This window comes from Enterobacter cloacae complex sp. P2B (assembly GCF_014895985.1).
GTDB lineage: Bacteria > Pseudomonadota > Gammaproteobacteria > Enterobacterales > Enterobacteriaceae > Enterobacter > Enterobacter bugandensis.
Genome location: NZ_JADBQQ010000003.1, coordinates 1 through 113,864, shown reverse-complemented (window position 1 = coordinate 113,864; position 113,864 = coordinate 1). Strand labels below are relative to the sequence as shown.

Genomic DNA, 113,864 nt, shown 5'->3' with positions numbered 1-113,864 from the left:
GTCGTGGTGCGTGAGCGTCCCGTCAAAGTCAAAGACAGAGAGCACGCTGGATTTCGCCACCGTCTCGTCGGCAATCATATTGGTCATAAATACGTCTTAGCTGAATTACACATTCTGTCGATCAGTTTACCTGCTTTATCTGAACAGTCCTTACATCACCACCTTTTTTTTTCTCAATCTTGCGATCTGAAAGTGAGTCCAATTTTGGCCTCAATAATGATTGGTGAAAAAGTGAGCAGTCTATATTATCGCCACATCGAAAGATATTTCGGGGGAACGTTGGCCCCCACAGGTAAGGATAAATTCACTCTTAGCTCCTGTTTAGATATGACATTCAGATCGCTTATTTCAATCCTCACGTTAAGTTTTGCTTCGTTTTCCGCACTGAGTTTTCAGTTGCCCGCATCGATGATCTCCGCCGATAGCACATTTGCGGAATCGCCGGTGAAGTCGGCCCTGCTTCACCAGGAGACAGGCCCACTCCGCTCCCGGATACTGGATCAATACCAGAAATGGAAAGGGACTCACTATCAGTGGGGCGGCACCACGCACCGCGGAGTGGATTGCTCCGCGCTTATGCAGCATCTGTTCAGCGATGCGGCGCATCTTTATCTGCCGCGCACGACGAGTGAGCAGATCCATCGTGGTGTACAGGTAGCGCAATACCGTCTGAAGGCGGGAGATTTGGTCTTCTTCCAGACGGGACCGAACCGCAGGCACGTTGGCGTGTATATCGGTAACAGCCAGTTTATTCATGCCTCCAGCAGCCAGGGCGTAACGGTCTCAACCCTGACTGATGACTACTGGCAGGATCGTTACATTACCGCCCGTCGTGTCGCGGGCAGCGCCGCCTGACGACATTAAATAATGTCATCCACCACGCCACCATCGACGCGCAATGCCGCGCCTGAGGTGGCGGAGGCCTGCGTCGAACAGACATAAATCACCATATTAGCCACCTCTTCAACGGTGGCGGCGCGCTGGATAACCGAGCTGGGGCGGTTGGTCATGACAAATTCTTTCGCCAGCTGCTCCAGCGATTTACCGGTTTTCTCGATCTCATCTTTCATCATTTCAGCGAAACCGTCGGACATCGTCGGGCCCGGCAGCACGCTGTTCACCGTCACACCGCTTCCCGCCACGAACTTCGCCAGCCCGCGCGCCAGCGAAAGCTGTGCCGTTTTGGTCACCCCGTAGTGGATCATGTCTGCCGGGATATTGCAGGCTGACTCGGAGGAGATAAACACCACGCGGCCCCAGCCTTTTTTCACCATGCCCGGCAGCAGGGCGCGGGAGAGGCGCACGCCGGACATCACGTTGGTCTGCCAGTAGCGCTCCCAGGTTTCATCGTCGGTGCCATAGAAATCCTGCGGGCCGTAAATCCCGGCGTTGTTCACCAGAATATCGACGTCGCTCGCGACCTTCAGCAGCGATTCAACCCCTTCCGCGGTGCTGAGATCGGCAATGGCGGCACGCACCTGCACGCCAGGCACAACCTGCTGTAGCTGCTGAATACCTTTGTTCACCGAGTCGGTGCTGCGGCCATTAACGATCACTTCCGCGCCGCTTTCTGCCAGGCCTCTGGCAATGGCAAACCCGATCCCGCCGGTTGAGGCGGTGACCAGGGCCACTTTCCCCGCAAAGTCGATTTTCATCATCAGCTCCTTATCGTTTTAACGTTCGGACCTTAAAGCGTAGCAGGTGATGATGACGGCTCCTGGCTAAAAAGGCGCAGCAGGGTTTCAACCTGCTCATCCAGCGGGGCGAGGGTGCGCTTCACGATCAGATGCAGCGGCGTGGCCCGACGAACGCCGTGGCTCAGCGGGAGGAGTTTCAGTACGCCTTGTTCCAGCTGGGGCTGAATGCGTTCCTCTGGCAGCCAGCCGTAGCCGACCTGCGAGACGACCGCCTCTATGGCAGCGTCGATGGTCGAGAACGTCCACGACTCGCCGGCAGCCCGCGCGGCGTTCTGGCTGTCCGCAATCTGGATTAGCGGCCACGGGCGCAGCATCTCATCATTCAGCGGCGCGTCGAGGCTAAAGAGGGGATGCCGGTGATGCGCCACGGCGACAAAGTCAATGTTCATCAGCCATTCGCCGAGCCCGGTAATGTCCTGGCGGCGGGTTAAAACCATCACATCGGCCTCGTTGTTCATGGCATCGGCGCGGGTATTTTCCAGCACCTCCGTGAGGCGGACCTGAGTTTGCGGATACTGCTGCTGGAACTGACGCAGAATGGCGAACAGGCGGCGGCGTGGGAAAATCGAGTCCACCACCAGGTCCAGCCGCGTGCGCATCCCGTTACGAAGGGTCGCCGCGCGCGTCTCGACATACGAAAACGCTTTCAGCAGCGGTTTCACCTGGCCGAGAAGCAGTTCACCGGCCGGGGTCAACACCGCCCTGCGCCCCTCCGGCGCCAGCAGCGCCACGCCCAGCCGCTCCTGCAGCAGCGACAGGTTATAGCTCACCGAGGACTGACTGCGGTGGGTTTCTTCCGCAGCTTTGGCAAAGCTGCCCGCATCCACCACTTTTTCCAGTAAGGCCCACTGTTCCAGCGTCGTCTTGTGCATGATTTATCTAAAATTTGGATGAATTTGATTAAAACATAGCGTTATTCATTCATTTTTTGAAGGCTTAAGATCGTCTCATCAAAACGAAGGAGACATCTTATGAACACATTCGACAAACACGACTTAAGCGGCTTCGTTGGCAAACATCTGGTTTATACCTATGACAACGGCTGGAATTACGAAATTTACGTCAAAAACGAGACTACTCTCGACTACCGTATTCACAGCGGTCTGGTGGCGAACCGTTGGGTTAAAGATCAGCAGGCTTACATCGTGCGGGTAGGGGAGAGCATCTATAAAATCTCCTGGACCGAGCCAACCGGTACGGACGTTAGCCTGATTGTGAACCTGGGCGACAAACTGTTTCACGGCACCATCTTCTTCCCGCGTTGGGTCATGAACAACCCGGAAAAAACCGTCTGCTTCCAGAACGACCATATTCCGCTGATGAACAGCTATCGCGATGCGGGGCCGGCATATCCAACAGAAGTGATTGACGAATTTGCCACCATCACCTTTGTACGCGACTGCGGTGCGAACAACGAAAGCGTGATTGCCTGCGCGGCCAGCGAGTTACCGAAAAACTTTCCCGATAACTTAAAATAAGCGCGACAGTTAACTAAAAAGAAAAGTTCCCGGTTATTTCTTCTTTCTCTGAAATAACCGGGATTTTTTTTGTTTGTTTATGTTTGGTTTAAAATAACATTTTGTAAAAATTGAGTTCGATCACGAAATAAATAATTCATAATTACATAAGTTATTGTTTATAAATGAATTAATATTGATTTGGTCACATCTTAATTACGCATCTTAATTTTTCCCTAAGAAATGAACGATACCTTGATATGAGTTTATGGTTCGTTGAAATAAACGAAAAAGTAATTGGTTAATATCAAGCGCGTGCCATTCTTATTGCAAGGAAATTAATGATGAGTGATTTTTTGCCTTTTTCCCGCCCGTCGATGGGCAGTGAGGAATTAGCGGCGTTGCAGGAGGTTTTAACCTCCGGCTGGATCACCACCGGGCCTAAAAATCAGGAACTTGAAGCGGCATTTTGTCAGCTGACGGGGAACCAGCACGCGATTGCCGTCTGCTCGGCGACGGCGGGCATGCACGTCACGCTGATGGCGCTGGATATTGGTCCGGGCGATGAGGTCATTACCCCCTCCCAAACCTGGGTCTCCACGCTGAATATGATCGTGCTGCTGGGCGCCACGCCGGTCATGATCGATGTGGACAACGAGACATTGATGGTGACGCCGGAAGCGGTTGAAGCCGCCATTACCCCGCGTACCAAAGCGATTATTCCCGTGCATTACGCCGGCGCGCCGTGTGATATCGACGCCATTCATGCCGTCGGTGAGCGTCACGGTATTACGGTGATTGAAGACGCGGCCCATGCCGCCGGAACGTACTACAAGAACCGTCACGTGGGCTGGAAAGGCACGGCGATTTTTTCCTTCCACGCCATCAAAAACATGACCTGCGCGGAAGGTGGTTTAGTCGTCACGGATAACGCCCGGCTTGCCGCGCGGATCCGCAGCCTGAAATTCCACGGCCTGGGCGTGGATGCCTATGACCGCCAGACGCACGGCCGCGCGCCGCAGGCCGAAGTGATCTCCCCGGGCTTTAAGTACAACCTCGCAGATATCAACGCCGCGCTGGCGCTGGTACAGCTGGGTAAGCTGAAAGAGGCCAACCTACGCCGCGAGGCAATCGCGCAACGCTACCTGCGCGAGCTTGCCGATACGCCGTTCCAGCCGCTGAGCATTCCGTCATGGCCGCACGTTCACGCCTGGCACCTGTTTATTATTCGCGTTGATGAAGCGCGCTGCGGGATCTCACGCGACAACCTGATGGCGGCGCTGAAGGAGCAAGGCATCGGCACCGGCCTTCATTTCCGCGCGGCGCACACCCAAAAATACTACCGCGAGCGTTTTCCTGATGTATCGCTTCCGAATTCGGAATGGAACAGCGCGCGTATTTGTTCTCTCCCTCTTTTCCCGGACATGACTCATGACGACACAACCCGCGTCATTACCGCGCTCCATCAGCTTGCAGGACATTGATATGTTCAGCGCACCGCCTGTACAAAAAGTTTCTGTGGTCATCCCTGTTTATAACGAGCAGGAGAGCCTGCCCGAGCTGATCCGCCGCACCACGGCAGCCTGCGATACGCTGGGCAAAGCCTATGAAATTTTGCTGGTGGACGACGGCAGCAGCGATGATTCCGCGCTGATGCTGACCGAAGCCGCCCAGGCCGAAGGCAGCCATATTGTCGCCGTGCTGCTTAACCGTAACTATGGCCAGCACTCCGCCATTATGGCCGGGTTCAGCCACGTTACGGGCGATCTGATTATCACCCTGGACGCGGATCTGCAAAACCCGCCGGAGGAGATCCCGCGCCTGGTGGCGAAAGCCGATGAAGGCTATGACGTGGTCGGCACGGTGCGTCAGAACCGCCAGGACAGCCTGTTCCGCAAGCTGGCGTCACGCACCATCAACCGCCTTATTCAGCGCACCACCGGTAAAGCAATGGGCGATTACGGCTGCATGCTGCGCGCCTACCGCCGCCATATTGTCGACGCCATGCTGCACTGCCATGAGCGCAGCACTTTTATTCCGATCCTCGCCAACACCTTTGCCCGCAAGGCAACGGAAATTCCGGTCCTGCATGCCGAGCGCGAGCACGGGGAATCGAAGTACAGCTTTATGCGTCTCATCAACCTGATGTACGACCTCGTCACCTGCCTGACCACCACGCCGCTGCGCCTGCTGAGCGTGTTCGGCAGCATCATCGCCCTGGCCGGCTTTACGCTGTCCGTCCTGCTGGTGGTGCTGCGGCTGGTCTTTGGCCCGCAGTGGGCGGCGGAAGGGGTCTTCATGCTTTTTGCCGTGCTGTTTATGTTCATCGGCGCCCAGTTCGTCGGAATGGGCCTGCTCGGTGAATACATAGGCCGTATCTATAACGATGTTCGCGCACGTCCGCGCTACTTTATTCAACGTGTTGTCCGTCAGGAACACAAAGCATCTCAAGAGGAAAACCACCCATGAAAGCCGTTGTATTTGCCTATCACGATATGGGGTGCGCGGGCACGCTGGCCCTGCTGGAAGCGGGCTATGACATTGCTGCAATCTTTACCCATCCGGACGTGGCGGGAGAGAATCACTTCTTCGGCTCCGTGGCGCGTATCGCCGCCGAGCGCGGTATTCCGGTGTATGCTCCGGACGACGTCAACCACCCGCTGTGGGTGGATCGCATCCGCGCGCTCGCACCTGATGTCATCTTCTCGTTCTACTATCGCAACCTGATCTGCGACGAGATCTTAGGCCTGGCCGCAAAAGGGGCGTTTAACCTTCACGGCTCTCTGCTGCCCGCCTACCGTGGCCGCGCGCCGCTGAACTGGGTGCTGGTCAACGGCGAAACGGAAACGGGCGTGACGCTGCACCGCATGGTACGCCGCGCAGATGCCGGGGCCATCGTCGCCCAGCAGCGCGTGGCAATCGACGCGGATGAAACCGCGCTTGAGCTGCATCATAAACTCTGCACCGCGGCGCAAAGCCTGCTGCGTGACGCGCTGCCAGCCATCCTCAACGGCACCTTCAGCGAGACCGAGCAGGACGAAAGCAAGGCCTGCTGCTTTGGCCGCCGCGCGCCGGAAGATGGTCGCCTGGACTGGAATAAACCCGCCCGCCAGCTGCACAACCTGGTGCGCGCCGTGACCGACCCGTGGCCGGGCGCGTACAGCTTTGCGGGCGTAAGCAAATTTATCGTCTGGAAATCCCGCGTGCGTGACGATATCCCGGCCGCTAAGCCGGGCACCGTCGTCTCCGTCTCCCCGCTGATTGTGAGCTGCGGCGAGCAGGCGCTGGAGATCGTCACCGGGCAGACCGACAACGGCCTGTACGTTCAGGGCACGCAGCTGGCGCAGTCTCTGGGGCTGGTGGCTGGGGCGCTGATCACCAGCGCGCCGGTGGTTGCCATCAAGCGCCGCACGCGCGTGCTGATCCTCGGCGTGAACGGCTTTATCGGGAACCACCTGACCGAACGTCTGCTCAAAGACGATAACTACGAGATTTACGGTCTGGATATCGGCTCTGACGCCATCAGCCGTTTCCTCAACAACCCGCGCTTCCACTTTGTGGAAGGGGATATCAGCATTCACTCCGAGTGGATCGAATATCACATTAAAAAATGCGACGTGGTGCTGCCGCTGGTCGCCATCGCCACGCCAATTGAGTACACCCGTAACCCGCTGCGCGTGTTCGAGCTGGATTTCGAAGAGAACCTGAAGATCATCCGCGACTGCGTGAAATACGACAAACGCATCATCTTCCCGTCCACCTCTGAAGTGTACGGCATGTGTACCGACAAAAACTTCGATGAGGATGCCTCCAGCCTGGTGGTCGGGCCGATCAACAAGCAGCGCTGGATCTACTCTGTCTCCAAGCAGCTGCTGGACCGCGTAATTTGGGCCTACGGCGAGAAAGAGGGTCTGCGCTTTACCCTGTTCCGTCCGTTTAACTGGATGGGTCCGCGTCTGGATAACCTGAACGCGGCGCGAATCGGCAGCTCCCGCGCGATCACTCAGCTGATCCTGAACCTGGTCGAAGGCTCGCCTATCAAGCTGATTGAAGGTGGGAGCCAGAAACGCTGCTTTACGGACATCAGCGACGGTATCGAAGCCCTGTTCCGCATCATTGAGAACAAAGATAACCGCTGCAACGGTGAGATCATTAACATCGGTAACCCGGAAAACGAGGCGAGCATTCGCGAGCTGGCAGAGATGCTGCTGGCCAGCTTTGAGCGCCACCCGCTGCGCGATCGCTTCCCGCCGTTTGCCGGTTTCCGCGAAGTGGAAAGCAGCAGCTACTACGGTAAGGGCTACCAGGACGTCGAGCACCGTAAGCCAAGCATCCGCAACGCGAAGCGCTGCCTGAACTGGACGCCGACGGTGAAGATGGAGCAGACCATTGATGAAACGCTCGACTTCTTCCTGCGCACCGTGGAGCTATCGGAACAGGCCTCATGAAAAAAGTCGGTTTACGCATTGATGTCGACACCTTCAGGGGAACGCGTGACGGCGTGCCCAGACTGCTGGAACTGCTGAGCAGGCACGGCGTGCGTGCCAGCATTTTCTTCAGCGTGGGGCCTGACAACATGGGACGCCATTTATGGCGTCTGGTTAAACCGGCATTTCTGTTCAAAATGCTGCGCTCGCGCGCGGCATCCCTCTACGGCTGGGATATTTTGCTGGCCGGCACCGCCTGGCCCGGCAGACGCATCGGCGCGGGTAATGAAGCGGTTATCCGCGCGGCGGCGCAGCAACACGAGGTCGGCCTGCATGCCTGGGATCATCACGCCTGGCAGGCGTGGGCGGGCGTCTGGGATATCCCGCGCCTGTCCCGTGAGGTCGAGCGTGGAATGCTGGAGCTTGAGGCCATCATCGGTCAGCCCGTGCGCTGCTCCGCCGTGGCGGGATGGCGTGCCGACCAGCGGGTGGTCAAAGCCAAAGAGCATTTCGCGTTTCGCTACAATAGCGACTGTCGTGGAACCGGGCCGTTTTTGCCGCTGTTGGGCGAAAATCGCTACGGTACGGTGCAAATTCCGGTCACGCTTCCCACGTGGGATGAGGTGGTGGGGCGCGAGGTGAAGGCGGAAGCATTTAATCGCTACATTCTGGACCGCATCCATCGTGACGCCGGAACGCCGGTCTATACCATCCATGCAGAAGTGGAAGGGATTGCCTGGCAGCATGATTTCGATGAACTGCTGACGATGGCCGCTCAGGAAGGCATTGCGTTCTGTCCGTTGAGCGAGCTGCTGCCGGACGACCTCAGCACCCTGCCCGTGGGTAAAGTCGTCCGTAATGAACTGGCTGGCCGGGAAGGCTGGCTTGGCTATCAACAAACCGTGAGTCCGGTCCCATGAAAACAGCCCGTTATGGCGTAGCGCTTTTCGCACTGTTTATCGTTTATTACTTCATTCCGGTCGATATTCGCCTGCTGTGGCAGCCTGATGAAACGCGCTATGCGGAAATCAGCCGCGAAATGCTGGCAACGGGTGACTGGGTTGTCCCGCATTTCCTCGGGCTGCGCTACTTTGAAAAGCCGATTGCCGGCTACTGGATCAACACTATCGGACAATGGCTGTTCGGGCACACGAACTTTGCCGTACGCGCCGGGTCGATCTTCTCCACCGGGCTCGCGGCGCTGCTGGTGATCTGGATGGCCTGGCGTCTCTGGCGGGATAAGCGTACGGCCATTTTCTCCGGCCTGATCTTCCTGACCCTGTTCCTGGTGTATGGCATCGGCACCTATGCGGTGCTGGACCCCATCGTCACCCTGTGGCTGGTGGCGGCGATGTGCAGCTTCTGGCTCGCCTCACAGGCGCGCACCGTGGCCGGAAAAGCGGGCGGCTATGTGCTGCTTGGGCTGGCCTGCGGCATGGGGGTGATGACCAAAGGCTTTCTGGCGCTGGCGGTACCGGTGATCGGCGTGCTGCCGTGGGTGGTTGCCCAAAAGCGCTGGAAAGAGGTGCTGATTTTTGGCTGGCTCGCGGTCCTGAGCTGCGTGCTGATTGTTCTGCCGTGGGGGCTGGCCATTGCGCACCGCGAGCCTGATTTCTGGCGCTACTTCTTCTGGGTTGAGCATATTCAGCGTTTTGCCCAGAGCGACGCGCAGCATAAAGCTCCGTTCTGGTATTACCTGCCGTTCCTGCTCGCGGGCAGCCTGCCGTGGCTGGCGCTGCTGCCAGGCGCGCTGCGTCTTGGCTGGAATGACAGGCAAAACGCGGGCGGCGGCTTCTACCTGCTGGGGTGGGTGGTGATGCCGCTGCTGTTTTTCAGCATCGCTAAAGGCAAGCTGCCGACCTATATCCTGCCCTGTTTTGCCCCGCTGGCTATCCTGATGGCGCGCTATGCCTGCCTCGCGGCGGAAAAAGGGGCCAGAGCGTTGCGCATTAACGGCGGCATTAACCTGGCGTTTGGCGCTATCGGCGTGGTGGCGGCGCTGGCGGTCTCGCCGTGGGGGCTGGCTAAGCATCCGGTCTGGACGTCGGTCGAACTGTATAAAGTCTTCTGCGCGGTGGTGGCGTTCCTTATCTGGGGCGCGGTAGGCTGGTTTACGCTGCGGCAGAGCCAGCGGCGCTGGTGGCTGGCGGCGCTGTGTCCTGCGGGTCTGGCGTTGTTGATTGGTTTTGCCATTCCGAACCTGGTGGTGGATTCCAAACAGCCGCAGTCGCTGGTGGATACTGTGCGCGAGCCGCTTCAGGGCAGCCGCTTTGTGCTGACCAATAACGTTGGCGTGGCTGCGGGCCTGGCGTGGGAGCTGAAGCGCAGTGACATCACGCTGTTTGCTCAGAGCGGCGAGCTGCGCTACGGGCTGGATTATCCCGATGCGAAAGATCGCTTTGTCAGTGAAGACGACTTCGCGCAGTGGCTGGCAACGCATCGTAAGCAGGGAAGCGTGTCGCTGGTGATGCTGCTGTCTAAACGTGACGATATTGCAGAGGCGAATTTACCGCAGCCGGACAATCTCTATATCCAGGGGCGTCTGGCCCTGCTGGAGTATCTGCCGAAGTGATGACCTGGACCTGGCTCATACTGGCAAGCCTGCTGAGCTGCGCGGGACAGCTGTGCCAGAAACAGGCTACCCGTCCGGCGAAAGGCGGACGGCGTGGCGCGCACATCATGCGGTGGCTTGGCCTGGCGATGCTGGCGCTGGGCTGCGGAATGCTGGTCTGGCTGGTGGTGCTGCAGCGCCTGCCCGTCGGCGTAGCTTACCCTATGCTGAGCCTCAATTTTGTCTGGGTGACGCTGGCGGCGAAGGTCTTCTGGCGCGAGCACGTTGCTGTGCACCACTGGCTGGGGGTCGGGTTCATTATCATGGGGATTATCGTGCTGGGAGGAAGCCTGTGAAAGGCGCGTTCTGGGCGTTATGCAGCGTGCTGTTAGTCAGCGCCGCACAGCTGTTGCTGCGCGATGCCATGCAGGCTCTGCCGCCGGTCAGCGATTTTCTGACGTTTATCTCCGCGCTGTGGCACGTTTCGTCCGGCACGGGCGCGCTGCTGCTGGGGTTAACGGGATACGTTGCCTCCATGGGCTGCTGGTATCTGGCGCTGCATCGCATGGCGCTCAGCAAAGCGTATGCCTTGCTGAGCCTCAGCTATATCCTTGTATGGGGTGCGGCAATCCTGCTGCCCGGCTGGGGGGAGCACTTCTCCTGGCATGGGCTGCTGGGCGTCGCGTTGATTATGCTGGGTGTACTGGTGATTTTCCTGCCCCGACGTGAATAATCGACTCGGTGGTCAGGGTGTAAGGGGTCGAGGTACAGACGGCAAGGCTCAGAGAACCGAGCTGCAGCTGGCTGACCGAGTGCGACTGCGCCGTGCTGTCGATGCTGACAATCTGCCAGGCGCTGCCGCCGCGCTGTTTCACAATCGCTTCTTTGCGCGTCCAGATACGCCAGAAGGCAGAAAGCTGTTCCTCGGGCGCTTCACGCTCCAGCTCGTCATGCTCTGTCAGGCTGAAAACGGCGTTGGCCAGCGCCTGCCAGTTCTTGCGGGGGCGAATCACTTCGATATCGCAGCCCACTTCGCCTTCATCGCTCATCAGCAGGGCGATATCATCACCGCTATGGCTCAGGTTGAACCACAGCGGATCCCCCTTCGCAAAAGCCGGCTTCCCCTGCTCGCCGTAAATGATGTCGGGGAGCGGGTGAGGGGATAATGTTCTGGCGAGCAGCGTCCGGCCCGCCAGCCAGGAGGCCTGTCGTGCACCCTGAGGTGCCTTATCTGCAAGCGTTGACGCCAGCGGGTCCGCGCAAAGGGTGGAAATTTTTCCCAGTACAAACCGGTACATAGTTACGCCCAGCGTTTAATGATAATCGAGGTATTGATGCCGCCAAACGCGAAGTTATTGCTCTGCAGATACTCGCAGTCAATCTGACGGGCTTCTCCCATAATATAATCTAAAGCCCCGCATTGCTCATCCGGCTGCGTTAAATTGAGCGTCGGGGCAAACCAGCCTTCGCGCATCATCTGCAGGCTCATCCACGCTTCCAGCGCGCCGCAGGCCCCCAGCGTGTGGCCAAAATAGCTCTTCAGCGAGGAAACCGGCACGCTGTCACCGTAGATGGCGGCCGTGGCCTGGCTTTCGGCGATATCGCCGCGGTCGGTGGCGGTACCGTGCGTGGAGATATACCCCATATCCCGGGCGCTTAACCCCGCCATCGCCAGCGACTGCTCCATGCAAATCTGCATGGTGTCACGCTGCGGCTGGGTGATATGGGCCGCGTCACAGTTGGTGGCAAAGCCCACGATCTCACCGTAGATGGTGGCCCCGCGCGCTCTGGCGTGCTCCAGCTCCTCCAGAATCAGGGTGCCTGCGCCTTCCCCAATCACCAGACCATCGCGCTGCGTATCGAACGGCGAGGGGGTGGTTTTGGGTTCGTCGTTGCGCTGGCTGGTGGCAAACAGCGTGTCAAACACCGCCGCTTCAGACGGACAAAGCTCTTCCGCGCCCCCCGCGACCATCACGGTCTGATACCCGTGGCGAATTGCCTCCCAGGCGTAGCCAATCGCCTGGCTGCCGGAGGTACAGGCGCTCGACGTTGGGATCACGCGGCCACGTAGTCCAAAGAACAGGCCGGTATTCACCGCGGTGGTGTGCGGCATCATCTGGACGTAGGTTGTCCCGGTGATGTTATTGGTGTGCTTTTCGGTAAGCATGGTCGCGAATTCGCTGACCGGGCCGGTGCTGCCTGTCGAAGAACCGTAGGCAATGCCGGTTTGCCCGTTGGTGAGCACCGCTTCGCCAATCAGCCCCGCCTGCTCCAGCGCCAGCTCGGTGGCGCGGGTCGACATCAGCGACACGCGGCCCATGGCGCGAATACGCTTGCGGGTATAGTGTTCCGGCAGCGTGAAATCGTCGATCGGCGCGCCCAGCATGGTGTGCAGGCCATCATAAACCTGCCATTCCGGCATTTTACGCACGGCGTTTTCATACGCCAGCAGCCGGCTGGAAACGGACTGCCAGTTCTCGCCAAAGGCGGTGACGCCGCCCATGCCCGTAATCACCACGCGACGCGTCATAGCATTCCTCCGTTAATCGAAATGACCTGGCGGGTGACGTAGCCCGCGATATCCGACATCAGATAGCTTGCCAGCCCGGCGACCTCCTCAGCCTGGCCCATACGTTTCATTGGGATGATGGACATCGCTTCCTTCAGCGCGGCCTCCTCCATCTCAATCATGCCGGTATCAATCAGCCCTGGCGCAATGCAGTTCACGGTGATTTTGCGTTTTGCCAGCTCGATTGCCAGCGCTTTGGTGGCGCCGATAATGCCCGCTTTGGCCGCGCTGTAGTTCACCTGGCCGCGGTTGCCCATCACGCCGGAGACGGAGGATAAGGTAATAATGCGCCCGCCCTGACGGGTGCCGATCATGGGCATAATGCAGGGGTGTATGACGTTATAAAAGCTGTCGAGATTGGTGTGGATCACGCTGTCCCAGTCGTCTTCACTCAGTGCCGGAAAGGCGCCATCGCGGGTAATTCCGGCGTTGCTGACCACGCCATACCATGCGCCATGGGCATCAATTTCCTGCTCAAGCACTTCACGGCACTGCTCGCGGTTGCCTACGTCAAACGAGAGTAAACGGCCGCTGCCGCCCGCCTGCGTGATGGCGTCCAGCGTCTCCTGCGCGCCTGCGGCATCACGATGGTAATGCACGCCGACGGTAAACCCGTCAGCGGCAAGCTGGCGGGCGATGGCGCGACCAATGCCTTTGCTGGCCCCTGTGACCAGTACGGAACGACTCATGCGTGGGATCCCTGATTAAAAAGCGATGTTAATTCTTCTGCACTCGGCTGGAAGGTATTGACCCGGCCCGTGGCCAGCGTCTCTTCACCTGCGCAAATCGTGCATTCAAAACTGCCGAAGCGTTCGTCCTGCATCAGCAGCTTAACGGTAATGTCCAGCGTTAAGCCTTTGGCGAAACGCCCGCTGGCGCAGACCAGCTCGCGCGCACCGAGCACCATGCCCAGCGCGATATGTTCCTGCCCCTGCTGCTGACGATGCCAGCCCGACCAGACGCCAACGGTCTGCGCCATTAGCTCGAGCGCGTACCAGCCCGGCAGGTCGCCATCGGCATTGAGAAACGGCGCCAGCACGCTTTGCCTGTCAACCGCCACGCGGCAGACCGCCATGTCATCCGTCACATTTTCAACGGACCCCAGCAGCATCATGGGCGCATCGTGCGGCAAATAGGCTTCGGGTGATAGATAGCTCATGACGCTCTCCCCAGCAGAATGCTGGCGTTATTGCCGCCAAACGCGAACGAGTTAGACAAAATCACCGGCTTTTTCAGGGCGGTGCTCTGGTGCAGCAGGCCGCACGGCGCCAGCGTCTCGTCCGGAGCGTAGCGGGAAAAATCCTGCGGCGGCAAGGGCAGATCGCGCGTCAGGATAAGCCAGCTCAAAGCCGCTTCGGTAATGCCGGCAGCGCCCAGCGTGTGGCCGGTAAGGTGTTTGGTTGAACTGCACGGCACGCTTTCTCCGAAGAGATCGTGAACCACCTGTGATTCAATCTGATCGTTGAGCGGCGTGGCCGTGCCGTGCAGGTTGATGTAGCCGATGTCGTCCGGCTGCATGCCCGCTTCGCTGAGCGCCTGAGTGATAGCCCTTATCGCCCCGTCGCCCTGCGGATGCGGGGCGGAAATATGGTACGCATCGCTGGATTCGCCCGTGCCGAGCAGCGCCACGTCCGCGGGCTCCCGGCTTAATACCATCAGCGCCGCCGCTTCACCGATGGTGATCCCCCGGCGGTCCCGGCCAAACGGCTCGCAGAGCGTGGGGGAGAAGGATTCAAGACTGTTAAAGCCGTTCACGGGCATCCGGCTCAGGGTGTCTGCTCCGCCGACAATGGCGATATCCACCAGCCCGGCTTCGATCAGGCGTTTGCCGCCGATCATCGCCCGCGCGCTGGAGGAGCAGGCGGTGGAGATCGTATAGGCCGGGCCTTCAAGCTGCAGCCAGTTGGCGAGAAAGCGGGAAGGATCGCCCAGCTCCTGCTGCGGATACTGCCAGCGCGTGCTGGTCTCGCCGTCGGTCATGAGACGCACGTGCTCATCGCCTTCATCCAGCCCGGAGGTGCTGGTTCCCAGCACCACGGCCACGCGGTCGCGACCAACGCGGGCGATGGCCTCGTCAACGGCGGGCTGAATCTGCGCCAGCGCGGCCAGCAGCAGCTGGTTGTTGCGGGTGCGGTGTGCAGAGAAGGTGTCCGGGATGAGCGGCAGTTCGCCTTCCACCCCGCCCAGTACCGCTTCGGGCATTCCCTGCAGCCAGCCGGTCCGGGCGTGCATGCCCGGCGCCACGCCCGCAGCCAGGTTGGCGGCAATTTCATCAGGCGAGTTGCCCAGCGCGTTGACCATGCCAACAGCGGATATATAAATCATCTCAGTCACCCAGATATTGAATGGTGATGTGGTATTTGAATACGTGTTGCTCGATGCTGATCGGCTCGCGCTTGCCTTTGCGCTGGAGGTAGACAATCTCCGTCACCAGCTTGCCGCTGGCGTTGCGCAGCTCGCGCCGATCGCCATTGTCCGTTAACGTCCAGCCCTTCGGCAACTGCGGCTGCCAGGCGCTAATCGGCCAGTGGCTGAGCATTACGTCGGCCAGCACCTGGCTGGCGGGCGGCAGCTGCGGCACGACGATAGTCTGCTCGGTATGAATACCGCTCTCGTCGTACGTTGCCAGGAACAGGCGAATGCCCACGGAAGAGAGGCCGGCCAGCGTGACCTTATGCGCATCCGCGTTGAGCATCACCAGCAGGGACTGCGTTTGCCCGTTAAAGCTGCCGGTCAGCAGCTGCTGGGAGCTTACTGCCGGGCTGATGCCGGGCGGCGGCAGAGTGACTTTGGTGCCAGGCTGAAGCCAGGCCTGAGGCCGCGTCTCTTTGGTATCGGTCGAATGGCTGCAGCCTGCCAGCAGCAGCGCCGCGGCCAGCGCGACGGCGCGATAAACAGCGTTCATTTACGTTTTCTCTCTTTCTTATCCGGCATCGCCAGCGGTGCCAGCAGGAAGGCGGTGAAAATACCGCTCACCAGCACAATACCAAAGCTGCTGATAGCCTGGGTGGCGCTGAAGACGAGCATGCCCAGCGTCAGCAGGGTGGCCATCATGGCCAGGGTAATCGCCAGCATCGAAGTCAGCGGCGTACCGCGCGGGTTGCTGAAGAACAGCGTGTAGTTAATGCCAATGCCGAGCACCAGTACCAGCGCCAGCAGTGAAAACAGATTTACCGGGTGGCCCGTTGCGGCCAGCGCGGCCAGCCCGCAGCTTAGCGACAGTGCGGACGGCACCAGGCTTATCAGCCCTTTGCGCCAGCCGAGGCGCAGTATCGCCCCGCAGGCTATCACCGCCAGCGCCGCAAACAGTAGCCCCGTCAGCAGCGTGCGGTAGAGGGCAAACAGGCTGTCAAAGCTGGCCTTGCGGTCCACCCAGACGACGCCGTCATAGCGCGCGGCCAGCTCACCGAGAGCCGCGCTGTTTTTTGCGCCGTCCACCGGCACGAGCACGCCGCTTTCCCCGCCCGGCAGTGTCAGCCAGAGCAGACGCCAGCCCTCGCTGGCCGGACTTTCAAGCCACGCGTCCACGCTGACCGGCATGGCGTCCAGATTGGGGGAAACGGCGTTGAGCCCTGCGCTTTTCAGCACGTTCGTCACCGCAGGCGCGGCGTCCCGCAGCAGCGCAAGGTCGCTTTTCTGGCGGGCCAGCGAGTTCAGCGGCAGGGTGCGCCAACGGGTGAGATCCCCCGCCTTTTGCGCCTCGGCCAGCGCGGGAGTAAAGGCTTCCAGCCGCTCCAGCGTTTGCTGGGGCGAAGCGCCATGCACCACAAACCATTTCTGATCGACGCTTTGGCCGGTCAGGGCGGTAATGGTTTTCTCCTGCGCCAGAATATCTTTCGGCAGCGCCTGCAGCTGGGCGATGTCGTCGTCCACCTTCAGGGTGCTCATTCCCACGGCGGAGAGCAGCGCCAGCGCGACGGGCAGACCAACGGACAGTTTTTTACTGCGTCGCCAGGCGGCCAGCCAGCGCAACATCAGGACCATAAAGGGAACCGGGCGCACCGGCAAACCCCGGCACAGCCACGGATGCCAGAAAATCACCGTCAGGCAGGAGGCGCTCAGCCCCGTCGCGGCAAATACCGCCATCTGGCGGATCCCGGGGAAGGGGGCCAGCATCATAATCAGGTAGGCGGCGACGGTCGTCAGCAGCGCCAGCAGCAGCGCATTGCGCACTTTGGCCAGGCTTTGCCAGGGAGAGAGCTCCGCGCCGTGCACCATCCGTTCGGTCAGGTAGTAAAGCGTATAGTCGGCCGAAATACCGATGATGCTCATGCTCATCACCAGCGTCATCAGGTGCAGTTCGCCAAAGAGCAGCAGCGTCACCACCGTGCCCGCCAGCGCGCCGATGGCAATGGAGAGCACGCTCAGCAGCAGCGGGCGCAGAGAGCGGAACACCGCCACGATCAGCAGGAACACCCCAAGTAGGGTGGCGATGCCCAGCGTTGAGACGTCGCGTTTAGCCTGCTGGCTGGCATAATCGCTGTAGAACACCGTCCCGCGCGAAAGCAGCTGCGCCTGCGGGTAACGCGCTTTCAGCGTCTGTTGCAGCGCATTAAGCGTCGTCACGAGCCGGTGGGTCTGCTGCATATCAAATGATGAGCCCGCCAGTTCGCCGTGCAGCAGATACCAGTAGTTTCCCGCTTCATCTTGCGTGACCAGCCAGCCGTCCATCAGCCGCAGCTTCTGGCCGTTTTGCGCCAGGGCGAGCTGCGAGCCGCGCATCAGCATCAGCGGATCGTTTTGCAGCTCTTTACCGCTGACGCCGGAGAAGGCGGAGTAGAGCTGGGATAAAATCCACTGCGCCTGCGCTTCTCCGCCGTTTTGCAGGCGGGCGCGGGTGGCCGGATCAATCAGCCCGTTGCGGTGCTGCCAGAAGAATTCTCCCCAGGCCTTTTGCCCGGCGGCGTCCATCGGGCCTTTGACCTCGCTGAGCGCGTCGCTGCCGTGCAGCAGTTCAAGCCACTGCTGCGCCACGCGCGGATCGGGTTCTTTGCCGGGGCTGACCAGCCAGACCAGCTGGCGGTCGAGACGCTGCATAAACCCGTCGTTGAGCGCCGGAGGGATCGCCCCCAGCGTCTGCTTCGGCAGCATGGCCAGCACGCTGCTGTTCAGCCGCGCGCCGGGCAGCAGCGACAGCAGCACGCCCAGCATAACCAGACATACCGTGGCCCACAGCAGCGCCGGGCGCAGGGATTTACGGTGCGGCAAAGCGTTGGCGTTCGTCATCGGTCAGGCTGGCGGGCGTCAATTGGTGGTTTGAAAGGGCGATATCGGTACGGTCGCCCTGCCTGTCGTTCAGGCGGATCGTCTCAAGATAGGTCGCGCCGCCCAGATCGAGGGTGGCGAAAATCTTGTCCAGCGGCGTCGTTTTTGGGGTAAGCACCAGCGACCAGCGGCCCGCGCCCAGGTCTTTAAAATCGATGCGGAAGTTCTCTTCCAGCACCTTGCGGTCGGCCTGGAACAGGGCCCGCAGCAGGTGGTTGAACTGGAACATCTGCGGATTATTGTCGGCGGTGATGGTCTGCGGCGGCTGGCCGTTGATCGCCTGTACCATCCGCTTGTCGTCCAGCAGCAGCGTCATCGGAAACGGCGCTTTTTGATCCCACAGCAGGCCGCTGTCGCGGGCGATCAGCATCTCGCCCTGCGAGCGCAGCGGCTGCGGCATATCTTTTATCGTGCGGACCTGTTCGAAGTGCGCGCGCACCACGGACTGCTCGGTGAAACGCTGCTGCAGTTCATCCAGCGTCACGGCGCTGACCAGCGGGCTGACGAGCAGCGTCAGCAAAGGCAACCATTTCATGGCGTGACTCCCATACGTTCAAACAGTACTGCCGGACTGACAAAGCACATTTCGCGGGTGGCTTCTTCTACCGCTACCTGGATGGTGTAGCCGGTGGTGGTGCGTTTGCCGGTTTGCGCATCGAAAATTTGATAGGCAATGCGCAGGCGGTTTTCATACTCTTCAATCTGCGCGCGAACGCGAATACGCTGCTCAAAGGTCACCGCATCGCGGTATTTCACCCGCGTGTCGACAACGGGCCAGACGTAGCCGGAGGCTTTCATCTGGCGATAGCCATAGTCAAACTGATTGAGCAGCGCCTCGCGGGCGATCTCAAAGTAGCGGAAATAGTTGCCGTGCCAGACCACGCCCATCATATCGACGTCGTGGAACGGAACGGTGATCTCAACTTCAGTCGTAAAGCGGGGATCGGTCAGCACCCTTTACTCCTTCTCTCTGGACTCTGGCAGATGCCAGAAATCGAAAAAATTAAACCAGTCGAGCGGCGACATCAGGGCGTAATGCTCCAGCCGCTGCGCGTAGCGATCGACGGTAGCCTGCAGCGCCTGCTGGCGTTCCCCGCGCGGCAGGATCAGCGGGTCGGCAAACGGCTCGCTGTGCAGGACGAGCTTACCCTGCTGGCGCAGGGCGAAAATCAACACCACCGGACAGCGCAGGATGGAGGCCAGGATAAACGGCCCCTGAGGGAACGGTGCGGGCTGGCCCATAAACTGGCTCCAGATCACCCGCCACTCGCCGCCACGCTGCGGGTTGACGGCGATGCGATCGCCCACGATCGCAACCCATTCTCCGCGCTCAAGCTTCTCTTTGATGGCAATGGCGGTGTCCGGGCCGATGTCGGTGACCGACATCAAATTCACGCCGGCCTGGGGCGCCATTTCGCTCATAATTTGCTTAAAGCGCCGGGCGTTCTCGCTGAAGACCAGGGCGTTGATGGTTTTGCTGCCGTCCAGCTGGGCCAGCGCCCGGCAGGCTTCTACGTCGCCAAGATGCGAGGCCAGCAGCAGCTTGCCCTGCGGCGCCGCGATATTAAGCGTTTCGCTCGCGCCGGGAGCAAAGACCACGTCGCGCTTAAACTTCAGCTCGCCGCGCCAGCTGGCGACTTTGTCCAGCATCGCGTTGCCGAAGCGCATGAAATGGAAAAAGCTGTTGAGACGTGCTGGAACAGGCATGTTCCGCTGCATCAGCACCTGCTTCACGCGTGCAATCCACTGCCGCGAAGCCTGCCGCGCCGGACGCGCGATCAGCCAGTAGACGCCGATCACCGGCCACAGCAGCACGGTAAACGCCCGCCGCCCCAGCAGCTGCCAGACGCGGAGCATCAGGCGCATGCCCCACAGGCCTTTAACCTCGTCCTGCTGCGCCCAGTGCTGGCCGCGTCGACGGAAGAGCAGGCCGGGAATGCGCGGAAGCATGCCGAAGAACAGCCGGGTATGCATCAGGGAGATCCGCACGTTATCTTTCAACGCGTCGAAGTGGGACAACCCGTCCTGCGGATAGGTCACGCGGGTGGGCAGAAAGACGCTGGTGTTGCCCTGCCAGTAGAGACGGACCATCACTTCGGTATCAAAGTCCATCCGTTTACCGAGCGTTTCACGCGCGGCGAGCCGCAGCGTGGGCGAGACCGGGTAGACCCGAAAGCCGCACATACTGTCTTTAAGCTGCAGGGATAAGGTCTCAATCCATACCCAGACGTGGGTGACCCAGCGCCCGTAGAGCCGCGAGCGCGGGATAGAATCATCGTAAACGGGCTGGCCGGAAATCAGCGCGTCCGGGTGGCGCTCCGCCAGCGCCAGCATTTTGGGAATATCTTCGATGGCGTGCTGGCCGTCCGCGTCCACCTGCAGGGCGTGGGTATAGCCCGCACGCGCGCACTCCTCCAGCCCCCTGATGACCGCGGCACCTTTGCCGGCGTTTTGCGCCAGACGGACCAGCGTCATCTGCGGCTGTTCCGCCGCCAGCCGCTCAAGCTCCTGGCGGGTGGCGGCTTCGCTGCCGTCATCCACCACCAGGCACGGCAGGCCAAACGGCGAGAGGCGCGACAGCACGCTGGCCATCGTGGCGCCGTGGTTGTAGCACGGGATCAGCACGCAGGGGCGGAAGGTTACTGACATAGACGAATTTTCCCGCTGCTGGCGGTATGGCGTTCAGCCCCGTCATGACGCAGGTAGCTGAAGGTCAGCAGTTTGCGTCCGGCATGCCACTCAAGCACCAGCGTCACCGTGGTTTCCGGCAGCAGAGGCGCCTGGAACTTCACGTTTTGAATGCTGTGAAAGCGGTAGCCCGGTGCCAGTAAGGTCGTTGCGTAGTGCATCACCCAGTCAAGCTGCGCAACGCCGGGCAGCAGCGGCTGTACGGCAAAATGGCCCTGAAACCAGAACAGAGAGGCGTCGAGATGCAACACGATCTCCAGCTTCTCCGGTTGTGCCTGATGGCGCTCGATTTCATGAATTTTCATGAAATAACTCCTCTAACTGCGCATAGACACGCTTGTTCATACTGTTTACCGGCAACTCATCGACAATGCGCCAGTAGCGTGGAACGGCGACCGGCTCAAGCCACGGCAGCAGGGCGCGTCGCCAGGCGAACTCCTGCGCTTTTTTATCCTGCAGATGCCAGCGCTGACGAACCGCCTCATCCAGCACCAGCAGGACGCCAATCCCCTGACGGCCCCCGCGCGTAACCGGCAGCGCAGCCGCCTCGCAAACGCCGTCGAGCTCCAGCAGGCGACGCTCAATCTCGTTAAGCGAGATGCGCTTTTCTTCAATTTTGACCACCCGCCCGCGACGACCGGCGATGCTGAAAAGCCCCGCACTGTCGAAGTGGAGGATATCGTCCAGCTGGAGTCCTTCAGCCTCATGGATAAGCGGCGAAGTGACGCGGCAGGCGTCATCTTCCTGATGGAAGTTTACGCCGGGGAAGGGTAGCCACGGCAGGTTATCTTCCACGCGATGGCGCCAGGCGAGGATCCCGGTTTCGGTGCTGCCATAAATTTCGTCCGGCCAGATGTTAAGCCAGCCAACCGTGGTGGAGACGTCACGCCAGGGCAGCATTCCGCCCGCGGAAATCAGCATCCTGATGGGCGGCGCGGCCAGTTCGGTATCCAGGCGCTTCAGGAACGCCGGGCTGCTGATGAACAGGTAATGCCGGTCATGAGGAAGGGCGACCAGCTGCTCTGCGTAGTAGAGCATCGCGGCATGCAGCGGCAGGCCCATCGCCATCGGCAGTACGATGCGAAATGTCAGGCCATAGAGATGTTGCGGGACGACGGAGGCCACAACGCTACAGCCAGCCAGGCGTTCGCCGAAGCGGTCAGCCAGCAGGCGGGCTTCGCGATCCAGGCTGACGATGTGCTTAACCACCCGGCGCGGCGTTCCCGTGGAGCCGGAGGTGAACAGCTCGACGAAGCGGTTTTCGTTAATCTCCGGCAGGGGTACCCAGCGGGCGATCGTCTGGTGGCGGGAGGCTACCACAATCAGCTGCCCGTCAATATCGAGGGACCGATCGCTCAGGACGCCGCTAAACAGCGGCTGCTGCTCCTCAAGCAGCGAAACGCGGCTATGGCCGGGAATGACCGGCGTTTTATCGGCATGCAGCGAGGCCAGCAGCGCAACAATAAACAGGTAGCTGTTTTCAAAGCACAGCGCCCAGCGCTCGCCTTCCTGCTGACGCAGGGTGTCGACCAGTAACGTCACGTCGTGGCGCAGCTGGCCCAGCGTCCAGGTACGATCGTCGAGCCAGGCGACGGGCGTGTCGTCAGGGCGGGGCGCGTTTAACCACTGGCCCAGCGGAAGGGGGTTAGTCATTCTGCATCTCTTTTTTTATCACCCGCTGGCGCACCAGCCACTCTGCCGCCATCAGCGTCCCCATCAGGATGTAAGCCACCATACCGTTCCACAGCGTCCACAGGTGCATGTCGCCGTGCAGGACGGTATACAGCGCCATCGCCCCGTTGCCGATGAAAAATCCGCACCAGACGAGGGTCACCCTGCGGGTATAGCGCACGCCCTCCGGCGGCAAATTTGGCTCTCGCAGGCGCGCCAGGCGTTCGACCAGCGGCATCGCTGTCCAGAGCGAACCGCCGAACACGGCGAGCATTACAAGATTAACGACCACAGGGTAGAACAGCAGCCACTGGTGGGTTTTCAGCAGGTAGCTTGCCGCGCAGAGCGCGATCCCCGCCAGCGCCACGCACTGCACCACATACCGCATCGGGCCGGTGTTACGCCGCGCCTGACGCAGCCGCAGCAGCAACAGCAGCGCCATCACCGGCAGCAGCCACGGCAGGCTGTTATGCGTCAGCCCAAATCCAATCAGGAAGGGCCACGCCAGCAGCATCAGCCCCGTCAGAAGTGGGATGACCGGGAACGTCCGTCCACCACGCACGGTGTCTTACTCTTCGCGCAGCAGCTGTTCGACGGCGTCTACCACATCCTGAACGGTACGAACCGATTTGAAGGTTTCCGGCTTGATTTTCTTACCGGTTTTCTTCTGCAGATGGACAATCATGTCCACCGCGTCAATGCTGTCCAGCTCCAGATCTTCGTAAAGACGGGCTTCGGGCGTAATGTCCTGCGGGTCGATTTCAAAGAGTTTGGTCAGAAGGCCGCAGACTTCCTGATAAATGGTTTCTTGTTCGGTCATAGTTCACATCTCAGGCGCGTTGGGCGTGGATAAAGGACGCCAGGGTGGCGACGGAAAAGAAGTGCTGGCGCATCTCTTCGCTTTCGGCAGAAAGCACCACGCCATACTGGTTTTTCACCGCCAGACCCAGCTCCAGCGCGTCGATAGAGTCGAGACCCAGCCCGTCGCCAAACAGCGCGGCATCGGTATCAATATCCTCTGCGGTAAGCTCGTCCAGATTCAGCGTGGTGATAATGAGATTCTTAATTTCAAGATAAAGCGCTTGCATCATTAATTCCTGACAAAGATTGAAGGCCTGATGTTAATCGATGCTGCAGGTGCCGGTTTAACTGCCTTGCCGCCAGTGCCGGTTCTTGTTGCCTTGCATCGTAAAATTCGTCGATGTTCACGCGATCGCGCACATCGACGGTAAAGACAGGTTTTGCGGGCGGTACATCATACCAGCGGCTTTTTTTATCCAGCAGGTGCTCGCTGCAGTGGATGAGTACGATCCGCAGATCGCTGCCGCAGCGCACGGCGATATTTGCCGCGCCACGCTGGAGGGACATCGCCTCACCTGGGCGGGTACGCGTCCCTTCCGGGAAGATTAACAGCGTGTCGCCCTGGGCCAGACGCTGCTGGCTGGCGGTGAGCAGGGGCTCGGCTTCGCTGTTAATCAGATAATCTGCCGCGCGGATAACGCCGCTGACAAACGGATTGCGCAGCAGCGCGCTTTTCACCAGACAGTCGGTTTCGGGCATTACCGACGCCAGAATCACGTAGTCAATTAACGTAGGGTGGTTAGCCACCACCAGGCAGCCCCGATCGCCGCGCAGAGCATCAAGATTGTGGATGCGATAGTCCAGCACCCCGGTGCCGCGGGCAACGGTTAAGAAGAAGCGGAAGCTGGCCGCGATGCTGCGGCGCGCCAGGCGACGGCGTTTGGCGCGATCGCGCTGGGCAATCAGCAGCAGGTTGAACCAGACCAGCGACAACAGCAGCCCGCCCGCGCCAAACAGCACGAAGCAGAATCCGGTCATGACCAGACGCCATAGCCAGTTGATCCGGGCGGTCAGGCGGTTCATTGGCGCGCCCACTGCCACAGCAAACGTTCGCCGGGCACCACAAACTGCCGTTCCTCGCGGAGATAGCGTTGCAGGAACATCAGGCTTTGCGGCAGGGCGGCTTCCTCGCCCGTGCTGCCGCTGCGGGTTTCGCACTGCCATTCGCTGCCGGCTTCAACCACCAGCGCCACCGCGTACGGCCAGGTAGGCATCTGCGGCGGTAACGCCGGATGGTAAAATTCCGGCAGCGCGCCGTCAAAATCCACCAGCAGGACGCGGGAGTAGCCCGCATGCAGCAGGCTCAGCACTTCACACAGGGCCTGCTGGAAGGTGTCCAGCCCGGCGGAAATGGATGATGAGACAACAGGCTGACGAGCGGCGATCGTGAGATTGCCCACCGCGGAATTGTGCACGGACATGGCGAAGTCGGTAGGCGAGACGGCCTGCCCGGTCGCCAGCGTATGCAGAATACGGTAATTGCGCTCCAGCTCGCCGTGGCGGCTGGAATAGACGACGGCGTCTATGGCGTGGCTTTGCAGCATGGCAAGACCAATATCCACCGCCAGCTTACTGCCTGAGTTAAGGCGGCGCGCGGTCATCATGGGTAACGCGGTCAGGCGGGGTAGAGGAGCCGTCGGGTCGATGGTCGACTGCAGGCGCGACCACGCCTGCCACTCTGCGGCATCGCTTAGTCCTGGCGCTCTTGCCTGCCAGTCAATAATGTTCAGTGAAAATTTCATCTACGCGCGTCCGCGGAATACCGTATTCAAAGGGCAGCCAGGCTGCGCTATTGTTCACGTTTGGTGCAAATTAACAGGGTATGACCTACCCCAAGGTTATCCAGCCGCTGTGCTATGCTGAAGCCCGCCCTTTCCAGGTAGTGATAAAACTTCTCTACGCTGTAAAACCGGCTATTGCCATTCGCCATACAGGTGAAATAGAGCGAGGTGGCATTCAGGCTGAAAGCCGCCGCTTCATATTTCTGGGCATCCCAGAAAAGCTCCATGATGCACAACCGTGCGCCAGGCTTCATGACCTCTGCGACGCGCGTCAGCATGGCGACAATCTGATCCGGAGAGAAACAGTCGAGGAACTGGCTCATCCACCAGACGTCGGCATCTCCCGGCAATGCCGACGGACTAAGCATATCGACAGCATGGAATCCAATACGATGAGAAAAACCTGCTTTTTCGATGTTTTCCTGCGCCAGCGCTATCTGCTGCGGGAGATCGAGGATCGTCACGGCAACATTGTCGTCATAGCGGCAGCAGCGTAACGACCATTTACCTGTATTTCCGCCCACATCGTACAATTTTGTCGGCGAGCTTGCGAATATATATGGCAACGCAGCGTCAAAAGCGGCGTCGGAATAGTAATGATCGAAGGCAAACCAGCTCTCTTTTGCCGGGGCAGGAAGCTGGGATAAAGCCGGATAGATGGTTGGCCAGTCGCCAAACACGGATAATCCAGTCGGTTTTTCTTTCTGCAGGGCATCGGCCAGATGAAATAACCCCTGGTAACAGACGTCCTGCGTGAAATCCATATTAACGCGGGTCATGGGATCGTGGAGTAAGAAATGGCCCACTTTCGCCAGGAAATAACGACCTTCTTTATAAGTAATTATCCGCCCGCTTAATCCCATGTCTAACAATACGCTGACGGCATAACTGCTCAGGGTACTGTTTTCGGTTATTTCGTCGAGGCTCGCCCCCTTATTACCCTGTTTATCGAGCCAGGCGAGAACGCCCGAGTTACGCAGACAAAGCGCGGTCTGAAATAACATCGGCGCAAAAGCGATGCGTTGCGCTTCGGTAATGGCATCCAGCGCGCTGAGCGTGTCCTTTTCGTACATTGTTGCGTAACCTTTCAGGGTAAGAAATGAGGTTATCGGGCCATGTCCGGCCCGACTTTAGAAAAATATTACAGCGCGGCACCCGCAGAAAGGTTCAGCTGAATATCATGGTCGAGGTTGTTCACCCAGCGGTTATAATTTTTGTGAATTTTACCGTCTGCCGCTTTCAGGTTCAGGCTGCTTTCGTAATTAATTGAATAACTTGTCGCAGAGTAGGGAATACGCACCTGGACCGAGTGATCGCGTGCCTGCAGACGGCCCTTAATCACGCCCGGGCCCGCTTCCGTCATGATCCAGTCACGCTTCTGGCCTGCTTTCAAAATGGCTGTTTTCACCTGATCGGCAGTATGACCCGCGCTCACGACAGAGTGAACCTGAGCGATAGGGGCGGTACGCGCACAGCCAGCCAGTGCGCCAACGAATACGGCGGCAGTGCACCATTTAACGAGCTTTTTCATCAACAACTCCATATCAATAATAACAATTAAAGGTAGTGTTTTTTACAAATAAGCATCACCAGGCTTAGGGATTAAGTCAGGTGTGTTTTTAATCAATATTAATGTTTACATTACGTCGTCGCTAAGGCGGGGTATAATATCACGCAAAATAATTAATCATTCCGTTTTTTTTAATTTGCATTAAGGGGGTGTTGCATTTAAGCGAAATCTGGGTGAGTTGATAAAAAACGGAAGAAATAAGCCTTAACGCAAATAAAAATACCGCGACGGTGAGCGTCGCGGTATTTGACGGTATAAACCCGTTTACACAGACAGATACGTTACCCCGGCAACCGGCTTTTCGGCCGCCCCGGCCCAAGCAGGATCGCCAGCTTGCTGCCCCCTTTGGTGGTTTCCATCCAGATTTTACATACGCTGGTCAGCGGGACCGACAGCAGCATGCCGACAGGGCCCAGCAGCCATCCCCAAATCAGCAAGGATAAAAACACCACCAGCGTCGACATGCCCAGCCGGTGCCCCATCATGCGCGGTTCAAGAATATTGCCCAGCACCATATGCACGACGAGGAACAGCGCTCCGACCAGCATACATTCGTAGAAACCGTTAAACAGAAACGCCTGAATCATCGGCGGCACGGCGGAAAGCACCGCGCCAATATTCGGCACGTAGTTCAGCAGAAACGCCAGCACCCCCCACATCAGCGCGAACTGAACATCCATCAGCATCAGCCCCAGCCAGACAATAATCCCGGTCCAGACGCTCAGCAGCGTTTTCAGCGCCAGATATTTGGAGACGCCCTTTAAGGCGCGGTGTAGGCCGGCAATGTGTATTTGCGGGTTATTTAAAGCAAAGCGCAGCTTATACGGAACATGGCGCACTTCGAACAGCATAAACACCACCGTCATGACCAGCAGCAGTATGCTGGCCATCGCGCCGGAAAGACCGGTCATCAGCGTGGTAGCGTAAGTCATGACCTTCTCGGAATCCATTCTGCGCAGCATCCGTTCTGGCGAAATATGCAGGTTAAGAAAGGGCATCATCTCCTGCAGCGCGACGATTTTACGCGTCAGCTCTTTATTGTACTGCGGCAACATGGTGGAGAATTCGCTCAGCGATGCCGCCAGTACGCCGAAGAGCGCCGTCAGGCCAATCAGCATCACGATAACCACGATGGTGATGGCCACCGGGCGGCTCACGCCCCGGCGTAAAAACCAGGTCACCAGCGGATTGAGGACAATGGCAAAAAAGAGCGCCAGCAGGAGCTGGACGATAATGTCAGCGGCAGCATGTATACCCGCAAGGATAACCACCAGACAGGCGAGTTTTAATAAGATGTGGAGTCCTGCTTTATCGGGCTGGGGAGCTAACATGCGCGTTCCTTAATAAGATGACCCGATAAGTGTAGTGCCTTAGGGCCGCTTCGTCTGGCACCGATAATCTGAAAGTCGGGGCTGATTTTCTTATTGCTCCGTGGTAATAGTGAAACACTGTTGCAAAAAATTCAGGTAGAACCCCATGCCAGAACCTGCCGCCGAACCGGCGCTGAGCGGATTGCGCCTCAATCTGCGCATTGTTTCCGTCGTTATCTTCAACTTTGCCAGCTATTTAACGATCGGCCTGCCGCTGGCGGTTCTGCCGGGCTACGTCCATGACGTGATGGGTTTTAGCGCGTTCTGGGCGGGGCTGGTCATCAGCCTGCAGTATTTCGCCACGCTCCTTAGCCGCCCGCACGCCGGGCGCTACGCCGACCTGTTCGGTCCCAAAAGCATTGTGGTAGTGGGATTGTGCGGCTGTTTCCTCAGTGGTCTGAGCTACCTGCTGGCTGCCGCTACCAGCCACTGGCCACTGGTCAGCCTGGCGCTGCTTTGCCTGGGCCGCGTCATTCTCGGGATTGGGCAAAGCCTGGCAGGAACCGGCTCGACGCTATGGGGTGTGGGGGTTGTCGGTGCACCACACATTGGCCGGGTTATCTCGTGGAACGGGATCGTCACCTACGGGGCGATGGCGCTCGGCGCGCCGCTTGGCGTGGCCTGTTACGCCTTTGGCGGTCTGTATGGACTGTCGCTGACCATTATAGCGGTCGCGCTTGTGGCGATACTGTTTGCGCTGCCGCGCCCGAAGGTGAAGGCCAGCAAGGGCAAGCCGCTGCCGTTTCGGGCCGTGCTGGGGCGCGTCTGGCCGTACGGCATGGCGCTGGCCCTGGCGACCACCGGCTTCGGCGTCATTGCGACCTTCATTACCCTGTTTTATGACGCCAAAGGCTGGGAGGGCGCGGCCTTTGCGTTAACCCTCTTCAGCGGTGCGTTTGTTGGCGCACGCCTGCTTTTCCCGAACGGTATCAACCGTCTGGGCGGGCTGAACGTGGCGATGATCTGCTTTACGGTAGAGATTGTCGGGCTGCTGTTAACCGGCATCGCCAGCGCGCCCTGGATGGCGAAAATTGGCGTCTTCCTGGCGGGAGCCGGTTTCTCGCTGGTCTTCCCGGCACTGGGCGTGGTGGCGGTTAAAGCGGTGCCGCAGCAGAACCAGGGGGCGGCGCTGGCGACCTATACGGTATTTATGGATATGTCTTTAGGCATAACCGGGCCGCTGGCGGGGCTGGTGATGGCCTGGGCGGGGGTACCGGTGATCTATCTTGCCGCGGCGGGTCTGGTGATAATTGCCCTGCTGCTGACGTGGCGGCTAAAAAAATGGCCCCCGGTGCAGGCACCGGAGGCCACGTCATCGTCGTGAAGGGTTACTGGATCACGATGGTGTTAATGATGTTTTCAGCAGCCGTCTGCGCTTTCTGCTGATCTTCCGCTGGCAGGGTGATCTGCAGGGTCAGCAGTTTGTTATCAACCTTGCCCAGCACCACAGAAGACCAGGCGGTCTGGCCTTTTGCGGAGATGATGCTGTCCAGCTGCTGCAGCTTATGGCCTTTCAGCTCGATGGATTTATTGGTCACGACCTGCAGCTGCGGGTCGCGGCCGCGCTGCTGATCTTCCAGACGTTTGGACAGGACGGCCAGGTCTTCGCTGGTGTCGTCGCCCACAATCACAATGACCGCTTTCTGGCCGGTTGCGTCGGAGTAAACGTGCATGTTATTCGCCTGGGTGCCCAGCTTGCCGCTCTGGTCAGTCATATCGGCTGGCAGAGAGAAACTGAGTTTGCCATCCATCAGATTCACCGGCTGACCGGTCGCGTTGCTTTCTGCGGATGCGCCCTGAGCAGGCGTTTTCGTGTCGCTGTTATCACAGGCTGCAAGACCCACAACCAGCAGGCCAATCCCGACATATTTAACCAGATTGCGCATTGACTTCTTCCTTTCGATAAACGGCCATAGCGGCTCATTCACCCATCTTATCACAACTGATAAAGCGAACCCTTAACCAGCCTGCAATGCCGTGATTTCAGATTTATCTGCCAGCCTTTTCAGCAGCATATTCAGCAGCACGCCGTACATCGGCAGGAAGAAAACAATGCTGATGAGCACCTTGAAGCAGTAGTCCACCAGCGCGATCTCCATCCAGTGCTCGGCCATAAAGGCATCCGGGCTGCGCCAGAAGGCGATGAAGAAGAAGGCCAGCGTATCGCTCACGTTGCCGAACAGCGTGGACGCGGTCGGCGCCATCCACCAGCGGTGATTCTGACGCAGGCGGTTAAACACGTGCACGTCGAGGATCTGCCCCAGCGCGTAGGCCATAAAGCTTGCCGCGGCGATACGGGCGACAAACAGGTTGAAGTGTGTCAGCGCCTCAAAGCCCTGCCAGCTTCCCATGTAAAACAGGGAGGAGATCACGTACGAGATGAACAGCGCCGGAAGCATGACCGCAAAGATAATGCGGCGTGCCAGCGGTGCGCCGAAGATACGCACGGTCAGATCGGTGGCGAGGAAAATAAACGGAAAGCTGAACGCGCCCCAGGTGGTATGAAAACCAAAAATGGAGATCGGGAGCTGCACCAGGTAGTTGCTGGAGGTGATCACCAGCAAATGGAAAAGCGAAAGCCAGAACAACGCTTTTACGCGCTGTGATTCAGAGAACTGCGTCATATTGTGACCTTTTTATACGTTGGGGTGAGGGAACCCAATAAAAACCGCAGCATGATACTGCTTTGGCTGGACTTTGCAATGGTTAGTTTTTGCGCAATCGTTAACCTGGTTTGCATTGCCCGCGCCGGGGCGTAAACTACTGCCGTTTTTATCTGACCGAGAAGATCATGACCGACCTGTTTTCCAGCCCAGACCACACCCTTGATGCCCAGGGCCTTCGCTGCCCGGAGCCGGTAATGATGGTACGTAAGACCGTGCGTAACATGCAGACCGGTGAAACGCTGCTGATTATTGCCGACGATCCGGCCACCACGCGCGATATTCCCGGTTTTTGTACCTTTATGGAGCATGAGCTGGTGGCGCAGCAGACCGAGGCGCTGCCGTACCGGTATTTGATTCGTAAGGGGTAGGTGGGTTGTCCTCTGCGGCCTGATGCCCTCTCCCACGGGGAGAGGGAGAAAGTCATCCTTTCATCCACGCCCGGATGCCGTCCAGGAACATCTGCGTCGCCATCATTACCAGAATCAGCCCCATCAGACGCTCCAGCGCGTTCACCCCTTTCTCACCCAGCAGGCGCAGGAACAGCGACGACTGCAGCAGGATAATAAACGTTCCGCCCCAGGCAATCAGCAGGGCAATGACCAGATGGCTCATCTGATTCGGATACTGATGCGACAGCAGCATCAGCGTCGCCAGAATGGTTGGCCCCGCGACGAGGGGAATCGCCAGCGGCACAATAAACGGCTCTTCGCCCGCGGGCAGGCCGCTGCTGCTGCCTTCGGCGCTCGGGAAGATCATCTTAATGGCAATCAGGAACAGAATAATCCCGCCGGAAATGGAGACCGTTTCGGCGCGCAGGTTCAGGAACGCGAGGATTTTTTCACCGGCAAACAGGAAGATAAACATCACCAGCAGGGCAATAAGCAGCTCGCGGATCATGATCGCCCGGCGGCGCTTCGGCTCGGTGTGCTTCAGCACCGACATGAAGATGGGCAGGTTGCCCAGTGGATCCATTATCAGGATCAATAAAACCGCTGCTGAAATGATTTCACTCATGTAAATTATCCCTGAAACTCTCTATGGTTATTATGATAATTAGCTGTATTTCTGATTGCCGGGCAATCATCGATTAATTTCGCTTGCGACTTTGGCTGCATTTTGTAATGTGAAGCATATCCCAGTTCAATACTGGCTTGCACAATCAGCACACACCCTCAGCAGGAAAAAAATGCTATGAAAAACGTTGGTTTCATCGGCTGGCGCGGTATGGTCGGCTCTGTACTCATGCAACGCATGGTTGAAGAGCGCGATTTCGACGCTATCCGCCCGGTCTTCTTCTCCACTTCCCAGCTCGGCCAGGCTGCTCCGTCCTTTGGTGGTACCACAGGCACGTTGCAGGACGCTTACGATCTGGAAGCGCTGAAGGCACTCGACATTATTGTGACCTGCCAGGGCGGCGATTATACCAACGAAATCTATCCAAAGCTGCGTGAAAGCGGCTGGCAGGGCTACTGGATTGACGCGGCCTCTTCACTGCGCATGAAAGACGATGCCATCATTATTCTCGACCCGGTTAACCAGGACGTCATCACCGACGGCCTGAACAACGGCGTGAAAACCTTTGTTGGCGGTAACTGCACCGTCAGCCTGATGCTGATGTCACTCGGCGGCCTGTTCGCGCAGGACCTGGTGGAGTGGGTCTCCGTGGCGACCTACCAGGCCGCGTCCGGCGGCGGCGCGCGACACATGCGCGAGCTGCTGACCCAGATGGGCCAGCTGCACCAAAGCGTCGCGACCGAGCTGGCAAACCCGGCGTCCGCCATCCTCGACATCGAGCGCAAAGTCACTCAGCTGACCCGCAGCGGCGAGCTGCCGGTGGATAACTTCGGCGTACCGCTGGCCGGCGGTCTGATCCCGTGGATCGACAAACAGCTGGATAACGGCCAGACCCGCGAAGAGTGGAAGGGCCAGGCGGAGACCAACAAAATTCTCGCCACCGCGAATACCATTCCGGTTGACGGTCTGTGCGTGCGTATCGGCGCGCTGCGCTGCCACAGCCAGGCCTTCACCATTAAACTGAAAAAAGATGTGTCTATTCCGACCGTGGAAGAGCTGCTGGCCGCGCACAACCCGTGGGCGAAAGTGGTACCAAACGATCGCGATATCACCATGCGTGAACTGACCCCGGCTGCCGTTACCGGCACGCTGACCACGCCGGTTGGCCGCCTGCGCAAGCTGAACATGGGGCCGGAGTATCTCTCCGCGTTCACCGTCGGCGACCAGCTCCTGTGGGGGGCCGCCGAGCCGCTGCGCCGCATGCTGCGCCAGCTGGCGTAATAATTTGTTAAACACGGGGGGTGATTGTCACCCCCTTTTTTTGCGTACTACATGGAGTAAAACGCAGATGTCTTATTTTTTATCAGGAGGAACCACGACGTTGGCTATGCTTTAAGGAAGATTTATTTCTCACCTGAGGGTAGGGCGGAGCAGAGAGGATCAACTGCACCGTTTAGGTCACATTAAAAGTCGTCCCGGAGCGCGTAAAAAGGGCGACATAAAAAAACAGGATGAATACCATGTCCGATCGTATTTCGAGAGACGTGATTAATGCGCTTATTGCGGGTCATTTTGCCGACCCCTTTTCTGTGCTAGGGATGCACCGTACAGAGGCCGGACTGGAAGTTCGGGCGCTGTTGCCGGATGCGACAGAAGTGTGGGTTATCGAACCCAAAACCGGCCGCAAGGTGGGTAATCTGGAATGCCTCGACTCGCGCGGCTTCTTCTCGGGCGTCATGCCCCGCCGTAAAAACCCCTTTCGCTATCAGCTTGCCGTTATCTGGCACGGCCAGCAAAACCTGATTGACGATCCCTACAGCTTTGGGCCGCTCTTAAAAGAGATGGATGCCTGGCTGCTGTCCGAAGGGACCCATTTACGCCCCTACGAAACGCTGGGTGCCCATGCGGATACCATGGACGGTATCACCGGCACGCGCTTTGCCGTATGGGCGCCAAACGCCCAGCGCGTTTCCGTCGTTGGGCAGTTCAACTACTGGGACGGTCGCCGCCACCCGATGCGCCTGCGCCGTGAGACGGGCATCTGGGAGCTGTTTATCCCCGGGGCGCATAATGGCCAGCTCTACAAATTTGAGATGATCGACGCGCACGGCAAGCTACGCATTAAAGCCGACCCGTACGCCTTTGAGGCGCAGATGCGCCCGGATACCGCATCGCTGATCTGCGGCCTGCCGGAGAAAGTCGTCCAGACCGAGGAGCGCAAGCAGGCCAACCGCTTTGATGCGCCGATCTCCGTTTACGAAGTGCATCTCGGCTCCTGGCGCCGCCACACGGACAACAACTTCTGGCTCAGCTACCGGGAGCTCGCCGACCAGCTGGTGCCGTACGCCAAATGGATGGGCTTTACCCACCTCGAACTGCTGCCGGTTAACGAGCACCCGTTCGACGGCAGCTGGGGCTATCAGCCCACCGGGCTGTATGCGCCCACGCGGCGCTTCGGCACGCGCGATGATTTCCGTTATTTCATTGATGCTGCGCACGCCGCCGGGCTGAACGTGATCCTCGACTGGGTGCCGGGCCATTTCCCGTCGGACGATTTTGCGCTGGCAGAGTTCGACGGCACGAAGCTGTACGAGCACAGCGACCCGCGCGAAGGTTATCACCAGGACTGGAACACGCTGATCTACAACTACGGTCGCCGTGAAGTGTCGAATTACCTGGTGGGGAATGCGCTGTACTGGATCGAACGCTTCGGCATTGATGCCCTGCGCGTGGATGCGGTGGCCTCGATGATCTACCGCGACTACAGCCGCAAAGAGGGAGAGTGGATCCCGAACGAGTATGGCGGCCGTGAAAACCTCGAAGCGATTGAATTTCTGCGCAACACCAACCGCATCATTGGCGAGCAGGTGGAAGGCGCCGTGACCATGGCGGAAGAGTCGACGGACTTTGCGGGCGTCTCCCGCCCTCCGTCATCAGGCGGCCTGGGGTTCTGGTACAAGTGGAACCTGGGCTGGATGCACGATACGCTCGACTACATGAAGCTCGACCCGGTTTATCGTCAGTATCACCACGATAAGCTCACCTTCGGGCTGCTCTACAACTACACCGAAAACTTCATGCTGCCGCTGTCGCACGATGAAGTGGTGCACGGCAAAAAATCCATTCTCGACCGCATGCCGGGCGACGCGTGGCAGAAGTTTGCCAACCTGCGCGCCTACTACGGCTGGATGTTTGCCTTCCCGGGCAAAAAGCTACTGTTTATGGGCAATGAGTTCGCCCAGGGTCGCGAGTGGAACCACGACACCAGCCTCGACTGGCATCTGCTGGAGGGCGGCGACAACTGGCACCACGGCGTACAGCGTCTGGTGCGCGACCTGAACCTGACCTACCGCCACCATAAAGCGCTGCACGAGCTGGACTTCGACCCGTACGGCTTTGAGTGGCTGGTGGTGGACGACCACGAGCGCTCGGTGTTTGTCTTTGTACGTCGCGATAAAGCGGGCAACGAGATTATCGTCGCCAGCAACTTCACGCCGGTGCCGCGCGAACACTACCGCTTCGGCATTAACCAGCCGGGCAAATGGCGCGAGATCCTGAATACCGACTCCATGCATTACCACGGCAGTAACGCCGGTAACGGCGGGCTGGTGCAGAGCGATGCGATTGAAAGCCACGGGCGTCCAAACTCCCTGAGCCTGATGCTGCCGCCGCTTGGCACCATCTGGCTGATGCGGGAGGGAGAATGACGCAGCTTACGGCAGGTAAACCCGAACCGCTCGGCGCGAGTTTTGACGGAAAGGGGGTGAACTTCACGCTCTTTTCTGCTCACGCGGAGCGGGTGGAGCTCTGCGTGTTTGACGGGGAGGGTAACGAGCACCGTTACGATTTACCGTCCCGCACGGGAGACATCTGGCACGGTTACCTGTCCGGCGGGCGTCCGGGAATGCACTACGGTTTTCGCGTACACGGCCCGTGGGAGCCTTCTCAGGGGCACTGGTTTAACCCGGCGAAGCTGCTGATTGACCCGTGCGCGCGCCGCGTGGACGGCGAGTTTAAAGACGACCCACTGTTCCACGTCGGCTACGGCGAACCGGACCACCGCGACAGCGCGCCCGTCGCGCCGAAAAGCGCGGTGGTGCACGATCTCTACGACTGGGAGGACGATGCCCCGCCGCGCACGCCGTGGGGTAACACCGTCATCTATGAAGCGCACGTCAAAGGGCTGACCTACCTGCACCCGTCGATCCCCAAAGAGATGCGCGGCACCTACAAAGCGCTGGGGCATCCGACCATGGTCGCTTACCTGAAGTATTTGGGCATCACCGCGCTGGAGCTGCTTCCGGTGGCGCATTTCGCCAGCGAGCCGCGTCTTCAGCGTCTTGGGTTAAGCAACTACTGGGGCTACAACCCGCTGGCGATGTTCGCTCTCGACCCGCGCTACGCGGTGCATCCGGAGAAAGCGCGGGACGAGTTTCGCGACGCGGTGAAGGCACTCCACGCCGCGGGCATTGAGGTCATTCTGGACGTGGTGCTGAACCACAGTGCGGAAAGCGATCTTGACGGCCCGACGCTCTCACAGCGCGGAATCGATAACCGTAGCTATTATTGGATCAGGGAAGATGGCGATTACGAGAACTGGACCGGGTGCGGTAACACCCTCAACCTCAGCCATCCTGCCGTTACGCATTACGCGTACGAATGCCTGAAATACTGGGTAGAGACGTTCCACGTGGACGGTTTTCGTTTCGACCTGGCGCCGGTGATGGGGCGCACCCCAGCATTTAGCCAGCAGGCACCGCTGTTTGAGGCGATAAAAAACTGCCCGGTGCTCTCAACGGTGAAGCTCATCGCAGAGCCGTGGGACATCGGTGAAGGCGGTTATCAGGTGGGGAACTTCCCGCCGCTGTTTGCCGAGTGGAACGACCACTACCGCGATGCCATCCGCCGCTTCTGGCTGGCGCGCGATTTGCCGCTGGGCGAGTTCGCCGGACGCTTTGCCGGCTCCAGCGATCTCTTTAAGCGCGACGGAAAACGTCCGTCGGCCACCATCAACCTGGTGACGGCGCATGACGGTTTTACGCTGCGCGACTGCGTTTGTTTCAATCAGAAACACAATGAGGCCAACGGCGAAGAGAATCGCGATGGCACTAACAATAACCATAGCTTCAATCATGGTATAGAAGGGTTAGGCGGAAGTCTGGATGTGATCGAGCGGCGACGCGCCAGCGTTCATGCGCTGCTGACGACGCTTTTGCTGTCTCAGGGCACGCCGATGCTGCTGGCGGGCGACGAGCACGGCCACAGCCAGCACGGCAATAACAACGCCTATTGCCAGGACAATACCTTAACCTGGCTCGACTGGGGGGAGGCGAACAGCGGGTTGACCCATTTCACCGCGGCGCTGATCCACCTTCGCCAGCAGATCCCCGCCCTTACCGCCGACAGCTGGTGGGAAGAGGGCGACGGCAACGTTAGCTGGCTGAATAAAGACGCGCAGCCGTTGAGCGCGCAAGAGTGGCAACACGGCATCACCTGCCTGCAAATCCTGCTTTCGGATAAGTGGCTGGTGACGCTGAACGCGACGGACGACGTCGCAGAGATTGTTTTACCTGACGGGGAGTGGCGAGCTGTTCCCCCCTTTGCCGGAGCGGATAATCCGGTAGTAATGGCTGTCTGGCACGGGCCTGCGCACGGAGTGTGCGTATTCCAAAGATGATAAAAAAGGAGTTAGTCATGGTTAGATTAGAGAAGAACGATCCGTTAATGTTGGCGCGCCAGCTACCATTAAAAACCGTTGCCCTGATACTTGCGGGCGGGCGTGGTACCCGTCTGAAAGATTTGACCATCAAGCGCGCCAAGCCGGCCGTTCACTTTGGTGGTAAGTTCCGCATTATCGACTTTGCGCTCTCAAACTGCCTGAACTCGGGCATTCGCCGCATTGGCGTCATTACGCAGTATCAGTCGCACACCCTGGTGCAGCACATTCAGCGCGGCTGGTCATTCTTCAGCGAAGAGATGAACGAGTTTGTCGATCTGCTCCCAGCGCAGCAGCGCGTACACGGGGAAAACTGGTACCGCGGCACGGCGGATGCGGTGACCCAAAACCTCGACATTATTCGCCGCTACAGCGCGGAATACATCGTGATCCTCGCGGGTGACCACATCTACAAGCAGGATTACTCGCACATGCTGATCGACCACGTCGAAAAAGGGGCGCGCTGCACCGTGGCGTGTCTGCCGGTGCCCGTTGCCGAGGCGACGGCGTTTGGCGTGATGCACGTGGATGCGGACGACAAGATTATCGACTTCGTTGAAAAACCGGCGAACCCGCCAACCATGCCGGGCGATGACACCAAATCGCTCGCCAGCATGGGGATCTATGTCTTTGATGCAGATTATCTTTATGAGCTGCTCGAAGAAGACGACAAAGACGAAAGCTCCAGCCACGACTTCGGTAAAGACATCATCCCGAAAATTACCAAAGCTGGCATGGCCTATGCACATCCCTTCCCATTGTCCTGCGTGCAGTCCGACCCGAATGCGGAGCCTTACTGGCGTGATGTGGGAACCCTGGAAGCGTACTGGAAAGCCAACCTCGATCTGGCGTCCGTGACGCCTGAGCTGGATATGTACGACCAGAACTGGCCGATTCGTACCCACATGGAATCCCTGCCGCCGGCGAAGTTCGTGCAGGACCGATCCGGCAGCCACGGCATGACCCTGAACTCGCTGGTCTCCGGCGGGTGCATCATCTCCGGTTCGGTGGTGGTGCAGTCCGTGCTGTTCCCGCGCGTGCGTATAAACTCATTCTGTAATATCGATTCGGCGGTTCTGCTGCCGGATGTCTGGGTAGGGCGTTCGTGTCGTCTGCGTCGCTGCGTGATAGACCGCGCCTGCGTCATTCCAGAGGGAATGGTGATTGGTGAAAACGCGGAAGAAGATGCGCGTCGCTTCTACCGTTCTGAAGAGGGGATCGTGTTAGTCACACGGGAAATGTTGCGGAAGCTGCAGATCAAACAGGAGCGATGATGCAGGTTTTACACGTATGTTCTGAGATGTTCCCGTTGTTAAAAACGGGCGGCCTGGCGGATGTTCTTGGTGCATTACCGGCGGCGCAAATCGCCGGTGGAGTCGATACCCGCGTCCTGCTGCCCGCCTTTCCGGATATCCGGCGCGGCATACCTGATGCAAAGGTGGTGACCCGCCGTGAAACGTTTGCCGGACGCATCACCCTGCTGTTTGGGCATTACAACGGCGTAGGGATCTACCTGATCGACGCGCCGCATCTGTACGACCGTCCGGGCAGCCCGTATCACGATACCAACCTGTTCGCCTATACCGACAACGTGCTGCGCTTTGCGCTGCTCGGCTGGGTGGGGGCGGAGATGGCCGTCGGGCTGGATCCATTCTGGCGTCCGGATGTGGTCCACGCGCACGACTGGCACGCCGGGCTGACGCCAGCGTATCTGGCGGCAAAAGGGCATCCGGCAAAATCGGTGTTTACGGTGCACAACCTGGCGTATCAGGGCATGTACTATGCGCATCATATGAATGACATCGATCTGCCATGGTCGTTCTATAACATGCACGGGCTGGAGTTCAACGGGCAAATTTCGTTCCTGAAGGCCGGGCTGTACTACGCCGACCACATCACGGCGGTGAGCCCCACCTACGCGCGTGAAATTACCCAGCCGGAGTTTGGCTACGGTCTGGAAGGGCTGCTGCAGCAGCGCCATCGTGAAGGCCGCCTGTCGGGCATTCTGAACGGCGTGGATGAGCAGATCTGGAGCCCTGAAACCGATCTCCTGCTGGCCGCGCGCTATGGCCGCGACTCGGTGGAAGATAAAGCCGAAAACAAACGCCAGCTGCAAATTGCGATGGGGCTGAAGGTCAACGACAAGGTGCCGCTGTTTGCGGTGGTCAGCCGCCTGACCAGCCAGAAAGGGCTGGATCTGGTGCTGGAGGCGCTGCCCGGTTTACTGGAGCAGGGCGGACAGCTGGCGCTGCTCGGCGCAGGCGACCCGGTGCTGCAGGAAGGTTTCCTCGCCGCCGCCGCGGAACATCCGGGGCAGGTGGGCGTGCAGATTGGCTATCACGAAGCGTTCTCGCACCGCATTATGGGCGGCGCGGACGTGATTCTGGTGCCGAGCCGTTTCGAACCCTGCGGCCTGACGCAGCTCTACGGCCTGAAATACGGCACGCTGCCGCTGGTGCGCCGCACGGGCGGGCTGGCGGATACGGTGTCGGATAGCTCTCTGGAAAACCTGGCGGACGGTATCGCCAGCGGGTTTGTCTTTGAAGACAGTAATGCCTGGTCGCTGCTTCGGGCGATTCGGCGTGCGTTCGTCTTGTGGTCCCGTCCATCCCTGTGGCGTTACGTTCAGCGTCAGGCGATGTCCATGGACTTTAGCTGGCACGTTGCGGCGCAGTCGTACCGCGACCTTTATCAACGCTTGATGTAACGAGGCGAAGTTACTGATATGAACGCTCCATTTAGCTACTCTTCCCCCACGCTCAGCGTTGAGGCGTTAAAGCACTCCATCGCCTACAAGCTGATGTTTACCATCGGGAAAGATCCGGTCATCGCCAACAAGCACGAGTGGCTGAACGCCACCCTTTTTGCGGTGCGTGACCGCATGGTCGAACGCTGGCTGCGCTCTAACCGCGCCCAGCTTTCGCAGGAGACGCGGCAGGTTTACTACCTGTCGATGGAATTTTTGATTGGCCGCACCCTCTCCAACGCGCTGCTGTCGCTCGGTATCTACGACGACGTCAAAACCGCGCTGGAAGAGATGGGGCTGGATTTAGAAGAGCTGATTGACGAAGAGAACGACCCGGGGCTGGGTAACGGCGGTCTCGGGCGTCTTGCCGCCTGCTTCCTAGACTCGCTGGCAACGCTGGCGCTGCCGGGGCGCGGCTACGGTATTCGCTACGACTACGGCATGTTCAAGCAGAACATCGTTGACGGCCGCCAGAAAGAGTCCCCGGACTACTGGCTGGAATACGGCAACCCGTGGGAGTTCAAGCGCCACAACACGCGCTACAAGGTGCGCTTTGGCGGACGCATACAGCAGGAAGGGAAAAAGTCCCGCTGGGTGGAAACCGAAGAGATCCTCGCCGTGGCCTATGATCAGATCATCCCCGGCTATGACACCGATGCGACCAATACGCTGCGCCTGTGGAACGCCCAGGCGAGTAGCGAAATCAACCTCGGTAAATTTAACCAGGGCGACTACTTTGCGGCGGTGGAAGATAAAAACCACTCCGAGAACGTCTCCCGCGTGCTGTACCCGGATGACTCAACCTACTCCGGGCGCGAGCTGCGCCTGCGTCAGGAGTATTTCCTCGTCTCCGCGACGATTCAGGACATCCTCAGCCGCCACCATCAGCTGCACAAAACCTACGCCAACCTGGCGGAGAAAACCGCGATTCACCTTAACGACACCCATCCGGTGCTCTCCATTCCCGAGCTGATGCGCCTGCTGATCGACGAGCACAAGTTCAGCTGGGACGACGCGTTTGAGGTGACGTGCCAGGTGTTCTCCTACACCAACCACACCCTGATGAGCGAAGCGCTGGAGACCTGGCCGGTGGACATGCTCGGCAAAATTCTGCCGCGCCACCTGCAAATCATCTTCGAGATCAACGACTACTTCCTCAAGACGCTGCAGGAGCAGTATCCGAACGATACCGGGCTGCTGAGCCGTGCCTCGATCATTGATGAATCCAACGGTCGTCGCGTGCGCATGGCCTGGCTGGCGGTGGTGATCAGCCACAAGGTGAACGGGGTGTCCGAGCTGCACTCGAACCTGATGGTGCAGTCCCTGTTTGCGGACTTCGCGAAGATCTTCCCGACGCGCTTCTGCAACGTCACCAACGGCGTTACGCCGCGCCGCTGGCTGGCGCTGGCCAACCAGCCGCTCTCTGACGTGCTGGATGAGAATATCGGCCGCACCTGGCGCACCGATTTGAGCCAGCTGAGCGAGCTTAAGCAGCATATTGATTTCCCGACGGTGAACAAGGCCGTGCGGGAAGCCAAGCTGCTGAACAAGAAACGTCTGGCGGTCTGGCTGGCGATGCACCTCAACGTGGTCGCAAACCCGAAAGCGCTGTTTGACGTGCAGATCAAGCGCATCCACGAGTACAAGCGTCAGCTGATGAACGTGCTGCACGTAATCACCCACTACAACCGCATTAAGGCCGATCCAACCGCAGAGTGGGTGCCGCGCGTGAAGATCTTCGCCGGTAAGGCGGCTTCCGCCTACTACATGGCGAAGCACATTATTCACCTGATCAACGACGTGGCGAAGGTGGTGAACCAGGATCCGGAGATTGGCGACAAGCTGAAGGTGGTATTCATCCCGAACTACAGCGTCAGCCTGGCGCAGCTGATCATCCCGGCGGCAGATCTCTCCGAGCAGATCTCCACGGCGGGGACGGAAGCGTCCGGCACCAGCAACATGAAGTTTGCCCTCAACGGCGCGCTGACCATCGGCACCCTGGACGGGGCGAACGTCGAGATGCTGGAGCACGTAGGGGAAGAGAATATCTTTATCTTCGGCAATACCACCGAAGAAGTGGAGGCGCTGCGCAGGAAAGGCTACTCCCCGCGTGAGTTCTATGAAGGGGATGAAGAGCTACGTCAGGTCCTGACGCAGATTGCGACCGGTGTGTTCAGCCCCGACGAGCCGGGCCGCTATCGCGATCTGGTGGATTCGCTGATTAACTTTGGCGACCACTATCAGGTGCTGGCGGATTATCGCAGCTACGTGGACTGCCAGGATAAAGTTGACGAGCTGTACCGTCAGCAGGAGAAGTGGACCAGCGCGGCGATGCACAACATCGCCAACATGGGGTATTTCTCGTCTGACAGGACCATCAAGGAGTATGCCGAGAACATCTGGCATATTGATCCGGTGCGGTTGTAAAAACAAAGCCCGGTGGCGCCACCGGGCTTTTTACATCACGACGCCAGCGACAGCTCACGCTTCCCCGCATGCTGCTGCAGCCACTGCGCCACGCGAGACTGCTGCTCGGCGTTAAGCCACATCCCTTCTTTGGTACGACGCCAGATGGCATCTTCAAGGCGGCGAACCCACTCGTGCTCAACCAGGTAGCGCAGCTCGGCCTCGTACAGCTCGTGGCCGAAATGTTCACCCAGATCGGCAAGCGATTTCGCGTCGCCCAGGAACAGCTCGGTATTGCTGCCGTAGGTGCGGGCGTAGTGGCGCGCCATCCCTTCGGTAATGAACGGGAAGCGACGGCGCAGCTTCGCGGCGTAATCGTCGCGGTTTCCGCCAATATCTCCGCCGGGCAGCACTGCCTCTTTGGTCCACGCCGGGCCAATACCTTTGTAGTACGGCGCCAGTTTTTCCAGCGCGTGCTCGGCCAGCTTGCGGTAGGTAGTCAGCTTGCCGCCAAACACCGACAGCAGCGGTGCCTGACCGTCAACGTCGTGAATATCGAGCGTATAGTCGCGGGTGATGGCCTGCGGTGAGTCGGATTCGTCATCACACAGCGGACGCACGCCGGAGTAGGTCCAGACCACGTCGTCGCGCGACAGCTGTTTCTTAAAGTGTGCGTTATACACTTTCAACAGGTAGTTCACTTCGCTCTCGTCGATCTCAACGTTTTTCGGATCGCCTTTGTACTCCACGTCGGTGGTCCCGATGATGGAGAATTCGTCCATCCACGGGATCACAAACACGATGCGTTTGTCTTCGTTCTGCAGAATGTAGGCCTGCTTCTGGGTATGCACGCGCGGCACCACAATGTGGCTGCCTTTGATCAGGCGGATGCCGTACGGCGAAGGCAGGTGCATGCCGTCGTCGAAGAACTGCTTCACCCACGGGCCGGTGGCGTTCACCAGGCCGCGTGCTTTCCAGCTGAACTTCTCGCCGGTATCCACGTCTTCTGCTTCCACAATCCACAGGCCGTTTTCACGACGGGCGGCGGTCGCGCGGGTCCGGGTTTTCACCTCGCCGCCTTTCTTCTCGACCATCTGCGCATTCGCCAGCACCAGACGCGCATCGTCAACCCAGCAGTCTGAATATTCGAAACCGCGCACGATTTCCGGCTTAAGGACCGATTCTGAGCCAAAACGCAAACCGTTCGAACCCGGCAGGCTGGTGCGTTTGCCCAGATGATCGTACATAAACAGGCCGATGCGGATCATCCACGCCGGACGCAGGTGCGGGCGGTGCGGCAGGCGGAAGCGCATCGGGATCGCCAGATGCGGGGCCATTTTCAGCAGCACTTCGCGTTCGGCCAGCGCTTCGCTGACCAGGCGGAATTCGTAGTGTTCCAGGTAGCGCAGGCCACCGTGGATCAGCTTGGAGCTGGCGGACGACGTCGCGCAGGCGAGATCGTTAGCTTCCAGCATCAGCACGGATAAACCGCGTCCTGCGGCATCAACCGCAATACCGGCACCGTTGATGCCACCGCCTATCACAATCAGATCTTTGGTTTCCATAACACCCTCATGCACTTTCGTTAAAGCTCAAAAATGTTCGATATCGCTCATAATAGCAAAGGAACGCGCTTTTGGTAACATCAAAAAAACAATTTAGAGTGATATGGATAACATAATGGCGTTTACCCGCCGCCAGGACGTACACTACGGGGTAAAATCTTGTCGTTGACCACTGTAAAGAGAACACCATGGATCAGTTTGAATGTATTAACGTAGAAGAAGCCCACCAGAAGATGCACCAGGGAAAAGCGGTGCTGGTGGACATCCGCGACCCGCAGAGTTTTGCCATGGGCCACACGCCGGGCGCGTTTCATCTGACCAACGACACGCTGGGCGCGTTTATGCGCGATAACGACTTCGAAACGCCCGTTATGGTCATGTGCTACCACGGTAACAGCAGCAAAGGCGCGGCGCAGTATCTGATTCAGCAAGGCTATGACGCGGTATACAGCGTCGACGGCGGCTTTGATGCCTGGCATCGTCATTTCCCGGCAGAAGTGGAATACGCGTTTGAGCGCTAATCCCGCTATACTGTCCCCTTTTGTGTGGAAATAAGCGACCGCTGCCCATGTTGATGATCACCTCTTTTACCAACCCGCGCGTCGCCCAGGCGTTTGTCGACTATATGGCGACGCAGGGCGTTATTCTGACCATTCAGCAACATACTCAGACCGACGTCTGGCTGGCCGACGAGAGCCAGGCTGCGCGGGTCAACGAGGAGCTGGCGCGTTTCCTTGAAAACCCTGGCGACCCGCGCTATCTGGCGGCCAGCTGGCAATCCGGACAGACCGGCAGCGGACTGCATTACAGCCGCTTTCCCTTCCTTGCCACGATACGCGAGCGCGCGGGCCCGTTTACGCTGCTGCTGATGGCAGCCTGCATTATCGTCTTCATTATTATGAACGTGGTGGGCGACCAGAGCGTGATGATCGCGCTGGCGTGGCCGTATGATCCGTCGCTGGATTTTGACGTCTGGCGCTACTTTACCCACGCGCTGATGCATTTCTCGGTGATGCATATCCTCTTTAACCTGCTGTGGTGGTGGTATCTCGGCGGTATCGTTGAGAAGCGGCTCGGCAGCGGCAAGCTGATTGTCATCACCGTAATCAGCGCCCTGCTGAGCGGCTATGTACAGCATAAATTCAGCGGCCCGTGGTTCGGCGGGCTGTCGGGTGTCGTCTACGCTTTGATGGGCTACGTCTGGCTTCGCGGGGAGCGCGACCCGGAAAGCGGCATCTATTTACAACGCGGATTAATAGCCTTTGCGTTAATATGGCTAATTGCCGGATGGTTTGATCTGTTTGGTATGTCTATCGCCAATGGTGCGCACGTCACCGGCCTCGCCGTCGGTCTTGCAATGGCGCTTGCCGACACGCTCCATGCGCGAAAACGAACATAATTCTCAGGGATAATTGATGAAACAAACACAACGTCATGACGCCATTATCGAACTGGTCAAAAAACAGGGATACGTCAGCACCGAAGAGTTGGTCGAGCAGTTTGCCGTCAGCCCGCAAACCATCCGTCGTGACCTGAACGATCTGGCCGATCAGAACCGTATTTTGCGCCACCACGGCGGCGCGGCGCTGCCGTCCAGCTCGGTCAACACCTCCTGGCACGACCGTAAAGCCACGCAGACGGCAGAAAAAGAGCGCATTGCGCGTAAAGTGGCGAGCCAAATCCCGAACGGTGCGACGCTGTTTATTGACATCGGCACCACGCCGGAAGCGGTTGCTCATGCGCTGCTGGATCACGAAAACCTGCGCGTGGTGACCAACAACCTGAACGTCGCCAACACGTTGATGCAGAAAGATGATTTCCGCATCATCCTCGCGGGTGGCGAACTGCGCAGCCGCGACGGCGGGATTATCGGCGAAGCGACGCTCGACTTTATCTCTCAGTTCCGCCTCGACTTCGGCATCCTGGGGATCAGCGGCATCGACACCGACGGCTCGCTGCTGGAGTTTGATTACCACGAGGTGCGCACAAAGCGCGCGATTATTGAGAACTCGCGCCACGTGATGCTGGTAGTGGATCATTCGAAGTTTGGTCGTAACGCGATGGTGAACATGGGCAGCATCAGCATGGTGAATGCGGTCTACACCGACGTGATGCCGCCGGCGGGCGTGATGCAGGTGATTAAGGATAATAATTTGCAGTTAGAGTTGTGTTGAAAAGCCGTTCTCCCTCTCCCTGTGGGAGAGGGCCGGGGTGATGGCATCAGGCCGCACAAAACTAAACTCCGTACCCCATCATCTTCAACAGCTGCTGCGCATGCTGTACCGCGTCCTGACGGTGCGCCACGCCCAGCTTCTGATACAGATTGCGAATGTGCGTTTTGATGGTGGTTGCCGCCACCGCCAGCTCACCGGCAATCTGCTCGTTGCTATAGCCTGAATAAATCAGCCCCAGCACCTGCCATTCGCGCTGGGTGAGCGGGCTGGTGCGAATAAGCTCCGGTACTTCCGGGTGGTTCAGCAGGCGTTCAACAAAGTTCTCGTCGAAATGCGCAAACTTGTGGCGATGGTGCTGATTAATCTCGCGCAGGATTCGCTGGGCGCGATGCTGATCCAGCTCCGGCAGCGTGTTGAGCTGAATCAGCTGGCGCAGCTGCTGCGCCATCACTTCACCTTCAATCACGAAGTGGCTAATAAACCCGGTGCGGTTCGCCAGCTGCAAGGCTTCCAGCAGCACGCGCTGGGCGTCATTTTTGCGGCCCGCCTGCCAGTAAAGCTGGTTGAGCAGCAGCAGGTTGCGGTTCAGGTCGCTCATCAGACGCAGGCTGCGGGCGTTTTCGTTTAACTCTTCCAGCACAATTTCGGCAGGCTCAAAGTCACCCAGCAGGATCTGCACGCGGGCGATGTTGCGCCACTGGCTTTGCAGGAAGTGGTTATTGGCAAATTCTGGTTTAGGCGTCTGGCGCAGCCAGTTGGCGGCGGATTTTTTGTCTCCCGTCATCTGCCAGTAAATCACCCGAACCTTGTCGGCGTTCGATACCCAGTCGCTGTGGTACTGACCGTTGCCGAGCAGGTTTTCCAGACGGTTAAGGTGATTGCGGGCGTTATCCAGATCGCCGCGCGCCAGCGAGCACTGCACCAGCAGGGCCAGACACTGCAATTGCTGCTGAGGCTGGAAGCCAGAGAGCACGTTCACACCCTGACGGGCGCAGCTTTCTGCTTCATCCAGACGCGACCATGCCCACAGCAGTTGAGCGCGAATACGCAACAGGAACTCGTGCATCGGCAGTTGTTCCAGGTGCTGTTCACGGATCAGCTGGAACGCTTTTTCCTGATTTTCCCAGGCGGCCTGCAGGAACCCCTGTGCGAATAAAATCTCGCTTTGCTGGATCAGGCTCCACAGGGCGTAGTGCCACACATCATGGCGGCGCGCCATCTGCTCGGTTTGCTGCATCAGCGAAAGGGAGCGCGTCAGTTCGCCCTTGCAGTGCAGCACTTCGCCGTGCACCGAGGTAGCCACAATCCGGCTGTAGAAATTCGCCAGCGGCAGTTCATCCAGCGCGACCATCGCCAGCCGTTCCGCTTCATCCGCATCGCCGTCGTTAATCGCGACCTGCGCCCGCAGGGCGTTAAATTCGCCGTGCAGGGTGATATCCATTTCGCTTTCCATCTCCTGCTCGGCGCGCGCCAGCAGGGTATTCACTTCGCTGTAGCGGTGCTGGCTCTGCATCAGCCAGGCCTGGAGCAGCACCAGGCGCGGGTTCTCCAGCAGGCTCTCCCACGGCAGGGCTTTCAACGACTCTTCCAGCAGCGTCAGTTCGCTGTGGTTAAACAGCCCCCACGCGTGGTTAAGCAGGATATCGCGCAGCATGCTGGCGTCACCGGCGGCAAGCGCGTGGTGAATGGCCTCGCTCGGGAAGCCTTGCGCCATCCAGCTTTCGGCGGCGGCGCGGTGGATTTCCGGCAATTCCGTTGCCAGCTCCCACTGGCAGCGCTGGCGCAGGAAGCTGCCAAACAGCGGGTGATAGCTGAACCACTCGCCGGGGTCGTCCATGCGCGTCAGGAACAGGCCCTGACGTTCAATCTCTTCCAGCTGCAGTTGACCGTTCTCACAGCCTGTTACGCGCACAATCAGCGCGTCGTTCATGGAGCGCAGCAGGGAGCTTTTCAGCAGGAAATTGCGGGTGGAGGGATCGACGCTGTTCAGCACCTCATCCACCAGGTAATCCGAAAGATGGCTGGCGTTGATGCCGGCCAGACGGCGCGCAGACTGGTGCGTTGGGCTGTTGTTTTGCCGGGCAGAAAGGGCAATCAGCTGTAGCGCCGTGGCCCAGCCTGCGACATCATCACACAGGCGGCTGCTTTCGGAGGCCTCAATGGGTGAGGTCAGGCGGCAGTCAAAGAACTGTTTCGCTTCCTGGTGGGTAAAGGCCAGCTGCTGGCTGCCCACTTCCAGAAGCTGATCGCGCACGCGCAGGTTGGCAATACCGAGCTGCGGCAGGTTGCGTGACAGCACGACCAGGGTCAGGTTTTCCGGCTGGTGGCGCAGGAAGAAGCGCATCGACTCATGGATAACCGGGTTCGTGATCAGATGATAGTCATCAATCACCACGTACAGCGGGCGATGCCATTCGGCCAGTTCAATAAACAGCTGAGAGAAAAGGGAGGACAGACTGGCGTACTGGCGCTTTTGCACCATTGCCTCGCTGGCGACGCAGTGTCCGTTGGTTGCCTGTTGAATAGCGGCAATCAGATAGCTGGCAAAACGCTCTTGCTGGTTGTCGCCCTCGTCGAGGGAGTACCAGCCAAGATCGCTCTTACCTGCGGCCCATTGTGAAATGAGCGTTGTTTTTCCATAACCTGCAGGGCTCGTAACCAGCGCCAGTCGGAAATTATGCGCGCCGGAAAGTTTAGCCAGCAGACGCTCGCGGACCACTGTATGGTCAAGACGAACCGGGCGACTTAATTTTGACGGAATCAACATAGGTTTCACTTCACTGTGGGGAACGAGAGAATTTATTTTTTTTGCGCTTCGTAATTAATAGCTATAAGGTCGGTCAGAAAGAGAACTATTGCAAGTTATGTCTGGCTTTTGTGGCTCTGAATTTGCACTCTGTCACAAAACATTCCGGCCAGTACTGGAACTTTTTTGAAAAGGCTTTGATGCCGCGTCAATGCTGGCTTGTATGGATGTCACGAGGCTGGGCTGAAACTGGTTTCAGAAAGGTATAATGACGCCGAATTTAATAAACTTCGGGTAAAGTTGAGTGAGATTAATAATCTCCTTAGGCAGGACCCGATTGCTGAAATATTATTCTCCGTAAGCAATCATTTCCGCGTGGATTAATTTCATCCAAAACCGCATTTCATTTCTTTGACATTCTCCCCGGTTACTTTTTTATCTTCCGGGCACACTCCGGCTATGCTCTCAGAGTGGCCTCGATCACATTTTTACGCTCATCCCCGCTACTCCTCCCTGTCTAATCCCCCACGGGAGGAGGAAGAGGTGAAATGAGCCAGGCACACTAGCGCCAACTTGTGTTTTCTTTCTAAAGGATGCCGATCCCCTATGTCACAGCCTACCTTCAACAAAGCTCAATTCCAGGCTGCCCTGACGCGTCAGTGGCAGCGTTTTGGCCTTCATGCTGCAAACGAGATGACGCCTCACCAGTGGTGGCAGGCGGTGAGCGGGGCGCTCGCAGAGCAGCTGGATGCTCAGCCCGTGGCGAAGCCCGTCAAAGGCCAGCGTCACGTTAACTATATCTCGATGGAGTTCCTGATTGGCCGCCTGACCGGCAACAACCTGCTGAACCTCGGCTGGTATCAGGAGGTGGGTGATGTGCTGAAAGAGCACGACATTAACCTGACCGACCTGCTGGAAGAAGAGATCGACCCGGCGCTGGGCAACGGCGGACTGGGGCGTCTGGCGGCCTGTTTCCTTGACTCTATGGCAACGGTCGGCCAGTCGGCGATTGGCTATGGCCTGAACTACCAGTACGGCCTGTTCCGTCAGTCGTTTGCCGACGGCCACCAGATGGAAGCGCCGGACGACTGGCATCGCAATACCTACCCGTGGTTCCGCCACAACGCGCAGCTGGACGTGCAGGTCGGCATCGGCGGGAAAGTGACGAAGCAGGGGCTCTGGGAACCGGCGTTCACTATTACCGGTGAAGCCTGGGATCTGCCGGTGCTCGGCTACCGTAACGGCGTGGCGCAGCCGCTGCGTCTGTGGCAGGCGAAGCACGCGCATCCGTTCAACCTGACCAAATTCAACGACGGCGATTTCCTGCGCGCCGAGCAGCAGGGCATCGACGCCGAGAAGCTGACCAAAGTCCTCTATCCGAACGATAACCACCTGGCGGGTAAAAAGCTGCGCCTGATGCAGCAGTACTTCCAGTGCGCCTGCTCCGTGGCGGATATTCTGCGTCGCCATCACCTGGCGGGCCGCAAGCTGGCGCAGCTGCCGGACTTCGAAGTCATTCAGCTTAACGATACCCACCCGACTATTGCCATCCCGGAACTGCTGCGCGTGCTGATTGACGAGCATCAGCTGAGCTGGGACGACGCCTGGGCCATCACCAGCCGCACCTTCGCCTATACCAACCACACCCTGATGCCGGAAGCGCTCGAGTGCTGGGATGAGAAACTGGTGAAAGCGCTGCTGCCGCGCCACATGCAGATCATCAACAAGATTAACGACCAGTTTAAAGCGCTGGTGGAGAAAACCTGGCCGGGTGACAAAGCCGTCTGGGCGAAGCTGGCGGTGGTGCACGACAAACAGGTGCGTATGGCGAACATGTGCGTGGTGAGCGGCTTTGCCGTTAACGGCGTGGCGGCGCTGCACTCCGATCTGGTGGTGAAAGATCTGTTCCCGGAATATCACCAGCTGTGGCCGACCAAATTCCACAACGTGACCAACGGCATTACGCCGCGTCGCTGGATCAAGCAGTGCAATCCGCTGCTGGCCGGCCTGCTGGATAAGACCCTGAAGAAAGAGTGGGCCAACGATCTGGACCAGCTGATTAACCTGGAAAAATACGCCGATGATGCGAAATTCCGCGAGCAGTACCGTGCGATCAAGCTGGAGAACAAGGTTCGCCTGGCGGAGTTTGTGAAAATGCGTACCGGGATTGAGATCAACCCGAATGCCATTTTCGATATCCAGATCAAACGCCTGCACGAGTACAAGCGTCAGCACCTGAACCTGCTGCACATTCTGGCGCTGTACAAAGAGATCCGCGAGAACCCGCAGGCCGACCGCGTGCCGCGCGTGTTCCTGTTCGGTGCGAAGGCGGCGCCGGGCTACTACCTGGCGAAAAACATTATCCTCGCCATCAATAAAGTGGCGGCGGCGATCAACAGCGATCCGAAAGTGGGCGACAAGCTGAAGGTCGTGTTCCTGCCGGATTACTGCGTCTCGGCGGCGGAAATGCTGATCCCGGCGGCGGATATCTCCGAGCAGATCTCGACCGCAGGGAAAGAAGCGTCCGGTACCGGCAACATGAAGCTGGCGCTCAACGGCGCGCTGACCGTCGGCACGCTGGACGGTGCGAACGTCGAAATCGCCGAGAAGGTCGGTGAAGAGAACATCTTTATCTTCGGCCATACTGTTGAAGAAGTGAAAGCCATCAAGGCCAAAGGCTACGACCCGGTGAAATGGCGTAAAAAAGACAAAGTGCTGGATGCGGTGCTGAAGGAGCTGGAAAGCGGCAAATACAGCGATGGCGACAAGCACGCGTTTGACCAGATGCTGCACAGCATGGACAAACACGGCGGCGACCCGTACCTGGTGATGGCGGACTTCACGGCCTACGTTGAAGCGCAGAAACAGGTCGACGTGCTGTACCGCGACCAGGAGGCGTGGACCCGGGCGTGCATTCTGAACACCGCGCGCTGCGGCATGTTCAGCTCTGACCGCTCAATCCGTGATTATCAGGCCCGTATCTGGCAGGCAAAACGCTAAGGAAGCGCGATGGAGAGTAAACGTCTGGACAGTGCCGCGCAGGCGGCGGGAATTAGCCTCAGTTACATCAATGCGCACGGCAAACCGCAGTCTATTGGTGCGGACACCAAAAGACGTTTGCTGGATGCCATGCACAAAACCGACGCGAACGCGTCGGCTGCTCCGGTGCCAAACGTGAAGGTCTTTACCGCAGGCAAAAAGATGCCGCTGGCGGTGGAGGGGCGCGGCGAGTATAGCTGGCTGCTCACCACCGAAGAGGGGCATCAGCATAAAGGCCACGCCACCGGCGGCAAAACGTTAAACCTTCCGGCAAAGCTGCCGGAGGGCTATCACAGCCTGACGCTCACCCAGGACGAACAGCGTTTTCACTGCCGGGTGATCGTCGCGCCAAAACGCTGCTATGAGCCGCAGGCGCTGCTCGAAGGCAAAAAGCTGTGGGGCGCCTGCGTGCAGCTCTATACGCTGCGTTCCGACAGCAACTGGGGGATCGGCGATTTTGGCGATCTGAAAAAGATGCTGGCATCTGTTGGTGAGCGCGGCGGCGCGTTTATCGGCCTCAACCCGATCCACGCTCTCTATCCGGCCAACCCGGAGAGCGCCAGCCCGTACAGCCCGTCTTCCCGACGCTGGCTAAACGTGATTTACATCGACGTTAACGCGTTAGACGATTTCAAAAACAGCAAAGAGGCACAGGCGTGGTGGAAGCTTGAGACCACCCAGCAGCTGCTGAAGCAGGCCCGCGATGCGGACTGGGTAGATTATGCCTCCGTGACCGCGCTGAAAATGGCGGCTCTGCGCCTGGCGTGGAAAGGCTTTGCGAAGCGCGACGACGAGCAGATGGCGGCCTTCCGCCAGTTCGTGATGCAGGAAGGTGAAAGCCTTTACTGGCAGGCGGCATTTGATGCGCTGCACGCGTATCAGGTGAAAGAGGACGAAATGCGCTGGGGCTGGCCGGTCTGGCCGGAAGCGTATCAGACCGTGGATACCCCTGAAGTCAAAGCCTTCTGTAAAAATCATGCCGACGAGGTGGACTTCTACCTGTGGCTGCAGTGGCTGGCGTACAGCCAGTTTGCCGCCTGCTGGCAGGTGAGCCAGGGCTATAAGATGCCGATCGGCCTGTATCGCGATCTGGCCGTGGGCGTGGCGGAAGGCGGCGCGGAAACCTGGTGTGACCGTGAGCTTTACTGCCTGAAAGCATCCGTCGGCGCGCCGCCGGATATCCTCGGCCCGCTCGGTCAGAACTGGGGCCTGCCGCCGATGGATCCGCACGTGATGGCGGCGCGCGCCTACGAGCCGTTTATCGACCTGCTGCGCGCGAACATGCAGAACTGCGGGGCGCTGCGCATTGACCACGTGATGTCCGTGCTGCGCCTGTGGTGGATCCCGTACGGTGAAACGGCCGATCACGGGGCGTACGTGCAGTATCCGGTGGACGATCTGCTGTCGATCCTGGCGCTGGAGAGTAAACGTCATCAGTGCATGGTGATCGGTGAAGATCTCGGTACCGTACCGGTGGAAATTGTCAGCAAGCTCCGCGACAGCGGGGTTTATTCCTACAAAGTGCTCTATTTTGAAAACGACCATGAGAAAACCTTCCGCGCGCCGAAAGCGTACCCTGAACAGTCAATGGCAGTCGCGACGACGCATGATCTTCCTACGCTCAGAGGCTACTGGGAAAGCGGCGATCTGACCCTCGGCAAAACGCTGGGCCTCTATCCAGATGAAGAGGTTCTGCGCGGGCTGTATCAGGACCGCGAGCTGGCGAAGCAGGGGCTGCTGGACGCGCTGCACAAGCATGGCTGTCTGCCCAAGCGTGCCGGACATAAGGCGTCGCTGATGGCAATGACCCCAACACTCAACCGTGGCCTGCAACGCTATATTGCCGACAGCAACAGCGCTTTGCTCGGCCTGCAGCCGGAAGACTGGATTGATATGGCGGAGCCGGTGAACGTTCCGGGCACCAGCTATCAGTACAAGAACTGGCGCCGCAAGCTGACCACAACGCTTGAGACGATGTTTGCCGATGACGGGGTGAACAGGCTGATTAAAGATTTGGATAAGCGCAGAAGGGCGGTGGGTAAGAAGTCGTAATTTGCCCCTCACCCTAGCCCTCTCCCCAAAGGGGAGAGGGAACCGATCGAGCAGGAGAGTCAGAGAGCCATATTCAACAGCAGACACCCTACCAGGCCGCAGACCGAAATAATGGTTTCCAGCATTGACCAGGACTTGATGGTTTCACCGATGGTCAGGTTGAAGTACTCCTTGAACAGCCAGAAGCCCGGATCGTTCACGTGAGAGAAAATCACGCTGCCGGAGCCTACCGCAATAACCATCAGCTCAGGGCTGACGCCCGTGGTAGCAATCAGCGGCGCAACGATACCGCCCGCTGTAATCGCCGCAACGGTTGCAGAACCCAGCGCGATACGCAGCACGGCAGCAATAGACCACGCCATCAGGATTGGAGAGATATTGGTTTCATGCATCATGGAAGCGATGTATTTGTCCACGCCGCTGTCGACCAGCACCTGCTTGAACGCACCGCCACCGCCGATAATCAGCAGCATCATGGCAATGATTTTGATGGACGAGGTCAGCGTGTCGTTGATCTGATCCATGGAGCGGCCACGGTTCAGGCCGAAGGTGAACATCGCAATCAATACCGCAATCAGCGTTGCCATCACCGGGTCGCCGAGGAACTCGGCAACGGCCAGGAAAGCGTGGCCTTTCGGCAGGATCATCTCCGCCACGGCGCGCATTGCCATCAGGATCACCGGTACCAGCGAGGTCCAGACGCTGACGCCAAAGCCTGGCATCTCTTCTTCAGTGAAGGTTTTGGCGCTGTACAGACCTTCCGGAATAGGCTTATCAATGCCTTTCAGGAAACGGGCATACACCGGGCCTGCCAGAATTACGGTCGGGATCGCCAGAATCGTACCGAACAGCAGGGTTTTACCCATATCGGCGTGGAAGATGGTGGCGATGGCGGTTGGACCCGGGTGCGGTGGCAGGAAGCCGTGGGTCACGGACAGCGCAGCAGCCATTGGCACACCCACGAACAGCAGCGGAATGTTGGCCGCGGCGGCGATGGTGAACACCAACGGCAGCATCAGCACGAAGCCCACTTCATAGAACAGCGCGAAACCGACGGTAAAACCGGTTAACACCACCGCCCACTGGATGTGCTGTTTACCGAATTTGGCAATCAGGGTGGTGGCAATACGCTGCGCGCCCCCGCAGTCCGCCAGCATTTTACCGAGCATGGCGCCGAAGCCCATGATCAGCGCCAGGCTGCCGAGCGTGCCGCCGACACCGGCTTTGATAGAGCTGATAACTTTAACCAGCGGCATCCCCTGCATCAGACCGACTGCAAGTGCCACCAGAACCAGAGCGATAAATCCGTTCATTTTGAAGCGGATCATCAAGAGCAGTAATAACACAACACCGATAGCAACGATGACTAATGGCATGATTTACCTGGCCTTTGAATTGTTATGGGTAACGTCATTGTTTCAACGACAAATTCCGGTTGTCCCAACTGGGAACAGAGTGGTTAACGGCACTCATACTGATGCCTGCGAAACAGTTAAGTTTAGTCGGCTGTTATAAGGGTGTTGAGTGCCCACGAGAATGATACGGGTAACATGTCGTGGTTGAGAATCACCCGGTGAGGCAAAATTTGAATTATGAGACGCAGGTCAACATATAGAGGGGAAGGCAAGGGAGTCAGGCCCGGTAAGCGCAGCGCCACCGGGCAATACAGATGGGTACTGAATTAGTAGTAAGAGTGCTCGCCGCGCTGGTGCTCTGTCAGGTCGCGCACGCCTTTCAGTTCCGGGAATTCGTTCAGCAGCTGCTTCTCGATCCCTTCTTTCAGGGTCACGTCGACCATGGAGCAACCGTTACAGCCGCCGCCGAACTGCAGGATCGCCAGGCCGTCTTCCGTGATTTCCATCAGGGAAACGCGACCACCGTGGCCGGCCAGTTGTGGGTTGATCTGGGACTGCAGCAGATACTCAACGCGCTCCATCAGCGGCGCATCGTCAGAGACTTTACGCATTTTGGCGTTTGGCGCTTTCAGGGTCAGCTGAGAACCCAGCTGGTCGGTGACAAAGTCGATTTCCGCATCTTCAAGATACGGCGCGCTCAGTTCATCGACGTAAGCGGTGAGCTGTTCAAATTTAAGGGCAGTGTCAGTTGCTTCCACAGCGTCCGGAGGACAATAAGAGACACCACATTCTGCATTCGGAGTGCCTGGATTGATCACAAACACGCGGATCTGCGTCCCTTCTTCCTGATTTGCCAGCAGTTTGGCAAAGTGCGCTTGTGCAGAATCGGAAATACGGATCATAGCTTTGGCCTAATAGTTGACTAAATTACCTGGGTATAATCATACGCCCATTGAAGAAGGGCTACAAGGTACGGCACAGACACCATACCTGAACCGACGCGGCGCCGCTTTGCAAAAGCAGTCGGGAAAGTTCAGCAACGGTACTGCCTGTGGTGACGACGTCATCCACGATGGCGATATGGAGGCCGTGGACCGGCAATTCAAGGCGAAAGGCGTTTTTCAGGTTCCTTTTGCGAAGCCTGGCGTTGAGCTGATGCTGGATGGCGGTGGCATGAACGCGGGTAATCGCGCTGGCATCGTAGCGACAACCCAGCCACCGGGCGAGCGGTCGGCAGAGCAGGTCGCTTTGATTATAGCCGCGCCGCCAGTGCCGGCGTCGGTATAAGGGGACATTCATCACCATGTCGATTTTCGGCAAAGCGCGGGTTCGTCGCGCCTGTAAAACGGCCAGTAAAAGCAGGCGGGCAAGGGGCTGCGCCAGCGAACTCTGGCCGGAAAACTTCAGGGCGTGAATAAGCCCGCTCAGCGGCGGAACATAATCATCCACGGTCACCAGCGCGCTCCACGGCGGGGATTTTTTCAGGCAGCGGCCGCAGGGCAAATCGCGGTTCGCCGCCGGTAAACCACATTGCGGGCAGGTTGTGATACGCCTTTCCAGCGAACGCGTGCAGACGGAACAGACGCCCCACACGCTGAGGGCAAGCGGCATTTTGCATAGCCAGCACAAGCCAGGCACTGTTAGCATGTGCAACCTCCATGTGAAAAAAGAGAACAGTAACTGATGAAGACGCTGTGGTGGCAGACCGTAGGGACAGGAAATTGCCATCTTGTGCTGCTGCACGGATGGGGCCTGAATGCGGAAGTGTGGCATTGCATAAGCGAGGAACTTGCCTCGCAATTTACGTTACATCTGGTTGATCTGCCGGGCTATGGTCGCAGCCGTGGCTTTGGCGCGATGTCGCTTGATCAAATGGCGCAGCACGTTGTAGACGCCGCGCCGCAAAATGCCATCTGGCTGGGCTGGAGTCTGGGCGGGCTGGTGGCAAGCCAGATTGCGCTCTCCTGGCCCGAGCGCGTTAGGGCGCTGGTCACCGTGGCCTCGTCGCCATGCTTTAGCGCGCAAGAGGCGTGGCCCGGCATCAAACCTGACGTTCTGGCGGGCTTCCAGCAGCAGCTGAGCGACGATTTCCAGCGGACCGTCGAGCGATTCCTCGCCTTGCAGACGATGGGCACCGAAACCGCGCGTCAGGATGCCAGAGCGTTAAAGCAGGTGGTGCTCTCCCTGCCGATGCCGGACGTCGAGGTGCTTAACGGCGGTCTTGAGATCCTGAAAACGGCCGATCTGCGCGAGCCGCTGGCCGGGCTGAGCATGCCGCACCTGCGCATCTATGGCTATCTCGACGGGCTGGTGCCGCGCAAAGTGGTCCCACTTCTGGATTCCCTCTGGCCGGAAAGCGAATCACAGGTCATAGCAAAAGCCGCGCATGCGCCGTTTATCTCTCATCCGACGGAATTTTGTTCAGCGTTGGTTGTGTTAAGTCAACGTTTAGACTGATTATTTTCTATCCTGCCTGGAAAAAGTTACACACCGCAACCATACTCCAGATGTCGTTGCGGTTGTTCTGCCTACGATAATCAAAACAACAATCCTATGGAGAGTCAGGCTATGAAACTTGTTACGGGTATTGTCACTTCTCTGGTTATTGGGTCATTGTCATTTGGCGCCTTTGCGGCAAAAGAGCTGGAAAAAGATAAGGTTGCCGGGATGAATCTGACGAAAATTGGTGAGATTTCTACGTCTGACACCACTGCGCCGATGGACGCGAAACGTGAGCTGTCTAAGAAAGCGGATGAGCTTGGCGGCACTTACTACGTGATTACCAGCGCTGAGAAATATACCAAAAACGTACGCGCTACTGCGGACGTCTATAAGTAATACGATAAAGCCGGGCACCAATGCCCGGCTTTATTAGCGCAGTGCCCACCACTCCCTGAGACAGGCCTTTCCTTCCGGACAGCTTTTACAACTGCCGGAGAGGCAACCCTCTGCTTCTTCCTGAATCCGCACGGCTTTACCCATGGCTTCCAGGCGCTCCAGCATGGCATCGATCATCGGCTGCGGGGTATGCAGGCTAAGGCTGAGCTGTTTTGCCTCCATGCGTCCCTGCAATGCCAGTAAGTTACGAACCTGAATCAACGATGCCATCTGTTTTTTCCCTTAGTGACAGTCGCCAGCCGGGCTGTTGCAGCAGGTGGCCGGGGTTTTACGCGTCGCCAGCAGGTTGATATCAACGCGGCTTCGCGCCCGGCGCAGCAGGCCAATCACAATCACGTTAAACAGGATGACCGCCAGGATGCAGACCAGGCTGTAGCGCGGGTGCTGGCTGAAGTTAACGGTCTGGTAAAACAGCGTCGCCAGCGAGTAGGCGATATTCAGCCCCCACAGAATGGAGAAGCCCATCCAGCCGCGGCTGGACTCACGGGCAATCGCCCCCATCACCGAGATGCACGGAATATAGAGCAGAACGAAGATGAGATAGCTGTAGGCCGCTGACGCGCTGCCAAACTTCTCGCCCATCACGCCCATGGCACCGGTCGCCATTTCGCCATCGCCTTTGCTGGCCTCAATCGGGTTAGCCAGCACGCTCAGGCTGAAGGTGTCTTTCAGGCTCTGCCAGGTCTCCTCTACGGCCCCCAGCAGTTCGTCACCGAGGTGAAACTCCGCCGGGTTAAATTCCTGCTCCTGAATGTTCTCTGCGGTGTAGAGCGTGTTCAGGGTCCCGACGACCACCTCTTTCGCCATCGCACCGGTGAACAGGCCCACGGTCGCCTGCCAGTTATCCTCCTGCACGCCAATCGGTTTGAAGACCGGCGTGATGACGCGGCTGACGGAGGCGAGGGCAGAGTCGTTGATGTTATCTGCTGCCTGACCGGTGAGGGTGAAGCTGTTCAGCGCGCTCAGGAAAATACTGACAATAACAATCACCTTACCGGCGCGCAGCACAAAGCCTTTCAGGCGCTGCCAGGTCTGGATCGCCAGGCTTTTCAGATGCGGGACGTGATAGACCGGAAGCTCCATTACAAACGGTGACGCTTCACCGCGCATGATGGTGTGCTTGAGCATTAAGCCGGTCAGGATCGCCATCACGATGCCCAGCACGTACAGCGAGAAGACCGCCAGCGCGCCCTGCTGGCCAAAAAAGGCTGCCGCGAAGACCGCAAAGATCGCCAGTCGGGCACCGCAGGACATAAACGGCGCCATCATAATGGTCATCAGGCGTTCACGCGGTGCATCCAGGGTGCGCGCGCCCATTACCGACGGCACGTTACAGCCGAAGCCGACGATCAGCGGGACGAAGGACTTGCCCGGCAGGCCCAGCGCCTGCATCAGGCGGTCCATCACGAAGGCGGCGCGCGCCATGTAGCCGGAATCTTCGAGGAACGAGAGGAACAGATACATCATGCCGATCTGCGGTACCAGCGGCAGAACGGTGTTGATACCGCCGCCAATCCCCTGGGCAAGGAAGATTGTCAGCCATTCCGGGAAGTGCAGGGTGTAACCTACCCACTGAATACCGTGTACGAAGACCGCGACAGAACCGGCGTCAAAAATCGGCTGCAGCGCGCCACCGATGTTAATCGCGAGCAGGAACATCACGTACATCACCAGCAGGAAGATGGGTAAGCCGAGGAAGCGGTTGAGCACAATCTTATCCACCGCCGCCGTGAAGCGGCTGGGCTCTGCGGTAAGGGCGTTGCTGACCACGTCGCAAATTGACGCAATGGCCTGATAACGCGCATCGGCGATGTGCAGCGCCGGGTCGTCCAGCTCGTCGCTGAGACGGGCGAGGGCCACGTCCAGCTTATCCGCCGCGTGTCCGGCATAGGCGCGGCTGTAGATATCCCCTTCCAGCATCTGCAGGCCGAGCCACAGGCGCTGTTTTGCAGGCATGCTGCTGTCCATCTCCTGCGCCAGCAGTTCGGCTTCGCGCAGCAGCGGCTGGGCGTAGTGCACCAGCTCAACGTCGCGGTTTCCCGCGTGGCGGTCAATCGCCAGCTTCAGGGCGTCGATACCGCGAGCGCGGGTCGAGACCAGCGGAACCACCGGACAGCCCAGGCGCGCGGAGAGCGCATCGACGTCGATGCGCAGCTTTTGTTTTTCCGCAATGTCGAGCATGTTGAGCGCCACGATGCAGGGGATCCCCAGCTCCAGCAGCTGTAGCGTCAGGTAAAGGTTTCGCTCGAGGTTCGAAGCGTCGACCACGTTGATCAGCAGATCCGCGTCGCCGCCAAGAATGTAGTGGCAGGCAATTTGCTCATCGAGCGAAGTCTGGGATGAAATCGTGGTTAAGGAGTAGGTGCCGGGAAGGTCAACCAGGGTGACCTGATTGTCCGTTGTCGTGAACTGGCCTTCTTTACGTTCAACCGTTACGCCTGCCCAATTTCCCACGCGCTGGCGCGCGCCGGTTAACTGATTAAATAAGGTTGTCTTGCCGGAATTAGGATTGCCAATTAAGCCAATAGTTAATTTTTTCATTGTATTAGACCCACCGAAACCGCTGGCTTGTTAACGGGATAAAGATTCAACTTCAATTAATGCGAGGTCTTTTTTGCGCAGAACCAGATTTACGCGCCGGGTTTCGATATGAACAGGATCGCCCAATGGCGCCACACGCACGACCTGGAATGATGAGCCGGGCAGCATGCCAAGTGACAGCAGCTTCTGCCGATAGGCCGGGCTAATTTCGCGGGTAAAACCGGTAATTTTCCATGCACTGTCTGGAGTGAATTGCATAATGCCTGATTCCACGAGAGGTTAAATAATCTACACTGCGATGATAATGAGAATAGTTTTTATCAGCAATAATAAAAATGTGACGGGATGTTGTTAATCGTATTAATTTGCGGTCTGATTGACCTTGCTCAATATTTGCAGAATTACCCGGGAAGGAATAAAAAGCGTATTTGTTAATGGAGTGATAAATAGCGGTTTAAATATGGGTGTGCAATCGGTTTCATATATTTCGAGATGATTTTATTCCCCTCACCCTCTCCCCTTTGGGGAGAGGGTGAGGGGGGGTACCTTAGCGTTTCTTACCCATCGCCGCCGCCAGCGCGTCCATCATCGCGCTGTTGCCCGCAGGTTGCGCGTCACGCCCGCGCGGTTTTGTGGCTTTCGTGGCCGGACGCTGCTGCTCGCGGCCTCCGCCGTTGCCGCCACGGCGCGCGCTGGTGTCGCCCGGCTGCTCATCCAGACGCATGGTCAGGGCGATACGCTTGCGCTGCAGATCCACCTCCAGCACTTTCACCTTCACGATGTCGCCCGCTTTGACCACGGTGTGCGGGTCTTCAACGAACTTGTCGGCAAGGGAAGAGATATGCACCAGACCGTCCTGGTGCACGCCGATATCCACAAACGCGCCGAAGTTGGTGACGTTGGTCACCGCGCCTTCCAGCACCATGCCCGGCAGGAGATCGTTCATGGTCTCGATGCCGTCAGCAAAGGTCGCCGTTTTGAACTCAGGACGCGGATCGCGGCCCGGTTTTTCCAGCTCTTTGATAATGTCGGTAACGGTTGGTACACCAAATTTGTCGTCGGTGAAATCAACGGCTTTCAGGTTACGCAGAGCGCTGCTGTCGCCCATGAGATCCTTCAGCGCCTGCTGGGTGGCGGCCAGGATGCGCTCAACAACAGGATACGCTTCCGGGTGAACGGTAGAGGCATCCAGCGGGTTATCGCCGTGGTTGATGCGCAGGAAGCCCGCGCACTGCTCAAACGCTTTCGGCCCCAGACGGCTCACTTTCAGCAGCTGCTGACGGTTCTGGAACTGGCCGTTCTCATCGCGCCAGGCGACGATGTTCTGCGCCATCATGCGGGTTAAGCCCGCCACGCGGGTCAGCAGGGGAACGGAGGCGGTGTTCAGGTCCACGCCGACGGCGTTTACGCAGTCTTCCACGACCGCGTCCAGCTTGCGCGCCAGCTGCGTCTGGCTCACGTCGTGCTGATACTGGCCCACGCCGATGGATTTCGGATCGATCTTCACCAGCTCCGCCAGCGGATCCTGCAGACGACGGGCGATGGAGACCGCGCCGCGCAGGGAAACGTCCAGGTCAGGGAATTCCTGCGCCGCCAGCTCAGAGGCGGAATAGACCGATGCGCCCGCTTCGCTGACGATCACTTTCTGTGCCGTCACTTTCGGGAACTGCTTTTGCACGTCGAGGTAGAAACGCTCGGTTTCGCGTGATGCGGTGCCGTTGCCGATAGCGACCAGCTCGACGTTGTATTTTTCGCACAGCGCCGCCACCACGACGGCCGCTTTCGCTGCCTGGCCGGTGTGCGGATAGATGGTGTCGGTAGCGACCAGCTTGCCGGTGCCGTCAACAACGGCGACTTTTACACCGGTACGCAGACCCGGATCGAGCCCCATGGTGGCGCGCAGGCCCGCAGGAGCGGCCATCAGCAGGTCATGCAGGTTACGGGCGAAGACGTTGATCGCTTCGTCTTCCGCGCGTTCGCGCACGGTGCCCATCAGCTCGGTTTCCAGGTGCATCAGCACCTTGATGCGCCAGGTCCAGCTCACCACGCCTTTGCGCCAGCTGTCCGCCGGGGCGTTGTTCAGGCGCAGGCCGAGATGGTCGATGATAATCTGCTCGCAGTGGCTCTCTTTCGGCGGCTCGTCAAACTGCGGGTCGGCGTTCAGGGAGAGCTGGAGCACGCCTTCGTTGCGGCCGCGGAACATCGCCAGCGCGCGGTGAGACGGGGTGGTCGAAATCGGTTCGTGGTGATCGAAGTAGTCGCGGAACTTCGCGCCTTCTTCCTCTTTGCCCGCGACGACGGTAGAGACGATGTGGGCGTTCTTCCACAGGTAATCACGCACTTTGGCCAGCAGGGCGGCGTCTTCCGCGAAGCGCTCCATCAGGATGTAGCGCGCGCCGTCCAGAGCGGCCTTGGTGTCAGCGACACCTTTGTCGGCGTCGACGAATTTTGCCGCTTCGGTTTCCGGGTCGTGAGATGGCTCATTCCACAGCAGCTCTGCCAGCGGCTCAAGGCCCGCCTCAATCGCAATCTGCCCGCGGGTACGGCGCTTCGGTTTGTACGGCAGATAGAGATCTTCGAGTTCGGTTTTGCTCAGGGTGCCGTTAATGGCGCTTTCCAGCTCGCTGGTCAGCTTGCCCTGTTCGCCGATGGATTTGAGGATCGCCTGACGACGTTCTTCCAGCTCGCGCAGATAGCCCAGGCGGGTCTCCAGGTTACGCAGCTGCGTGTCATCCAGACCGCCTGTGACTTCCTTACGATAACGTGCAATAAACGGCACGGTGTTCCCTTCATCAAGCAGGCGAACGGCAGCTTCTACCTGTTCGGCTCTGGCCTGAAGTTCACCCGCAATAATGCGGCAGAGCGAATCTTTCATCATGGCTTTATCATCTTGTGGGTCAAAAATCAGGGGATAGTTATACGGGCTGACACGGCAAAATGCCAGCCGGGGAGGGCGCTCTCGGACTATTTTACGTAGACGATCTCATTGACGTACCAGCTGGCTTCACCGGCTGGGGTCTGCACGACGGCTAAATCGCCCACTTCCTTTTTCAGCAGCGCGCGGGCCATCGGGGAGTCGATAGAAATGTAATCTTTACGACCAAAAATTTCATCGTAGCCGACAATGCGAAAACGCAGGGTGTCACCATCGTCGTTTTCAATCTCCACCCACGCGCCGAAGAACACTTTGCCCTCCTGCTGCGGGGAGTAATCGACGATTTTTAGATTCTCAAGACACTTCGTCAGATAGCGTACCCGGCGGTCAATTTCGCGCAGCCGCTTCTTGTTGTACTGATAATCAGCATTTTCGCTGCGATCGCCCAGGCTTGCCGCCCAGGTCACCTTTTTGGTTACTTCAGGACGCTCTTCGCGCCACAGGTAATCCATCTCTTTTTTGAGCTTTTCGTACCCTTCGCGGGTGATCAGGGGCGTTTTCATGGTGCTGCCTTTGCTGCCGGTTCTCTGTTTTGCGCACAATACGTACCACACAGTGTAACAGACAGGATTAATAATGATTTATGTGATGAAATGAACAGATAAGCTGCTGTTAAATATGCTTTGTAACAATTTCGACTAGAATTTATACCAGAATTAACTGGTCGAATACGTGCACTTTTTTAGAATACGCTGTTACAAAGACTATCCGAACCTTTGGGAGTACACACAATGCAAGAAAACTACAAAATTCTGGTCGTGGATGACGACATGCGCCTGCGCGCGCTGCTTGAGCGTTATCTGACCGAGCAGGGCTTCCAGGTTCGTAGCGTCGCGAACGCTGAGCAGATGGACCGTCTGCTGACCCGCGAATCTTTCCATCTGATGGTTCTCGACCTGATGCTGCCGGGTGAAGACGGGCTTTCTATCTGCCGCCGTCTGCGCAGCCAGAGCAACCCGATGCCGATCATTATGGTGACGGCGAAGGGCGAAGAAGTTGACCGTATCGTGGGCCTCGAAATCGGCGCTGATGACTACATTCCAAAACCGTTTAACCCGCGCGAGCTGCTGGCGCGTATTCGTGCCGTGCTGCGCCGTCAGGCGAATGAACTGCCGGGCGCGCCGTCCCAGGAAGAGGCGGTGATTGCCTTCGGCAAGTTCAAGCTGAACCTCGGCACGCGCGAGATGTTCCGTGAAGATGAGCCAATGCCGCTCACCAGCGGCGAGTTTGCCGTACTGAAAGCGCTGGTCAGCCACCCGCGCGAGCCGCTTTCCCGCGACAAGCTGATGAACCTGGCGCGCGGTCGCGAATACTCCGCAATGGAACGCTCCATCGACGTGCAGATCTCCCGCCTGCGCCGCATGGTGGAAGAAGATCCGGCGCATCCTCGTTATATTCAGACCGTATGGGGTCTGGGCTACGTGTTCGTTCCGGACGGCTCTAAAGCATGAGGCGAATGCGCTTCTCGCCGCGAAGCTCGTTTGCCCGCACCCTCTTACTGATCGTCACCCTGCTGTTCGTCAGCCTGGTGACGACCTACCTGGTGGTGTTGAACTTTGCGATTCTGCCGAGCCTCCAGCAGTTTAATAAGGTCCTGGCCTACGAAGTGCGTATGCTGATGACCGATAAGCTGCAGCTGGAGGACGGCACGCAGCTGGTTGTTCCCCCGGCATTTCGCCGTGAAATCTACCGTGAACTGGGTATTTCGCTTTACTCCAATGAAGCGGCGGAAGATGCTGGCCTGCGCTGGGCGCAGCACTATGAATTCCTCAGCCAGCAGATGGCGCAGCAGCTGGGTGGCCCGACGGAAGTGCGCGTTGAGGTCAACAAAAGCTCGCCCGTCGTCTGGCTGAAAACCTGGCTGTCACCCAACATCTGGGTACGCGTTCCGCTGACTGAAATCCATCAGGGCGATTTCTCGCCGCTGTTCCGCTATACCCTTGCCATTATGCTGCTGGCGATAGGCGGCGCGTGGCTGTTTATCCGTATCCAGAACCGACCGCTGGTCGACCTGGAGCACGCTGCGCTGCAGGTCGGTAAAGGCATTATTCCTCCTCCACTGCGCGAATATGGTGCCTCTGAAGTGCGCTCAGTAACGCGCGCGTTTAACCACATGGCGGCAGGCGTTAAGCAGCTGGCGGATGACCGTACGCTGCTGATGGCCGGCGTCAGTCATGACCTGCGCACCCCGCTAACGCGTATTCGTCTGGCGACGGAGATGATGGGTGAAGAGGACGGTTATCTCGCCGAGTCTATTAACAAGGACATCGAAGAGTGTAACGCCATCATCGAGCAGTTCATCGACTACCTGCGCACCGGTCAGGAGATGCCGATGGAAATGGCCGATCTGAACGCGGTGCTGGGCGAAGTGGTGGCCGCAGAAAGTGGTTATGAGCGTGAAATTGATACTGACCTTCAGGACGGTGAAATTCAGGTTCGTATGCACCCGCTTTCCATTAAGCGTGCGGTGGCCAATATGGTGGTTAACGCGGCGCGCTACGGTAACGGCTGGATTAAGGTTAGCAGCGGGTCTGAACTCAACCGCGCCTGGTTCCAGGTGGAAGACGACGGCCCGGGCATTAAGCCCGAGCAGCGTAAGCATCTGTTCCAGCCATTTGTGCGCGGCGATAGCGCGCGCAGCACCAGCGGTACGGGCTTAGGCCTGGCGATTGTGCAGCGTATTGTGGATAACCATAACGGATTGCTGGAGATCGGCACCAGCGAGCGAGGCGGGTTGAGCATTCGCGCCTGGTTGCCGGTTATGGTGACGCGGGGGCAGGTGAAAGAGGGATAGTGCGGTCTGATGCCCTCACCCCGGCCCTCTCCCACGGGGAGAGGGAGAAAACATTAAAAAAGGCAACTTTCGTTGCCTTTTTGCTTTTACCTACAGCTTCGGACCCGCACTCACTAGCGCAGCACCCGCCGGGGTATCGATGTACTTCTCGAAGTTCTCGATAAACAGCTTCGCCAGCGATTCCGCCTTCTCGCGCCACTGTTCCGGCGATCCGTAGGTATTGCGCGGGTCGAGGATACGCGTGTCCACACCCGGCAGTTCCGTCGGAATGGCCAGATCGAACATCGGCAGCGTGAAGGTTTCAGCGTTATCCAGAGAACCATCCAGAATGGCGTCGATAATGGCGCGGGTATCTTTGATGGAGATACGTTTGCCGGTACCGTTCCAGCCGGTATTCACCAGGTAGGCCTGCGCGCCGGATGCCTGCATGCGTTTCACCAGCACCTCAGCGTACTGCGTCGGGTGAAGCGACAGGAAGGCTGCACCGAAGCAGGCGGAGAAGGTTGGGGTTGGCTCCGTGACGCCACGCTCGGTACCCGCCAGCTTGGCGGTAAAGCCAGAGAGGAAGTGGTACTGCGTCTGGCTGGCGGTCAGGCGGGAAACTGGTGGCAGCACGCCGAACGCATCCGCCGTCAGGAATATCACCTTCGTGGCATGGCCCGCTTTTGACACCGGCTTCACGATGTTGTCGATGTGGTAGATCGGGTAAGAGACGCGGGTGTTTTCGGTTTTTGACGCATCGTCGAAGTCGATAGAGCCGTCGGCACGCACGGTGACGTTTTCCAGCAGCGCGTCGCGGCGGATCGCGTGGAAGATATCCGGCTCGGCCTCTTCAGACAGGCGAATGGTCTTCGCGTAGCAACCGCCTTCGAAGTTAAACACCCCGTCATCGTCCCAGCCGTGTTCGTCATCGCCAATCAGACGGCGTTTTGGATCGGTGGAGAGCGTGGTTTTCCCGGTGCCGGAAAGACCGAAGAACACCGCTACGTCGCCTTTCTCGCCGACGTTCGCCGAGCAGTGCATAGAGGCAATACCGCGCAGCGGCAGCAGGTAGTTCATGACCGAGAACATCCCTTTCTTCATTTCGCCGCCATACCAGGTACCGCCGATCAGCTGAATACGTTCGGTCAGGTTGAAGGCAATGAAGTTTTCGGAGTTCAGACCCTGCTCTTTCCACTGTGGGTTAGTGCATTTCGCACCGTTCATCACGATGAAGTCAGGTGTGAAGTCCTGCAGCTCTTCGTCGGTCGGACGAATAAACATATTCTTAACGAAATGCGCCTGCCAGGCCACTTCGGTAATGAAACGCACGGAAAGGCGGGTGTCGGCGTTAGCGCCGCAGAAAGCGTCGACAATGAACAGACGCTTGCCGGAAAGTTGATGGGTGACGAGCCCTTTCAGATGCTGCCAGGTTTCCGGGGAGAGCGGTTTGTTGTCGTTCTTCCCTTTGCCCTTGTCAGCCCACCACAGCGTATCGCGGGTAGTTTCGTCTCGGACGATATACTTATCTTTCGGCGAACGACCGGTAAAGATACCGGTATCGACGGCGATAGCACCAAGGTTCGTCAACACACCGCGCTCGTATCCTTCCAGTGCTGGATTGAGCTCTTCCTGATACAGCGTATCGTAATCGGGGTTGTAGACCACTTCCTGGACGTCGTGAATACCATAAGCCTTGAGATCTTGCGGGGTTAAACCAGTAACACGCATATCACTGCTCCTTAGCCAATATGTACTGCCTGAAATTGTAGGGTTTTTCTGGGGATGTTAACCGCGACGGGGCTCATAGATTTGTGCATCTGGATAAAACCCTTACTAACGGAAAACGCTGCGACTCCAGTCACAGTGCAGGCGGATTATCGCAGGAATCGCTTTTTGGTTGGGGAAAATGTTCCGAAAAGGTTAAGAGGTGGTGATTTTATCGGAGAGAATGTGAATGTAATCGCATACATGTAAGAAAATTACGTAAGAGTTACATAGGGAAAACGATTCAGCTTTTGGGGGATTTTTGCCCCTCACCCTAACCCTCTCCGCAAAGGGGAAAGGGCAGGGTGAGGGGTAGCGTATTAATGAACCTGCGGATCCGCCGGAGAGGCGTTATTGCGGATTTCAGCGATATCCATTGAATTGAACACGTAGTGCGTACCGCAGTAGTCACAGTGCATATCAATTTCGCCGTCTTCAGCCATGATGCTGTCGATCTCTTCATCCGGCAGAGTTTTCAGTGCGCCAGCGCAGCGCTCGCGCGAGCAGGTACACTTAAACTCCACGGACTGCGGATCGTACACGGTCACTTCTTCTTCGTGGTACAGACGCCACAGCACGTCGGTCGCCGACAGGTTGAACAGTTCTTCCGCCTTGATGGTTTCGGTCAGCGTCGCCAGATGCTCAAAGTCATTGGTCTGTGCGTCCTGCGCTGGCAGAACCTGCAGCAGCATGCCGCCCGCAGCAGGCTGGCCGTCCACTTCACCGGTACGGATGAACAGACGCGTAGGCAGCTGTTCAGAACGCATGAAGTAATCTTCCAGGCAGGCTGCGAGGGTATCGCCTTCCAGACCGACCACGCCCTGATAGCGTTCACCTTCCTCCGGGGAGATGGTGATCACCAGGTAGCCATTGCCCACCAGCGTTTTGAGGTCAGCATTTTCAGGCACGTCGCCCTGAACGCGCGCCACGCCGCGCATCTGCTGCTGGTTATTGCCGTTGATCACCGCCAGCGTCATCGGGCCGTCACCCTGCAGCTGCACGGTGATATCACCGGCAAACTTCAGCGTTGCGGTCAGCAGGCTGGTGGCAACCAGCAGTTCGCCCAACAGGGTCTGCACCGGCAGCGGGTAGTTGTGGTTTTCCAGAATCTGTTTCCAGGTTTCGGATACGGTGACCAGCTCGCCGCGCACGGCGAATTGTTCAAACAGATAGCGGTGTAATTGGTCGTGTTGGGCCATTTTCATCTCTCGTGCGGGTGAGGGTTACTCGCTCTCACCGTGTTTAAATTTCATCAGATCGCGGCGCTCTTTTTTATCCGGTCGCCGGTCCGGGTGGGGCATGGTCAGCGCATTCATTTTGCGCGCCAGCGCGGTCTTCTCGCGCTTTTCAACGCTTTCAGCCGTCTCTTCGTAAAGCAGTACGGCTTCCGATGCGGGCCGCCGCTGTTCGGTAATGGCTTTGATCACTACCGTACGTTCGTCGTTGCCCTGGCGCAGCGTTAAGGTAGCGTTCAGCTCAACCAGCTTGCTCGGCTTGCTGCGCTGGCCGTTGTAATGCACTTTACCGCCGTCAACCATTTCACGGGCAAGGGCGCGCGTTTTATAAAAACGGGCTGCCCACAGCCATTTATCCAGTCTTACCCCATCTGAGGGCTTTTCTTTCATGGCGTCTCCTTCACGGTCAGTGAGGGGATCATCTGGCGGTAGTCGTTCAGTCCCGGATGGCGCAGATAGCTTTTTTCAGCCAGGCCAGAGTCAGGATTCGTGACGCCCAGACAGTAGCGAATGCCAAACGTTGCCGCTGAATCAAGAATAGGCTCGCTGTCGTCAATGAACAGCGTGCGCTCCGGCTGCAGGCCGGTCTCTTCCTTCACCGCATGCCACAACCGCTGATCCTCTTTCGGATAACCAAATGTGTGGGTGGAAAGTAATAAATCAAGGTGCGACGCCAGTCCCGTATGCTCCAGCTTCACGGCCAGGTTATGTGGATGCGCGTTAGTCAGCAAAATACGGCGCTTGCCGCTTGCTTTCAGCGCGTCCAGGAAGGGAACCGTATCTTCGCGCAGCACGGCGCGTGGTCCCTGGGCAGTGGTCATGGCACAAATATCCAAACCGAGGCGCTCGCTCCAGTAGTCCAGACAGTACCAGTTTAGCGTATGTTGCACTGCGCTATATTGCGAACGAATGAACGCCTGCGCTTCTGCCGGGGAGATACCCTGCTGCTCACCATAGGTTTCCGGTACCAGCTTTTGCCAGAAATAGTTATCAAAGGCGAGATCGAGCAGCGTGCCGTCCATATCCAGCAGAACGGTGTCGACCTGCTGCCAGTCGATATCAAGATGCATAGGGGGGAACTCCAGCCAGAAGAAACGTGCGCGACAGGGTAGCACATCTTGTCGCGCAACGACGTTATCAGATCAGGCTCTCAGAGGAGGGGATCAGCTTAGGATTTAGGCAATTCTCATAATATTGCTGGATCTCCGCCAGACGCGTGCGGGAGCGCTGGTAGCGGCGCAGGGCCATAAAACCGTTCCAGAAAATGGCGATCAGCATGGCGATCATCAGCAGAGAGGTGCCAATGTAACGCCACAATCCTGCGCTGTCCGGCATCCGGTGCAGGCCGATATGGCGCGTGCCGTTGGCGTCGGTGTAGATGCTTGTGACAATCCCTTCGGCACTGAACGGCGTTTGCATCAGCATCTGCGCCAGACGCTGGAACTGGCTCCACTGCTCCTGGGCCGGGTAGTCATAAAGCGCTACCTGCGGGTAAGGCTGATCGACCAGGTCGCTGCCTTCATCGCTGGCAATCACAAAGCCGCCCGGTGCCGGACTGTTGAGCGCCTGAGCCGCCCGGGTGGTTTCGCGCATCATAAACGGCGATGTCGAGGTGGCGAGCAGGTTATCAAGCGATTCCGCGCTGACCGGACGCAGCAGCACGTTGACGCCATCAAGTCGTCCCGCCTCGGCGCGTTTCACCAGCGAGTCCCAGTCTTTACTGTTCCCGAGGTTAACCAGCGCGTTCTTGAGGCGTATGCACTCATCCTGCGAGGAGCATAAGTCCTGGGTTTTCAGGACAATGTCGCCAAAATCATCCAGCAGAATCATGCCTGATTTCTGGATGGCGGAACGCAGCGCGGGGCTGACGCGTGAATCATCGTCCGGTTTCGGGTGCAGCTGGCGGTTGACCGTCTGGGTCAGCGCCGTGGCTTTATTCACCACTTCGGATTCCGGTAGCGGCAGCGGCGGCGCGTCGTTCCAGATAATTTGCGAACAGTCGAACGGCGTGAACGGTGAATTCTGGCGCGTGTTCCACGCCCCCGGGGTATGGATATTACACATTCCGGTGCCTTTCAGGCGCAGCGTATCGCCCACCCGTACACCCGCTTCATCGAGCTGGTTGACGCTGGTCGCCTCGATGGTCTGCGCGCCTTTGATCCACGACAGGGTAAATTTGATGGGCATATCCAGCGGCACGAAAAGCAGCAGCATGATAAACACCAGCCCGGCGCCGGCGGCGATGACCGTGCTGCGGAGCCAGTGCTGAAGCGGGAAATTTTTTACTTCATCATGCAGGGATAAGAAGCGCCCCTGTCGCACAACGTGGCGGTCAAGATAGATATCAATATCGGTTTTCTGCCCTAAATCCTGCGCAATCCACGGTTGCCAGTGGCGCGGGTAGATCAGGTCAATAATCCCGAGTGAGATATTGTTGAGATGCTCCTGATCGTTCTCACCGAACAGGCCCCAGCGCTTTGGCGTGCCGCGCAGGCAGTGGATCTCCCGCAGCGAGGTTTTGGCCGGCGGGGCAAAGAGCCCCCACAGCCCGGCCGCAAGAAGCAACACCGCGCCACCCGCCAGCCATGGGACAAAGACGTCCGGCGTCAGCAGGCAGACAAAAAAGAGCAGGAAAGCGGCAACGATCAGGATGGCTTCACGAATACCGTCCGGACGGCTCAGGGCGTACTCTTCATGCGTCTCCTGACGAATATTCAGCAGCTCAATCTGCTCGGTCTCTTCACCACGAATAGAGGCCTGCGTTGAACTCGCGCGTTCCAGCGCAAAGCGCGGGGCTTCGTGAAGATAGTCATTCAGGGTATGGCCGTTGAGCGAGATTACCAGCGGCAGCGAATCGGTATGAATCAGCTCAACGCTGTTTTCGTCGTTAATGTACTGCTCCCAGGACGGAGGCAGATGCACCTCAACCGAATCCAGGTAGTAGCGCCACTTGTTGGGGTCGTCAGTCGTAATGCCGTAGCGCGTGATGGAGCGCGTCACGCAGAGCACGGTGTCACTTTGCGCGTTAAGCTTAAGCGCCACAGGTGCAGTCGTGGCTCCCGTCGGCCCAGGCGTTAACTGAGAACGGTTCAGCGTTTCGAGATAGTTTTCAACTGCATCGCGCTCGTCTTGCGTGAGTTTACGCGTTGTCGCACCCGCGAAGGCATTTAAAAAGGGCAGCCGGTAACGGCGCTGTATGCGTCGCCTGTACAGCCACCCTGCAATCAATGCGCTGACCAGCATAGCAGCGAGAACAATCAAAATGGTGCTCATGCTTTCCCCATCTTACTTATCTTACAGGTGTAGTCAGTAGCACCTTTACATTGAATGAGAGTCTGTGGCTGGCTATCGGCAAGTATGGAGTCGAACTTGAGCATTCTAAAGCGCATCCCAGTGACCGGTGATGATAGCAAAGCCTGTCATGGCGCGATATCAGCAAATTCCTGGAAACATTTCAACCTCTTGACATTTGTTTTGAATTGAGGATTGATCCCTGCTACGTTGCATAAATGTAAATAAAGAACAATTGACATTGCCGAAACCGTGCGGCATATCGCACAATAACGTCAGTTCACACTGCTAAGACCCCATCAAGATGAGCAAACCACTACAAAAACCCACCATTCTGCACGTTGAAACTGTCGCCAAATCGCGCCTGTTTAACGTCGAGAGTGTGGATCTGGAGTTCAGCAACGGTGTGCGTCGTGTTTATGAGCGTATGCGCCCCTCTTCGCGCGAAGCGGTGATGATTGTCCCTATCGTCGACGATCATCTGATTTTGATCCGCGAATACGCCGTGGGGACGGAATCTTACGAGCTTGGGTTCTCGAAAGGGCTCATCGATCCGGGTGAAACGGTCTTTGAAGCAGCAAACCGCGAGCTGAAAGAAGAGGTGGGTTTTGGCGCGAACGAACTGTCGTTCCTGAAAAAGCTGAGCATGGCGCCGTCCTATTTTTCCAGCAAAATGAACATTGTGGTGGCTGAAGATCTCTATCCTGAATCGCTGGAGGGAGATGAACCAGAGCCGCTGCCGCAGGTTCGCTGGCCGCTGGCGCATCTGATGGATCTGCTTGAAGACCCTGACTTTAACGAGGCTCGCAACGTGAGCGCGCTGTTCCTGGTTCGCGAGTGGCTGAAGGGGCAAGGGCGTCTGTAGACCATAAAAAAGCCGGGTGGCGGCTTCGCCTTACCCGGCCTGCAATTCTTTGCCCGGTTTTTACCGGGCATTTTTATGCTTAAAACAGCTCGTGCGTTTCGCCGTTATCAATAATCTCTGTACCCACCTCATGCACCGCCTGTGTGGTTGGCTGCGTACCTTCGATGAAATACTCGGCACGGCTATTACCGCCGTTAGCGAGCTGGCCGGTGCTGCGGTCAATATTGACCGTCACCACGCCCGGTGGAGGCGTCAGCGGCTGCTCCGGCACGCCTTCAAGAACGGATTTCATGTAGGCATCCCAGGCCGGCTGCGCGCTTTTGGCACCGCCTTCGTAGCCGGAAATCTGATCTTTAATCGCGCCGGATGCCGTGGTACGGCCTAAATCGCGGCGATGATCGTCGAAACCGATCCAGACTGACGTCACCACACCCGGCCCATAGCCGGAGAACCACGCATCCTTCGAGCTGTTAGTTGTACCGGTTTTACCGCCGATATCATGGCGCTGCAGATCGCGCCCTGCTCGCCAGCCGGTACCCTGCCAGCCGGGTTCACCGAAGATGTTGGTGTTCAGCGCGCTCTTGATCAAGAACGCCAGCGGCGTGTCGATCACGTGCGGGGCGTACTCCTGCGCGCCGGTCTGCGCCACCAGCGACTGGTTAGCCTGCTCCAGCTGCGGCTGCGGCAAGACGATATTTGGCTGCTCCTGAGAAACGGCAGGGTCTTCCATGTCCTTGTTTTCGAGCACCTCGGATTTCGGCGTATTGCCGTAAATGACCGGAATATCACATTCAGGGCAGGCAATTTTCGGCTTCGCTTCAAACAGCACGCCGCCCTGGTCGTTCTCGATTTTGCTGATGAAGTACGGGTCAACCAGGAAGCCGCCGTTGGCCATCACCGAGTATCCACGGGCGACCTGAAGCGGCGTAAAGGAGGCTGAGCCCAGCGCCAGCGACTCGGTGCGAACGATGTTCTGAGCCGGGAAGCCGAAGCGCTGCAGGTACTCTGCCGCATAGTCGACGCCCATCGCGCGCATGGCACGCACCATCACCACGTTTTTCGACTGCCCCAGACCCTGGCGAAGACGAATAGGACCGGCATACTCCGCAGGAGAGTTCTTCGGCTGCCAGTCGGAACCGGCACCGGCATCCCAGCGGGAGATCGGCACGTCGTTGAGGATGCTGGCAAGGGTCAGTCCCTTATCCATTGCAGCCGTGTAGAGGAACGGCTTGATGTTGGAACCCACCTGACGCAGCGCCTGCGTGGCACGGTTAAATTTGCTCTGGTTGAAATCGAACCCGCCGACCAGCGCCATTACCGCCCCGTTCTGTGGGTTGATGGAGACCAGAGCCGAGTTCACATCCGGTACCTGCGCCAGCCACCAGGCATCGCCTGACTTGCGCACCCAAATCTGCTGCCCGGCCTGTACCACGTCGGTCACCTTGCGCGGCGTTGGCCCCTGCAGGGTGTCCGAACGGTATGGACGCGCCCAGCGAATACCGTCCATGCGCAGGGAGACGGACGTGCCGTCCGCCAGCGTCGCAACGGCTTCCTGAGGATCGGCCTGCGTCACTACGGCTGGAAGGAGCGGACCATAGGTTGGCAGCGCTTTCAGCGTGCTGGTGATTTTTTTGCTGTCCCATGCGCTTTCGCCCACTTTCCAGAGCACGTTCGACGGTCCGCGATAGCCGTGACGCATATCGTAGTCCATCACGTTATTGCGCACCGCGTCCTGAGCCGCCTGCTGCACTTTACGGGTAACGGTGGTGTATACGCGATAGCCATCTTCATAGGCCTTGTCGCCATAACGACTCACCATCTCCTGGCGCACCATTTCGGTCAGATAAGGGGCAGAGAAGGCGATCTCAGGGGCATGATAATTGGCGTCAATGACGTCGTTACGCGCCTGGTCGTACTCGCTCTGGCTGATATAGCCTTCGCTCAGCATACGTGACAGGACGACATTACGACGTGAGGTAGCACGATCGAGCGAGTAAAGCGGGTTAAACGTGGACGGCGCTTTTGGCAGACCGGCAATGGTTGCCATTTCGCTTAGGGTGAGCTGTTCAACAGGCTTACCGAAGTACACCTGCGCGGCTGCCCCCACGCCATAGGCACGGTAGCCCAGATAGATTTTATTGAGGTACAGCTCAAGGATCTCGTCCTTGTTCAGCAGTTGCTCAATACGGATCGCCAGGAACACCTCTTTGATCTTACGCGTCAGCGTCTTTTCAGGGCTGAGGAAGAAGTTACGCGCCAGCTGTTGCGTAATGGTGCTCGCCCCCTGGGAGGCGTGACCGGAGAACAACGCAATGCTTGCAGCACGGAAAATCCCGACCGGATCGACACCGTGGTGCTCGTAGAAACGGCTGTCCTCCGTGGCGATAAAAGCTTTCACCATCACGGGGGGAATTTGGTTTAAGGTCAGCGGGATACGACGCTTCTCGCCATACTGCGCCATCAGCTCGCCATCGGCGCTATAGACCTGCATTGGGATCTGGAGACGCACATCGCGGAGCGTGGCGACATCAGGTAGCTGTGGCTCAATATATTTGTACAAACCGTAAATCGAGCCTGCTCCCAGCAGAATGCAACAGACTGCAAGGATGAATAAATACTTTACGAACTTCACCGGAGATTTCCCATTTGGTTTCACTTGGGCAGTTTCTAAACAATCGCGCGGTAGTATAAAGGCAAGCCTGATTCATTGATATAGCCGTCAAGGCGACGGGCGATAAGGAGATCGTGAAGCATGGCTTTCAAAACATGGCAAACGGGCGTTCATATTCAACAGGATAAGGTCCTGATTACGGCACTGGTCCGGGAGAGAGGCGGCTGGTGCTTACGCCGCTGGTGGGCCATTTCTCTGGCCGAAGGCATCATTCGTGACGGCAAAATTTGTCAGCCAGAAGCGCTGGCCGATGCCTTACGCGACTGGCGAAAAGCGCTCCCGCACTACCATCGGGTATTTCTCTCCTTTCCTGCTGCACGGACTCTGCAAAAAACGTTGCCCCGACCGGCTCTTGCATTGCGCGACAGCGAGCAGCTCTCGTGGATGGGGGCGGCGCTTTCGCGCGAACTGGAGATGTCGACAGAGTCCCTCTGTTTCGACTACACCCAGGACACCTTCAGCAATACGTTTCACGTGACTGCCGCACAAAACAAAGAGGTTGAAACGCTTCTTGACCTGGCGAAAACGCTACGTTTGCGGCTGGCGACCATCACCCCGGATGCCAGCGCGCTGACGAACCTGCTGCCTGCGGTAGCGCCGACGCAGTGCGTCGCCTGGCGAGATGCGCACCACTGGCTGTGGGCTATGCGCCATCAGTGGGGGCGTCGTTATACCACTGAAGCAGAAAACGTTACTGAGCTGGCGGCGCTGCTGGCCCTTAACCAGAATGACATCGCGTTCTTTGATGCCGAACGGTCCCCATGGGAAACGCTGCAGCGCTGGCATGCGCCTCTTCCCGAATGCGGGGCTGACTATACCGTCGCGCTGGCGCTGGCCATGAGCGAGGTGCCTGAATGAACGTGACCAACCTCCTGCCCTGGCGTCAGCAGCGGCGCGCGCGATGCCTGCGTTTCTGGGGCGGCGTATTTGTCGGCGCACTGCTGCTCATGCTGATGGCCGTTTTTAGCATAAGGATGAATCATCTGGTAACGCTGCGCGCGCTGCAGGCTCAACTGGCGGGTACGCAGTCCGTGCAGCGTGGTCTTGTGTCTCGCCAGCGACCCACCGCAGAGGTGCAGAACCCTGCGGGCACGCCGCCGCGCCGCGCATGGCAACCGGTGCTGGAGTCACTTTCTGAGACCATGCCTGCGCAGGTATGGTTGACAGAGCTGCGTTATCAGCCTCCTGCTCTGATGTTGATCGGATATGCCACTACCCTGCAGGCGCTTTCTGCCTTGCGTAATGGGCTGGAGCACATAGACGGCTTTACGCCCGGTTCTGAGGGGGAACTCCGGCAGGATAGCCAGGGGCGCTGGATGTTCACTCTGCACCTGAAAAGCGAGGGGTAATGCGTGGAGACCTTGCTAGAACGCTGGTGTGAAAGTCGTCCCTGGTGTCGGCTGGTCTGCGGGGGGCTGGGTATTCTCCTGATGGGCCTGACAGCATGGGGTGTAGTGCTCCGACCAGCAGAGAGGCAGTGTGCGGATCAGCGGCAGCAGTTGAGCCAGGCGGCGTGGACTAATGCGTCGCTGTGGCCCACCGCCAGTCAGGTGCCGTTTAGCCCGCAAACCCGGACGGCACTGGAGATAAAGCCCTTTTCACCGCTCGATTTTCAGGGGGAGGGTACAAGGCTCCTTCACTGGAAGCCGTTGCAAAACGGCGGTGAACTGGCGCTGGAGGCGGAGTGGCAGGCGATCCCGCCTCTTTTTTCCCGGCTGGCGCAGCGGGATGTGCGGGTCGCTGCTTTTACGCTTGCGCCACAAAGTACGGCGTTACGCCTGAAGCTGGAGCTGGAACATGCGAAATAGCGCGAGATACCTGCTGGTTTGCTCGACGCTGCTGTTGACCGGCATGCGCGATCCGTTTCGCCCGCCGGACGACCCTTGTGCCACAGCCGAACTGGCACAGTGGCACTACCGCGGAATGGTGGGAGGGCAGCAGCGCGTTGGTATTTTGCTGGATGGGCAACGGCGCTGGCATCGTCTGAAAGAGCACGATCGTTTCCCGGCGGGCTGGCGGATAACGGCCATCAATGAAACGGAACTGGTTGTTAATGTGGGTGACACATGCGATCCCGAAGAATGGGCGTGGCAACGAGAAGGAAAGGATAAAAATGAAGTTAAGGATAGTGCTGTTGCTGCTGGCGTTCAGCCGCCCGCTGTGGGCAGTCGCGCCAAAGCCGGTCACGCTGGTGGTGGATGACGTGCCGGTGGTTCAGTTGCTACAGGCGCTGGTTGCGCAGGAGAACCGTAACCTGGTGGTATCGCCGGATGTCGGCGGCACGCTCTCGCTTAACCTGACGCGCGTTCCCTGGCGGCAGGCGTTACAGACGGTAGTCACCAGCGCCGGACTCGTTTTACGAGAGGAGGGCGGTATTTATTATGTCCATACCGCGGCCTGGCAGCGTGAACAGCGGGAACGTTTAGAGCAGGAGCGAGCGCGTCGACAGCTTGATGCTCCGCTGGTCTCGCACAGCATCCCATTTTCTTATGCGGATGCCGGAGAACTGCAAAAAGCGGCTGAAAAGCTCCTGAGCCCAAAGGGGAGTTTATCTGTCGACAAACGCACCAACCGTCTACTGGTCAGGGATAGCCAGGCGGTGCTGGAGGCGCTGCAGCAGTGGGCGGCTCAGATGGATATTCCCGTCGAGCAGGTCGAACTGGCGGCGCACATTGTCACCATTAATGAAAAAAGCCTGCGAGAGTTGGGGGTGAAGTGGAATCTTGCCGAGGCCACTGAGGCGGGCAAGGTTGGACAGCTAACGACGCTTGGCAGCGATCTTTCCGTGGCCAGTGCTACCACGCATGTGGGGTTTAACATCGGGCGAATTAACGGCAGGCTGCTGGATCTGGAGCTCTCTGCGCTGGAGCAAAAACAGCAGGTCGATATCATTGCCAGCCCGCGGCTGCTGGCCTCGCACATGCAACCGGCCAGCATTAAGCAGGGGAGTGAGATCCCGTATCAGGTTTCAAGCGGTGAAAGCGGGGCGACCTCGGTGGAGTTCAAAGAGGCGGTACTCGGAATGGAGGTCACGCCGGTAGTATTGCCCGGTGGGCGCGTGCGCCTGAAGCTACACATCAGTGAAAACATGCCGGGACAGGTGCTGCAGCAGGCCGATGGCGAAACGCTTGCCATCGATAAGCAGGAGATAGAAACCCAGGTGGAGGTAAAAAGTGGAGAAACGCTGGCGCTGGGGGGAATTTTCTCGCAAAAGAACAAAACCGGCAGTGACAGCGTGCCCGGGCTTGGGAGCATCCCCTGGTTGGGACACCTTTTTCGCCATGATGGAAAAGATAATGAGCGGCGTGAGTTAGTGGTGTTTATTACGCCACGTCTGGTCGGTATTCACTAACGGGTAACGATCCCCGCAATGATTTTGCATTCAGTTTGTTGCAGATGTTTGACGTGGGGCATGAATTAGCATACAAGGAGTACCGATTTGAGTTGGACTTACGTCTTATTACCTTATGCGTCCGGCGCGGTGATTTAATCAGTTGCCAAACAAGCCGGAGTATTGAGATAATTTTTAGTCTGACTCTCGCTCTATTGCATATGAGGTTTCAGTTCATGTCCTGCTACGCCGGGTGTCTGCGAAGCGGGGATTACCATTAACGAATAGTCTTAGTAGTACCGATAAAATGGCAGAGAAACGCAATATCTTTCTGGTTGGGCCTATGGGTGCCGGCAAAAGCACTATTGGGCGTCAGTTAGCTCAACAACTCAATATGGAATTTTACGATTCTGATCAAGAGATTGAGAAACGAACCGGAGCTGATGTGGGCTGGGTTTTCGATGTAGAAGGCGAAGAAGGTTTCCGTGACCGAGAAGAAAAAGTGATCAACGAACTCACGGAAAAACAGGGCATCGTACTGGCAACAGGCGGCGGCTCTGTGAAATCTCGCGAAACCCGCAACCGTCTCTCCGCCCGTGGCGTAGTGGTCTATCTTGAGACGACCATTGAGAAACAGCTGGCACGTACGCAGCGCGATAAAAAGCGCCCGCTGCTGCAGGTTGAAACGCCACCACGCGAAGTTCTGGAAGCGTTGGCCGACGAACGCAATCCCCTGTATGAAGAGATTGCCGATGTGACCATTCGTACTGACGATCAGAGCGCTAAAGTGGTTGCAAACCAGATTATTCATATGCTGGAAAGCAACTGATTCTGGCTTTATATACACTCGCCTGCGGGTAAAAGCATTAAAGGTGGATGTCGCGTCATGGAGAGGATTACAGTTACTCTCGGGAAACGTAGTTACCCTATCACCATCGCGGCTGGTTTGTTTAACGACCCAGCTTCCTTTTTACCACTAAAAGCGGGTGATCAGGCGATGCTGGTCACCAATGAGACGCTGGCTCCGCTTTATCTCGACCGCGTGCGCCACCTGCTTGAGCAGGCAGGCGTAAAAGTCGACAGTGTGATTCTGCCCGATGGCGAGCAGTATAAAAGCCTGACGGTACTTGATACCGTCTTTACCGCATTGCTGCAAAAACCGCACGGTCGCGATACAACACTGCTTGCCCTGGGCGGCGGTGTTGTGGGCGATCTGACCGGCTTTGCGGCCGCAAGCTATCAGCGTGGCGTCCGTTTTATTCAAATCCCGACCACGTTGCTGTCTCAGGTCGACTCCTCTGTCGGTGGCAAAACGGCAGTCAACCATCCTCTTGGCAAAAACATGATTGGCGCGTTCTACCAGCCTGCGTCGGTGGTGGTGGATCTCGACTGTCTGAAAACCCTGCCGAAACGCGAGCTGGCCTCTGGCCTGGCTGAAGTGATCAAATACGGCATTATTCTGGATGGCGAGTTCTTTAACTGGCTTGAAGAGAATATGGATGCGCTGCTGCGCCTGGATGAGGCGAAACTGGCATACTGCATTCGTCGTTGTTGTGAGCTGAAAGCAGAAGTTGTCGCGGCAGACGAGCGTGAAACCGGCTTACGTGCTTTACTGAATCTTGGGCATACGTTTGGCCACGCCATTGAAGCCGAAATGGGTTACGGCAACTGGCTGCACGGTGAAGCCGTCGCGGCTGGCATGGTCATGGCAGCCCGCACCTCTGAACGTCTTGGGCAGTTTAAACCGGAAGAGACGGCACGTATCATTGCGCTACTTGAACGTGCAGGTTTGCCGGTAACCGGGCCGCAGGAGATGTCGGCGCAGGCGTATTTACCCCACATGATGCGCGATAAAAAAGTATTGGCAGGTGAGATGCGTCTTGTACTCCCGCTTGCAATAGGGAAGAGTGAAGTGCGCGGCGGAGTGTCGCACGATGTCGTTCTTGGCGCCATTGCTGATTGCCAGCAGGCGTAACAACTAGAAAGGTCAGGCCACTGTTATCGGTGGTCGTTTAGCTTCAGGCGAAATGCAAAGACGTAGGCATAAGCCTTTGAGTGGGGTGTTAAATGGATGAATTCAAACCAGAAGACGAGCTGAAACCCGATCCCAGCGATCGTCGTACTGGTCGTTCTCGTCAATCTTCAGAACGTGATAACGAGCCGCAGATCAACTTTGACGATGTTGATCTGGATGCAGACGATCGTCGCCCTTCGCGCAGCCGCAACGCGCGTGATGAGCGAGAAGAAGAGGATTATGAGTCCGAAGAAGATTCAATGGACGAACAGCCTGTAGAGCGTCGCCCGCGTAAACGTAAAAAAGCCGCTGCGCAGAAACCGGCCTCCCGTCAGTACATCATGATGGGACTTGGCGTTCTGGTGCTTGTGCTGCTGATTGTTGGCATTGGCTCCGCGCTGAAAGCACCGTCCACCAACTCAACCGATCAAACCGCCTCCGCAGAGAAGAGCATCAACCTCTCCGGTAATGATGCGACGGATCAGGCGAATGGTGCACAGCCAGCGCCGGGCACCACTTCCGCTGAGCAGACTGCCAGCAACACAACGACGCCGCAGGATGTTTCTCTGCCGCCCGTTTCATCAACGCCTGCTCAGGGCCAGGCACCTGTCACGCCCGAAGGCCAGCAGCGTGTTGAAGTTCAGGGAGACCTGAACAATGCGCTGATGCAGCCGCAAAACCAGCAGCAGGTTGATAACGTTGTGGTTAACTCTACGCTGCCAACTGAACCTGCAACCGTCGCACCGATCCACGGTGCTACCGCGCAGCCGCAGACGGCAGCAACGGAAACTAAACCGCGCCAGACGCAAACTGCGACGCGTCCTGAACGTAAGCAGGCGGTCATTGAGCCGAAGCGTGAAACCAAGCCTCAGGCCGTGGTAAAAGCGCCTGAAGTGAAAGCCGCACCGGCACAGCCGAAACGCACTGAAACGGCTGCCGTGAGCGAGCCGGCCAAAGCGCCAGTCACGCAGACTGCGCCGAAAGCGACGGCAACCACAACGGCACCTGCTGCCACCGCTGCTCCTGCCGCAACGGCGACGGCTTCCAGTGCTGCAGCAGGTAAAACAGCTGGCAACGTCGGTTCGCTGAAATCTGCACCGTCCAGCAACTACACGCTGCAGTTGAGCAGTTCGTCTAACTATGACAACCTCAACGGCTGGGCGAAGAAATCGAATCTGAAAAACTACGTGGTTTATCAGACAACCCGTAACGGACAGCCGTGGTACGTGCTGGTGAGCGGTGTGTATGCTTCCAAAGATGAAGCGAAGCGCGCCGTGGCGACACTGCCAGCAGACGTTCAGGCGAAAAACCCGTGGGCGAAGCCGATTCATCAGGTGCAGGCCGATCTGAAGTAATGTTTAAAGCGCAGGATGCTGTCGGAGCTTTCTCCACAGCCGGAGAAGGTGTAATCAGTTAGTCAGCATGAAAAAAAATCGCGCTTTTCTGAAATGGGCAGGGGGGAAATACCCCCTGCTCGATGATATTAAAAAGCACCTGCCAAAAGGCGAGTGTCTTATCGAGCCCTTCGTGGGTGCGGGATCGGTGTTCCTGAACACCGATTTTTCTCGTTATATCCTGGCGGATATCAACAGCGACCTTATCAGCCTCTATAACATCGTTAAGCTGCGTACCGATGAGTATGTGGAAGAGGCGCGCAAGCTGTTTACGCCAGAGAACAACAGCCCTGACGTTTACTATCAGTTCCGCACGGAATTTAATCAGAGCCAGGATCCGTTCCGCCGCGCGCTGCTGTTCCTTTACCTCAACCGTCATGGTTACAACGGCCTGTGCCGGTATAATCTGCGCGGCGAATTTAACGTGCCGTTTGGTCGTTATAAGCGCCCGTACTTCCCGCAGGACGAACTATATCATTTTGCGAAGAAAGCGCAGAATGCAGAGTTCCACTGCCTCTCCTATGAAGAGTGCATGGAACTGGCAGGCGTAAACTCGGTGGTTTACTGCGATCCGCCTTATGCGCCGCTGTCTGCGACGGCGAACTTCACCGCCTACCACACCAATAGCTTCAGCCCGGCCGAACAGGCCCGCCTGGCGGAGATGGCGGAAAAACTGGTCAGCAAAAGAATTCCGGTGTTAATTTCAAATCACGATACCCCTGATACGCGCGAATGGTACAAAGCCGCGAAGCATTTTCAGGTTAAGGTGCGGCGTAGCATTAGCAGCAACGGCGGCACACGTAAAAAGGTGGACGAACTCCTGGCTCTTTATCGCCCCTGAGCCGTTTTGCCCGCCGGTAAACACATTTCAAGGAGATGCGGATGAAACAGTTTTTGATTGCCCCCTCAATTCTGTCGGCCGATTTTGCCCGCCTGGGTGAAGACACGGCGGAAGCTCTCGCAGCTGGCGCAGATGTCGTCCATTTCGACGTTATGGATAACCACTACGTTCCCAATCTGACCATCGGTCCGATGGTGCTCAAGGCCCTGCGTAACTACGGCATTACCGCACCGATCGACGTTCACCTGATGGTGAAGCCTGTCGACCGCATCGTGCCTGACTTTGCCGCAGCGGGCGCCAGCATTATCACTTTCCATCCGGAAGCCTCCGAGCACGTTGACCGCACGCTGCAGCTGATCAAAGAGAACGGCTGTAAGGCGGGGCTGGTGTTTAACCCGGCAACACCGTTGAGCTATCTCGATTACGTGATGGACAAGCTGGACGTGATTTTGCTGATGTCCGTCAACCCGGGCTTTGGCGGCCAGTCGTTCATCCCTCACACGCTGGATAAGCTGCGCGAAGTGCGCCGTCGCATTGACGAGTCTGGCTATGATATTCGTCTGGAAGTGGACGGCGGTGTGAAAGTGAATAATATTGGCGAAATTGCGGCAGCGGGCGCGGATATGTTCGTTGCAGGTTCGGCAATTTTCGACCAACCGGATTACAAAAAAGTCATTGATGAAATGCGCCGCGAGCTGGCGAAGGTAAGTCATGGATAAATTGCAGGCAATTCGGGGTGTGGCATTCGACCTCGACGGCACGCTGGTGGACAGCGCGCCGGGCTTAACGAGCGCCGTCGATCGGGCGCTGTATGCACTGGAACTGCCCGTTGCGGGCGAAGATCGTGTGATTACGTGGATTGGCAACGGTGCCGATGTCCTGATGGAGCGCGCGTTGACGTGGGCTCGTCAGGAACGCGCGTCGCAGCGTTCCGCGCAGGGGAAACCAAGCGTCGATCACGCCGATATCCCGCAGGATGAGCAGCTGCGTATTCTGCGCAAGCTGTTCGATCGCTTCTACGAAGAGGCCGTCGAGGAGGGTAGCTTCCTGTTCCCGGACGTCCAGGAAACCCTGAGCGCGCTGCACGCAAAAGGCATCCCGCTGGGGCTGGTGACCAACAAGCCGACGCCGTTTGTTGCGCCGCTGCTGGAGGCGCTGGATATCGCGAAATATTTCTCCGTGATTGTAGGCGGGGATGACGTGCAGAACAAAAAGCCGCATCCGGAGCCGCTGTTGCTGGTGGCAGGAAAATTATCCTTAACGCCTGCGGAGCTGCTCTTTGTCGGGGATTCGCGTAATGATATTCTGGCTGCCCGAGCGGCGGGGTGTCCTTCCGTCGGTTTAACCTATGGCTACAACTACGGTGAGGCCATTACGCTGAGTGAGCCGGATGTTGTGTTCGACCACTTCAAAGATTTGTTGCCCGCACTCGGGCTTTCGCACAGTGAACATCAGGAATTGAATAATGACTAAGCCCATCGTTTTTAGTGGCGCACAGCCTTCAGGTGAATTGACCATTGGTAACTACATGGGTGCGTTGCGTCAGTGGGTCAGCATGCAGGATGACTACCATTGCATTTACTGCATCGTAGATTTGCATGCTATCACCGCGCGTCAGGATCCTGAGAAGCTGCGCAAAGCCACCCTGGACACCCTGGCCCTCTATCTGGCCTGCGGTATCGATCCTGAAAAGAGCACCATTTTCGTTCAGTCTCACGTGCCGGAGCATGCGCAGCTGGGCTGGGCGCTGAACTGCTATACCTATTTCGGCGAGCTGAGCCGCATGACCCAGTTCAAGGATAAGTCTGCCCGCTACTCTGAAAACATCAACGCTGGCCTGTTCGACTATCCGGTGCTGATGGCGGCCGACATCCTGCTGTACCAGACCAACCAGGTGCCGGTGGGTGAAGACCAGAAGCAGCACCTGGAGCTGAGCCGTGATATCGCCCAGCGCTTTAACGCGCTTTACGGCGACGTATTCAAAGTGCCAGAGCCGTTTATTCCGAAATCCGGCGCGCGCGTGATGTCGCTGCTGGAGCCAACCAAGAAGATGTCCAAGTCTGACGATAACCGCAACAACGTTATCGGCCTGCTGGAAGATCCGAAATCGGTGGTGAAAAAGCTCAAGCGCGCGGTCACCGACTCCGACGAGCCGCCTGTGGTGCGCTACGACGTGCAGAACAAAGCGGGCGTCTCCAACCTGCTGGACATTCTCTCCGGCGTGACCGGCCAGAGCATTCCCGAGCTGGAAAAACACTTCGAAGGCAAGATGTACGGCCACCTGAAGGGTGAAGTGGCAGAGGCCGTTTCCGGCATGCTGACCGAGCTGCAGGAGCGCTACAACCGCTACCGTAACGACGAAGCTTTCCTGCAGAAGGTGATGAAAGACGGCGCGGAAAAAGCCAGCGCGCGCGCGTCCGAAACCCTGAAAGCGGTGTACGAGGCGATTGGGTTTGTGGCGAAACCTTAAGCCGCCACCCGACAAATATGGGCTCAATAAAAAACCGGGAAATCCCCGGTTTTTTTTACGCCTGAAAAACGCTTACTGCTGTGCCGCCGGGCCGCAACCGCCGATGATCTTCGAAATGGAGATCGCCGGGTGCAGCAGGTAATCGTAGCTGCAGTTATTTTTAGTATTTTGAACGTGACCGGTGCAGGCGGTCAGCGTCGATAACAGGCCAACCAGAACGGCGGCTTTTGCCAGCTTGAACATACGCATTCCTTGTCTAAAAATCTTAAATTGGATGTAACACGAGGGAATAAATGGAAAAGTTCCACTATGCGAGCGGTATGTTATCGACTGAGGTATGAAGGGAGTAGTCCGCTTAAGGACTACTCGAAGGAGGGAGAATATGCGTTAGTGATTCGAGAACCAGTTCAGCTTATCGCGCAGTTCAACCACGCGACCCACCACAATCAGCGCCGGGCTTTCGACCTGCTGCGCCAGCTCACCGAGCTGCGTCAGCGCGCCATTCACCACGCGCTGCTTGATTGACGTCCCGTTTTCCACCAGCGCAACGGGCATATCAGCCTCCATGCCGTGTTCCAGCAGTTTCGCCTGGATGGTGGCGGCCTGGTTCAGCCCCATGTAGAACACCAGCGTCTGCTTTTCAGCGGCCAGGTTATGCCAGTCCAGCTCGCTGCCGGTTTTCAGGTGGCCCGTGACCAGACGCACGCTCTGGGCGTAGTCGCGATGGGTCAACGGAATGCCAGAGTAGGCTGAACAGCCGGACGCCGCCGTTATGCCCGGCACCACGGAGAACGGAATGCCTGCATTGCACAGGGTTTCCAGCTCCTCGCCGCCGCGGCCAAAGATAAACGGATCGCCGCCCTTAAGGCGCACCACGCGTTTTCCCTTTTGCGCTTCTCGCAGCAGGATCTGATTAATCTCCTCCTGCGGCACGCAGTGGTAGCCTGCCCGTTTACCGACGAAGACGCGGTCGGCGTCGCGGCGCACCAGGTTCATGATGTCATCGGAGACCAGGCGGTCATACACCACGATATCCGCCTGCTGGATCTGCTGGAGCCCTTTCAGGGTCAGTAAACCCGCATCTCCCGGACCAGCCCCGACCAGCACCACTTCACCACGGTGATCCAGCGGCTCGCTCAGCAACTGCTCGGTCGTCTCTTCCACCGCTTTCGCGTCCTGATTCGCCAGCGACTGCGCCAGCCTGTCGTTAACGAAAAATTTCTCCCAGAAGCGACGGCGTTCGCCCACTGTTGAGAAGGTTTGCTTCACGCGGGAGCGAAGCTGCCCGGCGTAGTGGGCTATCTGGCCGAGATGCTGCGGCAAAATAGCTTCCAGTTTCTCCCGCAGCAGGCGGGCAAGTACGGGCGAGCGGCCGCCGGAAGACACCGCGATCATCAGCGGTGAACGGTCGATAATCGACGGCATGATAAAGCTGGCCTCTTTCGGCGCATCCACCACGTTGCAGAAGATCCGGCGCGCTTCGCAGGCGTCGCTGACGCGCTGGTTCACTTCATCGTCATCCGTCGCGGCAATAGTCAGCCAGCAGGTATCCAGCAGGGACTCATCAAACTCCTCCTGCACCAGCGTGAGCATCCCTTCCTGAGCCCAGACCTCAAACTGCGGAGCGAAGGTGAGGGCATTGACGGTCAGTCGGGCTCCGGCATCCAGCAACAGGCGCGCTTTGCGTTCAGCCACGTCGCCGCCGCCCACAAGCAGGCAGTCGCGATGGCGTAATTGACAGAAAATCGGCAGGTGGTCCACGACGTTACCTCACAGCATTCAAGGAGGGGGTAAGAATTGCCGTCAGGATAACAGCAGGAATCGTACAGAACATACGGTTTTTCCTGCCGTTACCCATAAGGGGTCATAAGCCTTTCCTATTGGAAAGGCGGAGGGTTACGCTTTGAGCTGCACCTTGCCGTCCTTCACGCGGGCGTCGTAGTGCTTCACCGAGAAGCTTTCATCTTCCATGCAGTGCCCGTCGGTTAAGCGGAAACGCTGCTTTTTCAGCGGGCTGGCGACCCACAGCTCACCTTGATGTTCAGCAATCAGACCGCGGGAGAGCACGCTGGCCTCAAAGAACGGATCGATATTGCTGATGGCAAAGACCTGTTCATCGTGGCGAGGGCGGAAAATAGCTACCTGCTCGTTACACAGCAAAGCACAGACGCCGGTTGCTGGCAGAATGTCGTTAATGTTGCAGATGTTTACCCACTGGCTCATGCGTTTTCCTCCACCAGCATCACCGGAATGCGTTCATACGGGGTTGCAGGACGATGCTGTTCGCGCTCCGGCACTACCTGCACGTTCGGGTCGCGCTGGGTGCTGTTGATAAAGTGTTTGAAGCGCGTCTGCGCCGCCGGGGTGTTGACGGTTTCGGTCCACTCGCAGATCACCGCCTCGCGCAGGCGAGCCATCTCGGATTCCAGCTGTTCGTTCAGACCCAGCTTGTCATCAATGATGACCGACTTCAGGTAGTCGATACCGCCTTCGAGATTATCCAGCCAGGAAGCGGTACGGGTCAGCTTATCGGCGGTACGGATGTAGAACATCATGAAGCGGTCGAGATACTGGATCAGCGTGTCGCGATCGAGATCCGCCGCCAGCAGGTCGGCGTGGCGTGGTTTCATCCCGCCATTGCCGCACACGTACAGGTTCCAGCCTTTCTCGGTGGCGATGATCCCTACGTCTTTACCCTGCGCTTCCGCACATTCACGGGTACAGCCGGAGACGCCGAACTTCATTTTGTGCGGGGTACGGATGCCTTTGTAGCGGTTTTCCAGCTCGACGCCGAATCCCACGCTGTCGCCCACGCCGTAGCGGCACCAGGTGCTGCCCACGCAGGTTTTCGCCATACGCAGCGCTTTGGCATACGCGTGACCGGTTTCGAAGCCCGCTTCAATCAACTGACGCCAGATTTCCGGCAGGTCATCCTTCTGCGCGCCAAACAGGCCGATACGCTGGGAACCGGTGATTTTGGTGTACAGATTAAATTCACGGGCGATACGGCCCACGGCGACCAGCCCTTCCGGGGTGATTTCGCCACCGGCGGAACGCGGAATGACGGAGTAAGTACCGTCTTTCTGGATGTTCGCCAGGAAGTTATCGTTGGTGTCCTGCAGCGGCGTGTGTTCTGGTTTGAGCACGTACTCATTCCAGCAGGACGCCAGCAGGGAGCCGACGGTCGGTTTACACACTTCACAGCCGTAACCCTGGCCGTGTTTCTCCAGCAGTTCGTCGAAGGACTTGATGCCTTCCACGCGGATCAGATGGTACAGCTCCTGGCGAGAGTAGGCGAAGTGCTCGCACAGGTTGTTGTTCACTTCGATGCCCTGTTTCGCCAGTTCAGCGTTCAGCACCTGAGTCACCAGTGGAATACAGCCGCCGCAGCCGGTACCGGCTTTGGTTTCGGCCTTCAGCGCCGCAACGGTGTGGCAGCCTTTGTTGATGGCGGAGATCAGCATGCCTTTGGTGACGTCGAAGCAGGAGCAAATCTGCGCGCTGTCCGGCAGTTTATCTACGCCGATAGATGGTTTACCGCTGGATGCGTGCGCCGGCAGGATCAGCGCGTCCGGGTTTTCCGGCAGTTCAATCGCGTTCAGCACCAGCTGGAGCAGGTTACCGAAGTCGCTGGTATCGCCCACCAGCACCGCACCGAGCAGGGTTTTGTTGTCCTGGCTGACGATAAGGCGTTTGTAGACCTCTTTGCTTTCGTCCAGATAGACGTAGCTGCGGGAGTTCGGGGTGCGGCCATGGGCATCGCCGATACCGCCTACGTCCACGCCCAGCAGCTTCAGCTTGGCGCTCATGTCTGCGCCGGTGAAGGCGTTTTCGCTGCCGAGGATATGGTCCACGGCGACCTGCGCCATTTTGTATCCTGGTGCCACCAGACCGTATACCCGGTTATTCCAGCTGGCGCACTCGCCAATGGCGTAGATATCCGGATCGGAGGTCTGGCAGGTATCGTTAATCATGATCCCGCCGCGCTGGGCTACGGCCAGGCCGCACTGCGTGGCGAGCTTGTCGCGCGGACGAATACCGGTGGAGAAGACGATGAAGTCCACTTCCAGCTCGCTGCCGTCGGCAAAGCGCATGGTTTTACGCGCTTCTGTGCCTTCCTGCACGATCTCTTTGGTGTTCTTGCTGGTGTGAACCTTCACACCCATGCTTTCGATTTTACGACGCAGCTGGTCGCCGCCCATGTGGTCCAGCTGTTCCGCCATCAGCATCGGGGCAAATTCGATAACGTGGGTTTCAACGCCGAGGTTTTTCAGCGCGCCTGCCGCTTCCAGGCCCAGCAGGCCACCGCCAACAACCGCACCGCGTTTGCTTCGACGTGCGCAGGATTCAATGGCGTTGAGGTCTTCAATGGTACGGTAAACGAAGCAATCCTGGGTTTCCGACCCTTTAATCGGCGGGATCCACGGATACGAGCCAGTCGCCATGATCAGCTTATCGTAAAAAACCGTACGCCCGGCGCTGGAGTGGATCACTTTCTCCTGACGGTTGATGGTGATAGCGCGTTCGCCCACCAGCACTTTTACGCCATGCTTCTCGTAGAAACCTTCGCGCACCAGAGAGAGCTCTTCGGCGGTATGGTGAGAGAAGTAGGAAGACAAGTGCACACGGTCGTACGCCTTGCGGGGTTCTTCACAGAACACGGTAATATCGAACTGGTCAGCATCGGCTTTATCGAGAAGATCCTCAATAAAGCGGTGGCCGACCATGCCGTTACCGATGATAGCGAGTCTGACTTTGCTCATTTTTGCCTCGATTTCTTTTCTATTACTGCCTACCTTAACGATTCAGCAGGGACACTTATTGATGCAAATCAAATACGCCTTCACCTACCCCTTAGTGGGTATATCTATGATTTGTCAGGTTTTTTATAAGTAACGGATAATGTTTGATTTTTGTGCTTGCTTGTTTTTCGCACAAATTTGACGGGGTTTTTACGAATCGGCAGTCAGAGCGGGTAAGCAGGGTAAAACCCCTTTGCAGAACGCAAAGGGGTTTTGACGATTAGTGGGTAGCCGTTGCCGTATTGTGCTGGCGGTGACGGGTCACGAAGCCCAGAATGAAACACATGATAAACACCACGGCATACAGACCGTTAGCGGTGTGCAGCGCGGCCAGCGGGCCGCTGTGCGCCACAATCGGGCCCGTGACCACGAAGGTCAGCATGGTGCCGATGGTGCCGCAGGTCAGCACGAAGTTCACCAGTTTTGGCGAAGCCACTTTGGTCTGCAGGGAGCCCAGGGTGATGATTGAGGTGTAAATCGCGCTGGAGAAGAAGCCCAGGGTCAGGATGAACCATGGCATATGCTCCGGGGAACCGTTGATGAACAGATACATCAGCACGGTCGCCAGACCCGCCAGGACGGTCAGAATACGTTGCAGGTCGAAGAAGCGCAGGATGAAGCTAAAGGCCCACATGCCGAACATGTAAGACATCCAGAAATCGCTCACCAGTTTGCCCGCGTCGTTCAGGCTCATGCCCAGACCTTTGGCGTATTCAGGTACCCACGAGATAAAGCCCAACTGACCGAGGATGTAGCACAGGGCGGCAATGGAGAGGAACAGCACGCCGATACCCCATTTTTCCTTCGCCACCGGCTCTGAGGTGGTCTGCGCTTTTTTGCCCAGCACCGGGAAGTCACAGCCGAAGGTCAGAATGAAGATCGCGACATAGACCAGACCGATACAGGCGTATACCCAGTACCATTCAATACTGCGCGCGAGCAGATACGCGGCGACCATCGGGAAAATCATCCCGGCCATGCTGAAGAAGGAGTCGGTAAACAGCAGGCGCGCGCCGCGCTGGCGGCCTTCATACATGTGCGTAATAAGGAACGTACCGATCGACATCGTGATCCCGCTGACCAGGCCCAGCACGAACATGGCGGCGGAGAACAGGGCGATGCTGTGGCTCAACATCAGGCCCGCCACGGCGGCAACCATCAGCACGAAGCCGAAGCGCAGCTGGGTTTTCAGCGGGACGATTTCCATCAGCCAGGCATTCAGGAAGATTGAGATCAGGATCCCCGCGTTGAGGAAGGTGAAGGTGTTACTCATGCTGGAAACGGGCAGCTGGAAGTAGTCTGCGATATTTCCCATCACCATCCCGGTGACGATCACCAACGCGCCGGTCAGGGCGTAGGAGAAGAAGCTTATCCATGTGAGCTTGATGCGATTGCTGTTAGTCATGTCTGGCCTGTTCAGAAAAAGAAAAGCGCCGGGAGGGCGCTGAGAGCGGGCAGATTTTAGTCGCTAAAGTGATCTATTCCTATCTTTTAAGGGAAATGAATATGCCATTGCAGGTTTTAGTGTGATCTAAGTCACACTAAATGGCGGTATAACCAATCGTTTGCGCAGTAATAATTGTTTCAATTTCGTAAAATTAGGTAAAAGGCTGGTCTCGGTTCATACTGCTCTTTAGAATCAAGCCATTCGCTTTTTATACTGCGCTTTGTTAAGGAATTCTCATGCTCAAATCAACACTGGCGGCTGTCGCAGCTGTGTTTGCTCTTTCTGCCGTTTCCCCTGCTGCGCTGGCAGCCAAAGGGGACCCTCACGTTCTGCTGACCACCTCTGCCGGGAACATTGAGCTGGAACTAAATAGCCAGAAAGCTCCGGTTTCTGTGAAAAACTTCCTCGACTATGTGAACAGTGGTTTCTATAACAACACCACCTTCCACCGCGTGATCCCTGGCTTCATGATTCAGGGCGGCGGCTTCAACGAGCAGATGCAGCAGAAACAGCCTAACCCACCCATCAAAAACGAAGCGGACAACGGCCTGCTGAACAAGCGCGGCACCATCTCCATGGCGCGCACGGCGGATAAAGACAGCGCCACCAGCCAGTTCTTCCTCAACGTGGCGGATAACGCTTTCCTCGACCACGGCCAGCGCGACTTCGGCTATGCGGTCTTCGGTAAAATTGTGAAAGGGATGGACGTGGCGGACAAAATCTCTCAGGTTCAGACCCACGATGTCGGTCCATACCAGAATGTGCCGTCTAAACCTGTCGTTATCATCTCTGCAAAAGTTCTGCCGTAATCCTCTTTGGCACGGGCGATCCTCGCCCGTGTTGTGACCCCTCCCTGCGAAAGCGCGTTTTGCTGCTTATACTTGTGGCAAACGGACTATTCAGGGAGGCGTTAAGTGAAAAAACTCACCGATAAGCAAAAATCCCGTCTCTGGGAGCAACAGCGTAACGTCAATTTTCAGGCCAGTTGTCTCCTTGAAAAAGGTAATGGTCCTTCAGAGCCCGGCATTGAGACGCTGGAGCTTGGGCCTTCAGCGCCCGGGCTACCGCATCTGTGCCTCATTCATCGCCATCTGTATCACAGAGAGATGAAGCAGGCAGGCGAATTCCGTACCGACGATATCTTTAAGGGTGACATTCCCTTCTGCCATTTTGAGTACATCGAGACGATGGGTAACGAACTGATGGCAGCGCTGGAAAGTGATAAGTATCTCGTGGGTCTTGAAAAAGCGGCGTTTGTTGAAAAAGTGAGCCATTACTACTGTGAAATCAACATGCTGCATCCCTTTATGCGCGGTAATGGCATTGCTCAGCGCGTCTTCTTTGAGCAGCTGGCCATCCACGCGAATTACGCGCTGGACTGGCGGGATATTGATCCCGAGCAGTGGGTGGCGGCGAACCGAAGCGGTGCCACGGGCGATTTGACCGCGCTGAGCGCTATCTTTGCCAAAGTAGTGAGCGAAGCGCGGGAATCTGAGTAGAATAGGGCGGCATTTTTTTCGGGAGCCGCCATGATTCTGCTGATTGATAACTACGATTCCTTCACCTGGAACCTTTACCAGTATTTTTGTGAACTGGGTGCAGAGGTGGTTGTCCGCCGCAACGACGAACTCAGCCTGTCTGATATTGAGACGCTGGCTCCGCAGAAAATCGTCATTTCGCCGGGGCCGTGTACGCCATCGGAATCGGGCATTTCTCTGGAGGTTATTCACCACTATGCCGGCAGGCTGCCGATCCTGGGCGTCTGTCTCGGTCATCAGGCGATTGCCCAGGCATTTGGGGCTACCATCGTGCGTGCCGCGAAAGTGATGCACGGCAAAACCTCGCCGGTCACCCACACCGGCACGGGCGTATTCACAGGGCTCAATAACCCGCTAACCGTGACGCGCTACCATTCGCTGGTGATTGACCCACCGACGCTGCCCGACTGCTTTGACGTGACCGCCTGGAGCGATACGCAGGAGATCATGGGGATTCACCACCGCGAGTGGGATCTCGAAGGCGTCCAGTTCCACCCTGAAAGTATCCTCAGCGAGCAGGGGCACGCACTGCTGGCAAATTTCCTCAATCGCTGAATATCTGTTGCCTTGTTGTGAGTTTTTATGCATATTTTGTGATTATATTTTCACAATGAATGTGACATAAAATGGATGGGCATGACATGGCAACTGAACAACCAGCAATTACCCGCGCGACATTCGATGAAGTGATTCTGCCGATTTATGCACCGGCTGAATTTATCCCGGTGAAGGGGAAAGGCAGCCGCGTCTGGGATCAGCAGGGCAAGGAGTATGTGGATTTCGCGGGCGGTATTGCGGTCACGGCGCTGGGCCACTGCCATCCTGCGCTGGTGGACGCGCTGAAAACCCAGGGCGAAACCCTGTGGCACACCAGCAACGTGTTCACCAACGAACCTGCGCTGCGCCTGGGCCGCAAGATCATTGATGCCACGTTTGCCGAGCGCGTGCTGTTTATGAACTCCGGCACCGAAGCTAACGAAACCGCCTTTAAGCTGGCGCGCTACTACGCTACCACGCGCCACAGCCCGTACAAAACTAAAATCATCGCCTTCCATAACGCCTTCCACGGACGCTCTTTCTTTACCGTCTCCGTTGGCGGCCAGCCGAAGTATTCCGACGGCTTTGGTCCGAAACCAGCCGACATTATCCACGTGCCGTTTAACGATCTGCACGCGGTGAAAGCGGTGATGGACGACCACACCTGCGCGGTGGTGGTGGAGCCGATTCAGGGCGAAGGCGGCGTGACCGCGGCAACCCCGGAATTCCTGAAAGGGCTGCGCGAACTGTGCGACGAACATCAGGCGCTACTGGTGTTTGATGAAGTGCAGTGCGGGATGGGGCGTACCGGAGAGCTGTTTGCCTACATGCACTACGGCGTCACGCCGGATATTCTGACCAGCGCCAAAGCGCTCGGCGGCGGTTTTCCGGTGAGTGCGGTACTGACGACGCAGGAGATTGCCTCTGCGTTCCACGTCGGGTCTCACGGCTCGACCTACGGCGGTAACCCGCTGGCGAGCGCCGTGGCGGGTGCCGCGTTCGACATCATCAACACGCCAGAGGTGCTGAACGGCGTTAGCGCGAAGCGCGAGCTGTTTGTGCAGCATCTCCAGCAGATTAACAATAAGTACGACGTCTTCAGCGAGATCCGCGGCATGGGGCTGCTGATTGGTGCGGAGCTTAAGCCGCAGTACAAAGGCCGCGCGCGCGATTTCCTGCACGCAGCCGCCCACGAAGGGGTGATGGTGCTAAATGCCGGGCCTGACGTGATGCGCTTTGCGCCGTCGCTGGTGGTGGAAGAGAAAGATATTGACGACGGGTTAACCCGCTTTGCCGCGGCGGTCGAGAAGATCGTAAAAGACTAATACTCGGTTCGCTTTAACCGCCGCGTTAACCAAATGCCGTGATGCGGGCGCTGACGCCATGCCACCGACGAAATGGTGTGCATGGTGTTCAGATGTCCCAGCACGCGCTGCAAATGCTGCTCCAGGGTGCTCATCGGCCCGTGGGTCAGCGTCTCCGGTGCCTCCAGAATGTTCGAATCCCCCGACTCACCCGGCGCGTCATACTCCAGACGCTGCTGACACCGCTGCAACGCAATTTCACACGACTGCAAATAGCGCTGCGCCAGATCCGGCGTCAGCATGGTGTGCTCGCGCGCCAGCGTGGTCATGGCATTGATGTGCTCAACGATAAACTGGCTGTGCGTGACCCACAGCTTCATATCGGCAAGATAGTGTGAGTTAAAGCCCGGCTCCTGCATCGCCTGGTTGAGCGAGTTAAACAGAGCGTTGTGCGCCTGGTTGACCTTCATCCGCTGATACGCCAGCGGGGAGGGCTGCGGATCGTCGCTCAGGATCAGACGAATGGCCTGCTGATCGGCCTCCAGCGCGTCGTGGGCGTTCTGCCTCAGCAGCCCGCTCTGCCACTGCGGCCACAGCCAGACCATGCCGCCAAAGGCGATCAGGCAGCCAATCAGCGTGTCGATCAGGCGGGCAACGATGAACTGTTCGCCGTTAAGCGTCAGCAGCTGAAGGGTATATACCGCCGTCACCGTAAAGCCCACCATCGCCCAGCCGTAGTTTTTGCGAATGATTAGATAGCTTACCAGGGTGACCACCAGCATCCCTGCCAGGGTATAGCCCTCGGGCACGTGAAAATGCAGCGTCACGCCCGCAATAATCAGCCCCGCCATCGTGCCGCCTGCCCGGTGCAGAATGCGCACCCGCGTGGCGCCATAGCCGTTCTGGGTAACAAACAGCACGGTCATTAAGATCCAGTATGGTTTCGGCAGGTGGAGCGCCATGCCCATCAGGCTGGCGATACTGAGCATGACGCTAATCCTTGCAGCGTTGCGCAGAGCGGAAGATTTCAGAGACAGGTAGCTTCTCAGCGCCGGCAGCAGCGGCAGACGTTTCTGTTTATCCGCCATCAGGTCACGGGAATAAAGCGGGCGCTGGGTGCGCAGCACGCGGGCGATGCGGCTGAAGTGCCAGGCGGCAAACTGGCCGACCGGGTTATCCGGGTGCTGACGGGCAATTTTCTCCAGCGCGCCGAGCTGTTTGTCCATGTTAAAGCGCGTGGGGTAGCGGTGGTAGAGAATATCATCGGCCAGCACCCGCAGGCGCGCGGAGACGGTCTGCGCGTTCCAGCGGATCACCGCTTCGGCATGGCTGCGCTCAACCAGCTTTTGCACCTCCTGCGGGTGGTGAAGGCTAACGGAGATATGCTCCTGAAGATCCAGCCCCACCTGAAAGGTGCGCAACAGCCGTTTATATTCGTGGTTCTTGTTGGCGGCGAGCATATGCAGCTGCTGATAGCACTGGCTTATCAGGTCTACCACCTTTTGCTGGCGCGTCAGCAACGGCGGTAAGGATTTCTCCGGATCCGTATGCTGGGTGAGCAGGGTGTATTTGGCTTCACAGTAATCCGCAAGCTGCACGTAGAGCAGGCTCAGAGATTCGCGCAGCGGCTGCTCCCGCCACAGCCAGAACCAGAACCAGTTAAACAGCCCGTACCACAGCGTGCCGAGGGCGTAGATCAACAGCGGCTCCCACACGGGCATATTACCGGCGAGGCTCAGGGTGAAGATGGCCGCAATGAGTGACGCGGGAAGCAGACGGGCATGGAGCGAGCTGATTTCGGCGGTGACGCCGAGGGTCATCGCCAGCACGGTCAGGATCAGCGGCAGGGGAATATCACGAGCCAGCAGAAGCTGCACCGCGAGGCTACAGCCAGCAAACAGCGAGCCGCCAATTATCAGACGTTTGAAAAAGCGTTTATGGGGCGTGTCCAGACCGGCAATGTTGCAGCAGGCGGGGACGAGAGAAAACAGCAGGCCCTGCTGAAGATGTCCCAGGATCAGGCCCACGGCCACGGGAAGACACAGCACCAGCGTTTGTCGTAGTGCGTAGTTAACTTCCGGGTGATAGATCAGCCTGCGCCACATGGGGAATAGAGACAAAAACGGCGTGACACCTCGCGATGGCACGCCGTTTAGGCAGGATTAACGGGTTCCGTAAACCACGATGGTTTTACCGTGGGCGGAGATCAGGTTTTGATCTTCCAGCATTTTCAGAATACGGCCCACCGTTTCGCGGGAGCAACCGACGATCTGACCGATTTCCTGACGGGTAATTTTAATTTGCATGCCGTCCGGGTGGGTCATCGCGTCTGGCTGTTTCGCCAGGTTCAGCAGAGTCTGCGCGATACGGCCAGTCACGTCCAGGAAGGCGAGGTTACCCACTTTCTCTGACGTCACCTGCAGACGGCGCGCCATCTGGGAAGAAAGACGCATCAGGATGTCAGGGTTAACCTGAATCAGCTGACGGAATTTCTTATAAGAAATTTCAGCCACTTCACATGCTGTCTTTGCACGAACCCAGGCGCTACGTTCCTGGCCTTCTTCAAACAGGCCCAGTTCACCGATAAAATCGCCCTGGTTCAGATAGGAAAGGATCATCTCTTTGCCTTCCTCATCTTTGATCAGCACTGCCACCGAGCCTTTGACGATGTAATACAAGGTTTCCGCTTTTTCACCCTGGTGAATCAGCGTGCTCTTCGATGGGTACTTATGAATGTGGCAATGAGACAAGAACCATTCGAGAGTCGGGTCTGTTTGCGGTTTGCCAAGCACCATGCGCTGTTATCCTCTGTTATAAGCTGTCACCAGAGTCATCAGATGCATCCGGACTCTGGGGTTGCAATCGAATTCTTACCCATACCCTGGGAAGTCGGCTGTCGTAACGTTTCGCAGCCAGTAAAGTTTGATGTCCTCTGCATACATGTGTAACGTCAATGTATTACTGTAGCATCCTGAGTGTTTTAGCATAGCTTTTGCCGCGTGTCTCCTGGTGTCTCGCTTCAGCATGATGCAGGTCGCCTTCCATTGCGAGAAATGTAACGCACGCGTAATCTGTCACCAAAAATGCAACGTTGGAGTTAATGAATATGCAAGCGCGCGTGAAGTGGGTTGAAGGTTTAACGTTCCTGGGCGAGTCCGCATCAGGACACCAGATTTTGATGGATGGTAACTCCGGCGATAAAGCTCCAAGCCCAATGGAAATGGTGCTGATGGCGGCAGGCGGATGCAGCGCGATCGACGTGGTGTCGATTCTGCAAAAAGGCCGTCATGACGTGACGGATTGCGAGGTTAAACTCACCTCAGAGCGTCGCGAAGAGGCGCCACGCCTGTTTACCCACATTAATCTGCACTTTGTTGTCACCGGGAAAGAACTGAAAGACGCGGCGGTCTCACGCGCGGTGGATCTCTCTGCGGAGAAATACTGCTCTGTGGCGTTAATGCTGGAGAAAGCGGTAAAAATTACCCATTCGTATGAAGTGATCGAGGCTTAATTATTGGGGCATCGTGCGTGTTGATGCCCTCACCCTAACCCTCTCCCACGGGGAGAGGGAACATGTTCACGCGATCTGCTTCCCTTCCATCAGTCGCTCCACCAGCGGCGTCATGATCAGCTCCATTGCCAGCCCCATTTTTCCACCGGGAACCACTAACGTATTCATGTGGGAAATAAACGAGCCCTGCAGCATCGCCAGCAGCCAGGGGTAATCAATGCCTTCAAGATTGCGGAAGTGGATCACCACAAAGCTCTCATCCAGCGACGGGATGCTTTTCGCCGCGAACGGATTGGAAGTGTCCACGGTCGGCACGCGCTGGAAGTTAATGTGCGTGCGGGAGAACTGCGGCGTGAGATAGTTGATGTAATCTTCCATGGAGCGCACCACCGAGTCCATTACCGCCTCGCGCGAATGGCCGCGCTCGCTCATGTCGCGCGTCAGCTTCTGGATCCACTCCAGGTTAACGATCGGCACCACCCCGACCAGCAGATCCACATGGCGCGCCACGTCGTGCTGAGGCGTAACAACGCCGCCGTGCAATCCTTCATAAAACAGCACGTCGGTGGGTTCCGGCAGCGGTTGCCAGGGGGTAAAGGTGCCCGGCACCTGGTTCCAGGGTACGGCTTCGTCGTAGGTGTGCAGATACTTACGGGACTGCCCGGTACCGCTCTGACCGTATTCGCGGAAGGTTTGCTCCAGCAGGCCGAAATCATTGGCTTCCGGGCCAAAGTAGCTGATGTGTTTACCCAGATCGCGCGCCTTGCGGATCGCCATGTCCATCTCAGGCCGCGTATAGCGGTGAAAGCTGTCGCCTTCGACCTCCGCAGAACGGAGATTCAGCTGGGCGAAAATCTTGCGAAAAGCGAGGCTGGTGGTGGTGGTTCCCGCACCACTCGACCCCGTAACGGCAATAATGGGATGTCTGGCAGACATAGCAACTCCCTGACGGAAAAGGTTGGAAGATCAGCCGTGAAACGCGTTGCGGGGCATGATATTGACCGTCTCATGCAGTTCTGACCACACCAGCACCACGTCGCCGCTTTTAAGCTGGCGTTTTACATCGTTGACCTTTTGCTCAAGCGAACGCTCATGTTCACCATAATCGGTGCCTTCGCGTAATACAAAGCTTTCAATCAGATTATCGAGCGTTTCGGGAGCCAGATCCTGCCAGGGAATGATCATTTTGCACCATCCAGATAAGGAGTCAGCCAGTCAGGAATGCGCGCTTCCAGCCACATTTTCGGCCTGCGCAGCGTGCCGCCGATGAACCCCACGTGGCCACCATGTTCGGTCAGCTGGTAGTGAACGTTGTCAGGCAGGAATTCCTGCGCGGGAATTGAGTGATGATCCATGAACGGGTCATCTTTGGCGTGAATAATCAGCGTCGGCTGCGTGATTTTGCTGAGCAGCGGCATGGCGCTGCACTGTCGGTAATAGTCGATAGCATCAGCGAAGCCGTGAATTTTGGCGGTGATCAGATCGTCGAATTCGCGGATGCAGCGTACCTTTTTCAGCTGGCGCAGGCTTACCGGCAGGGTATCCGGATAGGCCTTTAGCTTTCGCGCCGCGTTGGCTTTCAGCAGGTTGAGCAGATAGCGCTGATAGACGCGAGAAAAGCCTTTTTCCATGTGGTAGCTGCACTGCTCCAGCATAAACGGTGCGGAGACAATCACTGCTGCATTCAGCGGTACGCTGTCGCCCTCTTTGGCCAGCAGACAGGCGAGCATATTACCGCCCAGCGAGTAGCCCACGGCGGCCGTTGGCGCGGCGCCATAGTTTTCCCGCAGCCAGTGCAGAAACCACGTGCCATCTTCGGTTTCACCCGAGTGATAAATGCGTTTCTGACGATTCGGCTCGCCGCTACAGCCGCGAAAATGCATCACCACGCCGAGCCAGCCGCGCGCTTTGGCGGCCTCAATTAACCCATGCGCATACGGACTGTGCAGGCTGCCTTCTAAACCGTGAAAAACCACCAGACGCGGCTTATGAAGAGCCTGTTCCGGCGCTTCGCTCCAGGCGAGATCCAGAAAATCACCGTCCGGCAGATCGAGCCGTTGCCAGTGCGGAGTGAACTGGACCTTGCGGCGGATCAGCCGCGGCAGCATGGTCTGCAAATGGCAGTTGGTCACGCCGCGCATGGGCACGAACTCGGTGCTGTCTTCGGCTGTAATGTCGAAGTCTGATGGAATGATTTGGGTCATAAGGACGATGCTGATTCTTGTCAGAAATTCACTATACCTTCCGAATTGTACCCCGTTTAGCCTGGATTTCCGAACCAGAGATAGATTCCGTTCGCACAACGGGGTAAAAATTCAGTCTGCCTGCAGCATCGCTTCCAGCTGTTCCTGGGCATCCAGCCATGCCATTTCGCACTCTTCGAGGCTGGATTTAGCTTTCGCCTGCGTTTGCAGACAATCCGTTAGCTCCGCTTTACGGCTCTGATCGTACAGGTCGCTGTCGCCCAGCTTCTCTTCGACGGCGGCAAGCGTGGCGTTGAGCTTTTCCATCTCTTTTTCAAGACGGGCAATCTCTTTACGCAGCGGCTGGGTCTGGGTGCGCAGTTCCGCTTCGCGGCGCTTCTGGTCTTTTCGCGACTGTGCGCTGTTGACGTTGTCTTTCGCTGACTCTTCCGGCTGGTTTTCCTGCTTTTGTACGTCCGTCAGCCACTGCTGGTAGTCTTCCAGATCGCCGTCGAACGGTTCGACTTTGCCGCCGTGTACCAGGTAGAGATCGTCGGTGGTGGAGCGGATCAGGTGGCGATCGTGCGACACGACAACCAGTGCGCCTTCGAACTCAATCAGCGCTTCGGTCAGCGCCTGACGCATGTCGAGATCCAGGTGGTTGGTCGGTTCATCGAGCAGCAGCAGGTTGGGTTTCTGCCAGACGATCAGCGCCAGCACCAGACGGGCTTTTTCGCCGCCCGAGAAACGCTCGGTGTTTTCGGTCACCTTATCGCCCTGGAAGCCGAAGCCGCCGAGGTAGTCGCGCAGCTTCTGCTCCATTTCCTGCGGCGCAAGACGCGCCAGATGCTGAATCGGGGATTCATCCGCGCGTAAAAATTCCAGCTGATGCTGGGCGAAATAGCCAAGCTTAATGCCCTTCGCCAGGCCGATTTCACCGCTGGTTGGGTTAAGCTCGCCCGCGAGCAGCTTAATTAATGTTGATTTACCGGCGCCGTTGCGCCCCAGCAGGCCAATGCGCGAACCCGGCACCAGGTTAAGCTTGATAGAGTCGAGGATGATGCGATCCCCATAACCCGCGCTGACCTTTTCCATCTTCAGAAGCGGGTTCGGCAGGCTTTCCGGCGCGCGGAAGCTGAAGTGGAACGGGTTGTCCACGTGCGCCGGGGCAATCATCTCCATGCGTTCCAGCATCTTGATGCGGCTCTGGGCCTGCTTGGCTTTTGACGCTTTAGCTTTGAAGCGATCCACGAAGCTCTGCAGGTGCGCCACGCGCTGCTGTTGGCTTTCATACATCGACTGCTGCTGGGCAAGGCGCGTCGCGCGCTGGCGCTCGAAAGAGCTGTAGTTGCCGGTGTACTCGAACATGGTTTGCTGTTCGATATGAATGATTTTATCCACCACCGGATCGAGGAAGTCGCGGTCGTGGGAGATGAGAATCAGAGTGCCCTGATAGCTCTTGAGCCACTTCTCCAGCCAAATAACCGCATCGAGATCGAGGTGGTTGGTCGGTTCATCGAGCAGGAGCAGGTCTGAGCGGCAGATCAGCGCCTGCGCCAGGTTGAGGCGCATGCGCCAGCCGCCGGAGAAGTCGCTGACCGGGCGTTCAAGCTGTTCATTGCTGAAGCCCAGGCCGTGCAGCAGGCTGGAGGCGCGGGAGCGAATGGTCCACGCGTCGATGGCGTCCAGCTTGCCGTGAACGGTAGCGATGGCGTGACCGTCGTTGCGCTCGTTGGCCGCGTTGAGTTCCGCTTCGAGCTTACGGTATTCGCGATCGCCGTCGATAACATAGTCGAGCGCCGGTTCGCTCAGGGCTGGCGTCTCCTGGTTTACCCACGCGAGCTGCCAGTTCCCCGGGAAGGTAAAGTTACCGCCATCCGCGCTAATCTCGTTTTTCAGCAGCGCCAGCAGGGTGGATTTACCGCAGCCGTTTTTGCCGACCAGACCCACTTTCTGGCCCGGGTTGATGGTAGCAGTGGCGTTATCCAGCAGGACGCGCACGCCGCGACGAATTTGTAACGAGGAGAAAACAATCATAGAAGCGCCGTATGTTCCGACTATGTTAATTTGTCATTATGATAATGTAAGGTGTGGGCCATTTTCCCCACCGGGCCGCCATGGTAGCCCAAAACGACAACAATACACAAAAACAGAACCGGGAGGGGAGTGATGTCTCAGACAGCGAAAGTGCTGCTGCTGTATGCCCATCCGGAATCTCAGGACTCGGTGGCGAACCGGGTGCTGCTTAAGCCGGCCACACAGCTCAGTAACGTCACGGTGCACGATCTCTACGCGCACTATCCTGATTTCTTTATCGATATTCCTTACGAGCAGGAACTGCTGCGTCAGCACGACGTGATTGTGTTCCAGCATCCGCTTTATACCTACAGCTGTCCGGCGCTGCTGAAAGAGTGGCTGGACCGCGTGCTGAGCCGGGGCTTTTCCAGCGGGGTGGGGGGCAACCAGCTGGCGGGAAAGTACTGGCGGAGCGTCATTACCACCGGTGAGCCGGAAAGCGCTTACCGTCACGACGGACTGAACCGCTACCCCATGAGCGACATCCTGAGGCCGTTCGAGCTGACGGCGGCCATGTGCCGCATGCACTGGATGAGCCCGATTATTGTTTACTGGGCGCGGCGTCAGGACCCGAAAGCGCTGGCAAGCCACGCCAGAGCCTACGGTGAATGGCTGGCATCACCGATTCCGGCAGGAGGTCGTTAATGGAAGGATCGAATTTACTCCTCGCCGGCGTGCTGTTTTTATTTGCCGCCGTCGTCGCGGTGCCGCTTGCTGCGCGTATCGGTATCGGGGCGGTGCTGGGGTATTTGCTTGCGGGGATCGCCATTGGCCCATGGGGACTGGGTTTCATCAGCGACGTGGATGAAATTCTCCACTTCTCGGAGCTCGGCGTGGTGTTCCTGATGTTCATCATCGGCCTCGAACTGAACCCCTCGAAGCTGTGGCAGCTTCGACGCTCTATCTTTGGCGTGGGCGCCGCGCAGGTGCTGTTTAGCGCCGCGATTCTGGCTGGCCTGTTAATGCTGACCAACTTTTCCTGGCAGGCGGCGGTGATTGGCGGGATTGGTCTCGCAATGTCGTCGACGGCGATGGCGCTGCAGCTGATGCGCGACAAGGGGATGAACCGCAATGAGGCCGGACAGCTGGGCTTTTCGGTGCTGCTGTTCCAGGATTTAGCGGTGATCCCGGCGCTGGCGCTGGTGCCGCTGCTGGCGGGCTCGGGCGACGATCACTTCGACTGGGCAAAAATTTCCATGAAGGTGCTGGCCTTCGCGGGCATGCTGATTGGCGGTCGTTTCCTGTTACGTCCGGTGTTCCGCTTTATTGCCGCCTCGGGCGTGCGCGAGGTGTTTACCGCCGCGACGCTGCTGCTGGTGCTCGGCTCGGCGCTGTTTATGGACGCGCTGGGGCTGTCGATGGCGCTGGGCACCTTTATTGCCGGCGTGCTGCTGGCGGAGAGTGAATATCGGCACGAACTGGAAATTGCCATCGATCCCTTCAAAGGGCTGCTGTTAGGCCTGTTCTTTATTTCGGTGGGAATGGCGCTCAATCTTGGCGTGCTTTATACCCATCTGCTCTGGGTTGCGGTGAGTGTTGCGATCCTGGTGGCGGTGAAAATGCTTGTGCTGTACGTCATGGCACGTATCTACGGGTTGCGCAGTTCTGAACGCATGCAGTTTGCCAGCGTGTTGAGCCAGGGTGGTGAGTTTGCGTTTGTGCTGTTCTCCACCGCCTCCTCCCAGAAGCTGTTTAAAGATGACCAGATGGCGCTGCTGCTGGTGACGGTAACGCTGTCGATGATGACCACGCCTCTGCTGATGAAGATGGTGGATAAACTGCTGTCGCGCCGCCTGAATCCGGCAGACGATGAAGATGAAGCGCCGTGGGTAGAAGACGATAAGCCGCAGGTGATCGTCGTGGGCTTCGGCCGCTTCGGGCAGGTGATTGGCCGCCTGTTGATGGCGAACAAAATGCGCATTACGGTGCTGGAGCGCGATATCAGCGCGGTCAACCTGATGCGCAAATATGGCTACAAGGTCTATTACGGCGATGCCACTCAGCTTGAGCTTCTGCGCTCGGCCGGGGCGGAAGCCGCGGAGTCTATCGTCATCACCTGCAACGATCCGGAAGATACGATGAAGCTGGTGGAGCTATGTCAGCAGCACTTCCCGCACCTGAATATTCTGGCGCGTGCCCGGGGGCGTGTTGAAGCTCACGAATTGTTGCAGGCAGGTGTGAAACACTTCTCCCGTGAGACGTTCTCCAGTGCGCTGGAACTGGGGCGCAAGGCGTTAATCTCCCTGGGGATGCATCCTCACCAGGCGCAGCGCGCCCAGATGCACTTCCGCCGGCTGGATATGCGCATGCTGCGCGAATTAATGCCTGTGCATACCGATACCGCTCAGATCTCCCGCGTGCGGGAAGCGCGGCGCGAGCTGGAGGAGATCTTTCAGCGAGAGATGCAGCAGGAACGACGCCAGCTCGACGGCTGGGATGAATTTGAATAAAAGGTAACGAAAGATGGCTGTACGTAAACGCTTTATCGCGGGTGCAAAGTGCCCGTCTTGCCAGGCTCAAGATACGCTGGCCATGTGGCGCGAAAATAATATTGATATAGTTGAGTGCGTTAAGTGCGGTCACCAGATGCGTGAGGCTGACAAAGAAGCACGCGATCACGTTCGCAAAGAAGAGCAAGTGATCGGCATTTTTCATCCAGACTAGCGATATGCTCTGAGTTTTTTTAAGCTTAAGGGTACACGGGTGCAGATTTCCGCTACAATCTGCGCCAGCAATTTTCCCACGCTCAGGAGATATCATGAAAGTAGCAAAAGACCTGGTGGTCAGCCTGGCCTATCAGGTACGTACAGAAGACGGTGTGTTGGTTGATGAGTCTCCGGTGAGTGCGCCGCTGGACTACCTGCATGGTCACGGTTCCCTGATTTCCGGCCTGGAAACTGCGCTGGAAGGTCATGAAGTTGGCGATAAATTCGACGTTGCTGTAGGCGCGAACGACGCTTACGGTCAGTATGACGACAACCTGGTTCAGCGCGTTCCTAAAGACGTGTTCATGGGCGTTGACGAGCTGCAGGTTGGCATGCGCTTCCTGGCTGAAACTGACCAGGGTCCGGTTCCTGTTGAAATCACTGAAGTTGAAGACGACCACGTTGTGGTTGACGGCAACCACATGCTGGCTGGCCAGAACCTGAAGTTCAACGTAGAAGTTGTTGCGATCCGTGAAGCGACCGAAGAAGAGCTGGCTCATGGCCACGTTCACGGTGCGCATGGTCACGACCATGATCACGATCACGGCCACGACGGCTGCTGCGGTGGTCACGGCCACGACCATGGTCATGACCACGGCCACGGTAAAGGTGGTTGCGGCAACGGCGGCTGCGGTTGCCACTAATTCCGTCATGCGGAAAATAAAAAAGCGGGATAATCCCGCTTTTTTTACGCCTCAATAATGAGGTGGTGGCGTCTCTTCCGACTGAGAGGCAATATTTGACGGCTGCGTCGCCTTCAGCTTTTCCGTCAGCAGGCGCATATGATCCCGTAGTTTCGCCATTTCGAGTTCGTGCGCGGTCACGGTCTGGTTAAGCTCTTCGATGGTGATGTCCTGAAAAGCCAGGCGGCTTTCCAGCTCAGCCATTCTCGCTTCTATCATTGTGTCCTTCATCATTCACCTCGTTTATATCTGATACGCCATATTGGCCCAGCGGCGGCGCAGTTTAACTGAGTTTATCCTTAAGTGCAGTCTCTATCCCGTTGGCAAGAAACTTATTTAAACAAAAATAGTCTGAAAAGTGGCGAGAATTGGAAGTGTCTGTCTGTAGATTTCTTCCGCAACGTTTTATAGTACGTCACTCATTTACGTTTAACGCTGGGGTGAGAGTCCCCAGGCCCTGGAGATATGGATGAAATCACTGTTTAAAGTAACGCTGCTGGCGACGACGATGGCTGTTGCACTGAACGCGCCGCTGTCATTCGCTGCTGATACTGCTGCGAAGCCTGCTGCCACTGCAGACAGCAAAGCGGCGTTCAAAAATGACGACCAGAAATCCGCCTACGCACTGGGCGCATCTCTGGGCCGCTACATGGAAAACTCTCTGAAAGAACAAGAGAAACTGGGCATCAAACTGGACAAAGCCCAGCTGATCGCGGGTGTTCAGGACGCCTTTGCTGATAAGAGCAAACTGTCTGACCAGGAAATCGAACAGACTCTGCAGGCGTTCGAAGCGCGCGTGAAGGGTGCCGCTCAGACCAAGATGGAAGCGGACGCTAAAGACAACGAAGCGAAAGGCAAAGCCTACCGCGACACTTTTGCTAAAGAGAAGGGTGTGAAAACCTCTTCTACTGGTCTGGTGTACAAAGTTGAGAAAGAAGGTACCGGTGATGCGCCTAAAGACAGCGACACCGTTGTGGTGAACTACAAAGGTACGCTGATCGACGGTAAAGAGTTCGACAACTCTTACACCCGTGGTGAACCTCTTTCCTTCCGTCTTGACGGTGTGATCCCAGGCTGGACTGAAGGCCTGAAAAACATCAAAAAAGGCGGCAAAATCAAGCTGGTTATCCCACCGGATCTGGCCTATGGCAAAACTGGCGTTCCGGGTATCCCGGCTAACTCCACGCTGGTCTTCGACGTAGAGCTGCTGGACATCAAACCAGCGCCGAAAGCGGATGCGAAACCGGAAGCGCAGGCAGATCAGAAAGCTGCGACAGACGCTAAGAAGTAATGTGATGCAAACCGCCGCCTTTTTGGGCGGCGGTTTTTTATTGTGGGGCAGATATAATTAACACTGGAAAGCGTTAGGCACGCTGTATTAATTTAGTTGTCCGTGTAGATAATGAGCCTGCCCTGAAAACCTAACGACAGGCTCCTGAAAAGGAGTGTTTTTTTCATGTCCAGGTCGCTTTTAACCAACGAAACCAGTGAACTTGATTTGCTGGATCAACGTCCTTTTGACCAGACCGACTTCGATATTCTGAAATCCTATGAAGCGGTAGTGGACGGGTTAGCGATGCTCATTGGTTCCCACTGCGAAATCGTATTGCACTCCCTGCAAGATCTTAAGTGTTCCGCCATCCGCATTGCTAATGGTGAGCATACCGGCCGTAAAATTGGTTCGCCAATTACCGACCTTGCATTGCGTATGTTGCATGACATGACCGGCGCGGACAGCAGCGTCTCAAAATGTTATTTCACCCGCGCCAAAAGCGGCGTGCTGATGAAATCAGAAACCATCGCGATTCGAAATCGCGAGCATCGTGTGATTGGGCTGCTGTGCATCAACATGAACCTTGATGTGCCATTCTCGCAGATCATGAGCACCTTTATTCCGCCAGAAACGCCAGACGTTGGCTCTTCTGTTAACTTTGCCTCCTCCGTTGAAGATCTCGTCACGCAGACGCTTGAGTTCACCATTGAAGAGGTCAATGCTGACCGCAACGTATCGAACAACGCCAAGAATCGCCAGATCGTACTCAATCTCTACGAGAAAGGGATTTTCGACATTAAAGATGCCATCAACCAGGTGGCCGATCGTCTGAACATCTCCAAGCATACGGTTTACCTCTACATCCGTCAGTTCAAAAGCGGCGATTTCGTGGGGCAAGATAAGTAATGCGTTTTGCATTAATGGTGACGGGCCCGGCGTATGGGACTCAACAGGCCAGCAGCGCGCTGCAGTTTGCGCATGCGCTGCTGGCGGCCGGACACGAACTGGCGAGCGTCTTCTTCTATCGGGAAGGGGTGTATAACGCGAACCAGTTTACGTCGCCGGCGAGCGACGAGTTTGATCTGGTCCGCGCCTGGCAGGCGTTAAATGAAAAGCTGGGCGTTGAACTGCATATCTGCGTGGCGGCGGCGCTGCGTCGCGGCGTGACGGATGCAGCCGAAGCCGAGCGCCTGGGATTATCAGGCGCTAACCTGCAGCCTGGTTTTTCGTTGAGTGGTCTGGGCGCATTGGCTCAGGCGGCGTTAACCTGCGACAGAGTGGTGCAATTCTGATGAAGCGTGTGGCATTTGTTTTTACTTCTGCGCCGCATGGCAGCACCTCTGGCCGCGAAGGCCTGGATGCGCTGCTTGCGACATCGGCGTTAACAGAAGATATCGGTGTCTTCTTTCTGGGGGACGGCGTGCTTCAGCTTCTGGCGGGCCAACAGCCGCAGGCCATTCTGGCGCGCGACTACATCGCCACCTTTAAAGTGCTGCCGCTTTACGATATCGAAACCTGCTATGTCTGTGCCGACTCTTTAACGGCGCGTGGTTTAAGCGATAAGACGCCTTTTGTGCTGGATGTGACGACCTTACCTGCCGCAGCACTCCGTGAACAACTCTCCCACTACGACACCATTCTGACTTTCTGAGGCTTCCATGCTCCATATTCTCAGCCATTCACCATGGCAATGTGATATCGACACGCTGTTGAGCATGCTACGCGAAGGTGACGATCTGCTGCTGATTCAGGATGGCGTGCTCGCTGCGCTTGAAGGCGGCCGTTTCGTTGAAATTCTCACGAATGCCCCCATAACGGTCTCAGCGCTGAAGGACGATCTGGATGCGCGGGGTCTTTCTGGTCAAATTTCAGCCAAAATTGACGTGGTTGGCTATACTGATTTCGTCAATCTTACTGTGACGCACGCCAGTCAAATGAACTGGTGATTTGAGATCGCTGTATATTTCTTGACACCTTTTCGACGTAGCCCTAAAATTTCGCGTCCTCATATTGTATGAGGTCGTTTTATTACGTGTTTACGAAGCAAAAGCTAAAACCAGGAGCTATTTAATGGCAACAGTTAACCAGCTGGTACGCAAACCACGTGCACGCAAAGTTGCAAAAAGCAACGTGCCTGCGCTGGAAGCCTGCCCGCAGAAACGTGGCGTATGTACTCGTGTATATACCACCACTCCTAAAAAACCAAACTCCGCACTGCGTAAAGTATGCCGTGTGCGTTTGACTAACGGTTTCGAAGTGACTTCATACATCGGTGGTGAAGGTCACAACCTGCAGGAGCACTCCGTGATCCTGATCCGTGGCGGTCGTGTTAAAGACCTTCCGGGTGTTCGTTACCACACCGTTCGTGGTGCGCTGGACTGCTCAGGTGTTAAAGACCGTAAGCAGGCTCGCTCCAAGTACGGCGTGAAGCGTCCTAAGGCTTAATGGTTCTCCGTTAAGTAAGGCCAAACTGATTTATCTTAATGTCAAACTAAACTCGTAGAGTTTTGGACAATCCTGAATTAACAACGGAGTATTCCCATGCCACGTCGTCGCGTCATTGGTCAGCGTAAAATTCTTCCAGATCCGAAGTTCGGATCAGAACTGCTGGCAAAATTTGTAAATATCCTGATGGTAGATGGTAAAAAATCTACTGCAGAAGCAATCGTATACAGCGCGCTGGAGACCCTGGCTCAGCGTTCTGGTAAAAATGAACTGGAAGCTTTCGAAGTCGCTCTCGACAACGTTCGCCCAACTGTAGAAGTTAAGTCCCGCCGCGTTGGTGGTTCTACTTATCAGGTTCCAGTTGAAGTTCGTCCGGTTCGTCGTAATGCCCTGGCAATGCGTTGGATCGTTGAAGCTGCTCGTAAACGCGGTGATAAATCCATGGCTCTGCGTCTGGCGAACGAACTTTCTGATGCTGCAGAAAACAAAGGTACTGCAGTTAAGAAACGTGAAGACGTTCACCGTATGGCAGAAGCCAACAAGGCGTTCGCACACTACCGTTGGTAATCCCTTCGGAGTATTAGTCACCAGGCGGGCGCTTCAGAGAAGCTGCCCGCTCTGGGTAACTTAACTGAACGCCTAAAGAAACAAACGAGGAATCAAATGGCTCGTACAACACCCATCGCACGCTACCGTAACATCGGTATCAGTGCGCACATCGACGCCGGTAAGACCACTACTACCGAACGTATTCTGTTCTACACCGGTGTAAACCATAAAATCGGTGAAGTTCATGACGGCGCAGCCACCATGGACTGGATGGAACAGGAGCAGGAGCGTGGTATTACCATCACCTCCGCAGCGACTACTGCATTCTGGTCAGGTATGGCTAAGCAGTACGAACCGCATCGCGTAAACATCATCGACACCCCGGGCCACGTTGACTTCACCATCGAAGTAGAACGTTCCATGCGTGTTCTTGACGGCGCGGTAATGGTTTATTGCGCAGTTGGTGGTGTTCAGCCACAGTCTGAAACCGTATGGCGTCAGGCGAACAAATATAAAGTTCCACGCATCGCGTTCGTTAACAAAATGGACCGTATGGGTGCTAACTTCCTGAAAGTTGTTGGCCAGATCAAAACCCGTCTGGGCGCGAACCCTGTTCCGCTGCAGCTGGCAATTGGTGCTGAAGAAGGCTTCACCGGCGTTATCGACCTGGTGAAAATGAAAGCCATCAACTGGAACGATGCAGACCAGGGCGTTACCTTCGAATACGAAGATATCCCGGCTGAGATGCAGGACCTGGCTGACGAATGGCACCAGAACCTGATCGAATCCGCTGCTGAAGCTTCTGAAGAGCTGATGGAGAAATACCTGGGTGGTGAAGAACTGTCTGAAGAAGAGATCAAAAAAGCTCTGCGTCAGCGCGTTCTGAACAACGAAATCATCCTGGTAACCTGTGGTTCTGCGTTCAAGAACAAAGGTGTTCAGGCGATGCTGGATGCGGTAGTTGACTACCTGCCATCCCCGGTTGACGTTCCTGCGATCAACGGCATCCTGGACGACGGTAAAGATACTCCGGCTGAGCGTCACGCAAGTGATGACGAGCCGTTCTCTGCACTGGCGTTCAAAATTGCTACCGACCCATTCGTGGGTAACCTGACCTTCTTCCGCGTTTACTCTGGTGTGGTTAACTCTGGTGACACCATCCTGAACTCCGTGAAAGCGGCGCGTGAACGTTTTGGCCGTATCGTACAGATGCACGCTAACAAACGTGAAGAGATCAAAGAAGTTCGTGCGGGCGACATCGCTGCAGCTATCGGTCTGAAAGACGTGACCACTGGTGACACCCTGTGTGACCCGGATCACCCGATCATTCTGGAGCGTATGGAATTCCCTGAGCCGGTAATCTCCATCGCGGTTGAACCAAAAACCAAAGCTGACCAGGAAAAAATGGGTCTGGCTCTGGGCCGTCTGGCGAAAGAAGACCCATCATTCCGCGTATGGACTGATGAAGAATCTAACCAGACCATCATCGCTGGTATGGGTGAACTGCACCTGGACATCATCGTTGACCGTATGAAGCGTGAATTCAACGTTGAAGCGAACGTGGGTAAACCTCAGGTTGCTTACCGCGAAGCGATTCGCGCGAAAGTTACCGATGTTGAAGGTAAACACGCTAAGCAGTCTGGTGGTCGCGGTCAGTACGGTCACGTTGTGATCGACATGTACCCACTGGAGCCGGGCTCTAACCCGAAAGGTTACGAGTTCATCAACGACATCAAAGGTGGTGTAATTCCTGGCGAATACATCCCAGCCGTTGATAAAGGTATCCAGGAACAGCTGAAAGCGGGCCCTCTGGCTGGCTATCCGGTTGTTGACATGGGTATCCGTCTGCACTTCGGTTCTTACCACGACGTTGACTCCTCTGAACTGGCGTTTAAACTGGCTGCGTCTATTGCCTTTAAAGAAGGCTTTAAGAAAGCAAAACCAGTTCTGCTTGAGCCAATCATGAAGGTTGAAGTAGAAACTCCTGAAGAGAACACCGGTGACGTTATCGGTGACTTGAGCCGTCGTCGCGGTATGCTGCGTGGTCAGGAATCCGAAGTAACTGGCGTTAAGATCCACGCTGAAGTTCCGCTGTCTGAAATGTTCGGATATGCAACTCAGCTGCGTTCTCTGACCAAAGGTCGTGCATCATACACCATGGAATTCCTGAAGTATGATGATGCGCCTAACAACGTTGCTCAGGCCGTTATTGAAGCCCGTGGTAAGTAATCCACAGGATTAAAACCTAAGTCCCGTGCTCTCTCCAGAGGGGAGAGCACTATAGTAAGGAATATAGCCGTGTCTAAAGAAAAATTTGAACGTACAAAACCGCACGTCAACGTTGGTACTATCGGCCACGTTGACCATGGTAAAACTACCCTGACCGCTGCAATCACTAC

At 57.4% G+C, this 113,864-nt stretch carries 111 protein-coding genes (1 of these 111 running past the window's edge); 57 read left to right on the top strand and 54 right to left on the bottom strand.

Annotation, left to right across the window (positions count from 1 at the left end):
- On the bottom strand, positions 1–87 hold the start of the coding sequence (locus IM313_RS02490) for an HAD family hydrolase (RefSeq protein WP_028014726.1). The gene continues 576 nt to the left of window position 1, outside the view; the window shows 87 of its 663 coding nt (coding positions 1–87); the start codon lies at positions 85–87; the stop codon falls past the left edge of the window.
- Positions 88–327: 240 nt separating this feature from the next.
- Here IM313_RS02490 and IM313_RS02485 point away from each other — a divergent pair, with 240 nt between their 5' ends.
- Entirely contained in the window at positions 328–855 is a 528-nt protein-coding gene (locus tag IM313_RS02485) for an NlpC/P60 family protein (protein ID WP_028014725.1), read from the top strand.
- Between the two features lie 5 nt (positions 856–860).
- Here the strand turns inward: IM313_RS02485 and IM313_RS02480 are convergent, their stop codons facing one another.
- Together IM313_RS02480 and IM313_RS02475 are read right to left on the bottom strand one after the other, a co-directional pair.
- Positions 861–1,655, bottom strand: a complete 795-nt coding sequence (locus tag IM313_RS02480; RefSeq protein WP_028014724.1) for an SDR family NAD(P)-dependent oxidoreductase — start codon at positions 1,653–1,655, stop codon at positions 861–863.
- A 32-nt stretch (positions 1,656–1,687) separates the two neighbouring features.
- Complete coding sequence (locus IM313_RS02475) at positions 1,688–2,569, bottom strand: LysR family transcriptional regulator (RefSeq protein WP_045259394.1); 882 nt, start codon at positions 2,567–2,569, stop codon at positions 1,688–1,690.
- Between the two features lie 99 nt (positions 2,570–2,668).
- Here IM313_RS02475 and IM313_RS02470 point away from each other — a divergent pair, with 99 nt between their 5' ends.
- The 8 genes from IM313_RS02470 (at position 2,669) to arnF (ending at position 10,865) form a co-directional block, all read left to right on the top strand.
- The gene (locus tag IM313_RS02470) at positions 2,669–3,175 is read left to right on the top strand and encodes a phenolic acid decarboxylase (RefSeq protein WP_028014722.1); all 507 of its coding nucleotides are present in this window, start codon (positions 2,669–2,671) and stop codon (positions 3,173–3,175) included.
- A gap of 323 nt (positions 3,176–3,498) precedes the next feature.
- On the top strand, positions 3,499–4,638 hold the full coding sequence (arnB, locus tag IM313_RS02465; protein WP_045259393.1) for a UDP-4-amino-4-deoxy-L-arabinose aminotransferase: 1,140 nt from the start codon (positions 3,499–3,501) through the stop codon (positions 4,636–4,638).
- A gap of 1 nt (position 4,639) precedes the next feature.
- Positions 4,640–5,623 carry an undecaprenyl-phosphate 4-deoxy-4-formamido-L-arabinose transferase gene (gene arnC / locus IM313_RS02460; RefSeq protein WP_041911876.1) on the top strand — a complete coding sequence of 328 codons (984 nt, stop codon included), beginning with the start codon at positions 4,640–4,642 and terminating at the stop codon, positions 5,621–5,623.
- Positions 5,620–7,602, top strand: a complete 1,983-nt coding sequence (arnA, locus tag IM313_RS02455; protein WP_192971955.1) for a bifunctional UDP-4-amino-4-deoxy-L-arabinose formyltransferase/UDP-glucuronic acid oxidase ArnA — start codon at positions 5,620–5,622, stop codon at positions 7,600–7,602. The genes arnC and arnA overlap by 4 nt, the downstream gene beginning before the upstream one ends.
- On the top strand, positions 7,599–8,501 hold the full coding sequence (arnD, locus tag IM313_RS02450) for a 4-deoxy-4-formamido-L-arabinose-phosphoundecaprenol deformylase (RefSeq protein WP_126327229.1): 903 nt from the start codon (positions 7,599–7,601) through the stop codon (positions 8,499–8,501). The genes arnA and arnD overlap by 4 nt, the downstream gene beginning before the upstream one ends.
- Positions 8,498–10,153: a lipid IV(A) 4-amino-4-deoxy-L-arabinosyltransferase gene (gene arnT / locus IM313_RS02445; protein WP_192971954.1), complete on the top strand. Its 1,656-nt coding sequence runs from the start codon at positions 8,498–8,500 to the stop codon at positions 10,151–10,153. Before arnD ends, arnT begins: the two co-directional genes overlap by 4 nt.
- On the top strand, positions 10,153–10,488 hold the full coding sequence (gene arnE, locus IM313_RS02440; protein WP_041911880.1) for a 4-amino-4-deoxy-L-arabinose-phosphoundecaprenol flippase subunit ArnE: 336 nt from the start codon (positions 10,153–10,155) through the stop codon (positions 10,486–10,488). The genes arnT and arnE overlap by 1 nt, the downstream gene beginning before the upstream one ends.
- On the top strand, positions 10,485–10,865 hold the full coding sequence (gene arnF, locus IM313_RS02435) for a 4-amino-4-deoxy-L-arabinose-phosphoundecaprenol flippase subunit ArnF (RefSeq protein ID WP_028014715.1): 381 nt from the start codon (positions 10,485–10,487) through the stop codon (positions 10,863–10,865). The genes arnE and arnF overlap by 4 nt, the downstream gene beginning before the upstream one ends.
- On the opposite strand, the gene acpT is transcribed toward arnF, so the two are convergent.
- From acpT to IM313_RS02335, 20 genes are all read right to left on the bottom strand, one after another.
- Complete coding sequence (gene acpT, locus IM313_RS02430; protein ID WP_028014714.1) at positions 10,822–11,430, bottom strand: 4'-phosphopantetheinyl transferase AcpT; 609 nt, start codon at positions 11,428–11,430, stop codon at positions 10,822–10,824. The two genes, arnF and acpT, sit on opposite strands and share 44 nt — an antisense overlap.
- A 2-nt stretch (positions 11,431–11,432) precedes the next feature.
- Positions 11,433–12,662: a beta-ketoacyl-ACP synthase gene (locus tag IM313_RS02425; RefSeq protein WP_192971953.1), complete on the bottom strand. Its 1,230-nt coding sequence runs from the start codon at positions 12,660–12,662 to the stop codon at positions 11,433–11,435.
- A complete protein-coding gene (locus IM313_RS02420; RefSeq protein ID WP_028014712.1) occupies positions 12,659–13,390 on the bottom strand; it encodes a 3-ketoacyl-ACP reductase FabG2 in 732 nt (243 codons plus the stop codon). Before IM313_RS02420 ends, IM313_RS02425 begins: the two co-directional genes overlap by 4 nt.
- A complete protein-coding gene (locus IM313_RS02415) occupies positions 13,387–13,860 on the bottom strand; it encodes a 3-hydroxy-fatty acyl-ACP dehydratase (protein ID WP_047362581.1) in 474 nt (157 codons plus the stop codon). Before IM313_RS02415 ends, IM313_RS02420 begins: the two co-directional genes overlap by 4 nt.
- Entirely contained in the window at positions 13,857–15,026 is a 1,170-nt protein-coding gene (locus tag IM313_RS02410) for a beta-ketoacyl-[acyl-carrier-protein] synthase family protein (RefSeq protein ID WP_041911882.1), read from the bottom strand. The genes IM313_RS02415 and IM313_RS02410 overlap by 4 nt, the downstream gene beginning before the upstream one ends.
- Position 15,027: 1 nt before the next feature.
- A complete protein-coding gene (locus IM313_RS02405) occupies positions 15,028–15,606 on the bottom strand; it encodes a DUF3261 domain-containing protein (protein WP_192971952.1) in 579 nt (192 codons plus the stop codon).
- Entirely contained in the window at positions 15,603–17,927 is a 2,325-nt protein-coding gene (locus tag IM313_RS02400) for an MMPL family transporter (protein ID WP_192971951.1), read from the bottom strand. Before IM313_RS02400 ends, IM313_RS02405 begins: the two co-directional genes overlap by 4 nt.
- The gene (locus tag IM313_RS02395) at positions 17,896–18,501 is read right to left on the bottom strand and encodes an outer membrane lipoprotein carrier protein LolA (protein WP_192971950.1); all 606 of its coding nucleotides are present in this window, start codon (positions 18,499–18,501) and stop codon (positions 17,896–17,898) included. The genes IM313_RS02400 and IM313_RS02395 overlap by 32 nt, the downstream gene beginning before the upstream one ends.
- A complete protein-coding gene (locus IM313_RS02390; protein ID WP_028014706.1) occupies positions 18,498–18,920 on the bottom strand; it encodes a thioesterase family protein in 423 nt (140 codons plus the stop codon). The genes IM313_RS02395 and IM313_RS02390 overlap by 4 nt, the downstream gene beginning before the upstream one ends.
- Positions 18,921–18,923: 3 nt before the next feature.
- Positions 18,924–20,615 carry a glycosyltransferase gene (locus IM313_RS02385; RefSeq protein WP_045259381.1) on the bottom strand — a complete coding sequence of 564 codons (1,692 nt, stop codon included), beginning with the start codon at positions 20,613–20,615 and terminating at the stop codon, positions 18,924–18,926.
- Complete coding sequence (locus tag IM313_RS02380; protein WP_028014704.1) at positions 20,606–20,959, bottom strand: hydroxymyristoyl-ACP dehydratase; 354 nt, start codon at positions 20,957–20,959, stop codon at positions 20,606–20,608. Before IM313_RS02380 ends, IM313_RS02385 begins: the two co-directional genes overlap by 10 nt.
- Complete coding sequence (locus IM313_RS02375) at positions 20,946–22,307, bottom strand: acyl-CoA synthetase (RefSeq protein WP_192971949.1); 1,362 nt, start codon at positions 22,305–22,307, stop codon at positions 20,946–20,948. Before IM313_RS02375 ends, IM313_RS02380 begins: the two co-directional genes overlap by 14 nt.
- Positions 22,300–22,887: a hypothetical protein gene (locus IM313_RS02370; protein ID WP_048960816.1), complete on the bottom strand. Its 588-nt coding sequence runs from the start codon at positions 22,885–22,887 to the stop codon at positions 22,300–22,302. Before IM313_RS02370 ends, IM313_RS02375 begins: the two co-directional genes overlap by 8 nt.
- A 6-nt stretch (positions 22,888–22,893) precedes the next feature.
- Positions 22,894–23,145: an acyl carrier protein gene (locus tag IM313_RS02365; RefSeq protein WP_024908875.1), complete on the bottom strand. Its 252-nt coding sequence runs from the start codon at positions 23,143–23,145 to the stop codon at positions 22,894–22,896.
- Between the two features lie 10 nt (positions 23,146–23,155).
- On the bottom strand, positions 23,156–23,413 hold the full coding sequence (locus IM313_RS02360) for a phosphopantetheine-binding protein (protein ID WP_028014701.1): 258 nt from the start codon (positions 23,411–23,413) through the stop codon (positions 23,156–23,158).
- Positions 23,394–24,209 (bottom strand): 1-acyl-sn-glycerol-3-phosphate acyltransferase, encoded by an 816-nt coding sequence (locus IM313_RS02355; RefSeq protein WP_192971948.1) that lies wholly within the window; start codon positions 24,207–24,209, stop codon positions 23,394–23,396. Before IM313_RS02355 ends, IM313_RS02360 begins: the two co-directional genes overlap by 20 nt.
- Positions 24,206–24,928, bottom strand: coding sequence for a beta-ketoacyl synthase chain length factor (locus tag IM313_RS02350; protein ID WP_045259378.1), 723 nt, complete (start codon positions 24,926–24,928; stop codon positions 24,206–24,208). Before IM313_RS02350 ends, IM313_RS02355 begins: the two co-directional genes overlap by 4 nt.
- Positions 24,929–24,975: 47 nt before the next feature.
- The gene (locus tag IM313_RS02345; RefSeq protein WP_048998999.1) at positions 24,976–26,040 is read right to left on the bottom strand and encodes a class I SAM-dependent methyltransferase; all 1,065 of its coding nucleotides are present in this window, start codon (positions 26,038–26,040) and stop codon (positions 24,976–24,978) included.
- A gap of 68 nt (positions 26,041–26,108) precedes the next feature.
- Entirely contained in the window at positions 26,109–26,498 is a 390-nt protein-coding gene (locus tag IM313_RS02340) for a hypothetical protein (RefSeq protein WP_028014697.1), read from the bottom strand.
- Between the two features lie 320 nt (positions 26,499–26,818).
- Entirely contained in the window at positions 26,819–27,868 is a 1,050-nt protein-coding gene (locus IM313_RS02335; protein WP_041911893.1) for an AI-2E family transporter, read from the bottom strand.
- 145 nt (positions 27,869–28,013) lie between these two features.
- Here IM313_RS02335 and IM313_RS02330 point away from each other — a divergent pair, with 145 nt between their 5' ends.
- Positions 28,014–29,231 (top strand): MFS transporter, encoded by a 1,218-nt coding sequence (locus IM313_RS02330; RefSeq protein ID WP_041911894.1) that lies wholly within the window; start codon positions 28,014–28,016, stop codon positions 29,229–29,231.
- 4 nt (positions 29,232–29,235) lie between these two features.
- Here the strand turns inward: IM313_RS02330 and IM313_RS02325 are convergent, their stop codons facing one another.
- Together IM313_RS02325 and IM313_RS02320 are read right to left on the bottom strand one after the other, a co-directional pair.
- Positions 29,236–29,793, bottom strand: coding sequence for a DcrB family lipoprotein (locus IM313_RS02325; protein ID WP_028014694.1), 558 nt, complete (start codon positions 29,791–29,793; stop codon positions 29,236–29,238).
- A gap of 72 nt (positions 29,794–29,865) precedes the next feature.
- Positions 29,866–30,531, bottom strand: a complete 666-nt coding sequence (locus tag IM313_RS02320; RefSeq protein ID WP_028014693.1) for a 7-cyano-7-deazaguanine/7-aminomethyl-7-deazaguanine transporter — start codon at positions 30,529–30,531, stop codon at positions 29,866–29,868.
- 167 nt (positions 30,532–30,698) lie between these two features.
- Between IM313_RS02320 and tusA the strand changes: the two genes are divergently transcribed.
- Positions 30,699–30,941 (top strand): sulfurtransferase TusA, encoded by a 243-nt coding sequence (tusA, locus tag IM313_RS02315; RefSeq protein ID WP_008503071.1) that lies wholly within the window; start codon positions 30,699–30,701, stop codon positions 30,939–30,941.
- A gap of 52 nt (positions 30,942–30,993) precedes the next feature.
- On the opposite strand, the gene yhgN is transcribed toward tusA, so the two are convergent.
- Positions 30,994–31,587: an NAAT family transporter YhgN gene (gene yhgN, locus IM313_RS02310; RefSeq protein ID WP_003861574.1), complete on the bottom strand. Its 594-nt coding sequence runs from the start codon at positions 31,585–31,587 to the stop codon at positions 30,994–30,996.
- A gap of 177 nt (positions 31,588–31,764) precedes the next feature.
- On the opposite strand from yhgN, the gene asd reads away from it, so the two are divergent.
- The 6 genes from asd to glgP all read left to right on the top strand — a co-directional run bounded on the left by asd (position 31,765) and on the right by glgP (position 42,476).
- On the top strand, positions 31,765–32,868 hold the full coding sequence (gene asd, locus IM313_RS02305) for an aspartate-semialdehyde dehydrogenase (protein WP_022649649.1): 1,104 nt from the start codon (positions 31,765–31,767) through the stop codon (positions 32,866–32,868).
- 239 nt (positions 32,869–33,107) lie between these two features.
- A complete protein-coding gene (gene glgB, locus IM313_RS02300; protein ID WP_192971947.1) occupies positions 33,108–35,294 on the top strand; it encodes a 1,4-alpha-glucan branching enzyme in 2,187 nt (728 codons plus the stop codon).
- On the top strand, positions 35,291–37,264 hold the full coding sequence (gene glgX / locus IM313_RS02295; protein ID WP_192971946.1) for a glycogen debranching protein GlgX: 1,974 nt from the start codon (positions 35,291–35,293) through the stop codon (positions 37,262–37,264). The genes glgB and glgX overlap by 4 nt, the downstream gene beginning before the upstream one ends.
- 17 nt (positions 37,265–37,281) lie before the next feature.
- On the top strand, positions 37,282–38,577 hold the full coding sequence (gene glgC, locus IM313_RS02290; protein ID WP_028014690.1) for a glucose-1-phosphate adenylyltransferase: 1,296 nt from the start codon (positions 37,282–37,284) through the stop codon (positions 38,575–38,577).
- Positions 38,577–40,010 carry a glycogen synthase GlgA gene (gene glgA, locus IM313_RS02285; protein ID WP_041911898.1) on the top strand — a complete coding sequence of 478 codons (1,434 nt, stop codon included), beginning with the start codon at positions 38,577–38,579 and terminating at the stop codon, positions 40,008–40,010. Before glgC ends, glgA begins: the two co-directional genes overlap by 1 nt.
- 18 nt (positions 40,011–40,028) lie before the next feature.
- Complete coding sequence (gene glgP, locus IM313_RS02280) at positions 40,029–42,476, top strand: glycogen phosphorylase (protein WP_041911899.1); 2,448 nt, start codon at positions 40,029–40,031, stop codon at positions 42,474–42,476.
- 35 nt (positions 42,477–42,511) lie between these two features.
- On the opposite strand, the gene glpD is transcribed toward glgP, so the two are convergent.
- Positions 42,512–44,020 (bottom strand): glycerol-3-phosphate dehydrogenase, encoded by a 1,509-nt coding sequence (gene glpD, locus IM313_RS02275; RefSeq protein ID WP_041911900.1) that lies wholly within the window; start codon positions 44,018–44,020, stop codon positions 42,512–42,514.
- Between the two features lie 188 nt (positions 44,021–44,208).
- Between glpD and glpE the strand changes: the two genes are divergently transcribed.
- The 3 genes from glpE to IM313_RS02260 are packed head-to-tail and all read left to right on the top strand — an operon-like array spanning position 44,209 to position 46,194.
- Positions 44,209–44,541: a thiosulfate sulfurtransferase GlpE gene (gene glpE, locus IM313_RS02270; RefSeq protein ID WP_028014686.1), complete on the top strand. Its 333-nt coding sequence runs from the start codon at positions 44,209–44,211 to the stop codon at positions 44,539–44,541.
- Positions 44,542–44,588: 47 nt separating this feature from the next.
- The gene (gene glpG / locus IM313_RS02265; protein WP_028014685.1) at positions 44,589–45,419 is read left to right on the top strand and encodes a rhomboid family intramembrane serine protease GlpG; all 831 of its coding nucleotides are present in this window, start codon (positions 44,589–44,591) and stop codon (positions 45,417–45,419) included.
- A gap of 16 nt (positions 45,420–45,435) precedes the next feature.
- Positions 45,436–46,194, top strand: a complete 759-nt coding sequence (locus IM313_RS02260; protein ID WP_048998991.1) for a DeoR/GlpR family transcriptional regulator — start codon at positions 45,436–45,438, stop codon at positions 46,192–46,194.
- A gap of 61 nt (positions 46,195–46,255) precedes the next feature.
- Here the strand turns inward: IM313_RS02260 and malT are convergent, their stop codons facing one another.
- On the bottom strand, positions 46,256–48,961 hold the full coding sequence (malT, locus tag IM313_RS02255) for an HTH-type transcriptional regulator MalT (protein WP_047367202.1): 2,706 nt from the start codon (positions 48,959–48,961) through the stop codon (positions 46,256–46,258).
- 585 nt (positions 48,962–49,546) lie between these two features.
- Between malT and malP the strand changes: the two genes are divergently transcribed.
- Together malP and malQ are read left to right on the top strand one after the other, a co-directional pair.
- Complete coding sequence (malP, locus tag IM313_RS02250) at positions 49,547–51,940, top strand: maltodextrin phosphorylase (protein ID WP_192971945.1); 2,394 nt, start codon at positions 49,547–49,549, stop codon at positions 51,938–51,940.
- 9 nt (positions 51,941–51,949) lie between these two features.
- The gene (gene malQ, locus IM313_RS02245) at positions 51,950–54,031 is read left to right on the top strand and encodes a 4-alpha-glucanotransferase (protein WP_192971944.1); all 2,082 of its coding nucleotides are present in this window, start codon (positions 51,950–51,952) and stop codon (positions 54,029–54,031) included.
- A gap of 59 nt (positions 54,032–54,090) precedes the next feature.
- Here malQ and gntT read toward each other — a convergent pair whose 3' ends face one another.
- The 3 genes from gntT to gntX all read right to left on the bottom strand — a co-directional run bounded on the left by gntT (position 54,091) and on the right by gntX (position 57,033).
- On the bottom strand, positions 54,091–55,407 hold the full coding sequence (gntT, locus tag IM313_RS02240; protein ID WP_048960500.1) for a gluconate transporter: 1,317 nt from the start codon (positions 55,405–55,407) through the stop codon (positions 54,091–54,093).
- A 305-nt stretch (positions 55,408–55,712) separates the two neighbouring features.
- Entirely contained in the window at positions 55,713–56,288 is a 576-nt protein-coding gene (nfuA, locus tag IM313_RS02235) for a Fe-S biogenesis protein NfuA (protein WP_003861601.1), read from the bottom strand.
- 61 nt (positions 56,289–56,349) lie between these two features.
- Positions 56,350–57,033: a DNA utilization protein GntX gene (gene gntX / locus IM313_RS02230; protein WP_192971943.1), complete on the bottom strand. Its 684-nt coding sequence runs from the start codon at positions 57,031–57,033 to the stop codon at positions 56,350–56,352.
- Positions 57,034–57,069: 36 nt separating this feature from the next.
- Between gntX and bioH the strand changes: the two genes are divergently transcribed.
- Together bioH and IM313_RS02220 are read left to right on the top strand one after the other, a co-directional pair.
- A complete protein-coding gene (bioH, locus tag IM313_RS02225; RefSeq protein ID WP_192971942.1) occupies positions 57,070–57,843 on the top strand; it encodes a pimeloyl-ACP methyl ester esterase BioH in 774 nt (257 codons plus the stop codon).
- A 111-nt stretch (positions 57,844–57,954) separates the two neighbouring features.
- Positions 57,955–58,224 carry a YdgH/BhsA/McbA-like domain containing protein gene (locus IM313_RS02220; protein ID WP_045259364.1) on the top strand — a complete coding sequence of 90 codons (270 nt, stop codon included), beginning with the start codon at positions 57,955–57,957 and terminating at the stop codon, positions 58,222–58,224.
- A 33-nt stretch (positions 58,225–58,257) separates the two neighbouring features.
- Here the strand turns inward: IM313_RS02220 and feoC are convergent, their stop codons facing one another.
- The 5 genes from feoC to greB form a co-directional block, all read right to left on the bottom strand.
- Complete coding sequence (feoC, locus tag IM313_RS02215) at positions 58,258–58,494, bottom strand: [Fe-S]-dependent transcriptional repressor FeoC (protein WP_045259363.1); 237 nt, start codon at positions 58,492–58,494, stop codon at positions 58,258–58,260.
- Between the two features lie 12 nt (positions 58,495–58,506).
- Positions 58,507–60,825 carry a Fe(2+) transporter permease subunit FeoB gene (feoB, locus tag IM313_RS02210; RefSeq protein WP_192971941.1) on the bottom strand — a complete coding sequence of 773 codons (2,319 nt, stop codon included), beginning with the start codon at positions 60,823–60,825 and terminating at the stop codon, positions 58,507–58,509.
- Between the two features lie 30 nt (positions 60,826–60,855).
- Positions 60,856–61,083: a ferrous iron transporter A gene (gene feoA, locus IM313_RS02205; RefSeq protein ID WP_006177893.1), complete on the bottom strand. Its 228-nt coding sequence runs from the start codon at positions 61,081–61,083 to the stop codon at positions 60,856–60,858.
- Positions 61,084–61,372: 289 nt separating this feature from the next.
- Positions 61,373–63,703 (bottom strand): Tex family protein, encoded by a 2,331-nt coding sequence (locus tag IM313_RS02200; RefSeq protein WP_028014673.1) that lies wholly within the window; start codon positions 63,701–63,703, stop codon positions 61,373–61,375.
- 86 nt (positions 63,704–63,789) lie between these two features.
- Positions 63,790–64,263: a transcription elongation factor GreB gene (gene greB / locus IM313_RS02195; protein WP_014885539.1), complete on the bottom strand. Its 474-nt coding sequence runs from the start codon at positions 64,261–64,263 to the stop codon at positions 63,790–63,792.
- A 228-nt stretch (positions 64,264–64,491) separates the two neighbouring features.
- Between greB and ompR the strand changes: the two genes are divergently transcribed.
- The gene (gene ompR / locus IM313_RS02190) at positions 64,492–65,211 is read left to right on the top strand and encodes a two-component system response regulator OmpR (RefSeq protein ID WP_001157751.1); all 720 of its coding nucleotides are present in this window, start codon (positions 64,492–64,494) and stop codon (positions 65,209–65,211) included.
- Positions 65,208–66,554 (top strand): two-component system sensor histidine kinase EnvZ, encoded by a 1,347-nt coding sequence (gene envZ, locus IM313_RS02185; protein ID WP_192971940.1) that lies wholly within the window; start codon positions 65,208–65,210, stop codon positions 66,552–66,554. Before ompR ends, envZ begins: the two co-directional genes overlap by 4 nt.
- Positions 66,555–66,644: 90 nt before the next feature.
- Here the strand turns inward: envZ and pckA are convergent, their stop codons facing one another.
- The 5 genes from pckA to IM313_RS02160 form a co-directional block, all read right to left on the bottom strand.
- Positions 66,645–68,264 carry a phosphoenolpyruvate carboxykinase (ATP) gene (gene pckA / locus IM313_RS02180; RefSeq protein ID WP_192971939.1) on the bottom strand — a complete coding sequence of 540 codons (1,620 nt, stop codon included), beginning with the start codon at positions 68,262–68,264 and terminating at the stop codon, positions 66,645–66,647.
- 356 nt (positions 68,265–68,620) lie between these two features.
- On the bottom strand, positions 68,621–69,505 hold the full coding sequence (gene hslO / locus IM313_RS02175; RefSeq protein ID WP_192971938.1) for an Hsp33 family molecular chaperone HslO: 885 nt from the start codon (positions 69,503–69,505) through the stop codon (positions 68,621–68,623).
- 18 nt (positions 69,506–69,523) lie between these two features.
- Positions 69,524–69,925 carry a ribosome-associated heat shock protein Hsp15 gene (gene hslR, locus IM313_RS02170; RefSeq protein ID WP_028014669.1) on the bottom strand — a complete coding sequence of 134 codons (402 nt, stop codon included), beginning with the start codon at positions 69,923–69,925 and terminating at the stop codon, positions 69,524–69,526.
- Positions 69,922–70,605, bottom strand: coding sequence for a GMP/IMP nucleotidase (gene yrfG / locus IM313_RS02165; protein ID WP_028014668.1), 684 nt, complete (start codon positions 70,603–70,605; stop codon positions 69,922–69,924). Before yrfG ends, hslR begins: the two co-directional genes overlap by 4 nt.
- Positions 70,606–70,672: 67 nt before the next feature.
- Complete coding sequence (locus IM313_RS02160; protein WP_192971937.1) at positions 70,673–72,808, bottom strand: intracellular growth attenuator family protein; 2,136 nt, start codon at positions 72,806–72,808, stop codon at positions 70,673–70,675.
- 322 nt (positions 72,809–73,130) lie between these two features.
- On the opposite strand from IM313_RS02160, the gene nudE reads away from it, so the two are divergent.
- Positions 73,131–73,691 (top strand): ADP compounds hydrolase NudE, encoded by a 561-nt coding sequence (nudE, locus tag IM313_RS02155; protein ID WP_028014666.1) that lies wholly within the window; start codon positions 73,131–73,133, stop codon positions 73,689–73,691.
- A gap of 79 nt (positions 73,692–73,770) precedes the next feature.
- Here the strand turns inward: nudE and mrcA are convergent, their stop codons facing one another.
- Positions 73,771–76,323 carry a peptidoglycan glycosyltransferase/peptidoglycan DD-transpeptidase MrcA gene (gene mrcA, locus IM313_RS02150; RefSeq protein ID WP_192971936.1) on the bottom strand — a complete coding sequence of 851 codons (2,553 nt, stop codon included), beginning with the start codon at positions 76,321–76,323 and terminating at the stop codon, positions 73,771–73,773.
- 120 nt (positions 76,324–76,443) lie between these two features.
- Here mrcA and IM313_RS02145 point away from each other — a divergent pair, with 120 nt between their 5' ends.
- The 12 genes from IM313_RS02145 (at position 76,444) to trpS (ending at position 86,412) form a co-directional block, all read left to right on the top strand.
- Positions 76,444–77,220: a hypothetical protein gene (locus IM313_RS02145; protein ID WP_048998976.1), complete on the top strand. Its 777-nt coding sequence runs from the start codon at positions 76,444–76,446 to the stop codon at positions 77,218–77,220.
- Positions 77,217–77,711: a PilN domain-containing protein gene (locus IM313_RS02140; RefSeq protein WP_048998975.1), complete on the top strand. Its 495-nt coding sequence runs from the start codon at positions 77,217–77,219 to the stop codon at positions 77,709–77,711. The genes IM313_RS02145 and IM313_RS02140 overlap by 4 nt, the downstream gene beginning before the upstream one ends.
- 3 nt (positions 77,712–77,714) lie before the next feature.
- Positions 77,715–78,170 carry a HofO gene (locus IM313_RS02135; protein ID WP_192971935.1) on the top strand — a complete coding sequence of 152 codons (456 nt, stop codon included), beginning with the start codon at positions 77,715–77,717 and terminating at the stop codon, positions 78,168–78,170.
- The gene (locus IM313_RS02130; RefSeq protein ID WP_192971934.1) at positions 78,160–78,564 is read left to right on the top strand and encodes a HofP DNA utilization family protein; all 405 of its coding nucleotides are present in this window, start codon (positions 78,160–78,162) and stop codon (positions 78,562–78,564) included. The genes IM313_RS02135 and IM313_RS02130 overlap by 11 nt, the downstream gene beginning before the upstream one ends.
- Entirely contained in the window at positions 78,476–79,714 is a 1,239-nt protein-coding gene (gene hofQ, locus IM313_RS02125; protein ID WP_192971933.1) for a DNA uptake porin HofQ, read from the top strand. The genes IM313_RS02130 and hofQ overlap by 89 nt, the downstream gene beginning before the upstream one ends.
- A 286-nt stretch (positions 79,715–80,000) precedes the next feature.
- Positions 80,001–80,522: a shikimate kinase AroK gene (gene aroK / locus IM313_RS02120; protein ID WP_003861630.1), complete on the top strand. Its 522-nt coding sequence runs from the start codon at positions 80,001–80,003 to the stop codon at positions 80,520–80,522.
- 57 nt (positions 80,523–80,579) lie between these two features.
- Positions 80,580–81,668, top strand: coding sequence for a 3-dehydroquinate synthase (gene aroB, locus IM313_RS02115; protein ID WP_192971932.1), 1,089 nt, complete (start codon positions 80,580–80,582; stop codon positions 81,666–81,668).
- A 92-nt stretch (positions 81,669–81,760) separates the two neighbouring features.
- Complete coding sequence (damX, locus tag IM313_RS02110) at positions 81,761–83,062, top strand: cell division protein DamX (RefSeq protein WP_028014660.1); 1,302 nt, start codon at positions 81,761–81,763, stop codon at positions 83,060–83,062.
- 67 nt (positions 83,063–83,129) lie between these two features.
- On the top strand, positions 83,130–83,942 hold the full coding sequence (gene dam, locus IM313_RS02105) for an adenine-specific DNA-methyltransferase (protein ID WP_028014659.1): 813 nt from the start codon (positions 83,130–83,132) through the stop codon (positions 83,940–83,942).
- 41 nt (positions 83,943–83,983) lie between these two features.
- Positions 83,984–84,661, top strand: coding sequence for a ribulose-phosphate 3-epimerase (rpe, locus tag IM313_RS02100; protein WP_023333698.1), 678 nt, complete (start codon positions 83,984–83,986; stop codon positions 84,659–84,661).
- Positions 84,654–85,415 carry a phosphoglycolate phosphatase gene (gene gph, locus IM313_RS02095; RefSeq protein WP_192971931.1) on the top strand — a complete coding sequence of 254 codons (762 nt, stop codon included), beginning with the start codon at positions 84,654–84,656 and terminating at the stop codon, positions 85,413–85,415. Before rpe ends, gph begins: the two co-directional genes overlap by 8 nt.
- The gene (trpS, locus tag IM313_RS02090; RefSeq protein WP_028014657.1) at positions 85,408–86,412 is read left to right on the top strand and encodes a tryptophan--tRNA ligase; all 1,005 of its coding nucleotides are present in this window, start codon (positions 85,408–85,410) and stop codon (positions 86,410–86,412) included. Before gph ends, trpS begins: the two co-directional genes overlap by 8 nt.
- Positions 86,413–86,484: 72 nt before the next feature.
- Here trpS and IM313_RS02085 read toward each other — a convergent pair whose 3' ends face one another.
- From IM313_RS02085 to tsgA, 5 genes are all read right to left on the bottom strand, one after another.
- Positions 86,485–86,655 carry a YhfL family protein gene (locus tag IM313_RS02085; RefSeq protein WP_008503029.1) on the bottom strand — a complete coding sequence of 57 codons (171 nt, stop codon included), beginning with the start codon at positions 86,653–86,655 and terminating at the stop codon, positions 86,485–86,487.
- 144 nt (positions 86,656–86,799) lie between these two features.
- The gene (gene cysG, locus IM313_RS02080; RefSeq protein ID WP_192971930.1) at positions 86,800–88,173 is read right to left on the bottom strand and encodes a siroheme synthase CysG; all 1,374 of its coding nucleotides are present in this window, start codon (positions 88,171–88,173) and stop codon (positions 86,800–86,802) included.
- 135 nt (positions 88,174–88,308) lie between these two features.
- Complete coding sequence (gene nirD / locus IM313_RS02075; protein ID WP_192971929.1) at positions 88,309–88,635, bottom strand: nitrite reductase small subunit NirD; 327 nt, start codon at positions 88,633–88,635, stop codon at positions 88,309–88,311.
- Positions 88,632–91,175, bottom strand: coding sequence for a nitrite reductase large subunit NirB (gene nirB, locus IM313_RS02070; protein ID WP_028014653.1), 2,544 nt, complete (start codon positions 91,173–91,175; stop codon positions 88,632–88,634). The genes nirD and nirB overlap by 4 nt, the downstream gene beginning before the upstream one ends.
- A gap of 259 nt (positions 91,176–91,434) precedes the next feature.
- Entirely contained in the window at positions 91,435–92,619 is a 1,185-nt protein-coding gene (tsgA, locus tag IM313_RS02065) for an MFS transporter TsgA (protein ID WP_028014652.1), read from the bottom strand.
- Between the two features lie 278 nt (positions 92,620–92,897).
- Between tsgA and ppiA the strand changes: the two genes are divergently transcribed.
- The 4 genes from ppiA (at position 92,898) to IM313_RS02045 (ending at position 96,061) form a co-directional block, all read left to right on the top strand.
- The gene (gene ppiA / locus IM313_RS02060; RefSeq protein ID WP_041911929.1) at positions 92,898–93,470 is read left to right on the top strand and encodes a peptidylprolyl isomerase A; all 573 of its coding nucleotides are present in this window, start codon (positions 92,898–92,900) and stop codon (positions 93,468–93,470) included.
- Between the two features lie 105 nt (positions 93,471–93,575).
- A complete protein-coding gene (locus IM313_RS02055; RefSeq protein ID WP_028014650.1) occupies positions 93,576–94,160 on the top strand; it encodes a putative adenosine monophosphate-protein transferase Fic in 585 nt (194 codons plus the stop codon).
- 30 nt (positions 94,161–94,190) lie between these two features.
- Positions 94,191–94,754 (top strand): aminodeoxychorismate synthase component 2, encoded by a 564-nt coding sequence (gene pabA / locus IM313_RS02050; RefSeq protein WP_182035562.1) that lies wholly within the window; start codon positions 94,191–94,193, stop codon positions 94,752–94,754.
- 86 nt (positions 94,755–94,840) lie between these two features.
- Entirely contained in the window at positions 94,841–96,061 is a 1,221-nt protein-coding gene (locus tag IM313_RS02045; RefSeq protein WP_192831205.1) for an aspartate aminotransferase family protein, read from the top strand.
- Here IM313_RS02045 and IM313_RS02040 read toward each other — a convergent pair.
- Positions 96,058–98,145 carry a YccS/YhfK family putative transporter gene (locus tag IM313_RS02040; protein ID WP_059357226.1) on the bottom strand — a complete coding sequence of 696 codons (2,088 nt, stop codon included), beginning with the start codon at positions 98,143–98,145 and terminating at the stop codon, positions 96,058–96,060. The two genes, IM313_RS02045 and IM313_RS02040, sit on opposite strands and share 4 nt — an antisense overlap.
- Before the next feature lie 57 nt (positions 98,146–98,202).
- A complete protein-coding gene (gene crp / locus IM313_RS02035) occupies positions 98,203–98,835 on the bottom strand; it encodes a cAMP-activated global transcriptional regulator CRP (RefSeq protein WP_000242758.1) in 633 nt (210 codons plus the stop codon).
- A 311-nt stretch (positions 98,836–99,146) separates the two neighbouring features.
- Here crp and IM313_RS02030 point away from each other — a divergent pair, with 311 nt between their 5' ends.
- Positions 99,147–99,551: an OsmC family protein gene (locus IM313_RS02030; protein ID WP_008503018.1), complete on the top strand. Its 405-nt coding sequence runs from the start codon at positions 99,147–99,149 to the stop codon at positions 99,549–99,551.
- Between the two features lie 66 nt (positions 99,552–99,617).
- Here IM313_RS02030 and IM313_RS02025 read toward each other — a convergent pair whose 3' ends face one another.
- The 4 genes from IM313_RS02025 to IM313_RS02010 form a co-directional block, all read right to left on the bottom strand.
- On the bottom strand, positions 99,618–100,487 hold the full coding sequence (locus IM313_RS02025; protein ID WP_028014646.1) for a phosphoribulokinase: 870 nt from the start codon (positions 100,485–100,487) through the stop codon (positions 99,618–99,620).
- 30 nt (positions 100,488–100,517) lie between these two features.
- Positions 100,518–100,736 carry a YheU family protein gene (locus IM313_RS02020; protein ID WP_013099053.1) on the bottom strand — a complete coding sequence of 73 codons (219 nt, stop codon included), beginning with the start codon at positions 100,734–100,736 and terminating at the stop codon, positions 100,518–100,520.
- Positions 100,733–101,755 carry a hydrolase gene (locus IM313_RS02015; RefSeq protein WP_045259342.1) on the bottom strand — a complete coding sequence of 341 codons (1,023 nt, stop codon included), beginning with the start codon at positions 101,753–101,755 and terminating at the stop codon, positions 100,733–100,735. The genes IM313_RS02020 and IM313_RS02015 overlap by 4 nt, the downstream gene beginning before the upstream one ends.
- 111 nt (positions 101,756–101,866) lie before the next feature.
- A complete protein-coding gene (locus IM313_RS02010; RefSeq protein ID WP_192971928.1) occupies positions 101,867–103,771 on the bottom strand; it encodes an ABC transporter ATP-binding protein in 1,905 nt (634 codons plus the stop codon).
- A 132-nt stretch (positions 103,772–103,903) separates the two neighbouring features.
- On the opposite strand from IM313_RS02010, the gene kefG reads away from it, so the two are divergent.
- The 4 genes from kefG to slyD all read left to right on the top strand — a co-directional run bounded on the left by kefG (position 103,904) and on the right by slyD (position 107,159).
- The gene (kefG, locus tag IM313_RS02005; RefSeq protein ID WP_006812200.1) at positions 103,904–104,455 is read left to right on the top strand and encodes a glutathione-regulated potassium-efflux system ancillary protein KefG; all 552 of its coding nucleotides are present in this window, start codon (positions 103,904–103,906) and stop codon (positions 104,453–104,455) included.
- Positions 104,455–106,260 carry a glutathione-regulated potassium-efflux system protein KefB gene (kefB, locus tag IM313_RS02000; protein ID WP_047362518.1) on the top strand — a complete coding sequence of 602 codons (1,806 nt, stop codon included), beginning with the start codon at positions 104,455–104,457 and terminating at the stop codon, positions 106,258–106,260. Before kefG ends, kefB begins: the two co-directional genes overlap by 1 nt.
- A 13-nt stretch (positions 106,261–106,273) precedes the next feature.
- Entirely contained in the window at positions 106,274–106,474 is a 201-nt protein-coding gene (locus IM313_RS01995; RefSeq protein WP_003861689.1) for a YheV family putative zinc ribbon protein, read from the top strand.
- A 94-nt stretch (positions 106,475–106,568) separates the two neighbouring features.
- Complete coding sequence (gene slyD, locus IM313_RS01990) at positions 106,569–107,159, top strand: peptidylprolyl isomerase (RefSeq protein WP_003861691.1); 591 nt, start codon at positions 106,569–106,571, stop codon at positions 107,157–107,159.
- Between the two features lie 51 nt (positions 107,160–107,210).
- Here the strand turns inward: slyD and IM313_RS01985 are convergent, their stop codons facing one another.
- Positions 107,211–107,429 (bottom strand): protein SlyX, encoded by a 219-nt coding sequence (locus tag IM313_RS01985; RefSeq protein WP_028014642.1) that lies wholly within the window; start codon positions 107,427–107,429, stop codon positions 107,211–107,213.
- 238 nt (positions 107,430–107,667) lie between these two features.
- Between IM313_RS01985 and fkpA the strand changes: the two genes are divergently transcribed.
- The 9 genes from fkpA to IM313_RS01940 form a co-directional block, all read left to right on the top strand.
- Positions 107,668–108,489, top strand: coding sequence for an FKBP-type peptidyl-prolyl cis-trans isomerase (gene fkpA / locus IM313_RS01980; protein ID WP_023331457.1), 822 nt, complete (start codon positions 107,668–107,670; stop codon positions 108,487–108,489).
- Positions 108,490–108,654: 165 nt separating this feature from the next.
- The gene (locus IM313_RS01975) at positions 108,655–109,377 is read left to right on the top strand and encodes a transcriptional regulator (RefSeq protein ID WP_014885489.1); all 723 of its coding nucleotides are present in this window, start codon (positions 108,655–108,657) and stop codon (positions 109,375–109,377) included.
- Entirely contained in the window at positions 109,377–109,763 is a 387-nt protein-coding gene (tusD, locus tag IM313_RS01970) for a sulfurtransferase complex subunit TusD (RefSeq protein WP_192971927.1), read from the top strand. Before IM313_RS01975 ends, tusD begins: the two co-directional genes overlap by 1 nt.
- The gene (gene tusC, locus IM313_RS01965; RefSeq protein WP_028014639.1) at positions 109,763–110,122 is read left to right on the top strand and encodes a sulfurtransferase complex subunit TusC; all 360 of its coding nucleotides are present in this window, start codon (positions 109,763–109,765) and stop codon (positions 110,120–110,122) included. The genes tusD and tusC overlap by 1 nt, the downstream gene beginning before the upstream one ends.
- Before the next feature lie 7 nt (positions 110,123–110,129).
- A complete protein-coding gene (gene tusB, locus IM313_RS01960) occupies positions 110,130–110,417 on the top strand; it encodes a sulfurtransferase complex subunit TusB (RefSeq protein ID WP_041911943.1) in 288 nt (95 codons plus the stop codon).
- Positions 110,418–110,541: 124 nt separating this feature from the next.
- Positions 110,542–110,916 (top strand): 30S ribosomal protein S12, encoded by a 375-nt coding sequence (gene rpsL, locus IM313_RS01955; RefSeq protein WP_000246815.1) that lies wholly within the window; start codon positions 110,542–110,544, stop codon positions 110,914–110,916.
- Positions 110,917–111,012: 96 nt separating this feature from the next.
- Complete coding sequence (gene rpsG / locus IM313_RS01950; RefSeq protein ID WP_003861706.1) at positions 111,013–111,483, top strand: 30S ribosomal protein S7; 471 nt, start codon at positions 111,013–111,015, stop codon at positions 111,481–111,483.
- 96 nt (positions 111,484–111,579) lie between these two features.
- A complete protein-coding gene (gene fusA, locus IM313_RS01945) occupies positions 111,580–113,694 on the top strand; it encodes an elongation factor G (protein WP_028014637.1) in 2,115 nt (704 codons plus the stop codon).
- A 69-nt stretch (positions 113,695–113,763) separates the two neighbouring features.
- A partial coding sequence (locus IM313_RS01940; RefSeq protein ID WP_029364778.1) for a GTP-binding protein occupies positions 113,764–113,864 on the top strand: 101 nt, incomplete at its 3' end.

Excerpts from the sequence above, each read along its gene's own strand:
- IM313_RS02485 (WP_028014725.1), top strand. The coding sequence starts at position 328 with ATGACATTCAGATCGCTTATTTCAATCCTCACGTTAAGTTTTGCTTCG.
- IM313_RS02480 (WP_028014724.1), bottom strand. The coding sequence starts at position 1,655 with ATGAAAATCGACTTTGCGGGGAAAGTGGCCCTGGTCACCGCCTCAACC.
- IM313_RS02475 (WP_045259394.1), bottom strand. The coding sequence starts at position 2,569 with ATGCACAAGACGACGCTGGAACAGTGGGCCTTACTGGAAAAAGTGGTG.
- IM313_RS02470 (WP_028014722.1), top strand. The coding sequence starts at position 2,669 with ATGAACACATTCGACAAACACGACTTAAGCGGCTTCGTTGGCAAACAT.
- arnB (WP_045259393.1), top strand. The coding sequence starts at position 3,499 with ATGAGTGATTTTTTGCCTTTTTCCCGCCCGTCGATGGGCAGTGAGGAA.
- arnC (WP_041911876.1), top strand. The coding sequence starts at position 4,640 with ATGTTCAGCGCACCGCCTGTACAAAAAGTTTCTGTGGTCATCCCTGTT.
- arnA (WP_192971955.1), top strand. The coding sequence starts at position 5,620 with ATGAAAGCCGTTGTATTTGCCTATCACGATATGGGGTGCGCGGGCACG.
- arnD (WP_126327229.1), top strand. The coding sequence starts at position 7,599 with ATGAAAAAAGTCGGTTTACGCATTGATGTCGACACCTTCAGGGGAACG.
- arnT (WP_192971954.1), top strand. The coding sequence starts at position 8,498 with ATGAAAACAGCCCGTTATGGCGTAGCGCTTTTCGCACTGTTTATCGTT.
- arnE (WP_041911880.1), top strand. The coding sequence starts at position 10,153 with ATGACCTGGACCTGGCTCATACTGGCAAGCCTGCTGAGCTGCGCGGGA.
- acpT (WP_028014714.1), bottom strand. The coding sequence starts at position 11,430 with ATGTACCGGTTTGTACTGGGAAAAATTTCCACCCTTTGCGCGGACCCG.
- IM313_RS02425 (WP_192971953.1), bottom strand. The coding sequence starts at position 12,662 with ATGACGCGTCGCGTGGTGATTACGGGCATGGGCGGCGTCACCGCCTTT.
- IM313_RS02420 (WP_028014712.1), bottom strand. The coding sequence starts at position 13,390 with ATGAGTCGTTCCGTACTGGTCACAGGGGCCAGCAAAGGCATTGGTCGC.
- IM313_RS02415 (WP_047362581.1), bottom strand. The coding sequence starts at position 13,860 with ATGAGCTATCTATCACCCGAAGCCTATTTGCCGCACGATGCGCCCATG.
- IM313_RS02410 (WP_041911882.1), bottom strand. The coding sequence starts at position 15,026 with ATGATTTATATATCCGCTGTTGGCATGGTCAACGCGCTGGGCAACTCG.
- IM313_RS02405 (WP_192971952.1), bottom strand. The coding sequence starts at position 15,606 with ATGAACGCTGTTTATCGCGCCGTCGCGCTGGCCGCGGCGCTGCTGCTG.
- IM313_RS02400 (WP_192971951.1), bottom strand. The coding sequence starts at position 17,927 with ATGACGAACGCCAACGCTTTGCCGCACCGTAAATCCCTGCGCCCGGCG.
- IM313_RS02395 (WP_192971950.1), bottom strand. The coding sequence starts at position 18,501 with ATGAAATGGTTGCCTTTGCTGACGCTGCTCGTCAGCCCGCTGGTCAGC.
- IM313_RS02385 (WP_045259381.1), bottom strand. The coding sequence starts at position 20,615 with ATGTCAGTAACCTTCCGCCCCTGCGTGCTGATCCCGTGCTACAACCAC.
- IM313_RS02380 (WP_028014704.1), bottom strand. The coding sequence starts at position 20,959 with ATGAAAATTCATGAAATCGAGCGCCATCAGGCACAACCGGAGAAGCTG.
- IM313_RS02375 (WP_192971949.1), bottom strand. The coding sequence starts at position 22,307 with ATGACTAACCCCCTTCCGCTGGGCCAGTGGTTAAACGCGCCCCGCCCT.
- IM313_RS02365 (WP_024908875.1), bottom strand. The coding sequence starts at position 23,145 with ATGACCGAACAAGAAACCATTTATCAGGAAGTCTGCGGCCTTCTGACC.
- IM313_RS02360 (WP_028014701.1), bottom strand. The coding sequence starts at position 23,413 with ATGCAAGCGCTTTATCTTGAAATTAAGAATCTCATTATCACCACGCTG.
- IM313_RS02355 (WP_192971948.1), bottom strand. The coding sequence starts at position 24,209 with ATGAACCGCCTGACCGCCCGGATCAACTGGCTATGGCGTCTGGTCATG.
- IM313_RS02350 (WP_045259378.1), bottom strand. The coding sequence starts at position 24,928 with ATGAAATTTTCACTGAACATTATTGACTGGCAGGCAAGAGCGCCAGGA.
- IM313_RS02345 (WP_048998999.1), bottom strand. The coding sequence starts at position 26,040 with ATGTACGAAAAGGACACGCTCAGCGCGCTGGATGCCATTACCGAAGCG.
- IM313_RS02340 (WP_028014697.1), bottom strand. The coding sequence starts at position 26,498 with ATGAAAAAGCTCGTTAAATGGTGCACTGCCGCCGTATTCGTTGGCGCA.
- IM313_RS02335 (WP_041911893.1), bottom strand. The coding sequence starts at position 27,868 with ATGTTAGCTCCCCAGCCCGATAAAGCAGGACTCCACATCTTATTAAAA.
- IM313_RS02330 (WP_041911894.1), top strand. The coding sequence starts at position 28,014 with ATGCCAGAACCTGCCGCCGAACCGGCGCTGAGCGGATTGCGCCTCAAT.
- IM313_RS02325 (WP_028014694.1), bottom strand. The coding sequence starts at position 29,793 with ATGCGCAATCTGGTTAAATATGTCGGGATTGGCCTGCTGGTTGTGGGT.
- IM313_RS02320 (WP_028014693.1), bottom strand. The coding sequence starts at position 30,531 with ATGACGCAGTTCTCTGAATCACAGCGCGTAAAAGCGTTGTTCTGGCTT.
- tusA (WP_008503071.1), top strand. The coding sequence starts at position 30,699 with ATGACCGACCTGTTTTCCAGCCCAGACCACACCCTTGATGCCCAGGGC.
- yhgN (WP_003861574.1), bottom strand. The coding sequence starts at position 31,587 with ATGAGTGAAATCATTTCAGCAGCGGTTTTATTGATCCTGATAATGGAT.
- asd (WP_022649649.1), top strand. The coding sequence starts at position 31,765 with ATGAAAAACGTTGGTTTCATCGGCTGGCGCGGTATGGTCGGCTCTGTA.
- glgB (WP_192971947.1), top strand. The coding sequence starts at position 33,108 with ATGTCCGATCGTATTTCGAGAGACGTGATTAATGCGCTTATTGCGGGT.
- glgX (WP_192971946.1), top strand. The coding sequence starts at position 35,291 with ATGACGCAGCTTACGGCAGGTAAACCCGAACCGCTCGGCGCGAGTTTT.
- glgC (WP_028014690.1), top strand. The coding sequence starts at position 37,282 with ATGGTTAGATTAGAGAAGAACGATCCGTTAATGTTGGCGCGCCAGCTA.
- glgA (WP_041911898.1), top strand. The coding sequence starts at position 38,577 with ATGCAGGTTTTACACGTATGTTCTGAGATGTTCCCGTTGTTAAAAACG.
- glgP (WP_041911899.1), top strand. The coding sequence starts at position 40,029 with ATGAACGCTCCATTTAGCTACTCTTCCCCCACGCTCAGCGTTGAGGCG.
- glpD (WP_041911900.1), bottom strand. The coding sequence starts at position 44,020 with ATGGAAACCAAAGATCTGATTGTGATAGGCGGTGGCATCAACGGTGCC.
- glpE (WP_028014686.1), top strand. The coding sequence starts at position 44,209 with ATGGATCAGTTTGAATGTATTAACGTAGAAGAAGCCCACCAGAAGATG.
- glpG (WP_028014685.1), top strand. The coding sequence starts at position 44,589 with ATGTTGATGATCACCTCTTTTACCAACCCGCGCGTCGCCCAGGCGTTT.
- IM313_RS02260 (WP_048998991.1), top strand. The coding sequence starts at position 45,436 with ATGAAACAAACACAACGTCATGACGCCATTATCGAACTGGTCAAAAAA.
- malT (WP_047367202.1), bottom strand. The coding sequence starts at position 48,961 with ATGTTGATTCCGTCAAAATTAAGTCGCCCGGTTCGTCTTGACCATACA.
- malP (WP_192971945.1), top strand. The coding sequence starts at position 49,547 with ATGTCACAGCCTACCTTCAACAAAGCTCAATTCCAGGCTGCCCTGACG.
- malQ (WP_192971944.1), top strand. The coding sequence starts at position 51,950 with ATGGAGAGTAAACGTCTGGACAGTGCCGCGCAGGCGGCGGGAATTAGC.
- gntT (WP_048960500.1), bottom strand. The coding sequence starts at position 55,407 with ATGCCATTAGTCATCGTTGCTATCGGTGTTGTGTTATTACTGCTCTTG.
- nfuA (WP_003861601.1), bottom strand. The coding sequence starts at position 56,288 with ATGATCCGTATTTCCGATTCTGCACAAGCGCACTTTGCCAAACTGCTG.
- gntX (WP_192971943.1), bottom strand. The coding sequence starts at position 57,033 with ATGCTAACAGTGCCTGGCTTGTGCTGGCTATGCAAAATGCCGCTTGCC.
- bioH (WP_192971942.1), top strand. The coding sequence starts at position 57,070 with ATGAAGACGCTGTGGTGGCAGACCGTAGGGACAGGAAATTGCCATCTT.
- IM313_RS02220 (WP_045259364.1), top strand. The coding sequence starts at position 57,955 with ATGAAACTTGTTACGGGTATTGTCACTTCTCTGGTTATTGGGTCATTG.
- feoC (WP_045259363.1), bottom strand. The coding sequence starts at position 58,494 with ATGGCATCGTTGATTCAGGTTCGTAACTTACTGGCATTGCAGGGACGC.
- feoB (WP_192971941.1), bottom strand. The coding sequence starts at position 60,825 with ATGAAAAAATTAACTATTGGCTTAATTGGCAATCCTAATTCCGGCAAG.
- feoA (WP_006177893.1), bottom strand. The coding sequence starts at position 61,083 with ATGCAATTCACTCCAGACAGTGCATGGAAAATTACCGGTTTTACCCGC.
- IM313_RS02200 (WP_028014673.1), bottom strand. The coding sequence starts at position 63,703 with ATGATGAAAGATTCGCTCTGCCGCATTATTGCGGGTGAACTTCAGGCC.
- greB (WP_014885539.1), bottom strand. The coding sequence starts at position 64,263 with ATGAAAACGCCCCTGATCACCCGCGAAGGGTACGAAAAGCTCAAAAAA.
- ompR (WP_001157751.1), top strand. The coding sequence starts at position 64,492 with ATGCAAGAAAACTACAAAATTCTGGTCGTGGATGACGACATGCGCCTG.
- envZ (WP_192971940.1), top strand. The coding sequence starts at position 65,208 with ATGAGGCGAATGCGCTTCTCGCCGCGAAGCTCGTTTGCCCGCACCCTC.
- pckA (WP_192971939.1), bottom strand. The coding sequence starts at position 68,264 with ATGCGTGTTACTGGTTTAACCCCGCAAGATCTCAAGGCTTATGGTATT.
- hslO (WP_192971938.1), bottom strand. The coding sequence starts at position 69,505 with ATGAAAATGGCCCAACACGACCAATTACACCGCTATCTGTTTGAACAA.
- hslR (WP_028014669.1), bottom strand. The coding sequence starts at position 69,925 with ATGAAAGAAAAGCCCTCAGATGGGGTAAGACTGGATAAATGGCTGTGG.
- yrfG (WP_028014668.1), bottom strand. The coding sequence starts at position 70,605 with ATGCATCTTGATATCGACTGGCAGCAGGTCGACACCGTTCTGCTGGAT.
- IM313_RS02160 (WP_192971937.1), bottom strand. The coding sequence starts at position 72,808 with ATGAGCACCATTTTGATTGTTCTCGCTGCTATGCTGGTCAGCGCATTG.
- nudE (WP_028014666.1), top strand. The coding sequence starts at position 73,131 with ATGAGCAAACCACTACAAAAACCCACCATTCTGCACGTTGAAACTGTC.
- IM313_RS02145 (WP_048998976.1), top strand. The coding sequence starts at position 76,444 with ATGGCTTTCAAAACATGGCAAACGGGCGTTCATATTCAACAGGATAAG.
- IM313_RS02140 (WP_048998975.1), top strand. The coding sequence starts at position 77,217 with ATGAACGTGACCAACCTCCTGCCCTGGCGTCAGCAGCGGCGCGCGCGA.
- IM313_RS02130 (WP_192971934.1), top strand. The coding sequence starts at position 78,160 with ATGCGAAATAGCGCGAGATACCTGCTGGTTTGCTCGACGCTGCTGTTG.
- hofQ (WP_192971933.1), top strand. The coding sequence starts at position 78,476 with ATGAAGTTAAGGATAGTGCTGTTGCTGCTGGCGTTCAGCCGCCCGCTG.
- aroK (WP_003861630.1), top strand. The coding sequence starts at position 80,001 with ATGGCAGAGAAACGCAATATCTTTCTGGTTGGGCCTATGGGTGCCGGC.
- aroB (WP_192971932.1), top strand. The coding sequence starts at position 80,580 with ATGGAGAGGATTACAGTTACTCTCGGGAAACGTAGTTACCCTATCACC.
- damX (WP_028014660.1), top strand. The coding sequence starts at position 81,761 with ATGGATGAATTCAAACCAGAAGACGAGCTGAAACCCGATCCCAGCGAT.
- dam (WP_028014659.1), top strand. The coding sequence starts at position 83,130 with ATGAAAAAAAATCGCGCTTTTCTGAAATGGGCAGGGGGGAAATACCCC.
- rpe (WP_023333698.1), top strand. The coding sequence starts at position 83,984 with ATGAAACAGTTTTTGATTGCCCCCTCAATTCTGTCGGCCGATTTTGCC.
- gph (WP_192971931.1), top strand. The coding sequence starts at position 84,654 with ATGGATAAATTGCAGGCAATTCGGGGTGTGGCATTCGACCTCGACGGC.
- trpS (WP_028014657.1), top strand. The coding sequence starts at position 85,408 with ATGACTAAGCCCATCGTTTTTAGTGGCGCACAGCCTTCAGGTGAATTG.
- IM313_RS02085 (WP_008503029.1), bottom strand. The coding sequence starts at position 86,655 with ATGTTCAAGCTGGCAAAAGCCGCCGTTCTGGTTGGCCTGTTATCGACG.
- nirD (WP_192971929.1), bottom strand. The coding sequence starts at position 88,635 with ATGAGCCAGTGGGTAAACATCTGCAACATTAACGACATTCTGCCAGCA.
- nirB (WP_028014653.1), bottom strand. The coding sequence starts at position 91,175 with ATGAGCAAAGTCAGACTCGCTATCATCGGTAACGGCATGGTCGGCCAC.
- tsgA (WP_028014652.1), bottom strand. The coding sequence starts at position 92,619 with ATGACTAACAGCAATCGCATCAAGCTCACATGGATAAGCTTCTTCTCC.
- ppiA (WP_041911929.1), top strand. The coding sequence starts at position 92,898 with ATGCTCAAATCAACACTGGCGGCTGTCGCAGCTGTGTTTGCTCTTTCT.
- pabA (WP_182035562.1), top strand. The coding sequence starts at position 94,191 with ATGATTCTGCTGATTGATAACTACGATTCCTTCACCTGGAACCTTTAC.
- IM313_RS02045 (WP_192831205.1), top strand. The coding sequence starts at position 94,841 with ATGGCAACTGAACAACCAGCAATTACCCGCGCGACATTCGATGAAGTG.
- IM313_RS02040 (WP_059357226.1), bottom strand. The coding sequence starts at position 98,145 with ATGTGGCGCAGGCTGATCTATCACCCGGAAGTTAACTACGCACTACGA.
- crp (WP_000242758.1), bottom strand. The coding sequence starts at position 98,835 with ATGGTGCTTGGCAAACCGCAAACAGACCCGACTCTCGAATGGTTCTTG.
- IM313_RS02030 (WP_008503018.1), top strand. The coding sequence starts at position 99,147 with ATGCAAGCGCGCGTGAAGTGGGTTGAAGGTTTAACGTTCCTGGGCGAG.
- IM313_RS02025 (WP_028014646.1), bottom strand. The coding sequence starts at position 100,487 with ATGTCTGCCAGACATCCCATTATTGCCGTTACGGGGTCGAGTGGTGCG.
- IM313_RS02020 (WP_013099053.1), bottom strand. The coding sequence starts at position 100,736 with ATGATCATTCCCTGGCAGGATCTGGCTCCCGAAACGCTCGATAATCTG.
- IM313_RS02015 (WP_045259342.1), bottom strand. The coding sequence starts at position 101,755 with ATGACCCAAATCATTCCATCAGACTTCGACATTACAGCCGAAGACAGC.
- IM313_RS02010 (WP_192971928.1), bottom strand. The coding sequence starts at position 103,771 with ATGATTGTTTTCTCCTCGTTACAAATTCGTCGCGGCGTGCGCGTCCTG.
- kefG (WP_006812200.1), top strand. The coding sequence starts at position 103,904 with ATGTCTCAGACAGCGAAAGTGCTGCTGCTGTATGCCCATCCGGAATCT.
- kefB (WP_047362518.1), top strand. The coding sequence starts at position 104,455 with ATGGAAGGATCGAATTTACTCCTCGCCGGCGTGCTGTTTTTATTTGCC.
- IM313_RS01995 (WP_003861689.1), top strand. The coding sequence starts at position 106,274 with ATGGCTGTACGTAAACGCTTTATCGCGGGTGCAAAGTGCCCGTCTTGC.
- slyD (WP_003861691.1), top strand. The coding sequence starts at position 106,569 with ATGAAAGTAGCAAAAGACCTGGTGGTCAGCCTGGCCTATCAGGTACGT.
- IM313_RS01985 (WP_028014642.1), bottom strand. The coding sequence starts at position 107,429 with ATGAAGGACACAATGATAGAAGCGAGAATGGCTGAGCTGGAAAGCCGC.
- fkpA (WP_023331457.1), top strand. The coding sequence starts at position 107,668 with ATGAAATCACTGTTTAAAGTAACGCTGCTGGCGACGACGATGGCTGTT.
- IM313_RS01975 (WP_014885489.1), top strand. The coding sequence starts at position 108,655 with ATGTCCAGGTCGCTTTTAACCAACGAAACCAGTGAACTTGATTTGCTG.
- tusD (WP_192971927.1), top strand. The coding sequence starts at position 109,377 with ATGCGTTTTGCATTAATGGTGACGGGCCCGGCGTATGGGACTCAACAG.
- tusC (WP_028014639.1), top strand. The coding sequence starts at position 109,763 with ATGAAGCGTGTGGCATTTGTTTTTACTTCTGCGCCGCATGGCAGCACC.
- tusB (WP_041911943.1), top strand. The coding sequence starts at position 110,130 with ATGCTCCATATTCTCAGCCATTCACCATGGCAATGTGATATCGACACG.
- rpsL (WP_000246815.1), top strand. The coding sequence starts at position 110,542 with ATGGCAACAGTTAACCAGCTGGTACGCAAACCACGTGCACGCAAAGTT.
- rpsG (WP_003861706.1), top strand. The coding sequence starts at position 111,013 with ATGCCACGTCGTCGCGTCATTGGTCAGCGTAAAATTCTTCCAGATCCG.
- fusA (WP_028014637.1), top strand. The coding sequence starts at position 111,580 with ATGGCTCGTACAACACCCATCGCACGCTACCGTAACATCGGTATCAGT.